Genomic DNA, 115,343 nt, shown 5'->3' with positions numbered 1-115,343 from the left:
TGCAGCCAGCTTTACAGCCCCTAAATCAAGGGATACCTCCACGTTCAACTCCCCTCCTTTCCGGACCACATGGTGTTGTCCGAAGCCGATATGACCTTCGTATGAATTTTGCGCCTGCGCAACCATGCCGCAGAGGACGATGCCCAATATCAGAAAATAAAACTTTTTCATATCTTTCATTTTTTATCAAATTCAACTTAGCGAATAAAGTAGACCAATGAAACAGCCGCTTTGGTAGGACCGACATAGTTTTTATGCCCACTCTTTATTTTAGGACTGCAATTCACACAACGATACTTATCGTATACCCAAAGAGCATATCCCACTCCGACCGAGGCCTCTAGGCTCCAATGTTTACTCAGTAGCCATTGATGTCCCACACTGACACCTCCTCCATAGAAGTATCCTTCATAGCGATGGTCTTTAAGAGAAGGGAATATTTTGAAAGGTAAACTGATACCGGCCACGCTAAACTCACCTCCATGCAGATGTACCCCCCAGAAGGTTCCATTGAAACGCTCACAGGTCCAGTAACGGAATTCCGGCTGTGCCAGCCAGTGCTTGAAACGCTTGTGATTTCCGAACGTAAACGGATTATAGCCGCCATACAGGTCAAGCGTGGTCTTCTTCCCCAACCCTACCTCTAATGCCAGATTGGGTGTGGTGGTAGCATCGTACAGGAGATTATTTTTCAGAGCGATGTGCTGTGCACTTACAGCTACTGAAATCGATATTGCGGCTCCAAACAGAATTAGCTTTTTCATACTCGTTTCTTCTATTATATATACTGACTAAAACTTGCTCAAAATGAATATGACAAATATCGCGGAATTGTATCATTCCGGAAATTGTATTCATTTCTCTTATAGAGGAAGAAAGAGTAATAAAACTTCTAATAATGGGGCTTTAATGAAGTGAAGTTGCTAAATATAAAAAAGGGAGGAGAAAGTTCTGTGCAGTTTCATTTTCCGCAAATAAGGTAACCGAACGTTGCGATTCGGACAAACAGAGAGGCAAAAAAACAGGCATAGATTCTATACGGCATATATCTGCTGACGACAGTATATGCATCTATAAAATCCACGCCTGCAAGGCAAACTTTAACGAGTAGGTTTCTTATCTACATTTCCCGGCTGGTCATCTTCGGGAACACTGAAGTCACGATTGGCAAACAGATCGGCCAAACCCGATATTTGCTTTAAGCGCAACAACTCGTCCCGATCCATACCGATATTCTTCATAATCCATTGATCGGACATGCCTGCCTTATCAAGTTCGGCAACAATATGGCACATCAGTTCTATATTGTGCGTACCCCGGGCACGATTATGGCGGATAGTGGAACTCATACGATTGGAAAGATCCTTTTCGATTACCACAATAGGCAACATCCCGTTTTCTCTCTGAAAGATACGTTTCGAAGTCTTCAGCACAGAATAACGGTGGAAACCGTCGACAAGGATATAAACATCCTTTTCCTTATCATAATAGCAGACGCAGGGCATAGTGAAGCCGTCTTCCCAGATAGAAAGTTCAAGAAGCCTCATCTCCGGAGGAGCCACCACATTCGGATTGTAATCGTTGGCCTGTACTTTTTCTACGGGAACTGCTATTACATTATATACCGGACTTTTCTTTATACTCATTGCAATATGTTTTTATATTGTTCGATTACTTGATTTCGTTTACTCATTTCCTCTTTTGTCGGAGAGAATCCCATATACTTGCAAGCATGATCATTTTTCAGAATACAGATGCACATGCGCTTGTAGGTGGGGATTTCCCTGAACTCCGGAATATCAATATCATCCTGATATTCCATGCGGACCGGCTTCTTGGTCGTTTTATAATTGGAGTTGTCCATTACAATAATAGGTACCTTGGCTTCATTCAGCCTACGAATAGTTTCGTCACTCAGACACCCTCCCTTATTACGCCAGAATTGTACACTGACCTGTAACTTCCGGAGATATCCGTTTCGGGCACGGTCGGGCAAAGTGGAAAGCAGAAAATACATGAATTCCCGCCAGGTATATCCTTCCGGAAGCTTAATGGACTGCCATCCCATCGCATGGGTTCCTCCATACATACTCGTGAAGTTCACTCCATTGACACGGCCTATCATTTTCCCCCACGTATTCGGATCGATGGCTCGGTAAAGTGCCAGACTCTCTTGTGCCTCACCTATGAACGGGCTGGCAACGCGCTGACGTTCCAGATTGACTCCCGCCCAATAGTAATAGTCGTATAGTTTATTGTAATCCCACTTAAACTTTCCGTTAGCAGTCCATACATCCGTAGTTTTCCAGTCGTATATAGGATATGCATTAAAGATATCGTTTCCTACCTTCGAAGTCCACCGATAACGATGATACATCTGGTACTTGCGATTGAGGTAAATACAGCGCCAACGATTGAAACTCTCCTGCGTACGAATACCGATCAGACAGCAGGTGCGCACGGCATCCTTTTTCTCATGAAGCCAACTGGCAAAACGCATTTGGAACTCATAATCCCACATTTGTGTATTATAAAAAGGAAAGTCTTCTTTAGTCATGGCGTTCTCAGGTAACGGACGCACCCAGAGGTCTTTTTTACTATCTTCCCACGGACGCCAGAAAGACTGGTACATGGAAGTACAGGTAGCTACCCTGAAAGGTACACAAACCCGGTATACTTCAAGAATATCCTTATTGTCTTCCAACATACGGGCTATATAGTCAATCGTCATCTTATATTGTATCTCATAATCCATATGGAAAACCCCGAGTTTTATCTTCAGGTTATTCCGGCGAATATAATCAATACATAAGCTCAACAGCACTCCGCTATCTTTTCCTCCCGAAAAGGAAAGATAGACATTATCGAACTCATTGAAGACGATACGCAAACGTTCTTGCGCCAGTTCATACACATTTTTAGGTACAGTTGTAGTTTTAGTCATCATTCATCTTTTTGCATTTTTACATAACGTTTCCATGCCTTCTCCATTATAAACCCGTGTTCCTCAAATACAGCCTGATGGTTGACCATAACAACGGCAAACAAACGTACTTCTTTTCCGATTGCTTCCAAAACACTGGAGATTAATAATGAGAGTGTTTCACGGTTATCACCGCTGACATAATAGTTGTTGATTACGCATCCGCTCCTTCTATGCTCCACCGGCATAAAACCAACAACCGATTTTTTATCGATAGCAATGAACCACACGTATTGTTCTGTCGTTTTAAAAGGATAATTATTATTTGCACTTAAAACATCCGGATTCATCACCAATGGAGCAATAAGTTGGTATAAGCGTTTTTCTGTTCCTTGTACTTGTATTGTCTGTATCATGATATTAATTCCCTTTGGGTATATAATCTATGAAAAAGACAAAAATAGATAAAAAAATGAAAGCGAAAGGCAGATATAACTATAAAAAAACAAAAAGGAAAAAGATGGCACGATTATAGAACATTGTGTCTTTTTAATATAAAACTTCCCGCTCTGTTTTTTTGTTTTCGTATAATTATTAAACAAGAAATAGTTTAACTATGAAATTATTACATATAGAACGACACACCACTTGCCTCAATTATGTATCAGATTACAATATATGCTTTATTCATCAAAGACTCTTCTCCGGGGGCGATTTTAAGATAGATAACCATCACCACTCGTGTATCTTATTTCTTTTAAAAGGGGAAATACTGACATCCTGCAGCGAGTTTCACGATCAGCACATCGTTGAAGGGCACATGGTTCTCTTTCCCCAAAACGATCCTAATCAAAGCAAAAGCATGACAGAAACAGAATTTATACTACTGTTCTTCGACAATCAAGTCAATCTTCACAATAAAATGTCGATTGAATTGTCTGCCATTCATCTTGAGTCTGAAAAGAGTTGTTTTTATTCCTTATCTATCTGTCCTCCGCTACGACATGTGTTGGACAGTATTTGCTTCTATCTCAAACAGAAAGTTCAGTGTAGTCATATGCATGAACTGAAACAGAAAGAGATATTCATGGTATTCGGTACATTCTACAATCGAACAGATATGGCCCACTTCCTGATGCCCATCACAGGGCGAGATCCGAATTTCAAAAGTTTCGTATTGGAAAACTACCTGCAGATACGAAACATCAAACAGTTTGCACAATTATATCATTGTTCCGAACGTTCTTTCAATCGTAAATTCAAAAGCTGCTTTCACGATACTCCCTACAATTGGATTCTTAATCAAAAAACACGCCATATTAAAGGGCAATTAGCCAATCGTAATATACCGATCAGTGAAATAGCCAGAACCTTTCATTTTGCTTCACCTTCACATTTCACTACTTACTGTAAAAAAAGACTTGGAATCACTCCGAGCGAATTCAGAGAAAAAATTGCAAAATAAGAAGTTCCGACCCTAAAACATGGAAAAAATAGAGATTGTATTACGCCGGGAACAAAATAACAGAAATGGCATTTATTTAAATTACATCAACGGATATTGGTATACTTACGAATGGTCAGCCTTTTTGCTATGTATGCTTCATCCGGAAGTCGAAGTCAGAAAATGTATTGGAGTGCAACCCGATGAAAACTATGCTATAGCCCGCGTCAATAAAAAAATTATAAAAAAATTAGAAAGGAAGTATCAGACATCCATGATGGATGACTCCATAAAAATACTACTTCCGCCGTTCAACGAAGATGAAAATATCTTCCTGAATTGGAAAGCGCTACTCCCTCCATAATTTCTTTATCGCAGCTATTCATCACCCATCTGCGCATAAGGTCATCGGTCTATATTCAAAACTGTCGTATGTTTAATCTCACTAAGAACAAACGAACTCTGCATCTTAACTATACCGTGAACTTTAGTCAGTTTCTCAAAAACGAATCGGTTATAGGCATCCAGATCTTTCAAGACCACCTTAATGAAAAAATCATAAATACCGCCGGTAGAATAGCACTCCATAATTTCATCGATCTCCTTGATCTCCTCTTGAAAGCGCTTTATATGTTCGTCGTCGTGAACTGCCAGAGAGACATTACAGAAAACAATCAAAGGCAATCCGACTTTTTTATTATCCACCAAAGCGACATATCCTTTTATATACCCATCATTTTCGAGTCGTTTGATGCGTTCATATATCGGCGTTTTTGATATATGGAGCTTCTCAGAAAGCTCTTTAGTGTTCACTTTCGCATCTTTCTGTAATACCTGAAGTATTTCAACATCCGTTTTGTCTAATTGCCCCATAGTCTTTTTTCCTATTTTTAATGTTTTCGATTCGCCTTTTCAGGAAAATCGGATAAAGATACGGGCAAATATAGGAATTATATCGTATTTTTAGTTGAGACATAGGAAAATAATCCATTATAGATACCTTTGCAGGTACAAAAGTATATAGAATATATGGAAACAAAGATTCTTTCAAATGCCACACACAAATGTGTTTTAGTGATCGATAACGCTCAACCTACGGGCATAGTAGCCAATATTGCCAGTGTCTTATCCATGACGCTAGGGTGCAGAGTCAGCAACATTGTGAGTCATGATGTATATGATAAACAAGGTGAAAGGCATTTGGGCATAACACAACTGCCGATTCCTATACTTGGAGCTTCACAGGAGAAGATAAAAGAGCTCCGGAACTATTTCCACTCTTTAGAAATTGAAGATCTGGTACTGGTTGACTTTTCCACTATTGCCCAACAATCCAGAACTTATGATGAATATGAACGTGAAATGTATAGTGCCAATGAAGATGATCTGCACTATGTAGGTATCGGTATTTGTGCAGAGAAGAAAGCTATAAATAAAGCAACCGGCAGCCTGAGTCTGATCAGATAAAACCCAAAGACCAATTAACAAAATTTCCCGAATCTGATTCAGATCAAAAATAAATATTTTTTCTGTATTGGGATGGCGTTACTCCGGTATAATGACGAAAATACCTACTCAATGTCGTTTGATCGGGAAAATTAACCCTGGCGGCAATCGACTTAATGTCCAGGGATGACTCCCGTAACAATGACTTGATCTCAAGAATGGTATAATAAACAATCCATTCACGCGCTGATTGACCACTGATACTCCGGATAAGATTTGTGAGCCTTTTGGGAGAAATACCCAGTTTCTGTGCAAAATAGGCCACATCTTTATCCGGAGAATGATCTTCTATAATCAGACGTACAAATTGATAGACATATTCGTCTTTACGTGTAAACTTCAGACTCTTCTCAGCCTGAGGATCATTGATATACACAGTATAGACATCCCAGAAGTAAACCCTTAACAGTTGCATGATTGATTCCTGACGACAATTTTGCGGTGTATGCTTCATCCTGTATACCAGAAGATTACAATACGCCAAAAAACGACCGATCAACTCCCCGTCCGGGATTGATACAATATGCTTGCGCATGTACAGCAAAAACCCGGAAGCGGGTCTCCATAATGTACTCAGAGTTTCTGAAAACATATCTTTGGAAATTTTGAAAAAAGTGATCCTGAAATCCTCACTAATCTCTTTGATAAAAACGAGTTGCCACGGCATCAAGGTAATGACCACATTCGGTACGATTTGGAATGGAACATCAAAAACTACGATAGTTGCCGTACCCGATTCGCATACACCGCCGATCCCCTCTTCAATATAAGACGGACAACCGGTCATAGGAAGATCTGCAATATCCGTATAGATCCCAAATCCAATGTCATCGTCGGCCTGAGAGTTCATTTTGTTTGCTTTTACATTATCTGCCATTTTGCGTTCATTCCAAAGTTTTATGTGACGGAGGTACTGCAAAGGACAGAAAAAGTTCCTTTTTATCAAACAACCACCATTCTATTTCATCTTTTTTAACCCGGTCAGTTCTCACACTTATCTAAACGGAAAACATAGCCAACTAAAGAAATGATGTGTTTTTCACTATTAATAGGCAATAATTGCCCAAATAACAATAGATACAGTTTTATAAATACCTTTGTCTATAAATGCATTGTTTGGAAAACATGTTTTTACTCTAATAAAAATATAAATGTCGAATTCTTCTATTAAATCAAAAACGGCGCTACTCCGAAACGGGGAAACTCAAAAAGGAAATGGCTATCCGGAAGCCAATGATTATTCCGCCAGGATTCTTGAAACCATGCAGACCGGTGTGGTCTTTTTCAATACCGAACAAATCATTTCCGGCATCAACAACTTGGCATGCGAGGATTTACAGATCCCCCGGGATCCTTCCGGACATAAAATAACAGACATCATTTCAATCATCCACCAAGAAAAAGATATCTTCCCGGAACTGATCGCCCGATTGAAGTCTTCGGAAACGGATATGGAGAAATTGCCAATAGACACTTTGATACGTTCTCTGGAAACGAAGGTGCAATTCTTTGCCAGTGGGTGTATCATGCAGTTGGAGACCGGACGTTATTTATTAGCATTCCGTAATACGATGGATGAAGTAACGCATGAACACCTTCTGAGCATGATTCTGGCAAGGACAAAGATCTTTCCATGGTTTTTCGACTTGAAACGTAATAAAATGTTAATCGATGCCCACTGGTTTTCTTATCTGGGTATCCCGGCAGGAGACTGTGAGATAACAATCGAGAAGTTCTTCTCCAGAGTACATCCCAACGAACGGGATATGCTTGCAGATGCTTTGCAAAAACAGTTATCAGAAAAAGAAATACCCGATTCATTCTCCTATCGGCTGCAACGGGGCGATGGAAGTTGGGAGTGGTTTTCTGAACAGTCGATGTATCTCAGCAAAACCAATGACGGTTCACCTTATCGTATTGTAGGCGTATGCCATAGCATTCAGGAGCATAAAAATACTGAAGATAAATTGCGCGCTGCACGCAATAAAGCCCAAGAAAGCGACAGACTCAAAAGTGCATTTCTGGCTAACATGAGTCATGAAATACGAACTCCCCTGAATGCTATTGTCGGTTTCTCCAATCTTATTGCAGGCGGGATTGTCGACTTGGATACAGAGGAAGCCAGAGATTACTCGGCATTAATCAGTAAAAACTGTAATTATCTGCTCACACTGGTCTCGGATGTCCTTGATCTTTCATGTATAGAGTCCGACACGATGACTTTTAAGTTTACAGTATATCCACTTACCCGACTTCTGACAGAAATCTATCAGAAATATGAAAACAGAATACCTCAGGAGGTACAGTTTAATTTGCTGCTACCCACAGATAATGTTGAAATAGAAACAGATGCTGTGCGCCTACGGCAAGTGATAGAGCACTTGTTGGATAATGCGGCAAAATTTACAGTAAAAGGGCATATAGATATCGGATATGCCCTGTCGGATCATGGTGAGAAAATATATGTATTCGTTGCCGATACCGGTTGCGGTATTCCAAGCGATCAATATAAAAAAGTATTCGAGCGCTTTTATAAAATCAATTCATTCGTACAGGGTGCCGGTTTAGGACTTTCAGTCTGCAAAACTATTGTAGAAGGTCTGGGAGGTACGATTAATGTATATTCGCAACTGAAAGAAGGTTCTCGTTTTTCCGTGATCCTACCGCTAAACAGACTCCATAAATAAAAGTTTTGCAACCATGCATAACCGATGGACCGAATGCATTTCAATCTTCCATCTCCCACCCAAAGTCTCTGCTACCCAGTCCCATCCCCCCCGCAGCCCGGGCTGAAGAACGCAGATATCCGGACTGATGGGCCCGGGTAGCAAGACTGACATAAAGCAACCCATAGCGGAACCTATAAAATGCAGCTTCTTTGAAGAAGTGCGTTGCTCCGGACAAAAGCACCTCTTTTCATCCATCCGGCACAGTCCGGATGTGAAGTTTGCATTTCACTTCATTCATATAAATTACAATAACCCACTATAATGTCCATCCCAATGTACTTTCTTGAATGTTCCAGAGCTTCCGATATAAACCATCCCGGCACATCAATTCCGAATGCGTACCTTGTTCTTCCACTTTTCCATCGGATAAGACAACGATGTGGTCGGCCCCCATTATTGTCTTGAGACGATGGGCGATAACGATAACCGTTCGTCCTTTAATCAACGTATCGATAGCCTTCTGTATCTCTACTTCGTTCTCGGGATCAAGCGAAGCAGTTGCCTCGTCCAGCAGAACGATCTGTGCGTCTTTCAGCATGGCACGCGCAATGGAAAGCCGTTGTTTTTCACCACCTGATAACGTACAGCCTCCCTCTCCCACCATTGTATCGTAACCATGTGGCAGATGCATGATAAAGTTGTGACAACAGGCCTTTTTGGCCGCTGCTACAATCTCTTCATCTGTGGCATCACTTTTACCAAACCGAATATTGTTGCGTATGCTATCCTGAAATAAATAAACATCCTGAAAAACCATCGAAATACGACTCATCAATTTTTCAGGTTCAATTTCCCGTACCGGGACTCCACCAAACAGTATACGCCCTTTTGTCGGATCATAAAAACGGGCACAGAGTTTCATTACCGTACTCTTTCCACTTCCTGACGGGCCAACAAGAGCTGTCAGTGAATTTCGCGATAAAATGACAGAAATGCCATGTAAGACTTCTTTCTCCTGATAGCCGAATGACACGTTTTCAAAGATGATATTACCGTCTTCGGGAGCTTCTTTTGTCCCTTTCATTTCGGGTTCGTTCATAAGAGAAAGAATACGTCCTCCCGAAATAGAAAAATGACGGAACTCTGTAAAATTGGTAAGAGCGGAAGTCAGCGGGTCGAATACACGGGAACCGACAACAAGGAACATGACAAACGTGAGAATCGACAACTGGCCACCTAAAAGCAGGTATGTTCCGCACAGTACCATCAATGTCAATCCTGCACGCACGAGTGTAATGGCCAATAGAACAAAAGGTCCCAATAGAGCCTCCAACCGAATGCAGGCACGACGTAATTCGGCAAAAGCATCACGCAACCGAACAAAACGATCACCCAGCAGATTGTAGGCTTTCATCACCCGGATGCCTTGCAGGTACTCTTCCAGGCGGTTTCCGGCATTGACTTTTGCTTTGATCTGCCTGCCACTCAGCCTCTCCTGTACGCTCGTGCTCAACCACAAAATGCCCATTGCAAACGGAAGAGCCACGAACATGGCGACCGCCATGCGCCAATCGATCCAAAGAAGCGAAACAAAAGCCAGTACAGGCATCACCAATGCTCCCATCAGTTGAGGCAAATAATGCGAGATACCTGTTTCCGCCATTGTAAAATCGGTAATAAGCATGGATGATAAATCACCCGGATCCCGTTTACCCAGAAAACCTAACGAAAGTTTGCGTAAATGTTCTGCCAAAGAGATGCGTCCCGATGCACTCATTTCGTAAGCACCACGGAAATTGGCACGATAAGCAGCCCTTTCCGCCAGTACCATAACAGCTATATAACCTGTCATACAGCCAAATATACACCACAACCGGGTGGTATCAAGCGATTGCCCGCCTCCGTTGAAAGCACGGAATATAATACGAATCGCCTCGATAGAAAGGCAAAAAGGAACAATGTTCACCAAATTGGCAAGCATAGTGTAGCCTACAGGTTTATAAAGCCTTTCCGTACGGCCTATTGTAATATTTCTTATTGCACTCATTCTCTATTCTTTTTCTTGTTTCACATTCAATTGCCAGCGGAACGCACTCGTATAAGCATTCCACATCTTTTTATATACCCCTTCTTGAGAGGAAAGTTCTTCATGCCGTCCGCATTGTACTGCCCTTCCATCTTTCAGTACGATGATCCGGTCGGACGATACAATGGAAGAAAGGCGGTGGGCTATGATGATGACCGTCTTATCCTTAATAAGTGATTTCAAAGCCTGCTGCATCTTGTACTCGTTCTCGGGATCGGCAAAAGCCGTTGCTTCATCCAGTACAAGTATAGGAGCATTCTTCAAAATAGCCCGTGCCACACAGACTCGTTGTGCTTCACCACCGGAAAGGAAAACACCTTTATCTCCGATACGTGTTTCGTATCCGTCCGGCAACTTCTCGATAAACTCATGGCATTGCGCAGCACGAGCGGCAGCAATGACCGTATCTCTCGTTGCCTTGGACGAACCTACGGCAATATTTTCATAGAGTGTATCGTAAAAAAGGAACGTATCCTGAAAGACGAACGAAACGAGATCCATTAACTGCTCCGTTGCAATATCCTTCACATTCACATTGCCGATAAGGATTTCTCCCTGCTCCACATCCCAAAACCGGGGAATCAGATTGGCGACGGTAGATTTACCACTTCCCGACGGACCGACAAAAGCGGTAATTTTACCTTGAGGGGCCGTGAAACAGAGATCGTGCAACGCTTCGGTACGAGTAGCCTGCTCCTTGTTTTCATAGGAAAACGAGACATGACGAAACTCTATATCATACGTCGCGGGAATTTTCGGACAAGCAGGTTCCGAGACCGGCTGATTTTCAAGAATACGATCAATACGCGATACACCTTCATTGATTTCCCGCGTACTGCTGCCCAGATACATCAACTTATAGACGGGTGAAGCCACGCCCGGACCGAGTATGATAAAGAAAAGCCATACAGCTGCCAGCGTAAGACTCCGGGAGTCATTTTGCATTAGTAAAATACCGACAGGGAGAATGAAGGTGACAATCGAATTGAGCAGTACGGTAAAATATGTCATACCCGATTCGTAAGTGTCGCAAACTTTCAATGCATAGGTCTTGTAAGCTTCGATTTCGGCATTGAACTGACGGAATGAGCGGACACTCTGTCCAAAGATTTTCACCACAGGCATTCCGCGCACATATTGCACGGCAGAAGCACTCATCTGCTCTTGCGCGTTGTAATAGATGCGTGTAAATTCCCGTGCCTTTTTTCCCATGAAATTGGAAAATTGCAAGAATATACTTAGTACGATCACTGCCAAACAGACACCTGCCAGCCATCCATCGAGCGAAAAGAAAATGAGGAACATCACCACTACTGTTGCCATAACGTTCACCAAATCGGGAATCGTGTGGGCTATGAAGTTCTCTATCTTTTCTACATTCTGCTCCATCGTCTTCTTGATGGCTCCCGTTGATGTCCCGTTCAGATAACCCAGCGGCAATCTCCCGATATGTTCCGTCAACCGGACACGCAGTCCGTAGAGAATACGGTATGCTGCCACATGAGATGACATCAGGGAAGCATACAGCAACAATAATCCGCCGATCAGCCCGCCAAAGGCTATCCAACCCCAACGAATCATATTGGTCTCATCGATGGACGACAGCTCCCGGCTATGGTTCAACAATTCATAGAGTATCCGGTAGATCGCCCAATAAGGTATGAGCATACACACCGCGCTCCCAGCCGATAACAAGCCTGCCAACAGAAGCAGACTTTTTTTCTGTCCTGCAATCTCAAACAGACGGGACAGCCCTTCTTTCTTCTTATTTACCATGATCAACCGATTTATTTATCCTATTTTATACCCGAGCATGGAACTGAACTTGTAGCACAACTTCGTCATCCTGCCCAATATCTGCCCGAAAAAAAATCCCCAACGGGAACGGAAAAATTTCATATAATTGGCCTGTTCCAACAAATGCAATCCGGGTTCCCACAACTCCACCATATGCCCGTCATCTATCCCCGAACGTATCTGCGCCTTATGTTCCCTCAAGGAGTCGGGCTTCACACCACGTCGGCTCATCATCGTTCCGCATACATCGAACCACAACTCGCCGCCTTCGAAGCGCATGGTTATGTTATGTAGAAATGTCCGTACCTGTTCCTCACGAAAATACATCAATACTCCTTCCACAACAAAGATGAAATCTCCATTGGGATGAAGGAGTCGGATCCTATCCATCCAATCGGTTTCCAACAACGATGCAGACAGGTAACAATCATTCTCCGGTTCGGGTATCAACCGACGACGTATAGCAATAACCTCCGGTAGATCCAACTCATAAAATACGGCCTTTCCATCATTTCCGACACGCTGATAACGGGTATCGAGTCCGCAACCCACATTTACCACTACCGGGCGGGTGTGAGTGTCAATGAACCGCCGGATAGCATGATCAAAATACCAACCGCGTATCACACAACCTACTTCACTCAACTTGGCCCCATCGAACCTGGAATAATCATATTCGATGTTCTCAACCAGTTGCTCAGCCAATTTGTCACATAGAATCGGATTTTTCCGACGGTTCTCCTTGGCTCTCATGTAAAGCGGAATCAATAATGTTTCCGCCACGATGTTTTCAAATTCATGTTTTTGTTTCATTCTATACTTTTATGATGTTAGTGTCAGAGTAGCGCTGAAAAATGAACGGTATTCAAAATCGTTCACAAAAAAAGAAGAGAACCTTCGTAAAGATTCTCTTCTCAATTTTAATCCGGTAAACGGCGATTTATATTTTTGTCTTCTATTGCTCATACTCTCAGCAAAGCCCTCCAACCTTGAATTTCAAACAATATATACTCATGCACGATATACTCCATTTCCTTGCTATCGATAGCATGCTTCAACATTTCTTCAAAAAGGGTGAACATCCAGACTGCTTGCAGATGGATCATAAAATCCGATACCACCACATTGATTTCCGGATGCTTCTCTTTCATTTCGGCAAACCATGTTTTAACAATCTCCGTCGAACGGTTTGTATAGTCTTCCCTGAATGTTTCCAATGAAGAGCCTTGTGAATGGAACAATAGAATCTTCATCAGCTCACCATGCTTGTTTATCAAGGATATATATTCATCGACAGCAGACTTGAGATACTCTTCGGAACATATAAGCATAATATCTGCTCCTTTGGCTCCATGATGTTCCTGCAGCATTCGCTCCAAAGCATCCGATACAGGACGAAGTATCACACAAAACAACTCATCTTTATTCTCAAAATAGTTATAGAGATTTCCTACGCCTACATCTACAGCATCGGCTATTTCGCGCATAGAGGTCTTCAAATATCCTCTCTGCATAAATTGCTCTTTTGCGGCCGACAGAATCCGGTTGCGTATATCCGATTTGAGTGTTTGCATATGACGAACAGCGTTTTATTTCCGGACGTAAAATTACGGCATTTCACTTTGACACACAATACCTATAAATAGTGGTTTTGGAATGACACCTTCAAACATTCGGACGACAGCAATACTCACCCTTTATATTATTTTCCCCAATACTGTGTTCCCCAATTCTACACTATTCCACATAATTTATTTCACACCACCATTATTCCAGACAACCAACACATTAATTTTCAATGATTTATATTTCAAGTGTTTTTTTGGCATCCCGTTTGCAATACTATTTGTACAAGAGATAACAGGTTAGAATTTTAATAATCATTTAAAAAATTACGATCATGAAAAAGGTATTAGTAGCAGTAGCATTGGTAATGGGATTAGGTAGTTCTGTAGCATTTGCACAGGAAGTTGAAAACTCTACGGCAGTAGAAACGCAGGCACAAGCTCCACAAGATGAGTTTACGAAAATTGATGCCAAAAAACTTCCGGATGCAGTTATGAATGCCTTGGCTAAATCTTATGAAGGTGCCTCAATCAAAGAAGTTTATTCGGCTGACAAAGAGACCGGTAAGATTTATAAGGTGATTCTTACAACCAAAGATTCTCAGGAAGTTACCGTACTTCTGGACGAAAAGGGCGAAGAGATAAAAGAGGCATAACGAAAACTTTGAATGCAAAGAATCAATGAAAAAATCCGGTTCATAACGAACCGGATTTTTTCATTGGTATATGAATATAAAAGCATAACCTTGAATATAAAAGGTTTCATTTATTCTTTAAAACGAATAGGTTATTATATACAAGACAACACCCTGTAAAAATGATAGAAGCCGCTATAAGAAACAATTCCTGCTTATATCCACCCGGATTTTCCCACAGACCGGGGAACAAATGAATACGATCAAACACCTCTACCGCTATCCAAAAAATAATGACGGTGGCAAAGCCGAACCGTAAACTCATATCCCACGAGGCATGACGCAGCAATTTGGCAAACATAAAAATCGAACCGATAAGTCCCAACATTCCCACCAATAGTGTCACCGGATGGTGATCGCCAAAGAACCGTTCATCATAACAAAACATCAGTACCAGGTAACACGTCCATAGCATAGTGATCACTTCCATAAAAGCTACAATACTTGTGTGGCGCGTCATGGCCCGGACAACAATCTCCTTTTTGTGCTTGCCGAAAAATAATTTCTGCCACCAGTTCAAGAAGTTGCATCCGTTCCGGGTACAGAACAGATAGAGTATCATCACCATAACCCAAAAACCGAAGGTAGCAGGCAGTAACAGATACTCCGGCCGGCTGACGACCTCTCCTGTCACCGGATCGAGTTGTGCCTGCGTACCGAAACGGTTGGCAAAATACATAAACAGAAAGTCGACAGCTCCCATCCAATAGAACATTCCTCCGAACAATCCCAATAAAGTCTGCCGAATATGCCCTTTCACAAACACTCCCGCAATCACCATGAATAATCCGAAAGCCCCCATTCCCATTCCGGCATAAAACTGCTCCACTCCTGTGGTTCCCTCTTTCAGGACACGTGCCAGGCTATGGGTCAACGGCATAGCAGCCAGTGTCACTACTATGGACACAACCGCTTTACCCCAGTGAAGTTTCCGCATACCTGCCGTTTTTAATTTACTATCTTTCATTTTACCGTTTTTTTTTCTTTGCACTCATGTACCAGAGATAAACAGCAAGGATAATGAACACAGCAAGAATAATACCCATCTCCATCACGTGGTTCATCGGATCAATCCATATCTCACTGAACAGATTCATGCGTCCCAGTATCTCCACCGGTGTCCAGAACACCACCACTGTAGCAATAGCCATACGTATATTCGCTCCCCACGAGGCAATGCGTAATTGCTTGACAAAGATAAAGAACGCTCCTACCAGACATCCTAATCCCACTAACAGTGTCACCGGATGATGCTCGCCGAGAAATACATCGTCATAACAAAACATCAGCACAAGATAAGAAGTCCACAGGATCATCATCAGTTCCATAAAGGTGATGATCGACACATGGCGTGTCATGGGACGTGCCGCTATATCGGCTTTTCGTCCGCGCAATAACAAACGCTGCCACCAGTTGATGAAATTGCAGCCATTCTTCGTACTGAACAAATACATTACCATCACCATCATCCAAAAGCCAAAAGAAGCGGGCAGTATCAGATATTCAGGACGGGTCACGATTTCTCCCGTCACCGGATCCAGTTCAGGTTGTGTACCGAAACGATTGGCAAAATACATAAATAAAAATTCCACCCAACCCGTCCAAAAAAGCAGTCCTCCAAAAAAGCCCCATAGCGTCTGGCGGGTATCTCCTTGGGCAAACACGCCTATAATTACCATGACCATCCCCACCGCTCCCATAGCAAAAGCAGAATAATGCAACACGGTCTCATTCATGACATGTTCCATGATAATCATCAGTGCATGCCCCAAAGGCATAGTAAACAGTACCATCAGGAAAGAAGCTATTGCTTTCCACCAATAGCGTTTAGAACCGGCAGATGGCATCAGGTTCATTTCTGTCGTCTTTACATCGGTTATTTGTTCCATATTTCATTAGTTTACTTTAATATACTTAATTATACAACATGGCGCCACTGACAGGACGGCATGCAACTATTTCTATCACATTACTTCTTCTCATGGTTGCAGTTCGTCACAGTAATAACTTAGACGTCCGCCTTCATCACCTATCTCCACATTCGCATCATACCAACTGATGATCTGAATCTTGAAGTAATGTTTGCCATCAGCAGTACGTACCACATAAGTATGATATGAGGGAGTATATACAGGAGGCGGGCCGGCAAAACTCATGGCTTGAGCCAGTACGGGATTAGCGTTGGTTGTAGTCTTCTGCGGTCCGTTATTCGGATCAAACCATGGATTACTGTTGAAGTCCAGACCATTTTCTATCAGATAGTGATTCCAGTCATTCTGAGACATAGTGACATACACCTCTTGATTGTCTTCCACCCATTTCAGATCGGAGGGTAATTGAGCCACACTTGTCCAATTTTCGTAGTTCCCATAGCCCAAATCGGCAGCTCCTCCCCGACCGATCCCACTCGTACCGGAATTGGTACGCATCACGTAACCGCAAAAAGCCAGATCCCAGTCTGTGCGATTCATCTGCCCACCTTCCTTGATATCCCGGTTTACCCCCAGTGCATTGAAAATCTCTCCCGTACGCAGGTTGAAGTAAATCCAGTCATTTGTCACTCCGGTGGTATAGCCCGACTTGCGGGGTAAAGTTTTCCCATCGAAGGGTTGTATATCACTGTAGTCCACGCAGGCAGACAGTAGAAGACAGCCTGCACAAAAGCAGAGGGTTTTGAATAATCCTGTATGTTTCATTTCTTTTTCTTTAAAGAGTTTATCACATCATCCAGCATGAACTCTACCTGTACCCATCCACGTGCTCCGGCTGTGGCAGGCACATTGAACATGGTGATCCCTGAGCCAAGTGTTTTAGGTACATAGTTGAAGAGATTGTCCATTCCCAACGTCAATTTCACCTTATTCCAAAAAGTCTGCGAAACGGATAAATTACAAAGTACATATTGTGGCAGGTCGCACCGAAAATAGGCATCATAGCTTTTATTCTCCTCCTTTACAAACACCCGGTCCTGTACATCAAACTTTTTCCCTCCCATATAAGAGGCACTGAACACAGCGTTCAATCGATAATTTTTCTTCATGTATTTGTAATCCATGCTTGCCGTAGCCGCATGGGGCGAGGTGGTATTCACCTGTATGCCTTTATTCTTACTTACATCTACAAAACTGTAAGTTCCATTCAGCGTCAGACAGTCCAGCACACTCCATCGTGCCAGCACTTCCAGTCCAAGCAGGCGTTGTTGGCTCAGGTTGGTATACTCAAAATTGTACTGCATATCGTAAATACGCCATACACCTTCAATCTTATCACGAAAATAGTTACCGTATGCTGTTCCGGAAACAAACAAACGGTCGTTACTGTACTCCGCTCCGAGCGAGAAATAATTGTTTTTCTCCGGTCGCATATTTTCATTACCGCGGATCATGAACATTCCCAGATGATCCCAGTTGAAGAACAACTCCTTGATACTCGGTGAGCGATAACCCATCGAATAGTTGGCACGAAGGCTCCAATGCTTATCAGGCGAATATTTGGCTGCCACTTTGGGCATTCCCATGAAACCAAATGCTTTCGAGAAGTTAGTACGGATACCAGCAGATATCATCCACCGAGGATTGATGGTCCATTCATCTTGCAGAAAGTATTCTGTTTCTTTCAATGCACGCGTTTTCAGGTCATGGTTAGCATTGCCGGAGAAACGATCGGAAGTCAATTCATCCGACGTATGCTCCATACCCAATATTAAGCTGTGTCCGTTGAAGTAATTGCTCGTAACGGTCAAACGTGGCTGATAAATGCTACTTTCATAATCCTTCTGCCGCTTGTCGATACGTTCATGGCGTTTGAAGCGATCGTAAAAATCAGCGTGCAGACTTCCTGTCACACTAAACCAGTCTTTCACATGATAAGTCACTTTAGTCCCGGCTGTCCAATCTCGTGCCTGGCTGAACGTCATATCCTGTATCAAGTCATACGTGTTCATGAAAAAAGAACTGCCATAAACCAGCACCGACAGATTCGGATTCGGATTATAGTACAGTTTCTGCGATACCGTAATGTGCTCTTTGCCTTCGATACCCATGGGTGGACGGACAGCATTGCTGACCACAATTATGTCATGTGGCAAGAAGGGATTCGCTTCCTTTGTGTAAACTTTCTTGTCATTTTCCGCCTGATACATATAAAAGGCATCACTCTCGCTATACCATACGTCGGTCTGCGACGTGAATTTTCCGGCCTTGAATCCGGCAGATACCCAGCTTTGTAAGTTAGGGCGATCTGCATTTTGCTCAAACATGTAAAGGAAGTCCTTCGGTTGCGGATGCTTGTAATTGCGTTCATTCATCTGCCCATAACGTATTCCGGCATCTATCGAGAGAGGTTTGTCTGTTTTCTTGGTAATCAAATTAATGACTGCACCGGCCGCACGTGATCCGTAGAGGGTACTGCTCGCACCTTTCACTATCTCGACGCGATCTATGGCATGCAGGTTAAAACGTTCGTAATCCAAATTACCCGCCATGTCGCCTGTCATGCGCTCTCCGTCCATCAAAAACAACACATGGCGTGCGTCCAACCCTTGCATGGAGATTTCATTACCGAACCCCACTTTCTGTATGTTAAGTCCAGGCGTTTCCTGCTGCAGTGCCTGTTGAAGATTACTATATCCGGCATCTACCAGTGCTTTGCCGCCAAGTACCTGTGTCGTAACCGGAGACATCTTGATGGGACGGGCTGTACGTGAACCTGTCACGACAACTTCATTTATTCCCAAGTTATCTTCTTTCATATAAATGACTTTTTCATCTTGTGTCCCTCCAATCTTCCCCGTCACAGGTACATAGCCGATATAAGTCACCTTATAATAGCAGATTCCCTTAGAAGGAAGCTTTAATTCAGCCTGTCCGGATGTATTCGTAATGGCATATTGGGGATTTCGCAAAGCTTCATTATCGGCATAGATCACATTGGCTGCGATAATGGGTTGTTCCGTGCCCTTCTCCAACACCTCTAACTTGACTTTTTGTTGTGCTGCCGTATGAACACATATCAGCAACATTAAGAATAGAATTGTAGTTACTCTTTTCATTCGTCGTTAAAAACATATTATGCAACGGAAGAAAGATTAGGCCTTTCCTTGGTCTTTCTTAGCCTCTTCCAAATCTTTCTCGTATTGTGCAAACTCTTCCTTAAAGCGATCGATACGGGTTTTATCGATTGTTTGCAAAAATGTTTCAGTGCGGACATTCATCATATTGTAATCTACAATAAACTCTATTTGGTTGGTATTCACGTTCAAATAACCATCTACTCTCGCTCCGCTCCCTTCTTGATTATCTTCGGCATCATCACCGGAAGTCGTAACATTACCATCTGTACCAACAAACTTAATCCATCCATCTCCGGGATATTCATCCTGTTCCCAACTGTTGAGCTGCATGATTTTCGTAGCACATTTGAAGCTAATGGCAAATGGCATAGCACCTACGCTGAAATCACTCAGGTTCAGTATCATCATACCGTCCTCACGCCAGGAAAAGTTAAATTTGGTTGGGCAACCACTCTTCAACAATGTCTTGTCCACACCATTCATTGTTGCTCTGGTAGAGAGTACAATATCTCCTGCAAGAATCTCTTTTGCCTTTTTAACATATGTCTGGGAAGGTGGCTCCTGTGTTATCTTTTCATCGCTATCACACGCACTTAATCCGAGAATTGTTATCATAAAGAAGCAAATCAACATAAAAGTATCAAATCTTATTTTATTATACATTTCAGTTTTCTTTTTATATAGTTTATAAATGATTTTCTTTTATTGATTTCTTCTACAGATACCTGTAGAAAGAAATAAAACATACTGTAAACCACTATCGAACTAAAGGAAGTTAGCAAAAGCAGGGCAGCAGGATTAAAGCAAGTCCCCCATACCTCTCCGATTGGATTACAATAAATAAATTATATAGGATAAGGAGTTAAGGGGTATTCACTAAAAACTCCTCCTTAACTCCTTTAGAACTTTAAATTAGTGTCAGGCAAAATATAATAATCTTACTATGATACACTTGCTGCTATTTTGTACCTACAAAATGCACAGATGCAGGGAAATTAGCTCCCAAGAATGTACCGGAAACGTCCAGTGTAAATTCTATTTGTTTAGAGCCACCATTATCCGTAATCTTTGCATCTCTCAAGTCGTCCAAATACAATTTGACCTTTATTCCCAACGGAAGCGACAAAGTGCCTGCTTCGTCCCCGTTGTAAGCTGTAATCTCGCCGGTTTCCTCATCTACTTCCACAGCCAAAGAAATAGTAATTGTACCCGGCATACTACCTATCTGCGGAAAATCACATTTCAAACGGCCACCCTCTATTTTATAAGTTGCAGCCCGTGATTCATAAGGCTTACCTTTCATTATGATATTATCCATCGTACCGCTATAAGTGCCTTCATAGTCACTTATAGCCAACACGTTGGTTATAGAGTTAGCACTCATCAACGGTGCAGCGAAAGAAGACTGCATAAATCCGAAACTTGCTGCAAAAAGAGCAATAAACAAAATACCTTTTTTCATAAAATTAAAGCATTAAATTAAACAAAAATTATAAACATCTCCTAAGACTTCTTCTTAAGAGCTTTTCTCCAATTGTACCCATCATTCTTATTACAACTCATAGAGATACTAAATCCTAACTTTTCAACTCCCGTACCTTTAGTATAATATCTATCAAGAAACGTCTTTGTCGATTCTCTATTGAATGTACTTTCTGAACAACAAAAAGAAGTTGCAGACCTCCCTTCCGGAGAATAAAAAACAGTCAGCTCTGGATAAACGAGATTGAAATTTTCCGGTAAATTTCCAAAAATAAGATTCTTTACCATCTTCAGATTAGATATATCAAATGTTTCCAATGCATCCAAACATTCAAGATCTAAGAAGCACGTTTTCAGCTCATCTTTCTTTGGCAGTTTAATTTCTTTCAGCGAAGGACAATCATAAACGATCAAATAACTGCCTTTGGATTCCTCTGCTTCTATCTCCTTTTCACGCTGTCCCCAAATAGTGTGGGTTAAATCTAATGTGCTCAAACCGGCAACAGTTCCGATATTAAGTACAAAAAGACTTCCGGCATTCGACAAGTCCAAGCTTCTCACATTCAGATTATTCAATACAAGATTGGTGACATATTTACCCAATTTGACAGAAGGCATGTTAGCACCACTTTGCGCAGCAGAATAAAGAGCGACTGCTGCACCTTCCCAATAAGGATTCTGTATAATGTATTGTATTCCCTCAAAGTTAGTCACTCCGGCATTAGCTTGAATAAGCAGAATCGTAGTCTTTTGAGCATATCCCAAATGCTTGCTAAGATCTATTTGGTCACCATTGAATAAATCAGAAAAATTGGCCTGTAAATAAGTACGCAAATTTTCATCTGGCACCTCCCTCAATGTGGTATACGTTTGTAAGGTTCCGCTCTCATCTTTTATCTTCATATCTATTTTCCCATTTGTTATAGCGTCCTTATTTTTAATATAGAAACGTACCAGATCCTTAATATTGTCTTTAGCTGTCCAGGGAAGGTAAAGTTTGGTAATATCATGCAAATCTGTTACTGTTTCATTACCATTTTCTTCTACTACAACGTTAACAAGATTATCATAATCATAAATATCATTACCAGTCAGATCAATTCCTGTAATCTGTTTGGGCAGTTTTGAAAAGTCGAATACAGGACCATAATCGTTATCTGACAATTTTACTTCTGTCAGATTGGGAAGAATATCAAGTTCCGACAAGTCAGAAAGTTTTGTTCCCGATAAATCTAAAGTAGTAGTATTATTAGCTAAATCATCCAACAGTAAGTTACCCTGTTCATTAAATTGGTATCCTTTCTGTTGCAAAATTGTCTTCAACTCACTATTCTTCATAGTCGTTTGGCTATATGACGGTGTATTGTCGTCATTGCACGACATTAAACACAGGCCCATTGTAAGAGCACTCAAACCGAGATAGTTTCTCAAATTGTTCATTTCATTACACTATTTATAATATATATTTTAATAGTTGCAAATTTACTGTAGGCAATTATACCTGACAATACCTATTAATCGGTAAATTAAATAGAAATGAAGAGGTGATTCCCCTATAACTGTCTATTAAAACGATACTTAAAAGATACAATGAAACAACTGCCGATCTGCTGAGTATATCGTTCGGACAATCCATGGGATGTAACGTTACGGCTATAGCTCTTTTTCTGACTGAGAATATCCGCCCAATACACAGAAAGTTCAGCTTTCTTATATTTAAGAAAACTCCATGACAAGTGGAGGTTCCAAACTACTTCGTTATCCTCACTTCTATTGATATTGGTACCGTTGCGAAACGTATGGGTTGTCTCACTTTTCAAACGTATATTACCCGGAAAAACGGCGTAAGCGGTCAATCCGAAAGAATAATCACGAATATAATTGTTTGTTTCCCTTAAAAGATTCGTAGAATGGCGGAATCGCCAGTCACCGCTCAAATCAAAACCTCCCCATTTAGGTTGGTAGCCTACACGTAGACCGGCATTATACAGTCGATTATGGGTAACGCTACGTTCGGGCTGTTCTCGTTGTCCATCGTTTACAAGACTCACGCTTTGGATAAATGAAGTACCGGTACGTGCAGACAAATTGAAGTAATGATTAATACGCTTTTGATAACGCATGGCAGCTTTTATATTCCAATTCCCGTTGACATTCACAGGACGGCTCTCAATACCTCCTGTCTGACTGTCATATATCACAGCCCTCGTCACATTGTTCAACATGCTCGTCCAATTCACGTCACCGCTTAGCCCGGTTTTCGTATCCCGAACTTCAAACCTTACCTTTTGGGTGTATGAAGATTTTAGATCGGGATTCCCACGAATGATATTCAAAGGGTCACTGTTGTCTGTTAGCGTAAGCAATTCTGCCAGTCCTGGTTGTTGAGTATTCCCTTCATAACTTAGTTGCACCCATGTCTTTCTTTTGCGCCATAAGATGGTAAGAGTGGGATGATAGTTTACAGAATATCTCAATGTATCAGCCTGTGTCCACCCTGTCTTTTGGTCAAGAGTTTGTCGTTTGGGTGTAACGGACAAACCGATAGTAATCTCCCACGTTTTATCAGTATAATTAAGATTAAGGGAAACTCCATGTGCCATCGTATGACTACGACTTTTGTTACTCAAACTATCGGTATATTCCACTTCGTAACCTTTCGGAAAATTACCGGTAGGTGTATGTTCTTCACCGTCTATCACAGGAGAAAGAACGTAAGTGTTACGGTCACGACTTTGGTTATCCAATTTAAATATGTATGACAACTGCGCCCTCAAGTTCTTGCGAAGTATTTGTGTCAGTATTAGTCCCAACTTAATAGTACGGTTTCTGTTCGGACTTTCTTGATATTGGTTACGGTAGAGTATAGAGTCATTGCCCTTTACATTCTGTAACTGATAATAGGTAGTGGATGATAAAGAGAAAGCTTTATTGTTGCCTCGTTCCTCCGAATATTGAACGGTCAGTCCCAAACTTGTACCTTTTGCATTCAGTCGTCGGGTAATGTCAGCACCGATAGAATATAGTCGGTTAATGCTTGATGACCTCGAAGTCATACAGATGTCATTCACCCGTATACTATCCTCAATTTGCTCACTCGCGTCTCTATTAAAGGGACTTGTTACATCTAACTTTGGATCTGCATTATAAGTAGCTTGCCTGTTACTATCATCATTAATACCTTTTAGAGCATTAAAACTTCCCGAAATATTAAGCAAGGTCTTTTTGTCAATGTTCCATCTCGCACTTAACATGGCACTTATCATACGATTCGTATGATAACCATTATCGGTCGCATACCGATAACGGTTTCCTGTCATCAGGTATTGCTCATAATAGGAAGTCCCGTTAATACCATTAATCGCATTGTTGTACATGATATTCCCATTGATATGTACTGTTTCTCCAAACTTCTTCAAGAAATTGACCGCTATGTTGTCTTGACGATTCTTTTTATTCTCAGTGGTTATATCACGATTACCACTCTTGGCAATAACGGACAGGTTTTCTCCATCAGCTTTGAAAAAGTTGCTTATTAACTCTGCCTCTTTCTTTTTCTTATTTCCCTTTCCCACAGCAACCGAAGTTATCAACGTACCATTAAGATCTTTTTTGGTTTGCAAATCGAGCACATAGTTTTCATCAACAGTCCTGACTCCGGTAAACTTTTCCATCTCACTACGCTTATCATAGACCTTTATCCTACTTATTAAATCGGCCGGCAAGTTTTCTAATGCCAATACATGATTCCCTGAAAAAAAAGCCTCACCATTCACATTGATTTCGCTAATGACAAGACCGTTGTATGATAAGGATTTACTTCGGTCGTCGTATTCCAGTCCCGGAATCTTTCTCACTAACTCCTCCAGATTTGAGCCTTCTGGAGTCCGGTAGGCATCAGCATTAATTACGGTCGTATCCCCTACCATATCTATCTCTTTGACGGGAGCAGTCACCAGCACTTCGGCCAGTTTGATACCACTTTTCATCAGAATATGTCCACAATCAGTATCCATCATATGCAGATCTAACTTCCGAAAGATAGTTGACATACCGATATAAGATATCCGCAACAAGTATTCCATTCGCTTTTGTGGTATAAACTCCAACTTGAAGCTCCCATTTGCATCACTCGCCATCCCCTTTACAAAAGCGGAATCCTTTCCTTCCAAAACGACCACGCTTGCATAAGGCAAACTTCTCTCTATCGAATCTTCGGAAAGAACGCAAACATGTCCTTTGACTATTTTCACCTGCTGAGCGGACAGGGTAGCTGAAAATAGCCATAAAAAGCATAAAAGTATGTTCATTCGTATATTCATTCCGAAGAAAACTAAACAGACGCAAAATTAGACAGTTTTCATTGGCTGCTCAATACCTTAAAATAGGTAATATGCCGATAATGCTTTACTATCCTTTTCAAAAAGGACTAATAATTCACGCTAGGAATGGAAATTCTTATCATGGCACTAAATCTGTAGCTTATTTCATTTAAAAAATTCAAATCAAAAAGAATCGGTCTGCATGCGGCACGTGATAAAGGAAAACAGAAACGATATCTGGGTATAAACATCATGGGTATAAATACACATTCTATCGAAATGAAGAATAGGAAATCCACTTAAAAGCATCAACATATGAGGCAATATTATCAATATCATCTAACATATTTATGGTATTTTTCATATAAATCCTAAAAAAAAGCAATGAAATGTGTTTGTTATGTGTCTTAGAATAATAGTTTTGCGAAATGTAGAAGTTCTTATTTTAATCAAAACCTATATTATTATGAAGAAATTTAAAATTTATAGAGATAATCAGCATATGGACGAATTCTTTCTAAAAAAGGGATTTGTCAAGTGATATTGCCAGCATAAGATATTTACTATTGCTGAGCATGCTATGGATATGAATAGCATACAACTCCATAGATGATTAAATTGTTGTGCATTTCTCGTGACAACCATTCATATACACTCAATACCTGTTCCTACTATACCTAATATTTTATCCATTATAAATTATTTATTCCGAACCATAACAAACAATTGGTTCTATGTTTAATTTAAACATTAATTTTATGAAAAAACAATTAGTAATTTTCATTCTGCTAGGAATTATTGCAATTCCTTCGTCAGTAAAAGCACAGAAACTAAAAGTTAGTTTAAGTGCCGGTCTATCCAAAAGCATTTTGAATAGCGATGTTTCTAATTTGGTCAATACACGTTATAATACCAAAACAGGTGTTGCAACAAGGGTAAATCTTGAATATAATTTTTTTAAAAATTTTATAGTAGGAACAGGACTGGGATTCATACAAAAGAATTATGAATACAAAAAGACGGATAATATTACAGGAACACATACACTGTATAAAAACAACTTTATGGATATACCGTTAAATGTAGGCTTGTATCTTTTTAATAACCCTCATAAAGAAAATGGTATATGGCTAAAAGTTCAAGGTGGCGTCTTCTATGAGTACTTCACAAAAATGCATCGGAAAGGCGAATATCCAATCTTTGCACAATTACAAGAAGATGGTTCCTACATCAAAGCTCAGGTAAATGAAACATACGATTTTAAGAGAAATGAAAACAACTTGAAAAGAAACCTATTCGGGATAGAGGGGACAGGAGAAGTTGGCTATTCTTTCAATAGGATCGACGTTTTTGCTTCATATACCTATCAGTATGGTCTTACCGATATATACAAAGCAAAAACTTCTTCTAATCGTAAATCAAAAAGAATCTCAAACATCATATCGTTAGGCGTTGCCTATAAATTTTAAAATTATAGATTATGAAAGCTAAAAAATATAATTGGACATTACGTCATTCCTTTCTTTTATTTCTTGTGATCTTTATCTCCAGCAGCTGCGTTGAAGATGTTACAGAATCAACCAAAGAACCAACACGGTATACAGCAAACGATATAAAATCATATTCTGACCTGTTTGATGTGTTTTGGAATACAATGAATCAAAGATATAATTATTTTTACGAGCAGAGCAGTTTTAATTGGGAAACGGTATATAATGAATATGCTCCGAAATTCAAAAAATTGAAAACGTTCAACAGAGATAAGCAGTATAGCAAAGCGGAAATCTCAGAAGATTGTAATAAAGCGATAGAATATTTTACAGAAATCATAGATCCCATCATAGACAGGCACTTCTATGTAAAGATTTCACTTCCTGTATCGCATAGTTTTATCAGAAATATCTACTTTCATGGTGGTATGAAGAGTAAAGAAAAGATATATACTTACCCTTTTGAACTCAAGTATGAATACATGAGATCTAAAATACAATCTGAAACAGGAGTATTCGGACAGGCCAACGATATGTTAGGTGGTTTCTTATCAGACAATCCTGACATATATTACTTCAGCTTTAAATCATTTACAATAAGTAATCATTATATATTGTCATTTGGCAGCGAATACTTGGATATAGACGATAAAAGTCCGTACTATTTAACAGAAAAAGAGATCAGAGATACTGTCGAAGCGAATAAAATTAAAGACCCCGCAGTAAAAAGTGCCCTAATTGAGAAATCGATAGAATACATGAATAAGTTTAACTCCTTCATGAGGTCTGAAATCGCACAAGATGCAATAAAAAAAATAGCGGATTTTAATCAATCAGAAAATCCAGACAATAGTTTTATTGAAGCATTATCCAAAGCAAAAGAAAATGCGCCTGATATAAATATTGAATTATCACAGTTAAGTGGTTTGAAAGAATTTAGATTAAATCCTAATTATACTACATGGTTTAAACAGCGCTCAACCGAACATTTACAATTAGCATGTGAATATACCGTCTTTCTATCAAACATAGATAATGTCATCAACAATCAATATAAAATAGATTTCTATAGAAACTTTTTGGTACCCCTCAAAGTTGGAAAAATAAAAAAGATAATACTGGATCTTAGAGGAAATGGTGGCGGTATGGTACTTGATGCAAGAACATTTACAGATCGTTTTATCACTAAAGATGCTATATTTGGTTACCAAAGATTTAAGGAAGATAATAATCCATTCAGTTATACCCCATGGATACCTTGCATGACAAAAACAACAGGCATTGGGATAAAAAAGGAAATACCGATAGTTATTCTTTTAGATAACAATAGTGCTAGTATGTCCGAAATCAGCACTTTAATGTTAAAAAGCCAAGGAAAACATGTCACAGTCGTAGGAGGCTATAGCGCTGGTGCAACTGCTGGATTGGGAGATTCGGATCAATTCAACGGAGGAATAAGAGGAAAGGTTAGTGACTATTTAGAGTTTTATATGCCTTTACTTGCAATGCAGGATGCAACCCATACTGTAATAGAAGGAATAGGTATCAAACCGGACCTACTAGTAGACCCACTAACAGAAGATGAAGTTCGTGAAATGGCTCTTTCACCTTTTACTCATATTGATCGTACATTAAAACAGGCAATAGAAGTCTTGAGCAATAATTAACACTTCTTTTTACAACTAAAACCGATGAGGTTCGAAAACCTACTAAATATTGGTTACCGCATTGATATTCCAATCACGATGTACTCTATTCAGTATACATCTATTGATAGAATATCAAGCGGTAATTTATTAAAAAGTGTGATTTTTTGTAGTCCTGCAGAAACTTATCGTTCATGCAGGACTTCCTAAACCATATCACATATCAGACGTCATACCCCATATGATAACATATAAAAACGCTCCTATTACGCCACCAATAAACATTTCCGGCAATGGATCATAATTTAAAAAACACTCCTCATTTCCACAGCGAGAAATAAAAATCCAAAAACAAGTCCCTGCTATAATCCCTAAAACAGTAGACAAAATAAACAGCCATTTGGCAGACAGACCTCTCCAATTTTGAGAATATGGCTTTTTTAGTTTTCTCATAGGTCGTTTTTTTAGAGTTCAACAGCAGACAAATCTGCCAAAGCCTTTTCAAAATCACGCTCGGCAGCCAACGTCTGATTAACTGTGTCATAATACAGGCCTATCTCAACGATATAGTTTAACAAGGATATCTCACCCACATCCAGTGCTTTCATCAGTAACGCGGTATTATTGAGTGCCTTGAGGGACTCACGATAGGCAATGGCTGTCTGCTGGAGACCACTGGCACGCATATATAAATTCCGGAGCCTGTCATAGAACTGCTGTTTGCTATCCTGCTCTCTGGCCTGTGCCGCCACAACACCGGCTTTAGCCTGCTTCACCCGATTCTTATTCTCCCATAAAGGGATGGAAATCCCCACACTTATTCCCTGATATTTTTGTCCAAGGGTCCTTTCCAGCGAATAACCGGCTGAAAATTTCGGAAGTATCATGGCCTTACCGAGCTTTACCTGCTCCTTACTGACCTCTATCTGTTGCTTTACATATTGCAGTAGCGGATTCTTTTGTTGAGCCGACAGATACCAGTCTTCAAAATTAGCAGGCAGCGAAGCCGGAGAATAGTTGCTCGCCTCAAAAATCACATCCATACCACCATTCAATCGTTTGAGTTCGGAAAGAAGAGCGTTCCTCTCCACTTCTATTCTTGACATCTCCCCTTGCACGGTGGAAAGATTCAACTGAACCTTATTGTACTCCAGAATACTGGCGTCTCCACGATCCAGTCGTTGTCGATAAGCATCGGCTATGGCTTGTGCATGTCGTAACCGGACTTTAAGTTCTTTTTTCAAACCGTTATAATAAACCAGATCAATGCAATATTGCTTCGCCTCCAAAAGCAGGTTAATTCTTTCAGAAGCATACTGAAGTTCTACCAGCTTATTCTGGTTGCCGGCCAAGCGACTTCGCATCCCGGTAAGGGTCGGAATGTCAAAAGTCTGTTTGATACTGAAATCCTGGCGATTACCGATCTTTCCGGGATTTCCCCAAAGATAACCAAACTCTACATCAGGGTCGGACAAGTATATACCTGTCTTATTCCCCAATTTCTGAGCGTTTGTTTCTTCTCTCAATGCTTTCAGGGTTGAATTATTCTCCTCAATGGAGAAAAGTATGCTGTCTATGTTTTCTTGGGCGACAAGTGACACACTTGCCAGCAACACCATTATTAATATAATTGTTCTCATTTTAGTCTTCAGTTAGTTCAATTGTTTCAATTTTCTTTTCTTGTTTACGACTGATATACAGGTATATAATAGGAATAATAAATCCATTGAGGATAGTTGAACTCAAAAGTCCTCCCAAGATAACTTTGGCCATAGGACTTTGAATTTCATTACCGGGCAGTTCACCTCCCAATGCCAGCGGTATCAATGCCAATCCGGAAGACAAAGCTGTCATCAGAATCGGATTCAGACGGTCCAGAGAACCGTGCAGGATACTGTCATTCACAGACATTCCGGAAGCTCTCAGGCTGTTATACCTGTCTATCAACAGCATACCGTTACGGGTTGCAATACCAAAAAGAGAAATAAACCCGATAATGGCCGGGATACTCAATATACCGGATGTGAAATAGATACTGAACACACCTCCAATCAGTGCAAGTGGCAGATTCAGCAGGATTACCAATGACTGAGTCGCACTCTTGAACTCTTTGAACAAGAGCAGGAAAATAACCAGGATAGAGAAAATGGAAGTGATAGTGATAATACGCGAAGCAGCCTGCTCACTTTCAAACTGTCCGCCATATTCAATATGATATCCTTCGGGTAATTGTATCTCACTGTCAACTTTCGACTGAATATCATTTACTACTCCCCGTAAATCACGACCGGCAACATTGGCTGAAATAACAATCTTACGAGCCACATTCTCACGGCTAATCGTATTAGGCCCCATCGATGATGTCACATTGGCAATATTTTCCAACGGCACTTTACGACCATTGGCGTCCACGATCAGCTTGCGTATTCTCTCGGCACTAGCACGACTGGCATCATTCACCTTCAGCGTCAAATCAAAAGACCTATTTTCCTCGTATACCTGAGACACTGCCTCACCTCCCAGCATGACATTTACAATATCACCAAACTGAGGAAGTGTAACGCCATATTTAGCCAACATCTCCCGTTTGGGCTCGATCTTTAACTGTGGACGTTCTACCTGCTGCTCCACATTCAGGTCGGCTACACCTTCAATATCCTGAATCGAATTTTTTATCTGGTTTCCGATTTCATACATCCTGTTCAAGTCCGTACCAAACAACTTTATGGCGATATTAGCTCTCGATCCGGATAACATAGCATTGATACGGTGTGTAATAGGTGCACCAATTTCAATATTCACACCCGGAATAACCTTTATTTTCTCCCGGATTTCTGTCAGAACTTCATCCTTTGAACGCTTGTCGAGTATAAACGGCGCCTCTATTTCGGAAGTGTTCACACCCAAGGCATGCTCATCCAGTTCAGCACGTCCGGTCTTTCGTCCTACAGTCTGTACCTCCGGTACCGAGAGAAGTATATCTTCGGCCATCCGGCCTATCTTATCAGACTCTTCCAGAGAAATACCGGGCAAAGTACTGATGCTCACGGTGAACGAGCCTTCATTGAAAGGTGGAAGAAAACTACGTCCAAAGGAAGCCATCATCACCAACGAAACAATCAAAATGGCTCCGATAGCTCCCAAAACCACTTTCTTATGGCATAACGTCCACCGCAAAGCCATCCCATAACCGGATTTCAACTTACGAACCAAATAAGGGTCATGTTCCTCACCATTGTTCTTTGGTTTATTCAGCAGGTAACTGCATAAAACCGGTGTAAGGGTCAGAGCAACCACAGTGGAAGCAAAAAGTGAAATAACGAAAGTAATGCCCAATGGTGCCAACATCCTGCCTTCCATTCCGGAAAGGAAGAAAAGAGGAACAAAACTGGCTACAATAATCAGAGTGGAGTTTAAGATAGGCATACGTACTTCCTTGGAGGCCTCAAAGACAACTGTCAGAACATTTTTTTGTTCCTCTTTAGGTTTTTGCCTGTTCTCCCGCAAGCGTTTGAATACATTCTCCACATCCACAATTGCATCATCCACTAAAGAACCGATAGCTATGGCAATACCTCCCAAACTCATCGTATTGATGGTAAGCCCCAAAGTCTTCAAAGTAAGAATAGCTACAATAACCGAAAGCGGTATGGTAATCAATGAAATAACGGTAGTACGTATATTCATCAGGAATAAGAGCAGTACAATAATTACAAAGATACCGCCTTCATATAAAGACTTCTGAACATTATCAATCGAATTATTAATAAAACGGGATTGACGGAAAATATCGGTAGTAACCTTCACATCTTTAGGTAATACCTTTTGCAAATCCTCCAAAGACTTATCCAACTTACCGGTCAGATCAAGGGTACTTGTGTTGGGTTGCTTGGTGACAGTCAACAATATACCGGCTTTACCGCGTTCGGAAGCCAGTCCCATCTTGGGAGCCTTAGCACCGATTTTAACCTCAGCAATATTCTCCAGTGTAATGGGTACTTCATCAACATTCTTAATTACAGCCTTACGAAGGGCCTCCACCTTATTAGTGGATAATACGCCACGAACAATAAATTCATTTCCAAATTCATACAAAACACCACCGGCGGCATTCTGATTCATATCTTTCACTACGTCTATGACCTCGTTCAAGCCGATTCCATAATATTTCATCTTACCCGGATCAAGTAATATCTGGTACTCTTTAATATCACCCCCTAAAACTGTTACCTGGGCTACACCGCCAGTAGACAACAAACGGGGACGGATAGTCCAGTCTGCCATCGTTCGCAAATCCTGTAGGGATACACTATCGGAGGTCAAACCGATAATAAGCAACTCTCCCAGAATGGAGGACTGTGGACCTAAGGTTGGCTTACCCACATTGGAAGGCAAGGCGTCACCCAACACAGCCAACTTCTCGGAGACTATCTGACGGGCACGATAAATATCCGTACCCCAATTAAATTCGACCCATACAATAGAAAAACCTGTAGTAGAAGAAGAACGCACACGACGTACGTCAGTGGCACCATTTACAGCGGTTTCTACCGGAAAAGTCACCAGACGCTCCACCTCTTCAGGAGCCATCCCTTTAGCCTCCGTCATCACAACAACAGTAGGGGCATTCAGATCCGGGAAAACATCCACTTCCATATTCACAGCAGTATAAGTTCCCGCAATAATCAACAATAGAGCCCCTATCAGAACAACAATACGGTTGTTCAGAGAGAATTTTATAATTTTATTCAACATGATTTCTTCCTTTTATAATTAATGACTATGCCCTTCGGGCAACACCGATGAACTAGAAGCCAGCTTTACCTGATAAGCACCTTTAACGACCACTCTCTCACCCTCTTTCAAGCCAGAAAGTATTCTCACGTTTTTACCGTCACTCTCTCCGATACCGACTTCACGCTTCACGAACTCCTCCTCTGCTATTTGCAGGTAGACAAAATAGATACCCTGTTCTTCCGTCAATGCAGTAACAGGAATAGAAAATACGTTATTTTGGGGAGTGGTGAGCAGGTATACCTCTACATAAGAACCGGGAATGAAATCACCGATATTATCGAACTCAAAAGTAATCGGGATATAGAAAGAAGATTCAGCAGCGGCTTTGCCAAAGGATAATAAACGCCCGTGAAGATCTTCCAACCTATAAACCTTGTTATTGTAGGATACCATGAAGTTGGCTCCCCTGATTTTCTTAAGTTCATTGAAATAGTTTTCTGAAACATCGGCTCGCAGTTGCAATCTCCGGTTCTTGGAAATTGTAGCAACAGGCTGTCCGACAGTCACGTATTCCCCCTGACTCACCAGCCTGTTTTTGACATATCCACTGATGGGAGAAGTAACTTTTACCCCGGAAACAGTTACATTGGCAGCTTGGGCTTCATAAGCAGTTCTGGCATTTTCATATTTCATACGAGTCTGTTCGAACTCTTTAGCGGAAATAATCTTATCCTTTACCAGACCTTCTGCACGCTGATACTCTTTCAAGGCAGTTTCATAGGCAATCTTGGCTTTTGCCACCGGATCTCCTTCATAAAGATTTTTAGCTGAAATGGTTACAATAGTACTTCCCACACCAACAGTTGCTCCTTCGATGATGTTTTGTCCGGGAAAAGATACGACACCATTGGTCGTGGCGACAATAGTTTCTTCATCTCCTTGGGCTGCCTGTATCTGTCCGCTGGTTCTGATTACCTGTGCAAAAGATCCGGGTACCACATTATATATCTCCAACCCGATAGCTTCCGCCTGTTGCCGAGTGAAAATGATTTCGTCCTCATGTCCCTTGCCGGAGTTCTCTATTTCACTATGGTTGTCTCCATCACTTTCCCGATGATCATGACCGTCGTCATTCCGGTGAACCTCTGAGGAAGAGGCCGAGCGGGTGTCACTCTGTTTCGAATCGCAAGATATCAGGGAGATTGAAGTGGCCGCAGCCAGTATAATAAATATATATATTTTCATTTTTGTTATATTTTAAAGTTGAATTGAAAAGGAAGGACAACCTTGCCAACCATTGTAAAACAACGCAAAGACAAGGCTACTCCCCCATTTTTTTTGTTTGAGAGTTTCCTCTGTAATACAGAATAGTGCCAATAAACAACACGAATACTGAGAATACCCATTCCGGCATCTGCAAGCATATCACCGAACTAATAATCGTTGCCCCCAAGAAGCCCTGTTCAGGCAGCAATGGTCTATCTGAAAGGGAAAATATCGTCTATCCAAAATTTCGATTTCACATTGATTGACAACCTCATATTTTGTTCCATAATTGATTAGCCAAGAAAGTTTTAACCGTGTCATAAACAGTCAGAGCACATATCCCTGTCATTACCGATTCTGGTTCGTTTGGGCTTTCTCCCAAAGTGGTGAAATCTAATTATCAAAAGATAAATATTGGAGGTAACTGATTACAGTTACCGGAAAGAATAGCAGATATTACAGTATTATAAACCCTGCAATAAATACTTAAGAGAAAAAATAGGGAGGAGCACGCAATCCGCTGCTCTCACCCAACACTACGGACGTATAAGAGACAACATACCTATCGTATGTGTTTTCAGAGATTGGTATATCGAAATGAATAGTCAGAATGTCAGCAAACAGATATAGAACCGGCAAGTGGATATTCATCAGGCTTCCATCATGCAGATTACTTTTATCAACGCTGGAAGGAAAAATATAACCAGCTTGTGATACACAGGTGTTTTCATTATGTGCATCTTGCCCCGCCTCATGATCCGTATGCCCATCATTGTAGATATCGTCTTGTTCACATAATTCCATCACCGTACACATCATCTCTTTATGATGGTGATGCGGAATAGCGGAAAGCACTATTAAGAATAGTGTCGCTATGGCAAGTGGATATACGAAAAAGATACGCTTCATCTGTTTGGTTTTTACTTTCGGGACAAAAATAGAGTATATTTCTTGCAACCAAGTTGCAAACATGTTACAATGTTATTTTTCTCAATTTTTTGTTCTAAACCCCATTTGTTATAGAACCTATTATTTTAACTTCACAAACAGATTCATATTAATATATCAAGTTACTCAAAGGCCATTTGGTGGTAAGTTTTCTTTTACTCATGGAATCTAATTCAGTTTTCAGAAGTGTAAACCCTCGTTTATAGTTGACAAAAAAGCAAGTATCCCAGCTTTCTCCTGAAGAATCCATCCGTGAAGTGAAGAAGCGTATTTTATACTAAACCAGCTGAAAATCAATATCTTTAAAAAGTAAGATTTCTGTCTTCAAAAGCTTTGTTTTAACACAGAGTTAAAGCTTGTTCTTTGGATGTGAATAAGAAGTTCTTTAAATGCAAAAGACTTGTTATTTGCGCACAAGAACCTGACAACTGTAAGTTCAAGATAGAAGTGCAAAAACGACAGTGTGTCGTAAGCCCTCAACCATGAAAAACACTGCATTGGTTTGCCTCAGCGGCAGGAGACGCAAAGTCTCCTGAGAGCGGAACCGTTAAAGAGAATACAACAAGCAATGTGAACAAACAGAAAGAGGAGACCGAAATCTCCTCATGATTAGTTAACTTTGCATTGCTTATGTACAAACAACTAACCTCAGAACAAAGATACACAATTTCCGTGTTACTTCAAAAGAAGTGTAGGAAAAGCGAGATAGCGAAAGCTATTGGAGTGAGTAATTCCACCATTACACGCGAACTGGAGCGCAATTCCAGTTCACGTGGAGTGTATAAGTGGGACAAGGCGCAGCGTCAGGCAGACAAACGCAGACATAAGGCTCCCGGCAACCGTTCTGTCAAGCCCTATGTCCGTACTATGGCTATAGACTTGCTGAAACATGAACAGTGGTCTCCGGAACAAATATCAGGCTATTTGGCAAGAAACGGTGTCAGAATTTCACATGAGACAATCTACGCCATCATCCGTAAAGACAAGTACATCGAAAGAGGTAGCTTGTATAAGTATTGCCGGCATCAACTGAAGCACCGTCGCAGACCTGTCGGAAAACATACCATGATACCGGACAGGGCAAGTATACACCAACGGCCTCCTGAGGCTGACGGCAAGCGATTCGGAGACTTTGAGATGGATACCATCGTTGGCGGCAATAATCAAGGAGCCATCCTTACGATAGTGGAACGTAGTACGAACATGCTGTTCATGAAGAAGCTCAAGTTTGGAAAGGATGCTGAAGAACTTGCGAAAGCAGCAATACAACTCTTGTCACCATACAAAGGAAACATCAAGACCGTTACCACGGATAACGGATGTGAGTTTTATGCCCACAAAGCTATTGCCAAAGGGCTTGATTCCACTGTGTATTTTGCTGATCCATACTCTTCATGGCAGAAGGGAGCCATAGAGAATGCCAATGGACTCATAAGACAATATATTCCAAAGTCTTCACCTATAAAAAAAATAAATGACACCGATATTGACGCTATTATGAATAAAATCAATAACAGACCAAGAAAAAAATTGGATTTCTCAACACCATTTGAGATGTTTTCCTCTTACTTGTTGTAAATTTGCACTTGCTTGTTGAATTCACGAACCTGCAAAAGGCGTTAACAATGTTAATTGAAAAAAGGTACAAGGATGAAGATACCGGTTCAGACGGCGTAAACTCACTTCCGAAACTTAAGTTATCTTATTCAGCCTGTGTCTATTTTTTCTTATAAAAGCAAACAAAAAGAACAATTATCAACTTGAAAATAAAGAAATAAAGAATTTACCACCAAATTTAAAGAAGAACCGAAAAATAGACAATCAACACTTTTTCATCCCCGAAAGGTTCGACAGGTTCTTCCGGTTTTTCAACCGGAGATGTACTTGGCAAATCCGTTTAGGGTTCACCTGCGGAACAACCCGTAACGGACAACACAAGCCATACAAAGAAAAATAAGAGTTTCGTTTTCATATCTGCTATTTTTAAGTTATTCCTTTGATACAAAGGTAAAGGCAAAGCCCCGCAACGTCTTTGCTGCGAGGCTCAATTTGTTTTGCCAGGAAGTTCACTACCTTTTTTCTTGATTATTCAGTACCGGACTGAATGTGACTTAATTCACTTATCTGTTTCTTCACTCCATTGTTTACCGAAACTCGTCTGTTCCGTTTCCACACACCCACGATGTCCGTGTACTTTACATTCATCCAACGCTGATTGTAGCTGCCGGAATTCATCATCGGAAAGCGTGACATTCCAAGCTCCCAGATTCTCCAGAATCCTTTCCTGATTCTTGGAACCGGGAATAGGTACGACATTGGGATATTTATGGAGCATCCACGCAAGCGATATCTGGGCGTTGGTAGCATGTTTCTCCACAGCGAACCGATGCAGCAAATCGAGTATGGGCTGGTTGGCCTCGATATTCTCTTTCGATAATTGGGGGACGAATTTCCGCACGTCATCGAAGCCGAACTGATCCTGTGGCGTTACCTTGCCCGAAAGGAATCCGCTTGCAATCGGCGAGAACGGTACGACTCCGATTCCTTTTTCAAGGCATACCGGAAAAATCTCCGTTTCGCAATCGCGTTCCACCATCGAATAGATGTTCTGGACGGCGGATAATGGAGTAATCTTATGTGCCGCCCGTATCTGGTCGGCCGATACTTGCGACAATCCCCAACCACGTATCAGTCCTTCCTGAATAAGCCGTCCCATGACGGTTGCCACATCCTCAAGCCGGACTGCCTCACTGATACGGTGCAGGTAATACAGGTCGATATAATCCGTACGAAGTCTGCTCATGGAATCTTCAAGATGCCGGCGTACCTCCCGGTAGAGATTCGTCTCGTCCGGTTTCGAGAGTTCACCAATATGAAATTTGGTGGCGAGCACCACCTTCTTACGGAACGGTTCAATCGCCTTACCCACCAATTCCTCGTTATGTCCGGCGTAGAATTGTTCTTTGCCATAGGCTTCCGCCGTATCGAAATGCGTGCAGCCGTAGTCGTATGCCCCGCGGATGGCTTCTATGGTATACGCTTCGGGTGGCACTTGCCCGTAACCGTGGCTGAATCCCATACATCCCATTCCTATCGGAGATACTTCCAGCTGTCCTAATTTCCTTTTATCCATACTATTATCTTTTTAGAGTGAGATTATTATTGAATTACTTTATTTCCTTATTTTTAACCACTTCCCATAAGTCAGCATCCGCCAGCCCCATTCCAGAGGCCCAAAGCGGAAATAGGAGAGCCATAGGACACTGAATGCCATCTGGACAAGAAAGACGTAGAAAGCTATGGATTCTGTTCCTGTCAATCCAATGCCGGCCCCCAGTCCGAAGCCGATACCGTAGAAGAGAACCATGCCCCATACCGACTGTCCCACGTAATTAGTCAGTGCCATTCTCCCCGGAGCGGCAAGACAGCGCCACAAGCACCACTCTCTACCATGCAGATACAGGAGACAGATAGCAGAAACGTATGCAAAACCTAAAGGATAGACACTTGCCGTATAGATGGCGGTGTGTGCAGTCGTTCCGAAAGGATGCCCGTTTACCGCACTCCAGGCATAGAGAACGGATAGGGGAAGTCCCAGCAGAAAACCGTATGTCACCGTTTTTTTCAGTAGTACCCGATTGGCCTCAAGATCGGCGTATATTTGCTTTCGTCCGATGTAGAAGCCCAATAAGAACAATCCCAATACCTTAAAATAGCGATTGCCGTCGATAAATTCCTGCAAGCGCACCCATGCACCTTGTACCAGGAATTGAAAGACCCCTCCGTAGTTTTCCGCGTCGCGTAGCCAGATTCCGAAGTTATATTCCGTTATACCATATAAATTGCAATAGTGCTGTTGCATTCGCACTGCGGGAGCCGACCGGGACACTCCGAATGTACCGGCCAACCAATCAATCAGAATAGGAAGTAGCAATAAGACAGCGGAAGTCCCCAGCAACACTCTGTCCGAAACATGCCGGAAAAGAGGGAGCAACATGCCCAATAAGGCATACAACAACAAGATGTCCCCACTCCAGATAAACATCAGATGCAGAAAACCAATGGCGGCCAGAACAATCATCCGCCGGTAAAAAATACGGAATCCGTCCGTTCCCTTTTTAACCGCGTTGCTGATTATGATTGAGAATCCGATACCGAACAGCAGCGAGAATATGGTGTAGAACTTACCGTCCACGAAAAGGTATTGAAGAAAGCGGACTATCTTGTCTATTTCCGCCGTAGGCATAGCCTCCGTAATTTCCGGTTTTTGAAAAGTGTAAAGCGAGAATTCCGGAAAGTTGGCAAAGCAGATTCCCAGCAATGCAAATCCTCTTAGAGCATCGAGGATGACATGGCGTTCCGAGGCCTTCACGGGTGCCATGTCTTTTATGTCTATTTCCTTATTCATTGATTCTTTCTTTTACCGGATTCTCACAAGCATGAGTGGAGAAAATTCCTACCAAATTTTACTAAAAATTTAAAGCCTATTTCTCCTTTAAGGCATTCTTAAAGAAAGCATCTATCTTGTCGAACGGAATCACGTTGAGATTATCGTATAAATCGACATGGTTGGCTCCGGGTATAATCAACAGTTCCTTGTTACTACCCGTCAGCCGTTTGTAGGCATCCTCGCTGAAATAGCGGGAATGAGCTTTTTCTCCATGAATCATCAACACGGCACTGCGGATTTCGCTGATATAGGTGAGCAGTGGCATATTGATGAATGACAATACGCTGGTTTTCGTGATTCCCTCGTTGGAGTTCGGTGAACGGCGATGGTAGCCTCGTTCCGTCTTGTAGTAGTCGTGATACTCCTTGACGAATTGCGGAGTATCGTCCGTTACGGGGTCAAGTACGCCACCATCGCGTACATAGCTGTCATCACGATAATCCTCAGTACGCTGTGCGTTGAGTTGTTCGCGCAATTTGTAACGGTCATCGGAGCTCATGGCGTCGAAATACCCGTTGGCATTTACCCGGCTCATATCATACATAGTGGATGTTACCGTCGCTTTGATACGAGGGTCATTGGCCGCAGCATTAAGTGCAAACCCGCCCCAACCGCAGATGCCTAAGATTCCGATACGTTCCGGATCGACATCCGCACGGGATGTCAGATAATCGACTGCCGCGCTGAAATCCTCCGTACTGATTTCGGGTGACGTAAGATAGCGAGGTGTACCACCACTTTCGCCGTAATAGGAGGGATCGAAAGCAATGGTCAGAAAGCCTCGTTCGGCAAGTGTCTGGGCATAACGGCCTGACACTTGTTCTTTCACCGCACCGTAAGGGCCACTGACGGCAATGGCTGCCAGACGTCCTTGCGTATTTTTCGGCTTGTAAAGGTCTGCGGCAAGCGTAATGCCGTAACGGTTGTGAAACGTGATTTTCGTATGTTCCACCTTATCACTCTGCGGAAAGGTCTTATCCCATTCCTGCGTCAATTTCAATGCTTCCATATCGGTTGAATTTATATATTTTGTTGTTGTCGTTTCTTGTGCCATGACATTCTCAAAGATCAGGAACGTCAATATGGCGATTGCTTGTAACTTCATAGCCGTATTATTTTATTTTATAGCGGAGCCAGACAATATCTGTTTCCCATTGTTCCACACTCTCTAATTTCAGCTTGTACGGGTTACATTCCATACGGGAAATTCCATCGAAAACCGCCGTCTGTCCCTTGCGACCATCAATACCCGGAGCTACCATAATACTTACTTCGTCAATCAGTCCGGCCTCCAGGAAACCGCCACAGATATGCCCTCCCCCGACAATCGCCAAGCGTTCGACGCCGAAATGTTCGTGAAGCAGCTCCATCGCTCCCGGCAAGTCAATGCGTTCCGCACCGGCGGCAATCCACGAAATACCCAATGTGCGCAGCGTTTCCAGATATTCCTCGGACACCCGTTCACTGACAATACAAAGTAGAGGATACCCGTCAGCTTCCCCCTCCTGCCAGCGCAGTTTCCCATAGGTATCGACAATGATCGTATATTCGTCCGATTTACTGGCGACATATACGGATTTATGACCTATTGAAGTTCCCTCCATGGGGGTACTTTCCCCTTTGACGGCGGAACATTCGAGTGCGGTAGTTATTCGTCCTGACAGTTTCGAGCAAGGCCCCAGTTTTTCCAAGGCTATGTAATATTCATCCGTACTCAGTTGCCCGACCATCGGGCAGTCGATGCGGCCATCGACCGAAGTCATCATGTGACTGATTATATATGGTCTCATATTCTTGGTTTTTATTTATAATGCAAAAGTAAGGCAGCTTCTCCGCTCTGCCGGTAGACAAATTACGGATTATACTACCTTATTTACTGATTCTTTATCGGCCTACCTGACGTTGCTGTTCCGCATTGTACCGGTCTCCCACAACGGGAATAGCAGCCACGGCATCCTCTAACTCTTTCCACTCCCCAGAGCTGATGTTGAAGTCGAGTGTGCGCAGGTTTTCCTCCAGATGAGACAGTTTTGTCGTTCCCGGAATCGGTACGATCCACGGTGCTTTCTGAAGCAACCAGCCAAGAGCCACCTGTGCCGAGGTCATGCTCCGTGTACGACCAAAAGCTTGCAGCGCATTTACGATGCGGGTATTCGCACGCATCGCTTCCGGCTGGAAACGCGGCAAGGTCTGACGGTTGTCGTTGTTTACATCGAAGACCGTATATTCGTTGATGCAACCTCCCAAAAAACCACGGTTAATCGGACTATACGGTACAAAGCCGATACCCAACTCCCGGCATACATTGAGAACGCCGTTTTCTTCCACCAGGCGGTGCATCAGATGGTACTCGCTTTGGATAGCTGTCAGCGGACAAATGGCGTGGGCCTTACGGATTGTTTCGGCACTGACCTCGCACATACCCCAGCGTTGCACTTTACCTTCCTTGATCAAGTCGGCAATGGTAGCCGCCACCTCCTCGGCCGGGGTGTTCGGGTCTGCACGATGCTGGTAGAACATCGGCAGTGATTCGAGTCTCAATCGGCGAAGCGACTCCTCGCAATAGCGGCGGATGGTTGCCGGACGGCTGTCCTGACGACCGGTTCCTTTGCCGTCGATGACTTCATGCCCGAATTTAGTCGTTACGTTAATCCGTCCCTTGAATTCGGACAGCGCTTCTCCTGCCAGGTTCTCATTGGTCAATGGTCCATAAATGATAGCCGTATCGAAGAGCGTTACACCGCGATCCACCGCTTCATGCAACAATCGGATACACTCTTTCTTATCCGGGTGTTGGCTGCGGTTGTAAGTCATGCCCATCACGCCGAAGCCGAGTGCTGACACCTCGAAGGCAGCCTTACCCGTACCCAATACACGATGTCCCTTGATATGGGCTGCATCGGTATCCACATCGGATGTTTCCGTTTGTTTCGCTTCTGAAGCGAATACTTTGCCCAATCCCGAAGGCATGGCCATTGCAGCTCCTGCCAATGCAGCCGTCTTGAGAAATCCACGACGGCTGATATCCATTTTATTGTTTTCTTCCATGATTTTATGTTTTATGCATTATAACTTAATGGATGGAAAATGCCCCGTCCACTAAAAGGGCGTACCCGTCTACGAAACTTGCCTGCGATGAGCAAAGCCACAATACGGCATTGGCTATCTCTTCCGGCTTACCGAGACGTCCGGCAGGAATATCACGAACCAGTTCCTTTTCCAGATCAGGGTTACGCCGTATCAGTTCTTCGGCCATAGGTGTTCGGATCACACCCGGACAGACGGCATTGATACGGATTCCTTTTGCCGAGTAGTCGATGGCAGCCGTACGGGTCAGACCGATTACCGCATGCTTGCAGGCGATATAGGCCGCTTGTCCGGGGAATCCCGTAACGCCGCCTTGCGATGAGGTATTGACAATAGCACCACCGCCTTGTTGCAGCATCTGGATAATCTCGTAACGCATGCAGTTCCAGACACCTTTCAGATCGACAGCTACCGTACGGTCGAACTCCTCGTCGGTAATCTCGGCCATCGGTCGTTGCGGGGTCTGTATCCCGGCATTGTTCAATGCAGCGTCCAGTCTGCCGTAAGTCGCAACGGTCCAGTCGATCATCTCCTTTACAGCCCGCGTGTCGGACACATCGCAGCGATATGCCACAGCTTTATACCCTTCTGAAACCAACTTCCCGGCTTGTTCTTTCGGTTCATTGATGTCCACCAATACTACGGTTGCACCCGCTTTTGCAAATGCTTCTGCCGAGGCCAGCCCGATACCTGCCGATGCACCCGTTACCATTGCTACCTTTTCATTCATTGTTTCCATGATTCTTTTGTTTTAATGTTCTGATGCAAAGTTACGAAGAGAGTCCCGCAACAATTTTGCTGCAAAGCTCATTCTGCTTTGTTATAAAGTTCAATTTGTTAAAATAATACCATTGGATATTTTACAATATAAATTTCCTTCCAGATCCATATATTATTCCCTCTGTTTGAATACGATTCTGTTTTTGCACCACAGTAGAAGTCTTTCATATTCCCACGCAAACAATATGTTTAGAAATGTATACCCCAAAATAGATAGACAAGGGAAGTCTTGGTTTATTCCGAGCATGCATGATCCGGTAACAGAAGCAGCCAAAGTTTGTCGGCATGCCTCTTCATAAACTTTCGAAATTTTAAGGAGACCTCTTTTTTCTCATATTTCATGACCAGACCATATCCACTTTGAAAAACGAATACCGGTACTCCATAATGCCCATAGTGGGAAATCAAATCCAGGAATAAACCGGAATCAAATTCAAGGAAACTATCTATAAGCTCCTTATTTCTTTCAGGATAATATACATGCTGATTTTCAAGTACGACATTTGAAAACCGGTGAATATAATTATGCAAAATAATAATCAATATGGATATACTTCTTAGCACGAGGGTATCATCCAAGGTCATTTGGTATTTCTCATTAATCATAAATTCCCTTTTTTCATGTTTGAGATATATAAGCATCACGCCACGTCAGGGCTGTAACATAATAATGGCAGTATTGTAACCAGGGATATACCGGATAGTAAAGAGTCGATGGCTGGTAAAAAGACCGCAATCGAAAATCTGACTTTCCGGTCATGACCGCACGCTACAATCAGTGTAAAGAGATGAAATGGCAGCCAGGTCTTCCGTTTTCAGGTGAGATGAAAACACTGGAGTAAAAGTAAATTGCCTGAAACGGATAACGAGACTGCCATATAAATTCGGTGGCTACTATGGCCATTTAAACCTGGGAACGATATAAATTCGTCCGGTATAATCTCATCGATACTGCCGATCAGAATAGCCCTCCTCACCGGAATTCTTGATACTCGCTATATGTCCAATTTAGACCTGCAAAATTGGAATATTCAAATGCAAGAACTGCATTTTCCAATTGGAGGTTGCGAAATCCGGACCAACGGCTATTCTCCTCCATAGTCCGTGTTGCTGATTGTTCCCATATTTTTTGAATCCATAACGATTTGCTTTAATGTTCTGGTGCAAAATTACGAATTGAGCCCCGCAACAACTTTGCTGCGAGGCTCAACGTTCTTTGTCAAGAAGTTCATTTTGTTAAAAAAGGAACAGGATGTATCTTATGGACTATTTCAATAGGTTATGGGACTACCGATGATACCATGTATTACATGCAGGCTGCTGTCCTTTGTTGCTGCTTGTTCGATGCGGTGGATCGGTTCGTCCCATGCGTGACGGGACAGTGAAAATTTGCTGTTGTGCACCGGAAGGACTTTAGCCGCATCCAGTTCGTGAACCTCTACCGGAAGCTGTTCGGGCATCGTATGTATATACCGCCAGTCTTCGTTGTATTGCCCGTTTTCGAGGATGGCAAGGTCGATATGCGGAAACCGTTTGCCGATTTCCGAGAAATGAGCGCCGTAGCCGCTATCACCGCCAATATAGACCGTAGAGTGCCCTTCGAGCATGAATGAAGCCCACAACGAGGGATTCTGCCGAAGGAACCGGCCTGAAAAATGGCGGGCAGGCAAACACGTAATCCGAAAGCCGGGTTCGGAGGTATATACTTCATTCCAGTCCATTTCGACAATCTTCTCTGCAGAATATCCCCAGTATTCAAGATGTTCCCCCACACCGAGCGGACAGATGACTTTGTCCACTTTGTCACGTATCGCTTTCACAGTCCCGTAATCGAGGTGGTCGTAATGGTCGTGCGTGATGATAAGGTAATCCACCTCCGGGATGTCTTCCGGCGAGTAAATGTCCGTCCCCTTGAAAGGCTTCATCATAAGAGAGGCCGGGAACCCCGTCGTCAGCACCGGATCGACCAATATTTTCTTACCGCCGTTAATCAGCAGGTAAGACGAGTGGCCGAACCATACGACGGCATCTTTCGACAGGTCCAATTGTTTCAGGTCGGTCTTGACCGCATGGATGCTTTCGGACGGAACAAGATTGTCCGGTTTCTTTTCCGTCAGGTTGTCCCACATGATCCGCCACCGGCTTTTATCGGTGGTCATAAACGGAGTCGGTTCCTGATTTACGAATTGCCCCTTTTTGTAGTTCGGAGAACGTTCGATCCGTACCAGTCGTTCTCCACGAGGAGTACGGCCGAAAGCCGGATGGTTCAAAACGATAATAACGGTAAGAACCAATACTATAAAAATGGATATACATATAATCATTTTCTGTTTCATCCAATCATGGTTTTATCTTACGAATAAATTTGGCGGGATTGCCCGCGACAAGGGTATTTGGCTCTACATCATGCATGACAACACTGCCGGCTCCGACCACAGCATTCTCACCGATGGTAATGCCTCCCGCCGATATCATCAGACAGCCCGGCATGACAATCACATTACGTCCGAACTTCACGTTAGCGGTACGGACACCCGAAAACGGTGTTTCGATACGGCAATTCTCTCCGAGATGCGGAAAAACCTTGTGCAATAATTCACGATATTCCTCCGTATCCGGCATCGTATGATTCAACCGGAAGATATTTTGCCGTAACTCTTTTGTTACTACCAGTTCTTCTTCCGTCTGGTACAGGCAGTCTATTCTGAATTCTTCCATATCATTTATAATAAATAATAAACAGACAGACTCCTTGTCCGAAAATCCGTCCGCGATTATATTCCTCGTATATTCTACAATGATGCTTCAAGTATTTCATAAATGTCCTTTTCCGTAAGCGGAGCAAACCGTAAATATCCACACTGAACTTCACAAAACGTTCCAGCGTGTGGTCGTTGAGGATATGTCGCATCCATCTCGGTGTGATGATGGCGAGCCCTTTCCCGAAAATCAAACGGGTCGGAGTATAATATGCGAAATTTTCCATATCTGTCGTTTTTAGAGTTTTTCAATAATCTGCTTCGACCATCCGGCGACGTTTGCCGTACCACCGTTGAACAGTCGGCCTTCTTCCCATTCGATTTTGGGATAGAGTTTCTTGAGTTGTTTCACGCTACCCGTGATTGAACTGCCACCCGAAGTGGCAAAAGGAATAACGGCTTTACCCGCGAAATCATATTTCTCAAGAAAGGTATTGACCGGACGCGGACACAAGTCCCACCATAGCGGATAACCGAGGAACACCACATCGTAATCTTTCAGATCAATCGTTTCTCCACCCAATGCAGGACGTGATTTTTCGTCTGTCATCTCCACCGAACTGCGGCTCGCTTTGTCGTTCCAGTCAAGATCCGACGAAGTGTAGGCCGTAGCCGGAGTAATCCGGTAAAGTTTACCGCCAGTCTCTTTTGCGATAGCGATTGCCACTTTCTCTGTCGTCCCCGTGCAGGAGAAATAGGCTACAAGGATTTTCTTGTCGGACGGCCTGTCGGTATCCGCTGTCTGTTTTTGTGCTTTCGACGGGCAACTGAAAGTAAGCAGGCTCATAAGTATCAATACTAACTGTTTCATGTCATTTTAATTTAGAATATTCTTCATCACCGACAGGTTCCAGCCATTCGGTACTGTTGTTCTCACCGGGCACTTCGATGGCTAAATGCGAAAACCAGCTGTCGGGAGCCGCCCCGTGCCAATGTTTCACGCCTGCCGGAATATTGATAGCATCCCCGGGACGCAGTTCCACCGGCTCTTTGCCCCATTCCTGATAGTAGCCGCGACCGCCCACGCATACGAGTGTCTGACCGCCGCCTTTTGTTGCCTTGTGCACATGCCAGTTGTTGCGGCAGCCCGGTTCGAAGGTCACATTTACCACGGGGACTCCGTCCGTTACTACGGGAGCCGTGTAACTTTGACCGATGAAATACTTGGCGTAGGCATCGTTGGGGTTCCCCACAGGGAAAATGATGGTTTGCGCATACGCTTCGAGCGAACTTGCCGCTACGCTGTCGGCATTACCGTCGGTCCAAACTTCTTTTGCCATACGGAAAGCCGCCCACGCTTTCGGCCAGCCCGCGTAGAATGCGGCATGGGTGAGTATTTCGGCTATCTCGGTTCGGGTCACTCCGTTCTTCTTCGCCGATTCGAGATGGTACTTGAACGAGGAATCGGTCAGTCCCTGCGACATCAGGGCCACTACGGTTACGATGGAACGATCGCGGAGCGAAAGCAGATCGTTCCGGCTCCACACTTCCCCGAAAAGAATATCATCGTTCAAACGTGCAAATTCGGGGGCAAATTCTCCGAGCGCATCGCGTCCGGCAGTCTGTTGAATTTTTACTTGTGATTTTGCCATGATCGGAAAAATTAAAGTCAATAATAAAGCTAATGATGCTACTTTTGTTTTCATACGATATGATTTTTAGTTCGACATTTCCAAGACAACCGACATGTCTTTCCTGTTTCCGATACAAAAGTACAGGTATTATTCCACAACAGCTTTGCTGTAAGGCTCAAACTGTTTTGTTCTGAAGTTCATCTTACCAGGAAGGAGCGACACCATAAGCCTCCTTGTATATCTTGGAGAAATGCGACAGGTTCTTGAAACCCACATCGAAGCAAGCTTCCGTCACTTTCTTTTTACCTGATTTTATCAGGCCGTGTGCGGCCTCCAAACGGCGTTTGACAATCCACTTTTGCGGTGTCAGATTACTGACTTTGGCAAAGTCCCGCTTGAAGGTAGCCAGGCTGCGTCCCGTGTAACTTGCGATTTCCTCCAAAGAGAGATCACACATATAGTTCTCGTTCAGATAGTCAAGAATGTCGATTTTCCACGGCTCCACGAAGTCGAACAGCGAAGCATAAAGATTCCGGTCAGTATTAAGCAGTACATATATCCCTTCTACCATTTTCAGCTTCAGTACGTCTTCGGACGGTTTTTCGCCTGCATCGAAATAAGGAATGACGGATTCGAACAGCGAACGGATATCAGGCCTGTTACTGGGCAACACACGCAGGCTTACCTTCTCACGTTCGGAATCGGTCGGAATCTGTTGCCGGTTAAGCGTCTGGTAAAATTCTCTTAGAAACGGTCTTGAGAACTTCAGTACGACAGAACGGTAAGGCTTTCCGTCCTCAACCTTTTTCTGTAACCACATCCGGTTATCGCGCCGCATGAAAGCGCAATCCCCCGGATGCAACACGGTTTTCTTGCCACGCTCTTCTATCTCCAATTCACCGGAGCACAGATAAATAAGCGTATGCTCCCTGTTTTCATGGGCGCATCCCCGGTCATCGGTGAAATAACTCGCTATAAGCACGTTCGAGCAATCGAATACATCTAATCGTTCCATATTGTCAGTTTTTAATTTTTACAAATACAACGTATTCCAACCATAAAGTCTTTGTTGTAAGGCTCAAATTTGCAAAATGGATAAAATATTTTTGTACGCTTGACATTGTATGACAGCGGTTACCTTACAGATTACAGTACAACACATTATGGTTTCAACGGGCCATAAAAATACGATGCCGTAGCACCACCATCGATCAGAAAGTCCGCTCCCGTGATAAATGCCCCTCTGTCGCTCATCAACAGTTCGGCAACATTGGCAACCTCGTCCGCGGTTCCGGGGCGTCCTGCCGGACATTTGGCGAACATGTTTTTGTAAAAATCACCTCGCGGCCCGTTGAACTCGTCGATAGCCAAGGGGGTTACGATGATACCCGGTGAAATGGAGTTGATTCTTGCCCCGCGCTCGCCCCATTTCACAGCTTCGGCCATTACACGTTTCACGTTACAACGCTTGGCCATCTGATAGGCATGTAACGTATCCTCGATACTATCCGGTTGCAGCATGTCGAGCGAGAGCAATTCTTCGGTAGGAGTCGTGGCCAGTAGCATATCCTCCTCGATGGTCAGCGCGGGCATCCGATGTCCCGACTGGCTGGAAATCGTCACCCCGACACCGTCCTCTTTAATAACCTTCCCCACTTCTTCGAGCAAGACAGCCGTTCCGTACAGATCGACTTTCAGAATCGTTTCGATGGAAGCCTGACTCGGTGATACGCCCGCCGCATTGACGAGCATTGAAATTTCACCATGTTCCCGTGCAACCGCAATCAAGTTCAAAATGGACTCCCTTGAAGAGAGATTCATTTCGACGGGTACTGCATCAAATCCCGCCTCATTCAATATACGGCAAACAGCCTCGGCACTCTCCGGGTTCAGGTCTCCGACAATGATCTTTTTCCCATATCCCATACGGCGGGCTATCGCCATTCCTATCTGACCGGCACCGGTCAATATCATTACCTCTTTCTTCATATTACTCATTTTTATCTGTTTACTCATTTTTATTTACCAAACAGTTTAAGGGCGTTGTCATGCAGGATTTTTTCCGCAAAAGGTGTGAGCTCGGCATCATCGGTTATCCACGTTCGCAATTGTTTCAAATTTCCTGTCAGAACTGTTGCCGGCTGGTATGGATAATCCGAGCCATAAAGCAACCGGTCGGGGGTGGTTATGGTCAGCAGAGCCTTAACAACTTCAGGTGTTGCACCTCCTGCAAGGTCATAATAGAACGCCTTCAGATTGGCATCCCAGTCAATCGGTTCCATAAGCCCTTTCGCCGCCATGACCGGATATACCGCCTTCATGCGCGGAAGGGCCAGCGGCAGAAATGAACCGCAATGCGGTACGACGAACTTCAGATTCGGATACCGGGCCGGAACATTCCGGGCAATCAGATTGACGACGGTACGGGTCGTCTCGGCCGGATATTCGTAAACGGCCAGCGGTGCCGTCGCGATGATTCCGTCGTTTACGGGCGAAGGTTTGTGCGGATGCAGCATCACGACGGCATGGCGCTCGTTCAGTACTTGCATCAACGTATCGAGTGCCGCATCGCCTACGTACTGTCCCCGGCTGTTGGTAGCCAGCTTGATGCCGTCCGCGCCGAGCGTGTCGAGTGCATAGACCGCTTCCTTGATAGCCGCGTCCACATCGGGCAGGGGCAATGAAGCACAGAAGAGGAATTTGCCGGGATAATCCGCTTTCAGCCGGGCGCACGCCTCGTTGTATTGCCTGACCGCACGGCGGCTCTCTTCCGCATCGCCGAACCACGGTTGGGGAGCAGGCATCGAAAGGACGGATGTTTCGATACTCGCCTCTTCCATGAATTTCAGATGAGAAGCCACATCCCAATCCGGAAGCGGGAAAGTTTCTTCCAAAGCTGCCCCGTGCCTGTCCAACAGTTCCTTGAACGCGGGAAGTATATTATAACAATGCACGTCTATCGCCTGTTGCCCCATAGCGGCATGTACGGACAGCATACTCAATAAACCGATCAAATAACACTTCATACCCATTCCTCCTTTCTTAAACCATCGGCATTTCCCACGAACCTCTCGTATCGACACCGGTACTTTCGGCAGCTTCTTCCAATGCCTTCATTTCGTCGGCAGTCAAGAAAACTTTTGTCGCTTGCAAGGCATCCTGCACTTGCGAGGGTTTCGTCACGCCGATAATCGGTGTCGTGCCTTTCGCTATCGCCCACGCCAGAGCGACTTGTGCCGGTGTGATACCATATTTATTGCCGACTGTGCGCATCACGGCAACAAGTTTCTCAATTTGCGGCAACAACGGATTGTAAGTTTCCCCACGCTGGCTACCGGCGGGTAACGGCTGCGCGGTATCGTATTTCCCGCTCAACGCTCCTTGCTCCAATACCATGTAAGCCCAGAAGTCGATACCGTTCTCCTTGCAATAGTCCAGAATACCGGCTTTCTCCGAAGAACGATACAGCAGGCTGTAATGGTTCTGTACAGCAAAGATATGTACCCCTTCTTTCGAGAGAATCTCCTCCGCACGCTTGATTTGCGCAAGGTTGTGATTAGATACACCAATCCGTTTTACCTTGCCGCTTTTTACCAACGGGATAAGATAAGGCGTCCATTTCTCCACGTCGGCCGGATTGTGTATCCAGTAAATGTCGATGTAATCGGTGGCGAAACGATCGAGGCTTCCTGCCAGCATATCCGCTACCGGGTTCTCCGAATCGCCAGCAATCTGCGGTGTGAACTTGGTCGAGATAAACACATCCTCCCGCTTGCAGTTCTTCGTAAATGTCGAAAGCACCGTTTCCGAAACTCTCATGCCATATACCACGGCGGAATCCCACAGGTTCAGCCCGTTGGCCATCGCCTCGTCGAATACGGGTTTCAGTTCTTCCACTCCGAGATTGTTCCCGAATACCCGGTCGCCTCCGGCGAATCCCGTACCCCACGACCATGTTCCTAATGCTATTGATGGTAATTTTTCCATATCCAATTTCTTTTTTCGTTATTCAATTTCTAATTCACATTGCAAAATTACACGGTTCAAAATGATCCGCTTGTAGACGATTTACGGATATTTATACCCAAATACTCGATTCCAATCTTTTAACTGTATTCCAATACACGCGCCATCCTTTCCAGTCCGTCGGCAAGCAACGCACGGGGGCAGGCGATATTCAGGCGGATGAACCCTTCGCCACCGGGGCCGTACATCGTGCCGGAATTGACCATCAGTTTCTGCTGCTCTTGCAGGCGCAGGGTCGTGGCGTCCGAACCGATACCGAGTGCCCGGCAGTCTATCCAGACCAAATAAGTTCCTTCGAGCGGCAATACGGGATATTGCAGCAGCCTTTCGGCGAAAAAATGGCATAGATATTCATAATTCCCTCGCAGGTATTTTCGCAAAGCATCGAGCCACTCGCCACCCTCGTTGTAAGCGGCTATCGTAGCGATCACGCCGAACGGGTTGACGTCGCACACCTCATTGATATTGATGGCACGGTCGATACGACGACGTACATCATCATCGGCCGCAATGATGTTGGCGATTTGCAGTCCGGCAAGGTTGAACGCCTTGCTCGGTGAAACGCAAGTGATGGAGTTTTGCTGGAAGCGTTCGGAGAGGGAGGCAAAAGGCGTATAGTCGTGTCCCTCGTAGGTCAGTTCGCAATGAATTTCATCTGCCACAACAAACACTCCGTTGCGCAAACAGATGTCACCGATATGCCGCAGTTCTTCCGGTGTCCAGACCCGCCCGACCGGATTGTGAGGATTACACAACAACAGCAGTTTCGCCTTCGGGTCGGCCGCTTTCGCTTCAAAGTCGTCGAAGTCGATTGAGTAGCGACCGTTCCGGTAAACGAGGTTATTGGCCGACAGTTCGCACCCGTCATTGCGAATTGACGAATAGAAACAGTTGTATGCCGGAGTCTGGACGATTACTTTGTCGCCCGGTACGGTCAGGGCTTTGATAATGGCCGACAGAGCCGGCACGACACCGCTTGTATAGATAATCCACCGGGGATCTATCCGCCAACGATGGCGGTCTTCAAACCACCAGACGACCGCATCGTAATAGGTTTCGGGCACTTTTGTATAGCCGAAAATGCCGTGCTCCACCCGCTTTTGCAGGGCATCGATAATGGCGGGTGCGGTACGGAAATCCATATCCGCCACCCACATGGGCAGTACATTTTCCTCTTCGGGAGTGTCCCATTTGTAGGAGTTCGTCCCGCGACGCGGGACAATCGTATCGAAATCGTATCTCATAACTTATCTATTTATTCGTAATTTATAAATCCAGTTACTGCCCCAAAGTCTCGCGAGGAAGATTACCCCCCGGAAACAAAGCTCAATGCACATGGCAAACCACACGCCGCGTAGTCCCATCGTGGGGGCGAGCCATGCCGCCAGTGTCAGTCGCACGCCCCAAATGCTGCCGAAGTTCATCAGACTGGGTACGAATGTATTACCCACACCCACGAATATACCGTAGGCTACGATAGACGCCGCGAACATCGGCTCCGCAAAGGCTTCTATCCGCAGAATCTCGATTCCCAACGTGCGAATTTCCTCTACCGGGGTCATCACTCCTATGATTTGCGGAGCCGCCATATACATCAGCGTTCCCATGACACCCATAATCAGCATTCCCGACCAGACGGTAATATTGGCAAAACGACGGAGCAACCGGATACGGTTTGCTCCGAGGCTCTGGCCGACCAACGTCGTGGCAGCCTCCGAGATACCGTAGCCGGGCATATAGCAGAGACTTTCGGCAGTGATGGCGAACGAGTTGGCGGCAATGGCAATGATACCAAGTGGTGCGACAATCACCGTCGTTGCGATCTGCGCTCCACAAATGGCCATGTGCTCGAATCCCATCGGCAGGGAGATGCGGAAAGCCTTACTCAGTGTCTCTTTCCGAGGCAGGAAACTTCCCCGTTCTCCGGACAGTCTCAGCATGGGCGAGCGACGGCAAAGATACCACATCATCCCGCCGGCAGTGATGAGTTCGGCCAGCACCGTTCCCAATATTGCGCCTTCCACGCCCAAGCCTGCGCCGGGAGTGGTAAATGTCACTCCGAACCATTCCACCTGCCTCGAAGGGAAAATCAGGAAGAAGTTGAACACGATATCCAGAAGACACATCAGCACGTTCAGCATACAGGGCACACGCATATTTCCACTGCATCGCAACATGCCACCCGCAAGGAAATTCAACTGCAAGGCAGGAAGGAAAAGTGCGAATATCCAAAAGTAGAGGGATGAATCGCTCCGTATTACTTCATCACCGCCCAACCAGCCGGGAAGCATACCACTGATGGAAATGCCGACAGCCACCAACAATGAGCTGAAAACCAATGTGGCAGCAATCGACTGGCGGAGTATCTTTCGGGCTCCCACAAAATCCCCGGCTCCGATCTTATGCGCTACTTGAACGGAGAAGCCCGTTGCAGCGGCTGCACACAGCTCCCAAAACAGCCATGTCGTGGTCGAGACCAGCCCGATAGAGGCAGCGACATTTGCGCCCAGGCTGCCCACCATCGAGGCATCGATATACTGCATGGCGATGGAAGATATCTGTGCCATAATGGCAGGGACACTGAGGTATGCAGTCAGGCGCAACTGTTGCCCCAGTGTCATCTGCTTCCCTTCGCGGATAAGCGATAGCAGGTAATCTGTCTTTCCCTTTCCTGTTCCCATCAGGTTATGTACAAGGGCATTAGTCTGTGAAACAAGTTTTCTCGTCCCAGAGTTTCAGCTTGCAATCGGCGGGAGCCTTGATATTCTCGTCGAGGATAATCTCCCCGTAGCTCTCGGCGGTGATACAGCCCGTTCGCGGATTCTTCACCCCACCTATTGCGCCTTTGATGGTCGCCTGCACCGAACTGTACTCGAAAGCCCGGTCGCAGTCGGGGCCGAACGTACAATTTTCCAATACGAGGTCGTGGGCGTAGCAGAGCGGCTGCTCGCCGGTAATGTGACAGTTTACCAACCGAAGGTTGTGCGAATGCCAGCCCAAGTATTCACCGTTGAGTTCTGAATCGTAGATTGTCACATTCTCCACTTCCCAAAAGGCATCTTTCGTGGTGATTTTGGCATTGCGCAGTTCCACATTCTTCACGTACTGGAATACGTACTTACTGTCACTCTCCAATCCGTCTATACGGATATTGCTGCTGAACATGAACGGATAAGTGCCGCCATGCAGTTTCAGATTTTTGATGTCCAAATTCTTGCAACGCCAGAACACTTCGTCGGCATCTTTTATCTCTACGTTCTCAATTTCGATGTCGTGCATCTCGCGGAACATCTTGGGGGCGTCGATGCGTGTGTTCGTCATTTTCAGATTATCGGAGTACCACAGAGCCGAACGCCCGCCGACATCGAAGAAACAACGGTCGATAACGAAACCGTGCACGTGCCAGAAGGGATAATTTCCCTCGAACCGGCAATCAACGGCTTCGATGTTGCTGCATTCCTTGATGGCTGATTCTCCGGCACGGATAATTACATTCTCCAAACGTAAGTCATGTGATTCGAACAAAGGTCTTTCACCTCCGAATTCTGCATTTGATATTACTTTCATACTTTCCTTATTTTTAATTATTATTCATATTCAACTTGTAACAACGCAAAAGTACGAAGCACCCTCCATAACAACTTTGCTTCAAGGCTCAAACTACTTTGTTCTGAAGTTCACCTTGTAATGGTGAGGTAATATTTTATCTCTCTGATGCAAAAATAGATGGTATCTGCCACATGCTTTGTAGACGAATTCCCGGTATTCATACCCAAATTACGGATTATGCTTGTTGCCTATTCCTTCACAAATTGCCTAAAGCCTAATATAACTTTGTTTTAACGTGTAGTAGTGGATTATATTATTCCGATACCGGCTCTTTGGTCCAAACGATTGAATGAAGTTACCAATTGACCGAAGAAGAAACAAAATCTGGATTTTGGGGATTCCCGATAAGGGGCTGTCCTTTGTCAAGGGCCCGCAGTATCTCCATTTCGTTATCGAACATTTCGAGATTTTCCTTCATACGTTCGATGTGTGTCGTTTTTGGGATAATAACCATACCCGACTGGATCTGAAAGCGCAATACCACTTGGCGTACCGTCTTGTGATAGCGGTCGATGATATACTGCAATACTTCGTCATCGTAGATTTCATTGATCTTACCCTGTCCCAACGGGGCCATCACTGAACTTGAATACCTTTGGCAAAAGTGTTGCCCACGACCTCCTGATGTTCCATGTAGGGATGAATCTTGATCTGGTTGACGACAGGCTTGATACGAGCGTATGCCAGCAATTCGTCCACGTGATGCGGATTGAAGTTGCTCACCCCGATGGCACGGATCTTCCCCATATCGACATACTTTTCCATGATTCTCCATCTCTCCTTGACCTTTCTGGCTACCGGCCAATGAATCAGCATCAGGTCAACATACGTTCCCCCGAATGCTTCAATAGTCCGGTCGAGCGACTCGCGTACCTTTCCGCTACGTACGGCATCGGGAGAGACTTTCGAAATAATGAACACTTCACTCCGGCCGATACCGCTTTCCTTGATTCCGTACCACACTTCGGCCTCGTTGTCGTAGCCTTGCGCCGCATCGACCAAACGGTATCCCAGTCCGATGGCGCGTTTCACACACTCTGCGGCAGTCTCCTTGAGAGTAGACGTGCCGACACCCAACTGCGGCATCTCTATCCCGTTGTTCAGCACGACACGGAGAATGGCAGGCAGTGTATCGGCCGTTTGAGCTGTTTGTCCGTTGTTGGAAGTTCTGCCCCACAACCTGTCAGTATGGTTCCTGTCAGGAAACACTTTTGTAGGACATGCCAACCAGTATCCTTTAGTCAGCGTGATAGATTACGATACCGTCACGCCCATCTTGCATACGCACAGCCAATTTTCAGTCTATGCACTTTATAAAGGGATGGGCGTTACTCTTCTCTCCGGACTTGTTGCATGGAACTCTGTTGGGTAATCACATCAAAGACTTCTCTTTCTTTTCTTATCAGTCCAATGAAGCCGGAGAGCACATCCGTTGTCATATCATCAATATGGCCAAAAGTAAACTTATCAACGGAGAACAAATCACGTAGACCGCTTATGACTTGGGGTTCGAATACCCGCAACATTTAAGTCGTATATTCAAAAAACAGACCGGACAGACTCTCTCGGAATACAGTAGAGATATAAGGGAACGAAAGTTCCGATAACCTTATCGATTACCGGAACTTCAGAAAAATCGAGAAAATGTCTGTCATGCAGGACACTCAATACCATAGAGTCGCTGTACTTCTTCCGGAGCGCGTAGGTCGAGAATCGTATTGTATCCCGTATTCATGGAAGCAATTGCGGCCATATCCTCCGGTGTCAGCATGAAATCCCCGATGTTGAAATTTTCTTGCATCCGCTGCCGATGTACCGATTTGGGAATGGCGACAACTCCGCGCTGTAAGTGCCAGCGCAGTACGACCTGTGCTGCCGATTTATCATATTTGCGAGCGATACCGGTCAGAATATCGTCCGTGAACAATCCGTTCCGTCCTTCGGCCAAAGGCCCCCATGCCTCTGCTTGTATGCCGAGTTCCTGCATGGTCCGTATCGCATCGGTTTGCGGAGTATAAGGATGCACCTCTATCTGATTGACCGCCGGAATAACATTAGCATTATGGCATAAATCCAGCAATCTGTCCGGCTCGAAATTGCATACCCCGATAGCCCGCACACGTCCTTTCGCATAAAGTTTTTCCATAGCCCGCCATGCTCCGTAATAGTCGCCGAAAGGCATGTGGATCAGATAGAGGTCGAGGTAATCCAATCCCAAACGGGCGAGCGAAGCGTCTAATGCCCGCAATGTCCGTTCATAACCCATTTCTGAAATCCATGCTTTGGTCGTGATGAACAGCTCCTCACGCGGAATACCACTTTTCCGAATAGCCGTACCGACCGCCCGTTCATTTCCATAGACCGAAGCGGTGTCGATGAGCCGATAGCCGACGGCAAGCGCATCGGTAACAACTCTTTCACACTCGGTGGCATCGGGTATCTGAAAGACACCAAAGCCTTGTATCGGCATCTTTACTCCGTTATTCAATTCTTTGAAATCCATACCATAATATCGTTATAATTAGTTTTTCAAGATATTCAATCATGATTGTAGATACACTCCGAATCCATTCCAATAACCTGAATAAAAAACATTATCTATTGCATGAAGTTATTGAGTTTGTTGGCCGGATTGAGCGGTGTCTGGTCGGACAATACCAACGATTTGACCATATGCAACGTTCCCTGCTTGTACTTCTGAAAGTGTTCCGAAGCGATATGCTGCTCGTATGCTTCACGGCTCGCATAGGTTTCGAGAATCGTTACTTTACAGGGATTCTCCTTTTCGCCGACAGCATACATCGTCAGTACGCCCGGTTCGGTACGCAGGGAGATTTCACCTACCTCGGTCGCATAGTTCATATACTCGTCAAGATACTGCGGATAAACCTCTATTTTCGACAGCCGTACGATACCATCGGTCGTCATCGGCTCTTTAACGCACATACCCGGCTTATCCGGATTCAGACATTTGCCGATGATCTCTCCTGTCGCAAGGTAGGAGTAGGTCGGAAACTCAAATAATACGGGTTTTAGTTTCGTATAGTCGAGTTTGCCATCGCTGTCAAGCACATCGGAAGCAGCGTATGTATTGACTATCGCGCAAATGAAATTGTCGAAACCGTCGGTTTCATAAATGTCCACCACTTCACACTCCATCGTAAGTGGTGATGCGTCTATAACGGGCGTATCGTTCTCTCCGATATGGTAAGCAAACACCTCCGACTTATCGACCGTCGCACCACTTACACTTCCTACATAGTCAGCTTTCGGTAACATCTCACGACTCACAAGATTGACGGAAAGTCGTTTTGATTTTTTAATACCTTGATTGGTATAATGACTTTTACTCATGCTGACCAGTATCCGGTCATGGCCGATGACTCCCGTGTGTCCTACCACGAGCCAGTTTACTTTCCCTTCGACCTCCGCCCCGACAACCGTCATTGGTTTGGGATAGAGTGCCAACAGATTTCCGAGATTTTTCTTGTTTGTCTCCATTATATCGGGTTGTGTAGTGTTCTCTTTCACGGCAGTGCTGCACGACAACATGACAAGCAGTGACAGAACACCTAAGATTATTTTTACCATGATTGATTTATTTATCTATTTGACTTTCGGTGAACGGATCGGCACGATGCCCCATCAAATCGATTTTGGCATACTCCTTATCAAACTCCTCCATCTCCCAAGCTGAGAGACGGACCGTTCCCGCACCGAGCAGGTCATCCAAATGTGCCGGATTGGTCGTTCCGGGTATCGGAGCAATCCACGATTTGCGAGATAACATCCATAGCAAAGCGAATTGTGCGAGTGTCACTCCCTTGCGCTCGGCCCATTTGCGAACCAAGGCGATAAGCGGCATATTGTGCTTCAAAGCTTCGGGCGTGAATTGCGGCAAGTTCCAACGCCGGTCTCCCTCGTAGAAACGGCTGTTTTCATTGATTATCCCGGTGAGAAACGCACGCCCCAGCGGACAATAAGGCACGAAGCCGATACCGAGTTTTTCCAATGTCGGGAAGATTTTGGTTTCAGGCTCCCGCCACCAAATGGCATACTCGCTCTGCACGGCGGAAAGCGGGCAGACGGCATGCGCCCGACGGATGGAACGGGCACTCGCTTCCGACAGCCCCCAATGCAGCACTTTGCCCTCCTGCATCAAATCCTTGACAGTTCCGGCCACCTCTTCCATCGGCACTTTCGGATCGACACGGTGTTGATACAAGAGGTCGATATGGTCAGTATGCAGGCGTTTCAAAGAGCCCTCCACCGCCCGACGAATATGATCGGGACGGCTATTGATAGCAGTCGGTTGTTTCTCCTCGACACCGAAGCCGAACTTCGTTCCGATTTTCACTTTGTCGCGAAACGGAGCGAGTGCTTCGCCGACCCACTCTTCGCTGGTGTAAGGGCCATAAACCTCCGCCGTATCGAAAAAAGTGACACCTTTGTCGTATGCCCGGCGAATCAGAGCGATCATATCCTTTTTGTCGTACTTCCCACCGTAATATCCCACCATTGGCAGACAACCCAGACCAATAGCTGATACGTCCAGCTCTCCGAGCTTGCGATACTCCATCGTATCGTCCGCATTTGGCGTATTTTTATCAGATAAATTTCCTGATAAAGAAGAGATAGGGGATTCGGTAAACACACGGGAAACACCCGTTGTAGCTCCGGCCGCGAGTAGTGCAAAACTTGATGCCGTCCTTAAGAAATTTCTGCGATCCATAATCTTCTATTTTTTCATTGTTCATTTTCTGATTGCAAATTTACCGCGATTGAATAAGTCGGCTTGTATACGATTTACGGATATTTATACCCGAATCCTCGAAATAGTGCATGAGCTCAGATTTCCTTCGATACAATATTTCAGTTTTCTTTTTAAGAAGATAATGGGGTTTGCTCCTAATGAATATCGGTTAATAAATTAACAAAAAGGGAGGGACAGTACATGATGACATATCCCCTAGGTATGGGTAGCAGTCCGGACGCTCTTTAGCAGGGATTCAAGAAAATACCGTTCTTTCCTTGTATCCTGTCATACAAAACAACAAACAACCGATATTCTTATTGTTAGGATACAGAATTTTCATCAGATGCTATCAGAAATACAGACTTTCCCAGCTACGCAATCTGAACACGATATTTATTACCATTTCAATGGAACGAGCAGCCTTACGGACAACTAATATATAACATTCATCAAATCAAATAGTTAGAATACATGAATGTTACGTATGGATTGGTCGCACGGGTTACTAATAGTTGGTCGCACATTATGCACACTATTTTTAAAAGTGTAGCAAAGGTAAGAACATAAAAAAAGCACTAATATATTGAATATCAGTGCTAAATATTTGTTCTTAATTTGCTTTCGCGGTGCGTACGGAAGATGAACCTTAGTTTTATTCTTCAAGTACTCAATATCTTAGCAAGCTCTTAATTCTTTCTCCCACTAATAACCCCACGTGTGCAATTCTTTAGATTGCTTGGTGTTGCGGTGGTTGTTTGAGTTAGGGCAAAGATACAACAAAAATGCAAAGACATCATTATTTTCAGAAAAATAGTTTTAGATGAATATTGTATGCCATTTCATTATTTGTATCTTTGTCTATAAACATCTATAGCCTATGAAACCAGAAAAAACAGCTCCAGTATTAGCAATTACTCCCAACGAGCAAATTTTCTTGCCTAAATGCTATCATAGAATTCAAGATATTTGTGCTGTAATATATGACCAATTAACGGAAATATATAAAGAAAAAAATTATCAGGACTTATATCATACAGAGTCAATTTTAGATGGAAGCGAGACTGGAATGGACGAACTGAATAAGAATAAAATTCATGCAATCGACTGGCTTACATGGAATAATAAAAACAAAGATTTAGAATTAATCTTGACTAAACATATAATACTTTCTATAACGTCGGATTTTATCAATTTTGTTTTTGAATCTTTATATTGTGCAAAAAGAGGAAAAATAACAGTTGCCTATGCATTAATTCGTAAACCCTTTACAGATGAATTACTAATATTAGAACAGTTACTATATAATCGTTCTGATTTTATATATAGATTTTTTCATTCAGATACTGTTGAAACGTATGACCCAAGTAGTAAAAATATAAACAAAGTGGATGTTATTAAGAATGCAGTAGATTGCCTAACAAATCCTTTATTTGACGCTGATTTTGTTCACGATTTACGTTATAACAAATTATGCGAATATGGGATTAATGGGATTTCTAATCATGCTTTACATATTGTTACTAAAAATAAGAATTATCGAACAGAACCACAAAATTTTAATTTTGTTTTTTCTCAAGAAGAAGATTTTGCTCTATATTACAAACAGTATTATTGGGTAGTCCCATATATACTTATATATGCAGTAGATATTATTGACAAGTTGATATTCTCAATATTAAAAGACACCGATAATCAAAACTTAAGCATTGTAAAAAGGCTAAGAAGAACAATAGGTTTTTCCTTATTTACAGAGAGTTATCTTCGCACAAAAAAAGATTCTATTTTCATATTATTCAATAAGAAAATACGATTTACCTGTCCTATCTGTAAAAATAAGTACTTTCTAAAACGGGATGATTATGAATTCTTTTTTGAAACAGAAGCAATATTATGTCCTAAATGTAATAATGATAATCTAACCATTGAGAATATACAAAAAATTAAAAATATTATAGGGCTCTAACGATACAATATTGAATATTATGTCCGAAAGTATTCCACAGTTCTATAAAAGAATCCAGCGTTGTGACCCTCAACTGGGTACAACCTACTCTAAGGAGAACCCATATTTCAATGTTCTTTCCCGCCAATGTAATTTTGGGACAGTACAATTCAGTTATAGAGATTTTTATAAAGTCACATTGATTATTGGTGTGGGAAAACTATATTATGCAGATAAATGGATTTTAGTAAATCGTCCTGCTATGTTATTTTCTAATCCTTTAGTCCCTTATGCTTGGGAATCAATTAGTGAAGAACAGAAAGGTATGTTCTGCATATTCAATGAGCAGTTTGTTCAGTCAGAAGAAAAGAATGGCTCTTTGGCTAATACACCATTATTCAAAGTTACTGGAGATAAGGTTTTCTTCTTGAATGACGCACAAGTTGCCAAAGTCATGGATATATACACACAAATGCAGGAAGAAAACCAGTCAGACTACGCAAACAAACATGATGTTTTACGTTGTTATCTTCATTTGTTGATACATACAGCTTTAAAAATGCAAGAGTCTAATAAATATGAATCACATCCGAATGCTTCGCAACGTATTACCGAATTATTTATAGAATTATTGGATAGACAATTTCCTGTTGATTATCCACATTCAGTATTAAGTTTGCGCACTCCTGCCGATTATGCAAACCGTTTGTCTATACACGTTAATCATTTAAATAAAGTGGTAAAAGATACTACTGGAAAAACTACCTCTACAATGATTGCGGAAAGAATAATCAAAGAATGTACCCAGTATTTATTACATAGTAATTTTTCTATTTCAGAAATTGCTTATAGCTTGGGATTTGAAAATATGGCCTATTTCAGTAAATTCTATCGTAAGCACACAGGAAAATCGCCAAGCGAAATTAGAGAACAACAATTATTTGATTTGTGCAAATGATGCTTTGAATAGTGTTAACCAGCCATATTTCCATTACCTAATTTTGTACCGACTAAAAAATATAAATAATGAAGTACAGAAAATTAGGCAAAACAGAAGTAAACCTATCCGCTATCGGATTGGGTTGTATGGGAATGAGTGCTGCGTATGGAGTAGCCGACGAAAAAGAAAGCATTAAGACATTGCATCGTGCTTTAGAACTTGGCATTAATTTTTGGGATACTGCGGATGTGTATGGAAATGGTGCTAATGAAGAATTGCTATCCAAAGTATTAGCAGAAAAAAGAAATCAGATTTTCATTGCAACAAAATTTGGTTTTCGCTTACGCAATAGTCAAGGTAGCGTGTTCGTTGGTGGTGATAGTTATGTGGATGCTTCTCCAAGATATGTAAAACAAGCTGTAGAGAACAGCCTGAAAAGATTAAATATCGAAACTATAGACTTGTATTATGCGCATCGGATTGACCCCACAATACCAATCGAAGAAACAGTTGAAGCTATGGCAGAGTTAGTAAAAGAGGGTAAAGTACGCTATTTGGGACTAAGCGAATGTTCTTTCGAATCACTGAAAAGAGCTTGTAATGTTCATCCTATATCTGCGGTTGAAAGTGAATATTCTTTATTAACACATGATGTCGAAAAAGAGATTCTGCCATTAACAAAAGAATTAGGTGTAACTTTAGTTCCATTTTCACCGTTAGGCAGAGGTTTAGTAACAAATACTATCAACGTAAATGCGTTGGAAGAACATGATTTCCGCAAGCATTTGCCACGTTATAACGGTAAATATTGGGAAAATAATCAAAAACTGGCTATTGAAATTGCAGAAATAGCAGAAAGCAAAGGAATAACCCCAGCCCAACTTGCCTTAGCTTGGATATTGGCACAAAGTGAAAATATAATTCCTATTCCGGGAACTAAACGGATTAAGTATTTAGAAGAAAATGCAAAAGCGGTAGATGTAAATCTATCAACGGAAGATGTTTCTAATATACAACTGCTTTTAAAAAAATATCCTAATATTGGTAACAGATATAATGAATATGATTTTCAGTTTGTAAATAAATAACTTATTAAAAAAGGAAGTTCTACCACGTTGGTAGGACTTCTTTCTATAATTCCCATAATGAATAATTTGTTGGAACAGAGATTCTTCCGATTATTATCGGAATACTCACAGCGTAAAGTTTCTGCATCCGAATTTACAGAAGCTATTGAAGAACTGGCTACCCATTTAGCCGATTTTAGTATCAACGAACAGGATTACAGCGTTTTATTACGTTATTTTTCTTTCGGCTTACATCGGCTTAAATCGTATCGTGTGCGGTTTGAGCAAGAAAAAAATACCCTATTTGCATTTGATTGATGAAGCAATAGAACTAATCAAAACAGAAGTACGCATAGTGAATTTGCATATCAAATACCCCGAACAATTCGAGCAACACGCAAATAAACTATCCCTTTCCCCTCTCCATTTAGCAGACAAAACAAGCCTTATCAACATCATGGAAATAGTCAGCGGCTTATTCCTGTCAAAACGTATAATATATCAAAATGAAAAACCTGTTCACCTGACGGACTTAGGAAAAGCCTTTGAATGGCTCTTTAACATTAAATTAGGTGATTATCATCAAAAGTACATGGATGTCATCAAGCGAAAGCCAGCCAAACTAACGGAGTTCCTTAATGAACTGGCAAACCTTATCCGCAAAGAACACGAAAATAAAGGGTATAGATAATCAGGCGTTTAGCGTCAATTTATACGAGGTAGCGTATGCTACCCTGTAATTTGTTTGCTTCCCTTTTCTGAACTTTGCTTCATCAATCGATTGGTAATCATTAGTGTATAATCAGAAAAATGAAGCAATATGTATGTAGATAATTACGAGTTTAAAGACTGGATGCAGAAACTTCTTGATAAATTGGAAGAAGTAGGCAAAGACGTAAAGAGTTTGCAAACCAATCCCGAAGTAATGCCGGGCGATAAACTTTTGGATAATCAGGACTTATGCCTGTTGTTCAAAGTAAGTACCCGAACGTTGCAGAGATTGAGAAGCAAGAAACTACTGCCCTTTATGATGATTAGCGGAAAAGCCTATTATCGGGCTTCCGATGTGCGTGAGTTCATAAAGAAAAGGTTTGATGTTGGTACGCTCCGAAAGTTTGAAAAAGAACACGGAACGGACAAATAAGAAAGAAACTATCCCGAAGTTGTACACGTGGTAACTTCGGGATTTTTCTTTTTTGGCAAGTTATTTCTATTCATCTGCCAATATTGTCCCCTCTCTTTGGTAGGACTGTTCAAACCGTCTGCTTAACATTACTATCATTTCATTGGTCTTTATCAGTTCCAAAGTGCATTGTTCCAGTTTGTAAAGCAAAGCAAGTGCTTTCTTTTCTGAAAAATTGGAATGAAGTTCTTTCACTACCTGATTATAATTCTGCCCTATGCTCCTGAATTGTGAGTAGAACTGTGTTAGCTGAATATAATAATCCACCTTACTTTTATCCCTGACTATTACCTTAAACGACTTACCGAAAATGCAATTTTTAATGAAATGCGCTTTAACCGTATAACCTGACCTGTCAAAGAATGACAGGAATTTGGCGTTTTCTACATCGTCCAGATTGAATGAATAACGGTGTATTCGTGGGTCAAGCTTCGGCTTGCGCCCTCCTTTGTTAAATGACTTCTTTTTCTGTTCCATAATTATAATTTTTACAAGGTTTACGACTTCGGAGTAAACCAAACCACCTTATCAGGTGGCAAGGTTTTGAGGTGCAAAAAGCGAATAGCGGACCTCAAAACACAACTTGCTATGTTCTAATGAACATAAAAATCCTCCCTACGGTCAGATTGTCAAAGCAAGCGTTTCGGCTTCTTCCTATGTCTGTTTATCGGTTGCAAAATTACAGACATCCTTTTATCCCTGAAATATAGCGTATAACGCCAAATTGCTACACAAACGGACAAAGCAGCCCCATTTTGAAAAGCGTCTGTTTTTACCCTTTTCTTTGCTGAAAATTGATTGAATGAAAGCAATGCATAAGACTGCCAAACAATATTTAGAAATGGCTTTAAATCGTATTTGAAAGCTATTTAAAGATAAAGCAATGCAGCTATAAGACTGGTTCACTTTCTTTCAATCAGTATCAGAAATCAATTAACTTATTTATAAACCATTAAAAAATGAAAGTATGAAAGAGGTAAATCAATCATTACAACAGGAAAAGGAAAATTACAAAGCAGTATTTTTCCAAAAGCGGACAGTCTGCAACCGTCAAAGCGTGTACATAAGTGGAGAGATACAGAAACGTATCATGCAAATTGTAGGCGTTATTACAGGCAAACAGGTAAGTATCGGAAATTTCATTGATAACGTACTGGAAGAACATTTGAATACACACAATGATGTTCTTTCGGCTCTCTACCGGGAAGAAATGCAAAAAGGAATATTCAACCAGCCAAAAGAGAAAAACCTATGAATATCATAACTATTGAGGAACAGACTTTTAAACAGGTGTGCGGTCGGTTTTCCGGCTTCGTCAGTCAGGTGGAACGGATTTGCAGAGAGAATAGCCACCAGCCGGAGAAATGGCTGTCAGGTCGTGAAGTGTGTGCTCTGCTCGGTATCAGCATCCGAAGTTTGCAGAACTACCGGGATAGCGGTAAACTGGGCTACTCCCAAATAGGTAACAAGCTGTACTATAAATCTGCCGATATTGAAAGACTGATTGCAGAATGTACGGAAAACAAGATAACGAATTATAAATCAAACAATAAATAAATATTGTCCTATGGAAAAGAAAGAAGAAAATAATACGGAAATAAACCAGTCATTCAAATTGTCTGCTATTGTCGGAATTTGGGAAAGTTTAAACCTTCATCCTGCGGTGATGATATACCAAAGCAAGAAAAAGTATTTCCTTTCGATGCTCCATGTATCTGATAACGGACAGGCGAAACCTGCCGTTTACGAGATACAGAAAGAAGATAACCGTTACTTCATCGTTTCAGCCTTTAAACGGCTTTATATCGGCTATGATGCGGTAAAAGATAGTATTTCCATATTTTACTATGGCGAGTATCTGCGTAACTGACACGTGTATGTATGTCAATCATTCAAACCAATTATAAATCAATAGAACGGTATAACAATATGGAACTTATAAACAGCAATAGTGAGATAATCAAGGACTTCTTTCAGTCTATGGATAGAATGTTAGATGGTATCAGCCGACTGGCAAAGGAAAACAGACCACATTTGAACGGTGAAAAGTTTCTAAGCAACAGAGATGCAGCCAAATGCCTGAAAGTAAGCATCCGCACACTGCAAGAATGGAGAGATACAGGCGTTATCCCATACATTCAGATAAAAGGAAAGATTATCTACCGTCAAAGCGATATAGAACGGCTTTTGCAAACCTATTACAACAAAGAACGGCAGGAATAGCCCACTTCTCAGAAACAACACATTTTTTTCCGAAACTGACTAAGAACATTAACTTTATTAGTGTAGTATTCCGTCTGTGCAAGTCTTTGGAAGAAAATACTACCCGAACATCGTGAGGTGTGGAGATTTTCTTTCAAACCCGTAGGGCTTGGACTTGAACGGACGGAATACGGAGCTTACCTTTGTTAATGTTTTATTCAGCTTGGGAAAATTACATAGCATTTTTCTTTGGTAATACTATTTTATTCTATACTTTTGCAAAGTATTCGTTCTTTGAAAGAATGTAGAAGAAGGTACAATTTAACCAATAGTACTACAAAATTAAAGTGATTTATCACACCAATATGGTTTTATGGGACGAGCATCTGTGTTCATCTATATTAATGATAAACATCAGAGATAGCGGTTTATCCATTTATAGTTTGTTGGCATTCTATATAGGGATTCCCCACTTGTAAATCGTCTCTACGTCTGTTAGGACATGAAAATAGAGAGCAAAAGAAGGTAATGTATATAGTATTATTGGTTATTAGTAATATTGATTGAGGACATGGCGATATTGCCATATAATCATTTAATATTATATATCATGAAAAAGGTTATACCTTCAAAAGGAGGAAAAATAAAAACCTCCCATTGCTCTTCGAAGATAGGAAGAATGACAAAAAAAATAGATGAGTTTTCTCAACTATTAAAGTCTATTCAAAAATGTGGAAACACCTTATATCTACTTTTTAAAAGTTTGTTTAAGGTAATTCCAGTTATTTCAAAAATATACAGTTTTTTGAAAACCGTTTTTGATATTCTATCGGCTCTCTAATTTCTTTTATACATTTTAGTAGGATGATTACAACCGAAAAGCATTTGCTATATATACTAAAAGTTTCTCGTCAACAATTGGATTCCATTATAGAGAATATAGATAAATATTACTCTACATGGGAAAAGCCTAAATTAAATAAAGACACCAATGAACCTTTATATAATTCTGATGGAACAATAAAAAAACGCACAATTAACTCCACTAATAAAGATTTGAAAGTTATACAAAAAAGATTGTATAACTATTTACTTTCAAAAACAACTCTTCCTAATTATTTTTTTGGAGGTATTCCTAAGAAGGATAATATTCTTAACGCTAAATATCATCAAGGTAATAAATATGTATTTACTACAGACTTGAAATCCTTTTTTCCTTCCATTAATCATAAAATGGTGTTTTATATGTTTTTAAAATTAGGATGCACCCCTGAAATTGCAAGAACTTTAACCAAACTTACTACACATAATTATCAAGTTCCACAAGGTGTTCCAACATCAACATTAATAGCTAATTTGGTATTCAAGCCTGTTGGCGATAGAATACAGGCATTAGCAAAAGAGAATAATATTAAATTTTCAATATTTGTTGATGATATAACAATGTCTTCTTCTATAGATTTCCATAAAAAAATCCCTGAAATATTATCTATTATAACTACTTCAGGATATAAAATTAGTCATTCTAAAACTTTTTATAAAACAAAAAATCCAATAGTTACTGGTGTAATATGTCAAAACAATAAACTTAAAATACCACAATCATATAATAAAAGAATAAAGCGAATCAAGGCGGACGTTCAAAACAATGAACAAGCATTCTTAAAGATAAAAGGACTAACTATGTATCGTCAAAGAATAAAGCAAGCATAATTCTTTTTCTATTTAAAATTCTTCTCCACATTCACCATATCACGCATAATGGAGCTATCTAAAACCTTTGCATAATGCTGTGTCATTCTTATATTGGAATGTCCCAAAATCTTAGATACATTTTCCATTGATACATCATTGGCAAGGAAAACGATGGTAGCCGCAGTATGGCGTGCCACATGTGTAGTTAAGCGTTTGGTAATGCCGCATAAATCAGCGATTTCCTTTAGATAGGCATTCATGCGCTGATTACTGATTACAGGCAAAAGTACACCTTTCTTTATACACTCTGCATTATCTTCATATTTTCTCAATATCCTTTGAGGAATAGATAAAACAGGAATATTGCACATTTGATTAGTTTTCTGTCGTGCCTTGCGTATCCATAAAGCACCACTATTGTCTTTTATCAGATGTTCACGGCTTAACTGCTGCACATCGACAAAAGCAAGTGCAGTGAAACAGCAAAAGACAAAAATATCCCTTACCTGCTCCAACCGTTTGATAGCAAATTCCTTGTTCATCAGAATATCCAGTTCTTCACGTGAGAGAAACTCTACATTTACTTCCTCCTGCTTGAAGTGAATGCCGTAAAACGGGTCTTTCTTTATCCAGTCGTTAGCCAAAGCAATACGAACAACCTTTTTCAAGTTCTTCAAATGTTTCAATGCGGAATTGTTTTGGCAATGCTTCTCTGTTTTCAGCCAAAAATCAAAGTCACGGATAAACTGCCCGTCCAGTTCTGCTAACATTATATCGTCACGGTGGTAACAACTGCGGATATATTCTTTTAGGCGATTTATGGAAGTATCGAACTTGATAACGGTGCTTTCCGTATATTCTTTGCCAATTAGGGCACGGCATTTTTCGTTATGCTCCTTATACACTTCCTGCAAGCTGCGCTGTACTTTGTCCCGTCCGTAGAAACAATCCTTTATAATATCGGCTGTTATCGGTTTGTTGTCTATCTCCAATTCACGGTGTATCTGCAATACTTTGGCACGAACCGTATTGATATAGTGGTTCAGTTCGATGGCTACCCGGTCTTTTCCTTTGGAACATTCCTTTTTCTGATTCCATAAATCTACGGGAATACTCCGTTTAATCATAACTTCGGCTACTCGCTTGTTTACGGTGATGCGCATACAAACAGGAGCTTCACCGTTTTTCAGAAGTTTCGCTTTCTTAATGATGAACAATACGCTTAGTGTGTTTCTTTTCACTGCTCCCATAATTCTTTGTTTTTTTAAGTGGTACAAAATTAGTTTGCTACACTCAAAAACCAGCTACGCAAAAAGCTGACAATCAAAGACAAATGCGTCAATTCGTGGGAGCAAAAACAGCTTTCAAAAAGTCCCACGAATAAGCCACGTGAGAACTGCCTAAAACCACTATTTTTTGCCGAAGCGGAGAAAAATAAAAAGTTCTGAAATCCTTGAATTTCAGAACTTTGCTTTAATTTGCTATTTGCTTTCGCGGTGCGTACGGGACTCGAACCCGTGACCCCATGCGTGACAGGCATGTATTCTAACCAACTGAACTAACGCACCAGAATTTCATTTCTTAATTGCTGTCTCTCTCGATTGCGGTTGCAAAGGTAGCTGTTTTTTTTATATCTGCAATAGCTGAGAAAGATTTTTTTCATCTTTCTCATTCATTTGTTGATTATAAGTAGATTATATCTATCTTTGTGACACAATTTATAAAGCAACAAAAAGAAACATGAAAGATACACCTATCAAACGGCATCTTATTGATGAAACTATCGAAGAATTTCAAATTACAGATTTCTCAAAAGCAACCATTCGTGAAGTAAAAGCCATAGCAGCTAAAGCAGAAAGAGCATCCGGAGTCGAATTTATAAAAATGGAAATGGGCGTACCGGGTCTCCCCCCTTCTACTGTAGGAGTAAAAGCCGAGATAGAAGCATTGCAAAATGGAATAGCCAGTTTGTATCCCGATATTAATGGACTACCGGAACTAAAATCGGAAGCCTCCAAATTTATAAAAGCATTTATCGATATAGATCTCAAACCGGAAGGTTGCGTACCTGTCACGGGATCCATGCAAGGTACTTTCGCATCTTTCCTTACTTGCAGTCAATGCGATGAAAAAAAAGATACTATTCTGTTCATAGATCCTGGCTTTCCGGTCCAAAAGCAGCAATTGGTGGTCATGGGACAGAAGTACGAGACATTTGATGTATACGATTATCGGGGAGACAAATTAAAAGAAAAACTCGAGAGCTACCTGAAAAAAGGAAATATTTCAGCTGTTATATACTCAAATCCGAATAACCCCAGCTGGATCTGTTTAAAAGATGAAGAACTGAAGATCATCGGTGAACTAGCCACCCAATATGATGTAATCGTCCTTGAAGATTTAGCTTATTTTGCCATGGACTTCCGCCAAGATCTGAGTACTCCGTATCATGCACCTTATCAGCCTTCGGTGGCACACTATACAGATAATTATATTTTGCTTATATCCGGTTCCAAAGCCTTCAGTTATGCAGGCCAACGTATTGGTGTCAGCTGTATTTCTGATAAATTATACCATCGCCATTATCCCGGATTCGATAAACGCTACGGAGGCGGTACTTTTGGCACTGTATTTATCCATCGTGTGCTTTATGCCCTCTCTTCAGGGACGAGCCATTCGGCACAATTCGCCATGGCAGCTATGCTGAAAGCAGCGAACGAAGGTAAATACAATTTCCTGAACGAAGTGAGGATATATGGTGAACGCGCCCGTAAATTGAAAGAAATATTCTTGCGTTACGGATTCCATCTGGTATACGACAAAGATCTTGAAGATCCTGTTGCCGACGGTTTCTATTTCACCATAGGCTATCCGGGAATGACAAGTGGAGAGCTGGCAAAAGAGTTGATGTATTATGGGGTCAGTGCAATTTCCTTGGTTACTACAGGTAGCCAACAACAGGGACTACGTGCATGCACTTCCTTTATCAAAGAGCACCAATATGCTCAACTGGATGAAAGAATGAAGTTATTTGCCGAAAATCATCCTATATCTTAAAAAGAGCACACTAAATCGAAAAAAAGAGGAATATTGTTTGTTCGTGTAAAATAAATCTTTAAATTAGGGGCATGAACATCAATACTGACATATTTAAGATACAATCGAATAATGTAATGCCGTCGAGAGGAAAGATTCTGATATCAGAGCCTTTCCTCCACGATGTAACTTTCGGAAGGTCAGTAGTATTGCTTGTTGATCATACTGAAGAAGGAAGTATGGGATTGATTATAAATAAACCACTCCCATTGATGCTTAATGATATCATTAAAGAATTTAAATATATAGAAGATATTCCGTTACACAAAGGAGGTCCTATCGGAACTGACACTTTGTTTTATCTGCATACTTTACACGAAATACCCGGAACCCTTCCGATCAACAATGGATTATATCTCAACGGAGATTTCGATGCTATCAAAAAATACATTTTACAAGGAAACCCTATAAAAGGAAAGATACGCTTTTTCCTCGGATATTCCGGCTGGGAATGCGAACAACTGATTCAGGAAATAAAGGAGAATACCTGGATTATTTCAAAAGAAGAAAATACCTACTTAATGAATGAAGATATAAAAGGTATGTGGAAGGAAGCCTTAGGGAAATTGGGCAGCAAGTATGAAACCTGGTCCCGCTTCCCGCAAGTTCCTTCTTTAAACTAAAATTATCGTTTGGGATTCATACATTGCACAAGCACGGCATCTTTATAACCTTCGTGTGTTAACAGCCATTCTTTCAATACTCCACATTGGGTAAATCCACAAGAATTGAACAATCGCAAACTGGGTTCGTTATCCACAGCTATATGGGCATACAATTGTTTTATAAATAAAAAGTTGAAAGCATATTCACAAAGCAGTTTCAATGCATCGGAAGCATACCCCTCCTGTCTATAATTGCTGTGAACGGCAATTCCGACTGCCCCTCTTGAATGTAAAGGTACAAAATCAGTTATATCGACCGTACCCAAAGTACAATTATCTTTCCGACGCATAATCATCAGCCGCAACTGTTTATCGGCAAACATGTCACTTTGCGATCCTTCAATATACTGTTTGAGTACAAAACGCGAATAGGGAACTGTAAAACTACTGATATCCCACATAGAAGGATCATTTTCCATTTCGTACATAAGATCCAAATCCTCCGGTTCCACTGCACGGAGATATATTCGCTCGTTGGCTAAGAAAGATTGCTTCATCATTTATTCTTTATCGATATGCAGTTCGGCACGCAATCTTTTTTCTCCAGGAAGACAGAAAAAAGAGGCTGTCAGTCCTATAAGTGCACATAACGCACCTGTACTACTAAGTGTAAAGTAGTAACCGGCCAGATTAAACACCACTACAAATTCCAGTAAAGCCAGCCGAACAGCCCCCCAAAGCATATAACGGCTCAGGGCCACCGGAAACGTCAGCTGATCTATTTTCTTTGTCAGAACAAAACTAAATAGTTTAAGAGAAAGAGGTATACAGACGGCAGTCATCAAAATACCTACTGTTTCGAAAACATAAACAGCCCGTACATTGTCTGCTTTTATTCCTACAGGCAACACGCCGGCTTCTCCCAATAGCACCAACAATAACGGAATAATCCAAAAAGAAATATACTGTACCTTCTGGCTTTTCACAATGCGTTTTATTTGCTCTTCCATTTATATATAATGATTATCAGTTAATGGTAAGTTTCCTTTTAAACGGTTCCGGTAAAAGTCGTACGGTTCACAATACTTCTACCCAACGTTATCTCGTCTGTGTATTCCAGCTCGTCACCAATGGATACCCCACGGGCAAGTACGCTCAATTTGACACCCATTTTCTCAAGTTTGCGGTAAATATAAAAATTCGTGGTATCCCCTTCCATGGTTGTGCTTAGAGCAAGAATCACTTCATTTATTCCCCCTTCGGCTACCCGGCGCACCAGACTTTCTATCTGCAGATCGCCCGGTCCTACCCCATCCATCGGTGAAATCACCCCCCCCAAAACATGGTACAACCCACGATATTGTTGAGTGGCCTCTACGGCCATCACATCCCGTATATTCTCCACTACGCAGACCATAGACGCGTCCCGCTGCGGATTTGCACAAATCTGACAAGTTTCCGTATCAGATATATTATGACACACCTTGCAATATTTCACCTCATGCTTTAAAGTTATAATAGAACTTCCGAAAGCTTCCACCACAGAGGTATCCTGACGCAACAGGTGAAGCACCAGTCTCATAGCTGTTTTCCGTCCGATACCCGGCAATTTAGAAAACTCTCCGACGGCCTTTTCAAGTAACGTCGATGGATATTGTTGATTCATGTACAAACAAGTATATCTATTTAATTATCAATAAAGTATATACCAGTATAAAAAGTTGTAAACCTATTATAGAAAGGACTCCAACCCCATAAAGCCACTGTATACTTTATGGAGTACAAAGATACGCATATTTTATAAATGGCAAATCAGCTGTTAATAAAATAGGCTATTTATCGGTCATCTTGTTCATTGCTCCTGCTACAACAATACAGTCGTCTCCTGATTGTTGAACAATCAAGTCTACATTTTTGTTATTATAGCTAAAAAACTAAATTTATGGACTTAAAAAAGACAACTTTCTACTTATTTACGCTCTTTAGTTTGATGTTAATTTCCTGTAGCAACGATGATGAAAACAAAAATGATGCGCAGGTAACAGTTACTGTAGTCAGTGCTGATGGCAAACCTCTGCCCAACGAAATTGTGCAAATGTTCGATGAAAAGACTTATGAAGAGTTCAAAAAAGACAATCGAACAACTCCTACGGCATATGCATTAACTAACTCCACCGGAGTTGCCACTTTCATTTTTACTTATGATAAGTGGTTCGAATCAAACAAAGACCGATTTTTCACTTTCGCTGTCCAATATGGCAGTGGTACAGAAAATTATGAAATATGGTCTGCAGGACGTACCGTACGCCCGGGTTCAGTTACACAAATCGAGTTGAAACTTAAGCCTTTATAAACGAAAAACGGTTTTATAAGCAAATCGCGGGTCATGCCCCCACAGAGTGACTTATAAAACCGCCTTTTTGATTTTATCTTCAGTAGATTCCCTTTTCTACAGGTATCGCACAACTCAGGATAGAAACCATATTTCTTAACCAGTTCTTGAAACTTATTATGCTCCTCCGATTTATAACTATTCCGAAATGAACTGAATTCCAGTTCAATCGCCCTCTTGGGTATTCCTTCATAAGTTCTAAGAAAGAAAATAAAATATATCTTATCCCTAAAAAATAAAACGATGCAAAATATCATTATTACATTTATTGCCTTTTTTGTACTCAGATTACTTTCCTTATCCTACTCCATTCGTAACGAGAAACGTCTTCTGAAAAGTGGAGCGGTACAATATGGTAAAGTTAATTCGCTATTACTGACATTAGCACATATCGTCTACTATTTTTCGGCCCTCTATGAAGCATACACTTCGGGAACTACCTTCAACTACTTCTCTGTTTGTGGTGTTTTTATAATGGGCTTTGCTTATGCTATGCTATTCTATGTGATCTATAAACTCCATGATGTATGGACAGTAAAACTTTATATCATTCCCGATCATCGCATTGAAAAAAGCTTCCTTTTCAGAACAGTAAGACACCCCAATTACTATCTGAATATCATACCTGAACTAATTGGAGTTGCTTTACTCTGCAATGCCTGGTATACATTACTCATTGGACTCCCTATCTACGCTTGTTTGCTCGCTATACGTATCCGACAAGAGGAAAGGGCCATGAAAGAACTATTGGAGAATTAAGTTTCTACATTTGTATTTGGAGGAAACATTTTCATCATATAATAGAACTGGATAGGTCTCACCACAGATTACACGTAACACAGACAAATAATTTATTTCATTGAGAATTAGATTAAAGAATCCGTGTCAATCCATGTAATCCGTGGTGAATTCAAAACCACTCCGGAAAAAACATTCTGTCCCAAGCCGGTATTTGAGCTATCCTTTATCCACTATTATTGTTTAATTTTGCCGTACTAATTATCAAGCGCTTAACTATCATGAAAACAATATCAAAAATTTGTCACAATTCTTGTACTATTAGCCGGCATTGTCCCTGTCTATGCCATCATGAACATCGTATTCGATCCTAATGACGATGGAAATCTGTTAATAACACTCGGCACTCTGACACCTATACTGGGTGGTCTTTTGATGGGATATGCTTTCAAAGACAAATATCAAATTTTAATTAGCAATCATCGTTTGCAAAATAAGTGTTACCTTTGCGCTCGTTATGATTATGATGATACTTGCCACTATTGTATGCTACTTTGCCATTCTCTTGCTGATAGCCCGTATCACCGGACGGAAAGGAGGTTCGAATGCAGCGTTTTTTAAAGGAGAAAACCAGTCTCCATGGTACGTCGTTGCTTTCGGAATGATTGGCGCATCTATTTCGGGAGTAACCTTTGTATCCGTACCGGGCATGGTAAAGGCGATGGATATGACGTATATGCAAACCGTATTCGGCTTTTTCTTCGGTTATCTGGCTGTCGCCCATATACTCCTCCCACTCTACTATAAACTCAACCTGACCAGTATATACACTTATCTCGATACCCGTATCGGAAAGCGTGCCTACCGTACAGGAGCCTCTTTTTTCCTTCTTTCGCGTATGCTGGGCACAGCTGCAAAACTATACCTTGTCTGTCTGATTCTATATACCTACGTATTTCGTGATATGGGTATCCCATTCTGGAGTATTGCTGCCGGATCGGTAGCTTTAGTATGGATATACACTCACAAAAGTGGCATTAAAACAATTGTCTGGACGGATACTTTACAGACTTTCTGCCTGATCGCCGCACTGATCAGCATCCTTGTTTTTGTCACTGCAAAGTTAAATCTTGACTTCAGCGGAGTTATACAAACAATCAGCAGCAATGAACACAGTCGCATCTTTGTATTTGATGACTGGATGTCGCGCCAGAATTTCTTCAAACAGTTTCTAAGTGGGATTTTTATTGTTATTGTCATGACCGGACTCGATCAGGATATGATGCAGAAAAACCTTTCCTGCCGTAGTCTGCGTGACGCGCAGAAGAACATGTATTGTTATGGCTTTGCATTCGCTCCGCTCAACCTGCTGTTTCTGGGGCTTGGCATTTTATTACTGGTCCTTGCTCAAGAGATGCAGTTGGAACTTCCGGCTGCCGGTGACGACATCCTGCCGCTGTTTGCTACCCAGGGTTATCTGGGCGAAGGAGTACTTATCCTATTTACAATCGGTATCATTGCCGCCGCTTTCAGCAATTCGGATTCAGCCTTAACCGCCATGACAACGAGCTTTTGCATCGACTTGCTCGACACAGGCAAAGACACAGAGGAAGAAGCCCGTAGAAAACGAAACCGGGTACATATAGGACTATCCGTCCTACTTATTTTCTTTATCTGCCTTGTCGATGCATTGAATAACCAAAGCGTCATCGATGCTATTTACATCATAGCCTCCTATACATACGGACCTCTTCTGGGAATGTTTGCTTTCGGATTATTCACCCAACGAAAAACAAACGACCGATGGGTACCGTTTATTGCGATAGCTTCACCACTGATTTGTTACGCAGCCGATAGATTTGCCCGGCAGGAAACCGGCTATCAGTTCGGATACGAATTATTGATGTTGAACGGCATCCTTACTTTTGCAGGAATATGGATCGTATCAAAGAAACAACTAAAAAATGAATTTTAAAACCAACAAGAAATATGGAAATAACCAATGCTGAATTTGTAATTAGTAATACGGACGTGAAGAAATGTCCGGCAGGCACTTTCCCCGAATATGCCTTTATCGGCCGATCCAATGTAGGAAAATCCAGCCTCATCAATATGCTGACCGGACGAAAGGGGCTGGCCATGACTTCCGCTACTCCCGGTAAGACCATGCTTATCAATCATTTTCTGATCAACAACAGCTGGTACCTGGTTGACTTACCCGGATACGGATATGCCAGACGAGGTCAGAAAGGCCAGAAACAGATACGCACCATCATCGAAGATTACATCCTCGAACGCGAACAGATGACCAATCTATTCGTATTGATAGACAGCCGTCTGGAACCCCAGAAAATAGATCTTGAATTCATGGAATGGCTGGGTGAGAACGGCATTCCTTTTGCCATTATCTTCACCAAAGCAGACAAACTGAAAGGGGGACGACTCAAAATAAATATCAGCGCTTACTTGAGAGAATTACGGAAACAATGGGAAGAACTCCCTCCCTATTTCATCACTTCATCAGAAGAGCGCCTTGGCAGGACAGAGGTATTAAACTACATCGAGTCAATCAATAAAGAACTTAATTCAAAATAAAAACAAGGATATCAAATGAAAAGAAAACTATTATCATTCGCAGTTCTTATCACACTACTGCTTGTACCGACCGTAAACCGTGCACAATCTATCAAGGACTTATTCAATAAAGACAATATCTCCAAAGTTGTCAACGCTGTCACAGGACATACCGAAACAGTGGATATGACCGGGACCTGGCGTTATACCGGCTCGGCCATTGAGTTCGAGTCTGAAAACCTGCTGAAGAAAGCCGGAGGAACAGTCGCTGCTTCCGCTGCCGAACAAAAGCTGGACGAACAGCTGGCCAAAGTCGGTATTAAAGAAGGGCAACTGAGTTTTACATTCAATGCGGACAGTACTTTCGTAAGCACTTTAGGCAAACGCAAGCTGAACGGAACCTACTCTTACGATGCCGGCACCCAGATGCTCCACCTGAGGTATATGAAATTAATCCCCATGAATGCAAAAGTCAATTATACCACTCAGCAGATGGATCTTCTGTTCGAAGCAGACAAATTGCTGAAGCTAATCACTTTCTTATCCAGTAAGAGCAGCAGTGCCACCCTCAAAGCCATCAGTTCATTGGCAGATAGCTATGACGGCATGATGCTGGGATATGAATTGAAACGATGAAAGGTTCTGAACGATGAATGATCGGCGGTGATCATTCATCGTTCAAAACTTTTCATCGTCTGTTCTCCGTCAGGATACAACCATCCATCATCCGCACAATACGGCCTGCCTCCCGGGCATTTTCTTCAGAGTGAGTTACCATCACGACTGTAGCTCCATCTTTATTTAACTCCTTCAATAAAAGCATCACCTCGTTGCCATTGGTAGAATCGAGGTTACCCGTCGGTTCGTCAGCCAATATAATTTTCGGGTTCGTCACAATAGCCCGGGCAATAGCCACACGCTGTTGTTGACCTCCGGAAAGTTGTTGAGGATAATGTTCCGTACGATGGCCTATCTGCATCCTTTCCAACGCTTTATTCACTCGATCTACACGCTCACGAACCGGCACACCGGCATATAGCAACGGTAATTCTACATTCTCAAATACAGTCAGTTCATCTATCAGGTTAAAGCTCTGAAATACAAAGCCGATATTGCCGTTCCGCATGTCTGTACGATCATTTTCCGAGTAGCGGGAAACTTCTTTACCGATGAACCACAACTCACCGGAAGTCGGATTGTCCAATAGTCCCAGTATATTCAGCAAGGTCGATTTGCCACATCCTGAGGGTCCCATTATAGCTACAAATTCGCCTTCCGATATATCGATACTGATTTCATTCAATGCAATAGTCTGTACACTCTCTGTACGGAATATCTTAGTCAATCCAATTGCTTTTATCATAATCTCCAACTATTTATTATTCATATCTCAATGATCTCACCGGATTCTGTGAAGCCGTCCGCCAGGTTTGTCCGATAACAGTTAATAACGTAATCCCCGCAATAATCAGTCCGCCCCCCAAAAACAGCCACCAGCTCATAGTAGTCCGGTAAGCAAACTCATCCAGCCAGTGATACATAAAAAGATAACCCAACGGACAAGCCGGCACGAAAGCAATGCCCACCCATTTCAGATATTCCAGACAGAACATTTTTACGATCCCACCGGAATGTGCCCCATTCACTTTTCGAATCCCTATTTCCTTCGTTCGCTGCCGGGTAGACAGCGTTACCAATCCGAAGACTCCCATCATGGCAATCACAACAGCAAGGATCGTAAACGCAAGTAACATCCGGCTCTGTTGTCTCTCTTGTTCATAGTTCCGGTTTAAAGCATCTGAGAAAAACTTATATTTAAACTCCTTTATGAAAAAGGGGGCCATCTCCTCAAACTTCTTTTGTATGAAGTTCAAGGTTTCCTGTTTATGTTCCGGAGCTATTTTGATATGTATATTCCCCAAACATTCGGGACTATACATCAAATATGCCGGCTTTATCTTCTGTCGTAACGACTGGAAATTGAAATCCTGTACCACTCCTACAATCCGTTTCTTATTTGTGCCCACTCCAAACCCTCCGCTTATCTCCATACCTATCGGATCTGCTACCTTCATAGCCTTCCGGGCCGCTTCATTAATAATCACCGGAAAATCGTACGTGCCACTGAAGTAGGCTCCTCCATCCGCCTTCAAACCCTCTCCTTTCAGAAGTTTTAATCCGAATGTATTCACAAAATCACCATCCGCCCAAATACACATCATTCGTAAAGAGTCAGTCTCTCCTCTTTCGTCAGTCCACCTCAATACATCCCCCTGACTTTTGTCCCCTTCCAGATAATCAGTAATTTCAGCTCCCATCGAGACACTGCGTACATTCGGATTCTTTAATATTTCCTGCTTGAACCCGTCCACATTATACCACAGACCTGTATAAATGGAAACAACATTTTCTTTTTCCAATCCCAAGTCCTTGTTTTGCAAATAGTTCAGTTGTTTAAACACAATACCGGTACACAGCAACAACGTGATTGCTATGACAAACTGCACACAGAGCAACCCCCGTATCAAGCCCCCCTTTTTGCCGTTCTTCTGTCCTCCTTTAAAAGCAATCAAAGGGTTAACCGCCGAAAGATAGAATGCCGGATAGCTGCCCGAAAGGCATCCCACACCGATAATGCCCAAAACAACGTAGACTAACACACTCCAACTTGCCTGCAACGTGATGTCCTTATCCATTATCCGATTAAAGACCGGCAACAGCAGTTCGGTCAAGGCCAGCGCCAATATCAACGAAATGAATGCTTGCACCAAACTTTCAGAAAGAAACTGAACGATCAGCGTTTTCCGCTTGGCCCCCGTCACCTTACGCACTCCGATCTCTTTATATCGTAATGCGGCACGTGCAGTCGACAAAGTGGTGAAATTGAACGCTCCCATAAATATAATCAATACGGCCAAGATTATAAACAGATAGATGGAGGCCATACTACCATGATTCTTAACGGAAATATCAGCAAAATCGGTCTTTAAATGAATGTCCCTGAGCGGTTGGAAACGGAGCAGACGTTCCGTAAGTGTGTGTTTACTCAGTATACGACTCATCCGCACCCGGTCGGAGTCGGACACAGATGTCCCGGGACGCATTTTCACATACACCATCGCATCCCGAACATCCCAAGGAGAAGACATCCGCACGATGTTGACATCTATCTTATCAAAAAAAGACTGCCCTACAATCGCATCAAACTGAATATGGCTTTTACGGGGTACTTTCACCACCCCTACGATCCTCAATACCGACTCGCCATCCATTCCTCTGTTATACATTACTTCTTTCCCCACCGCCGGTTCATTCCCAAAAAACTTTTTAGCCAGCGTCTCAGACAAAACGATGTGATTGAATCCCGATTTCAGCCTGCCGGGATCTCCCTCTACCACAGGAAAATGGAAAACATCAAAAAAGGCCGTATCCACACGCATCCAATTGAGTGACAAAAATTTATCACCCGACCTCAAAGAAGTCATATCGACATTCCCAAGATAAGTGGCTTCTTCCACCTGCGGAAACTCTTTACGGAAAGCATCTGCCAGAAGTTTCGAAGTATAAGGATTTTCAGTCACCTCTCCGCTTTCGGAGCAATTCGCTTCAATCACCCTGAAAATTCTACCTGCATCCGGATTGTGATCTTCAAAAGTAAATTCATCTATCACCCACAAGTAGATAAGGAAAGCCGCTGCCATCCCCCATACAAATCCAAGTATATGAATGCTTGAAAACAGAAAGCTCCGTTTGATCAGACGAAGAGCAACTTTAAAATAATGGTTTATCATCATAGCGGTCAACTTATTTAACGGTCATCAAAATCAGATCGGTTTCATTAAACTCTCCAAGCTTGTCATTTCCCCGCAGCTGTATCGGATAGTATTTTTCCAAAACAGCTTTTCCGACAACAAAAGCAGGATCCCCATTCAGATTCAAGTTGGGCCAGAAGGGTAAATCTTCTTGTAGACCGGCAGCTATCAGCGGTGATTCCGGATGTCCCCCACCGGTAACTTCCGGCAAAGAAAAAAACTCTCCGTTCCGCTTGTCATAGACCAAAGAATAAAGTTGCACTTCCCCCTTCCTACGGGCATTTTCACTATCGTACCCTTTATCGACATTCAAAAAGAGGAAATGATCCGTCTCCATACACGAAGTTACAAAATATGAACTCCGCACATTGCCCCCTCTAGCCACGTCGGCCCCTGTAATGCGGGATAATGAACCGAAATCAAGTTTATAAACGACCTCCAGTGTCGAGGCATCCTTCACCCTGTAGATCTTATTGCCGTATGCATGATAAAACAGTGTTCTTCCTCCCACATGATACACAATGTCCCGTTCAGCCTCAAAAAGACGAGGTTTATAACGTTCGGAATTTCCCAAAACAAAGTGACAGAGAGTATCCCCCTTCATCCCGAATGTATAGAGTTCATCCGAATGTCTTACCGCCATTCCGTATCCTCCGGGCATTGAAAACAGATAGCTGTTTCCTATAGGCAGTCTGTTTCGGAATGTCTTAAGCTCCGCCGGCTGAGAAGAAGCCATCAGTCCGGTCAAAGAGGCGACTACCAGATAAGACCTCCGTTTATCTGTATTATAGCACGTAAAGCGTAATTGTTTCCTTTCAGAATCATAATAAAAGTTCTGCATCAAGTGTCCCCCTCCTATTCCGACGCCACCGCCCGGCGTGTGTATCACCTGTAAATCCGATCGAATAAGCAGTCGTTTCTTCCTCAGGTCCTTATCCAACAGCCACACACCCTCTTCATCAGGTATCAGAAAATCATCACCGGCAGCAATCAGGGATGTCCAATCATCATTGGCTTCCATGATCCTGTATTGCACCTGCTGCCCGAGATCAGTCAGTTTCATCGGGCGAACGTTTCGCAATGCAGACTCCACGTTCAAAACAATCATTCCATGATCTGTGATGTGAGAATCATATTTAATTCCGGAAGGGGCCTGATAGTCTTCCGGAAATACCTGTAGAGAATCGTTATCTCCCCATCCGGCAAGCGAGTCTTCCACGCCGGCCGCCGGAGTTGCACTTTTAGCAAACTCCCTCCGCAGCTCCTCCTTACTCACCCCCGGATTTTTATTACCACAAGCCGACAGGCACAATCCTCCCATCAAAAGTAAACTCCCCCAATAATAATATCTTTTAATCATTACCTTTCACTCCCCTTTTTAAAAAGCCTGTTTAAATTTTCCTTGAATAAATTTTATACGAGTTTTATCGAGAACAGATCTCAAAACAATCCCGGGCCGGATTTAACCGGGCTCTGAGACTATCCATATTCCGTTTTATAAGCCGAGTTGGCGGAAGTAGTGTTTCAGCATCGTGTATCGTTCATTTTAGAGTGATTATAAGTGACGTAGTCTCTTTCTCGGTACCCTGTAAAGCAGGTATCCGCTTGAATACTTCAGGAGAAGATTTACTTAATTTCCACCCGGTTGTAAATGTAGCAAGCTGCTCCTCAGAAAAACCTTTCCGGGGCCAAAACGGAATGCCGTCAGGAAGATCAGGCTCCGGACAGGGATGAACCGTTTTTTCAGCCTGCGGTAAGGAGAAAAACGCTTTAGACCGTTTGTCATATATCAGCGAGTAAAGCGTTACTTGCTTCTTGTCGCGTGCATAGGGACAGTCATATCCTTTTTCTACATGCATGAATACGTAGCTGTCGGTCTCCACCCAATCCGACAGGAAATAGGCATTGTCCACATCGGCACCGCCAACCACCTCTTCTCCCGTAGCCCGATGCAACGTGCCGAAATCGAGTTCATAAACCGGTTCCAGGGTAGAGGCGTCTTTCATACGATAAACCGTATTCCCATAAGGCATAATGATCATGGGACAGCCTTTATAATGATAAACAGTCGCTTGTTCTCCCGAACGATATGAACCGTTACCGCGGGGAGGATAGTTTACTTTCTCTCCGATAGTAAAATGACAAAGTGTATCACCCCGCAAATTGAAGGTATAAACGTCGTTCGTAAATCGGGTCCAGGTAGCATACCCGTCTGCCATTCCTAACAGATAATTTCCGGAAATGCCTGCACGTTTATGGATATCGTCCGGTGTCAGAGGCCGGGATGCGCTTAACAAATCTTTCAGAGAAAGCCTGACAAAGGATTTGGGATTCTTTTTATCCCTCTGATCATACAGCACGCCGATCAACGTCCGGGAAGACTTTTCATAATAATCCGGATTGATGTAACGCTTCGTCTGAAAGTTGGTAAATCCATTTTCTTCTGTAATATCCACATCATTGCGAAACAACATCCGAATCATTTTCAGGTTCCCATCCAGCAGCCAGATGCCACCAATCCCCACTCCCAAACAGCCCTCTTCAATCGGTATCAGGCGGAAGATGCCTCCTTTCACATCTTTAAATACCATGAAATCAAGCTGACTGCCCAATTGACTCAACTTCAGAGGACGGACATTCCGCAATGCGGCCTTCACGTCAAGACGCTCCGGATTTCCGGTAAGATAGTTCGCCTGATACCGAATGCCCGGAACAGGAACATACCCTTCCGGATATTCATCCGAAACCGACAATGCATTCTCTTGCCCATGCCGGACACTCAAACTATCCGACTCTCCTTTCATCTCCACCCGGCCACTTGCCGGCCCTTTCTGCTGACAGCTTCCCAGGAGGAGCAGCAGTCCCAACATCCAAGTGCTTTTCATTTTACTTCTGATCATCTTTGCAAATTCTATTTATTAAATAAAAGCAAGAAGTATACCAAACAGACATCCTATTATTTATCAACCTGTTACCGAAAACGGACGATCTGTAATTCGTACGAAAGCGTGCAGTTTTTGTACGATATCGTACACAGATTACCCAAACTTTTTCTCTATCTTTGTCCTGCCAATCAACATACTATACTATGACACTGAAACGAGGCAAAATACTGATAGCCGATGATAATGAAGACATCCTTTTCACACTGAAAATGCTGTTACGCCCCATTGCAGAATCAATCAGCATCACGACCGATCCGAGAGAACTGCTCCCCATCCTGTCACGCACACACTATGATGTCATCTTGCTGGACATGAATTTCAGGAACGATGCTGTCAGCGGACGGGAAGGATTCCACTGGTTGGAAGAGATCCTGAAACTGGATTCGGGAGCAGTGGTAATCTTCATCACGGCTTATGCCGATACCGAAAAGGCTGTACGGGCCATCAAGCTCGGCGCTACCGACTTCATCGCCAAGCCCTGGCAAAACGATAAGATGATTGCAACCGTATCTGCGGCATTGCAACTCAGCTTCAGCCGTACGGAAGTAGAATCACTGAAGGAGCAGAAAGAAGCTCTGACCGCCCCCTCGCCGGAACCGGCCCGAATCATCGGCGAATCGGCCGCCATGCAGGCTATTTTCCAGACCATCCGGAAACTTGCCGATACGGACGCCAACCTGTTACTTTTAGGTGAAAACGGTACAGGAAAAGATCTGATAGCACGCTATGTATACGAACAGTCGCCCCGGAAAGGCGAAATATACGTCCCGATCGATTTGGGAAGCATCCCCGAAACACTGTTTGAGAGCGAACTCTTCGGATTCGAAAAAGGTGCTTTTACAGATGCGCGGAAAAAGAAACCCGGAAGGCTGGAGGTAGCCTCGGGAGGTACTCTGTTCCTAAATGAAATTGGCAACCTGAGCCTGCCTTTACAGGCCAAGCTGCTTTCGGTCATCGAACAACGCAAAAGTTCGCGACTGGGTTCCACCACTTCTTATCCGGTAGACGTGAGACTGATATGCGCAACGAATACCGACCTGTATACAGCCATCGATAACGGGCTGTTCCGGCAAGATCTTCTCTACCGCATCAATACGATCGAAATACGTATCCCTCCCTTACACGAACGGGGCAACGACCTTTTCCTGCTTGCCGATCACTTTTTACAACGCTATCGGAAAAAATATAAAAAAGAAGTCCGGGGCATTTCGAAAGAAGCGCGCAGATTGATGCAACTCTATCGTTGGCCGGGGAATGTACGCGAGCTGGAACATGCCATCGAACGGGCGGTCATCCTCTCAGGCAATCCAATGTTGATGCCGGACGACTTCATGCTTCGCACATCGCCTCAGGGACAGGTTTCGGAGAAAGAGAAATACAACCTTGAACGCCAGGAGCGCGAAACCATCAGCGAAGTACTCCGGCTTTGTGCCGGCAACATTACGTTAGCCTCAGAAATGCTGGGAATCACCCGGACATCGCTATACAGGCGGATCGAGAAACACGGATTATAACCTCAAACAGTTACACGACATGAAACAAAAATGGGCGAGGAAACCCCTTATATTGACAGCAGCCCTTTTGATCTGCTGTTACACCACCGTGTGGTTAGGCATGCACGGTTTCTATATCAGCCTGCCGGTATCCGTATGCCTCTTGCTATACACAGCCTACAGAATCTATCGCTACATCCTCCGCTCCACACGTGCCATGGCACAGTTCATCTGGTCTGTCCGCTATTCCGAGTTCCTCTCCTCCCCCGTGCAAAGCGAAGAAAGCCTCCGTTCACTGCCGGCAGAGCTTCTGAACGAAATGAACCAAGCCTTGGATTTCTACAAACAGAACCTTCAGAAGAAAGAAAGCAAACTACAATATTTTCAGGCTCTGGCCAACCACATCGATATGTCCGTATTGGTATATACCCCTTCCGGACGGATCGAGTGGATGAATGAAGCCGCCAAAAGACTGCTCGACAACCACAATCTGAAAAGTATCGATGAACTGAAATACTTTCACAGCGAGCTGCCTGCCCGCCTTTACTCCTTAAAAGCGGGTGACATCTCCGTTCTGCAGGCGAAAAAAGAGGAAGAGACCATCCAACTGGCACTTTCCGGAATGGAGTTTGTGATACAGGGACGACCGCTCACAGTGGCCAGCATGAAAAACATCCATTCGGTATTAGACAGCCAGGAAACCGAAGCCTGGCAGAAACTGATCCGTGTACTGACACACGAAATCATGAATTCCATCACTCCGGTCACGTCTTTGTCCGAATTGCTGGAACATCAGATCGAAGACTTTGACGGCAATGAAGAAGAGCGGGCCGAAATACGCCGGATGTTACAAACCATCCGCCGGCGGGGCGACGGGTTAATTCGGTTTGTCAACAGTTACCGGGAAGTGTCTCACCTGCCACAACCCCTGCTGAAGATATATACATCACAAGAATTACTGACAGGTGTGGTACGGTTGATGTACAGAGAACCGAATGACCTGCACCTGATACTTCCGCCCAAGGGCCAACGCCTGATGGCGGACAAAGATCTGATTGAACAAGTGCTGATCAACCTGATTAAAAACGCCCGCGAGAACGATGCGACCGACATCCGGATCTCAGCCGGATTAAGTTCCGGAGAACGCCCCTATATAAGGATAGAAGACAACGGGACAGGAATCGAGCATGAGGTGCTCGACCGCATCTTTATCCCGTTCTTCACGACTAAACCCACCGGATCGGGCATCGGCCTGACCATCTCACGACAGATCATGCATCTGCACCGCGGCACCATCACCGTTTCATCCGAACCGGGGAAAGGCAGTATCTTCACCCTCTTGTTTCCGGGCGTATTCTAAAGAGGTGTAGCCATACGGTGCACAGGGTGTAGCCCTAAGCCTCGCATGGCTACACCCTATATACCGGACAGCTACACCCTCTCTGTCAGATGCCTTTTTAATACAATTTCACCGTCATACGACATCATTTATCAAAAAAAACCTTACCTTTGCCACTCACAAAACCATAAAAAGAAATAGAAAATGAAGAAAATACTATTTTTTATCACTATGATGGTGCTGAGCATCGGACTTGCCCAAGCTCAAGGAAAAGCAGAAATAAAGTTTGATAAGACAACCCACGACTTCGGAACGTTCTCGGAAAACAATCCTGTTGTGAGTTGCACTTTCAAGTTCACAAATATCGGCGATGCCCCGTTAGTCATTCATCAGGCTGTAGCATCCTGCGGATGTACCGTACCCGAATATACCCAGGAACCTATCATGCCGGGAAAAACAGGTACAATCAAGGTGACTTACAACGGAACGGATAAATATCCGGGACACTTCAAAAAGTCCATAACCCTGCGTACAAACGCCAAGACGGAGATGATACGTCTTTTCGTGGAAGGCGACATGACAGCCAAAGACGCGAAATAAGCAAAAATTAATAACAACAATGAGGAGAATCTTTCGGGATTCTCCTTTTTTTTTGCTTACTTTGAAGCTGTTTTGAGAAACCGACCGTTTGGAAATCTGATAAACTATACATAAACTACAAAAAACAATTATGAAACAAGAAGAAGACAAGTTTACGGGCTTACCCGAGAACGCATTCCGGGAACTGAAACCGGGAGAAGTGTACAACCCGCTGATGAGTCCAAAGAAAACGTATCCGGAGGTAAACCTCTGGTCTGTAGCATGGGGTATCGCCATGGCCATCCTTTTCTCGGCTGCCGCAGCCTATCTGGGACTAAAAGTAGGACAAGTATTCGAAGCTGCCATCCCCATCGCCATCATAGCAGTCGGAGTATCCGGCGCAGCCAAACGCAAAAACGCACTCGGCGAAAACGTCATTATCCAATCCATCGGCGCCTGCTCAGGCGTCATCGTGGCAGGAGCCATCTTCACACTGCCTGCCCTCTATATCCTGCAAGCCAAATATCCGGATATGTCGGTCACCTTTATGCAAGTGTTCATCAGTTCACTGCTGGGCGGTGTACTGGGCATCTTGTTCCTGATTCCTTTCCGCAAATACTTTGTAAGCGACATGCATGGCAAGTATCCTTTTCCCGAAGCGACAGCCACCACACAGGTGCTGGTGTCGGGTGAAAAAGGAGGCAGCCAAGCCAAGCCATTGCTGATGGCAGGATTGATCGGCGGTCTGTACGATTTCATCGTGGCTACCTTCGGCTGGTGGAACGAAAACTTCACCACCCGCGTATGCGGAGTAGGCGAAATGCTGGCCGACAAAGCCAAACTGGTTTTCAAGGTAAACACCGGCGCAGCCGTACTCGGCCTGGGATATATCGTCGGACTGAAATATGCTTCCATTATCTGCTTCGGCTCCCTGGCCGTATGGTGGATCATCGTACCGGGCATGTCACTCTTCTTCGGTGATTCGGTACTGAATCAGTGGAATCCGGACATAACCGCCACGGTAGGCTCTATGAGTCCCGAACAGATATTCAGCCACTATGCCAAAAGCATCGGTATCGGCGGCATTGCCATGGCAGGTGTCATCGGCATCATCAAATCATGGAGCATCATCCGCAGTGCGGTGGGACTGGCGGCTAAGGAAATGGGCGGAAAGAGTGATGCCGAAAAGAACATTATCCGCACCCAACGCGACCTCTCAATGAAAATCATTGCCATCGGTTCCATTATCACGCTGATTCTGGTAGTGCTTTTCTTCTATTTCGATGTGATGCAAGGCAACCTGGTGCATACACTGGTAGCCATCCTGCTAGTGGCCGGAATTTCATTCCTGTTCACAACGGTAGCCGCCAATGCAATCGCTATCGTGGGCACTAATCCCGTATCGGGCATGACTCTGATGACATTGATTCTGGCATCGGTCGTTATGGTGGCTGTCGGGTTGAAAGGCCCTTCAGGCATGGTGGCTTCATTGGTAATGGGTGGTGTGGTCTGTACCGCACTTTCCATGGCAGGAGGTTTTATCACAGACTTGAAAATCGGATACTGGCTTGGCAGCACACCGGCCAAGCAGGAAGCATGGAAGTTCCTCGGAACCATCGTTTCGGCTGCTACCGTAGGCGGTGTAATGATTATCCTGAACAAAACTTACGGATTCACAAGCGGTCAGCTGGCTGCCCCGCAGGCTAACGCAATGGCTGCCGTCATCGAGCCGTTAATGAGTGGTGTGGGCGCTCCGTGGATGCTCTATGGCATCGGTGCCGTACTGGCCATCGTATTGACGCTCCTGAAAGTTCCCGCATTGGCATTTGCACTCGGTATGTTTATTCCTCTCGAACTGAATATACCGCTGGTGGTGGGCGGTGCGATCAACTGGTATGTGACTACCCGCAGTAAAGACGCTTCACTCAACACGGAACGGGGAGAGAAAGGTACATTATTGGCATCCGGATTCATCGCGGGAGGTGCCCTGATGGGTGTAGTCAGTGCGGCAATGCGCTTCGGAGGCATCAATCTGGTAAATGACGCGTGGCTGAACAACACTCTGTCTCAACTTGCGGCCCTGATAGCTTATGCCCTGTTGATTCTCTATTTCATCAAAGCATCCATGAAAGTAAAATGAAAACATTAATCACATCCATTCTTCTGTTCATGGCTACCGGCTTGTCAGCACAAAAGCCCGTTGAGCTGCCTTTATGGCCCAACGGCGCTCCCAATGATAACGGGCTGAAAGGCGAAGAAGTGATGTCGGCTCCATACCGGCTCACTAACGTCACACAGCCCACCATCACCGTCTATCGTCCGGCGACACCTAACGGCATGACCATCATCATGTGTCCCGGCGGTGCTTACGCTCTCTTGGCCATGGATCATGAAGGACACGACATGGCACCATGGTTCAATTCATTGGGCATCACCTATGTGGTACTAAAATACCGGATGCCTAACGGACACTGCGAGGTGCCTTTGTCGGATGCTGAACAAGCGATACGAATAGTGCGGAAACATGCCAAAGACTGGAATATTCGTACAGACCGGGTGGGCATTATGGGAGCTTCGGCCGGCGGTCATCTCGCCTCTACCCTTGCTACGCATTACAGCAGTGAGGACACACGACCCGACTTTCAGATATTACTCTATCCGGTAATCACGATGGAATCCGGCGACACCCACGGAGGATCACGCCACAATCTGCTCGGGCCGGACGCAACGCCGGAATTAACCAGAAAGTTCTCCAACGAACAGCAAGTGACGGATCACACTCCGCAGGCTTTCATCACCCTCTCTTCGGACGACGAAGGAGTGCCTCCCGCCAATGGCGTGAATTACTATCTGGCGTTGCAAAAGCATAAGGTGCCTGCCACCCTCCACATTTATCCCACGGGCGGACACGGATGGGGGTTCTATGACAGTTTTACCTATAAACGCCAATGGACGGAAGAATTAGAGAAATGGTTGCGGGACGGAGTCAGGTTCCAATAGATACAACGAAGGTATTACAAAAACAATCTTTATAAAAATGAAAACAATTCGCACACTTTTATTATGTACCAGCCTATTGGCCGGAACAGTTGCAGCACAGGAGAGCAGCCTGGTGCTGAGTAACGGACTCGGGTTTGTCGACACCCCCTATAAGGCAGGCACCCTGGAAGTAGATGACACAGAAGACCTTATTATCAATTGTGACGAAGTGGATTGTACCACTTTCGTTGAATATGCACTGGCAATGGCCCTCTGCCCGCAGCAAGGAGACGAAATGCAGGAAGGCGATTTCGCCCGCAATTTGCAACGCATCCGCTATCGTGACGGAAAAATAGACGGATACACCTCCCGCCTGCACTATATATCCGACTGGATCAACAATGCGGTCCGCCAAGGCCTGCTCGAAGATGTAACGGCTGCCTACAGCCCCTTCAAACAAAAACTGTCGCTCTCGTACATGAGTACGCATCCGGAACTCTACAAATCGTTGAAAAATTCTCCGGAGAACGTAGCCCAAATGGCAAAGTATGAAAAAGCCTTGAGCGGCAAAGAGGTACACTATCTGCCCAAAGACAAACTGGAACCGGACGGACTGCCTTGGATCAAGAACGGAGACATCATCGCCCTGACCACCAATACTCCGGGGCTGGACGTAAGCCACATGGGCATTGCCATTTACATCAAGGGGCAGTTGCACCTGCTGCATGCTTCATCCAAAGAGGGTAAAGTAGTAGTGGGCAAAACCGCACTGAGCCAAATGTTGAAAGACAGAAAATCACTGACCGGCATCAGAGTGCTGAGAATGAAAAAATAATCTGCATAACCTACCTGTGGTGAACACGAGTTTTGATATATTCTCTTTTTCTTGTCAATATGAAAGGAAATTAGCGGATTTCATGACAGCACCTTCTGCTTTTAGACAGCAACCGGAAGTGCGGAAGGCGGAAAGCGGGACTTTTCTTCCCGGAAAACCGGACTTTTGTAGCCGGAGAGCCGGGGTCTGACCCGAAAAGTAACCGGATTTCAGCAAAAAGAAGTAAGCATTCGGTCCGAAAGACGTAAGCATTTACAGAATATGCTTACGTCTTTTCAAATTATCTCTATATGTTTTCCTACTTTACATCTATTGTTAGGGTTTCGGAGGTTAAAAGAGAAAGATTATTCTCTGGTTGTACTCCCGAAGCAGACAAGGCCGAACTAACAGAAAGAGAGCCACATGCTCTTATTACGCACCTTTTCATTCCGATAGCTTCACGACATCGCCATTATGACAGCCTGCAAAGACATCTGATATCAAAAACAAAATCGCCAACCCGCAAGGAAGGCGATTTTATCCGTTCAGTGCATCATTGGGCGGAAATAGAGCAATCCAGAGAGGTTTGATTATCATTTTGACAAAAGGGCAGCAAGCAACTCCCGGCCCAACCGTTCTTTCACCTCCGCCATATCGATGCTATGGCCAAGTTCTTGCTGAAGCGAGGTCACACCCTTATCAATGAAACCACAAGGATGGATGTAGCTGAAATAACGTAAATCGGTATTGACATTCAATGCCAATCCGTGCATTGTCACATAATGGCTGCTCCTGACCCCTATCGCACATATCTTGCGGGCACGGGACGTATCTCCCTCCAGCCAGACACCGGTCGCCTTCTCCAACCGCCCCGCCACAACACCGTAAGACGCACAGACACGGATGACGGCTTCTTCCAATAAATGCACATACTCCTTCAATCCCAATCCGAACTCTTCAAGATTGAGAATCGGATAGCACACCAACTGCCCGGGACCGTGATAAGTGATGTCTCCCCCACGATCGATATGATAGAGAGTGGCACCGATAGTCTTCAGTTGCTCCTCTCCCAGCAACATATTATTTTCTTTCCCGCTACGCCCCAGCGTGTAAACGTGCGGATGTTCACAAAAAATTATACGGTTCTCGTAACTCTCCCCGTTCTGCTTCGCATGGACAAGGGCATCGAACCATTCCGTCTGGCGGCTCCATGCCTCAGAATATGGAATAAGTTCCCAATCGGTTGTAATTGTTTTCATAAGGACAAAGATAAAAAAATAAAAGAAAATGTGTATATTTGCGTGATTCAAAAAAAGAAAGTAATATGAAGTTTGACTTTCCACAAGTAGATCTTCCGTGCGAGATTTTGGCATGGAATGATGTAACCGAAGATATATTAAATATCTACAAACAATCATGCAGGCTGAAAGCCGGCATCTTTGCTATTTGTACGGAAGGCAAGATGACCGCAACCATTAATCTGATTGACTACGAGATAAAACCGAACGACTTGATCACACTGTTACCGGGTACCATTATCCAGTTCCGCGAACGCACGGAAAAAGTACGTTTATGCTTTGCGGGATTCTCATCGGAATGCGTAGAACGCATCAATCTGATAAAATCAATGGTCAGTTCCTTCTCCAAAATAACCGAATGTCCGATTGTAGAGTTGCAGGAGGATATAGCCAGCTATCTGATAGATTATTTTTCTTTGCTGGCACGCGTGACGTGTGACGAAAAATTATCTCTCCCCTCCGAAATGACAGAGGTGTCTTTAAGATCGATCCTGACTGCCGTCGGACTAATCTATCAGAGATACTCCTCGAAAAACCACAATACGAACCGTAAGGAAGAAATCTGCCGTGAACTGGTAGGACTGGTCACGGAACATTACACCGAGGAGCGTCGTGCCCAGTTCTATGCGGACAAGTTGGGAATATCGCTGCAACACCTCAGTACTACGGTCAAGCAGGTGACCGGACGTAACGTACTGGACGTCATAGCCTACGTGGTTATCATCGACGCGAAAGCCAAACTCAAATCGAGCAACATGACTATCCAGGAAATCGCTTATTCACTGAACTTCCCCAGTGCTTCGTTCTTTGGAAAATATTTCAGGAGATATGTAGGCATGAGTCCGCTGGAATTCAGAAACAGCTGACGACTTTCTCCGGGAAAGACATTCAAAACCCTTTTTTACCACAGAGGGCACAGAGTAACACAGAGCAAACTTCAAATTATGGATGACCAATATGAACGCTCTGTGTGTACTCTCTGCCCTCTGTATCCTCTGTGTTACTCTGTGCCCTCTGTGGTGAGTTCGTTTTGAAAGGAATTGTTATTTTCTGGCCAGACTCAGTGAATTCAGCACGACACTTACACTTGAAAATGCCATCGCTGCACTGGCAAGCATCGGATTGAGCAGCAACCCGTTGACAGGGAACAAGATTCCGGCTGCAATGGGAATGCCTATCAGATTATAGATAAACGCCCAAAACAGATTCTGGTGAATCAGTTTTACTGTTTGCTTGGAGAGTTCGAATGCACGGGGCAGCAACAGCAGATCCGATGTCATCAACGTAACCATCGCCACATCCATGGCTATATCGGTGCCTTTCCCCATCGCTATGCTGACATCAGCCAAAGCCAACGCCTGTGAGTCATTGATTCCGTCACCCACCATAGCAACCGTTTTGCCCTGCATCTGGAGCTCACGCACAAACTCTTCTTTATCATCCGGCAAGGCATCTGCCACAAAGCGGTCGATGCCCAATTTGCCCGATACGGCAAGTGCCGTCCGTTGTCCGTCACCGGTCAGCATGCAAATGTCGATGCCCTGACGTTTCAGTTCCTTCACCGCCTCGGCAGAAGTCGGCTTTATCTGGTCGGCAATGGCGACAACGGCAAGTACCTCTGTTCCACGGCCAAAGTAAACGATACTGTTCCCGTCCGATTCGTATTGCACCATCATCTCGGCAAGTACGTCAGAAAGAGAAGCACTGAAATCTTTCAGCAATTTGTGGCTGCCCACCCAATAAGTGTCACCCTGATATACCACCTTGATACCTTTTCCGGTGATACTCTCAAAACTCTCCAACTGGGCAGGAACTATCTTCTCCACCTCTTGCAGAGAAGAGACAATGGCTCCGGCAAGCGGATGTTCGGATTTAAGCTCGGCTGCCAGCAGAACATTCTTGAAATGCTCTTCCTGTACTTGGGCCCAAAGCCATCCGGAGACAGTGGGATGTCCCTCGGTCAATGTCCCGGTTTTGTCGAGCACCACTACATTGACTTTACGCATCTGCTCGAGGGCAACAGCATCCTTTATCAGAATATGGTTGCTGGCTGCTTTGCCGATGCCCACCATCAGAGCGGTAGGAGTAGCAAGTCCCAAAGCACACGGACAGGCAATAACCAGTACGGATACAGCCGAAAGCAAGGCATGTGAGAAATAATCGGTTCCTCCCACCAACAGCCAGATGACAAATGTCAGCACGGCAATGCACAGCACCACCGGAACGAAGATACCCGTCACCCGGTCTACGATACGCTGTACGGGAGCTTTACTTCCCTGCGCTTCCTGAACCATGCGGATGATGCGCGCCAGCACCGTCTCACTTCCCACACCGGACGCCTTGATTACAAAAGCTCCCTTCTGGTTGATGGTTCCCGCCAGTACCCGGTCACCGACCTTCTTCTCTACAGGAATAGGCTCTCCGCTAATCATGCTTTCGTCTACATAAGACTCTCCTTCAGACAGACGTCCGTCCACGGGAATCTGTTCGCCCGGACGTACGACCACCAGATCGCCGGTTTGCAACTGGTCTATCAGGATGTCTTCTTCGATCCCTTCGCGAAGCACCCGGGCCACACGGGGCTGAAGTCCCATCAATTTACGAATGGCGGTAGAGGTGTTTCCCTTAGCACGCTCTTCCATTAACTTTCCGGTCAGTACAAAGGCAATGATGACTACTGCGGCTTCGTAATAGACGTGCGGCTCAAGTCCGCGGCTATACCAGAACTCAGGGAAAAATGTATTGAAGACACTGAACAGGAATGCGATGGAGGTACTCAGTGCCACCAGCGTATCCATGTTACTCCTCCCCAGACGTGCCTGCCGCCAGGCGTTGACGTAGAAAGATCCACCAAAAAAGATCATTACAGGGAGGGCCAGTATCAACTGGATCTCGTTAGAGAAAGGTACATGCATCAGAACCATAGAAAACAGCAACATGGGAACAACGAAGATCCATGCACCGATAACCTGCCGTTTCAGCAGCCGGTAGTGTTTCTCCTGTGCCTCCTCCTGACGTTCCTCTTTCAGGGCCTCTTCCACTATCAGGTCATAACCTGCGGCAAGTACAGCCGCACGGATCTCTCCGGGGGTCAGCTTGTCGGCCTCGTACGAAACGGACAGTGTGTTTGTGGCGAAGTTGACCGATGCGTCTACCACACCGGCCAGTTTCTTCACTGTTTTTTCCACATTATTAGCGCACCCTGCACAGTGCATGTTCAGTACAGGAAACGCTTTCTTTGTTATATTACTCATAATCTATTATTATATATACTATCTAATAAACAATGAGGTAAAGAACAATGTTCACTTCTTGTCCGTTTCCTTTGCCTCCTTTATGACTACAGCTTCGTATTTAAATTTCCGAAAGCCTTCTTTCAGCTTTTCAACATTTGTCTTCTCGGCATCATAGGTAATGGTAACAGTTCGTTCCTTAAGATCGGTTGTAAAGTTTTTAAGCCCTTTCTCGAACTTGATATTGTTCTTCACCTTTCGTTCGCAGTTGGCACATTCCATCTGTGCCACTTTGAAAACGACAGTACGGAAGTCTTTTGCCATAACGGCCGTCACCGAGAGCAAAGCCACCACCAGGGTAGCAATCATTTTTTTAGTCTTCATAAATGTAAGTATTAGTATTGATAAATTCTGTGATCTGTCACTTTTTATTCTTAATCTCTCGCCAGATTGAACCTGACTCCGATATATCCTTTCGCTCCATGAACCGGCCCCCATATCATGGTCGAGTCAAAACGGTCGCCCCAAGGATCGGCAGCGTCGATAATCGGATTCTTCTGTTTAAAATTAGTCAGGTTTTCGCCCCCGATGTATATCGACCAGCGGCGGAAGTAGCGTGTCACTTGGGCGCTGAGTTGGCTGAAGCCTTTGTAGCGTGCATCCCACGAAGAGGTTCCGTCGGCAAGTGTGTACGGATTGGGCATACGTCCTCCCCCGTTCATCTGCCATGTGGCATCAAACTGCCACAAACCCAGCGGAGTCTGATAAGAGGCAGTGACGAGGCCTTTATATTTTCCCGTCAGGGGCTTCTCCATCAATTGATGATTATAGGTAGTCTTGGCGTCTGTCCAGCGATATGCGGCAGTCAGCGAGAATCCCTGAAAGAAGGGATAAGTGGCCTCCACCTGAAATACCTGTGAGTACGAGCGTCCGTCGAGATTGTAAAAGGCCACCTCGTGCGGATTCGTATCCATATCGACAACGACCTGTTTCAGGAAGTCAGTGTAATAGTATTCCAGGTTCAGGTTCAGCGTCTTCCCGAAAAGCGGGATATATCCCGATATGCTTGCTCCATAATTCCAAGCCTCTTCCTGATCGAGATGATCGGCGATGCTCACCTTGCGGCTGCTTGCCATCAGATAATTATTCTCGGCAAGCACATGGTTGGTGCGATATCCCTTTCCGGCGGAAAGACGGAAATGAACAAAGTCATTGGGGTTGTACTTAATGTGCGCACGCGGAGTCACAAAGAATCCGTACTCACTGCTATGGTCGCCACGAAGTCCGGCCATCAACACGAACTTATTATCCAGGTTGAAGGTATACTGTGCGTAGGCCCCGCCCACCGATTCACGTGCAAAAACTTTCGTCAACGGTGTTTCAGCGTTATTGGTCAGTCGGTAATGCTGGTCGTATCCGTCATAATTATAGCTGAAGCCTGCAGATAGATTGTGCTCTTTCGTAAATTCGGTTTCGAACATAAGTGAAGCATAGGCGTTGGATTGGTCGACGTTATAGATCTTCCGTCCATAAAGTGCATCTTGATTGTGCAACGTACCGGACAGAATCAGTGCAAGATTGGTATTCTTCTCCTTATTAAATATATAGGCATTCTTGGTAAAGGCCTCGTAGCGCCGGGTGTCGATGTCTATTTCATACCGATCGGCTGCCGGCACGCCGCTATGACTCACCTGACCGCCTTTTCTGCTTTCGTCCAATGCCTTGATGCCTGCCTGAAACACATAATGATCCCCCATATATGCCCAGCGATTCCAGAAGTTATACTGCTCTATCCGGGGAATATCGGCAAAGCCGTCATCATTGCCGTCGTGTGCCTTTGTTTCATTCTCGTAATGCGCCAGCAATGAAGTACTCCACCGCTTGGACAGTTTCACGGTGGCGTCTGCATTCGCTTCATAACGATTGGTAGTACTGGCAAAAAGGTTGGCCGAAACCCAATCGGCCTCAGGCAACTGTGGCTTCTTAAACTCAACATTGATCTGCCCCGTAAGGGCCTCGTAACCGTTTTTTACTGACGAGATTCCCTTTGAAACCTGTATGCTATGCATCCAGGGACCGGGCACATAACCCAACCCATAAGGAGAAGCAGCACCACGATAGTTCGGGATATTCTCGGTCAGCATCTGCACATAGGTTCCGGAAAGCCCGAGCAACTTGATCTGTTTCGCTCCCGTTGCAGCATCCGAATAGCTGACGTCTACCGACGGATTGGTAACAAAACTTTCACCGAGATTGCAACATGCCGCACGGCAGAGCTCGTCGCTGGTAATGATCTCTTCGTTCATCACACTGCTGCGCAACTTCAGCGTACTCAACTTACGGCTGACAATCTGCACTTCACTCAGTTCCATTCCTTCGCGCAGCACCACGTCCAGAATGGCTTTCTTATCGTTCACTTGTATGGTGTCGTTTTCGTAACCTATAAAACTTACAATCAGATGATTGGACTTGTCGGGTTTAGATATGGAAAAAGTACCGTCCTCACGAGTGGCTACCCCACCGGGAATGTTTTTCCAGAAAACGTTGGCACCTATAATCGGTTCGCCTGTCTGATCTTTCACCGTACCGCTCACTTGCGCCTGTACGGTCAGACTGCCGAGAAGCAGTCCGGTCAATAACATGTATTTCATTAAATTTCTTCGTTTGTCTTTTTTATTCGGTTTATATTCAATAAGAAACAGATAGGATTCACCGCAGACTGCACAGGGTGACACAAATTACCCGGCTCCAACAATCTACGGAATCAATCCTTAAACGGTGAAAGCCAGTGCAATCTGCGATGCAATCCAAACAATAAAAATCGAAGAAACTAAATAAGCAAAGTAGAATAAAGAGCCAGATAATGCCGGGAACTTGTCTTGGGTGGCGGTATCACATAAGGAGGATCCGACACCTCATCGCGGAAAAGAGCGCATAGCAAGTCCGATACCTGGTCACAAAGCAACAAGCTGACAGGAGCAGGAACAGAGGATTCGAATGCCTGCTTTACCAGATCAAGCTTATAGATGGTCGCCGTACATCCCTCGCCCCGGCATGATTTATGGAACTCAAAGTCAAACTTACCACAGAAGCCGCATTTGTCGGCACAGCAACAATTGGCCGTTTCACAACCACTGCAACAATATTGGGCAACAGAGACTCCCGCTCCTACATATACTATAAGGAGAGAAAGAATAACGGCAAGTATATAGCGGAATCTCTTCATAACGGTTGCAAAGATAAGCAGATTTAACCAGCCTGCCACATTCTTTTTTCTTTTTTTATGCTGTCGATTCACTAATATGAACTATATTTGTCGATAGTGAACGATTATATAAATGTTGAATTTAAAGAAGAACCCCTTATGAAAAAACAATATGTCAGCCTGCTTGCGATAATACTTGCTACAAGTGGCTTTTTATTTTCTTGCGGTGACAAGATGAACAAGAATACCGGTGCACTGGAATTCGACAGTATACAGGTAAACGAAACAGCACATCTCTTCGGAGATACCGCAAAACCGGCATGTAATCTGACCATCAATTTCGCCTATCCGGTGAAGTCGACGGACAATAAACTGAAAGACAGCCTGAACAGCTACTTTATAGCCGCCTGCTTCGGTGAAGGATATATCGGAGAGAAACCGGCGCAGGTGGTCAAGGAGTACACCGAACATTACGTAAAAGAATATCGCACAGACCTCGAACCGATGTATGCCGAAGACGAAAAGAACAAAGAGAGTGAAGGCTCCATCGGTGCATGGTACTCATACTATAAAGGGATAGAAAGCCACGTGCAACTTTATTATAAGAATCTGTTGGTCTATCGCATTAACTACAATGAATATACCGGAGGCGCACACGGCATTTACATGACAACTTTCCTGAATATGGACCTGATAAACCTGCGTCCGCTGAAGCTGGATGATATTTTCACTGGTGATTATAAGGAAGCACTGACCGACTTGCTGTGGAATCAGTTGATGGCGGACAAGAAAGTGACAACGCACGAAGCACTCGAGGATATGGGTTACGGCTCTACCGGAGATATTGCCCCGACGGAAAACTTCTATCTGGACAAAGACGGCATCACCTTTTATTATAATGTATATGATATCACCCCGTATGCCATGGGACCGGTAGAAATTAAGATTCCATACGAAATGATGGAACACATGCTGGGCAGCAACCCGATCATCGGAGAGATGAAATCAAAATAATCTAACTTTATTATTAAAATACAGATATATTACAACCTTATGAATACAACAGAACAAACTTCCTCCCTCCCCTCTGCCGGAGGGGAAAACGGAGTGAAGCTTCTTCTTAAATACTTTCCCGACTTGACGGAAGAGCAACGCAAACAATTCGCTGCGCTTTACGAACTTTACATTGACTGGAATTCTAAAATCAACGTAATCTCACGCAAGGATATCGAGAATCTGTACGAACACCATGTGCTTCATTCGCTGGGTATCGCCCGCATCATCCGTTTCCGGGCCGGCAGCAGTGTCATGGACCTCGGCACCGGAGGGGGATTCCCCGGAATACCGTTGGCCATTCTTTTTCCGGACACGAAATTCCATCTGGTGGACAGCATCGGCAAGAAAGTACGTGTGGCAACCGAGGTAGCCAATGCCATCGGACTTAAAAATGTCACTTTCCGCCATGCACGGGCCGAAGAAGAGAAACAAACATTCGACTTCGTTGTCAGCCGTGCCGTGATGCCCCTGGCCGACCTGATAAAGATTATCCGGAAAAACATCTCGCCCAAACAGCAAAATGCTCTCCCCAACGGACTTATCTGCCTGAAAGGAGGCGAACTGGAACACGAGGCGATGCCGTTTAAGCATAAGACAAGTATGCATAACCTGAATGAAGATTTCGATGAGGAGTTCTTTCAAACCAAGAAAGTGGTATATGTAACGATTTAAACGATCAAACAACATAGTCATGAAAATTAAGAGATTTGAGTTCAATATGTTTCCCGTAAACTGCTACGTTTTATGGGACGAAACGAACGAGGCAGTCGTGATAGATCCGGGCTGCTTTTATGACGAAGAGAAACAAGCTTTAAAGAACTTCATCGTCACCAACAATCTGAACATAAAACATCTGCTGAACACTCACCTGCATCTGGATCACATTTTCGGAAATCCATTCATGCTTCGCGAGTTCGGGCTGTCTGCCGAAGCCAATCAGGCCGACGAGTACTGGATAGACGAAGCCCCCAAACAGAGTCGCATGTTCGGTTTCCAACTGAATGAAGCACCCGTCCCACTGGGAAAATATCTCCATGACGGAGACATCATCACCTTCGGAAACACAACACTGGAAGCAATCCATGTACCGGGACACTCTCCCGGAAGCCTTGTCTATTACTGCCGGGCTGACAACTGTATGTTTTCGGGCGATGTGCTGTTTCAGGGAAGCATCGGACGGGCCGACCTGGCCGGAGGCAACTTTGATGAACTGAAAGAGCATATCTGCAGCCGCCTGTTCGTCCTCCCCAACGAAACAATCGTATATCCGGGGCACGGAGCACCGACTACCATCGGAATAGAGAAGGCGGAAAATCCGTTCTTCAGGTAAGAGATTATCAACAAACCTTATTATAAATAAATCATTAATAACATGAAAACCGATTTATTAGCCTGCCGCCACATCGGCGTCAACAAAGCGGATGCCGAAGTAATGCTCCGGAAAATTGGAGTTGCTTCGCTCGACGAACTGATCGATAAAACCATTCCGGCCAACATCCGGCTCAAAGCACCTCTGGCACTACCCGCACCGATGACCGAATACGAGTTTGCCCGCCACATCGCTGAACTGGCAGGCAAAAACAAACTGTTCACCACTTATATCGGTATGGGATGGTACAACACGATCACCCCTGCAGTCATCCAGCGAAATGTATTCGAGAATCCGGTCTGGTATACTTCTTATACTCCTTACCAGACAGAAGTTTCGCAAGGAAGACTGGAAGCCCTGATGAACTTCCAAACTGCCGTATGTGACCTGACCGCCATGCCCTTGGCCAACTGTTCACTGCTGGACGAAGCCACCGCTGCCGCCGAAGCTGTGACGATGATGTATGGCTTGCGTTCACGCAACCAGCAGAAGGCGGGAGCCAACGTGGTGTTTATCGACGAAAATATCTTCCCGCAGACCTTGGCGGTCATCACCACTCGCGCCATCCCGCAAGGCATTGAAATCCGTACCGGAAAGTTCCGGGATCTTGAATTTACAGATGACCTCTTTGCCTGCGTCCTGCAATATCCTAATGCAAACGGTAATGCGGAAGACTACCGAGAATTTACCGAAAAAGCACATACAGCCAACTGCAAGGTAGCTGTGGCTGCCGATATCCTGAGTCTTGCACTACTTACCCCTCCGGGCGAATGGGGAGCGGACATTGTATTCGGTACCACACAACGTTTGGGTACTCCCATGTTCTACGGTGGTCCTTCGGCCGGTTATTTCGCTACCCGCGACGAATACAAACGCAACATGCCGGGACGTATCATCGGATGGTCGAAAGATAAATATGGCAAACTCTGTTACCGCATGGCACTCCAGACACGCGAACAGCATATCAAACGGGAAAAAGCGACTTCCAATATCTGTACCGCTCAGGCACTGCTCGCTACCATGGCAGGATTCTATACCGTCTATCACGGACAGGAAGGTATCCGTAACATCGCTTCACGCATCCATAGCATTACCGTTTTCCTGGAAAAGAGTATCGGTAAACTGGGATTCAAGCAAGTGAACAAACAGTATTTCGATACCCTCCGGTTCATTTTGCCCGACAGCGTATCGGCACAGCAGATTCGCACCATCGCTCTGAGCAAAGAGGTGAACCTGCGCTATTTTGATAATGGAGACGTGGGACTGAGTATTGACGAAACAACCGACGTAGCAGCTGCCAACATTCTACTGTCTATCTTTGCCATCGCTGCCGGAAAAGACTTCCAGAAAGTGGATGACATCCCCGAAGCAACTATCATCAGCGAGGAATTGAAACGCCAGACCCCTTACCTCACACACGAAGTATTCTCTAAATATCATACCGAAACGGAAATGATGCGCTACATCAAGCGTCTCGACCGGAAGGATATTTCATTGGCACAATCGATGATTTCACTCGGTTCCTGCACCATGAAACTGAATGCGGCAGCCGAAATGTTACCTCTGAGCTGTGCTGAGTTTATGTGCATGCACCCGCTTGTTCCGGAGGATCAGGCGGCCGGATACCGCGAACTGATTCACAACCTGAGTGAAGAGCTGAAAGTCATCACCGGATTTGCCGGAGTAAGCCTGCAACCCAATTCCGGTGCTGCCGGTGAGTATGCCGGTCTGCGCACCATCCGTGCCTATCTTGAAAGCATCGGACAAGGACACCGCAACAAAGTATTGATCCCCGCATCTGCACACGGCACCAATCCCGCATCAGCCATCCAGGCCGGATTCACCACTGTAACTTGTGCATGTGACGAACATGGAAACGTAGATATGGATGACCTCCGTGCCAAAGCTGAAGAAAATAAGGATGACCTGGCCGCACTGATGATCACCTATCCCTCGACACACGGTATCTTTGAAACGGAAATCGTAGAGATCTGCCAAATCATTCACGCCTGTGGAGCTCAGGTATATATGGATGGAGCCAACATGAATGCACAGGTAGGACTGACGAATCCGGGATTTATCGGAGCGGACGTCTGTCACCTGAATCTGCATAAAACCTTTGCATCTCCCCACGGAGGAGGCGGCCCCGGCGTAGGCCCGATCTGTGTAGCGGAACATCTGGTACCGTTCCTTCCGGGACACGGACTGTTTGGCAACTCACAGAACGAAGTATCCGCCGCACCGTTTGGCAGTGCCGGTATTCTGCCTATCACCTACGGCTATATCCGTATGATGGGTGCCGAAGGACTGACAATGGCAACCAAGACAGCCATTCTCAATGCAAACTATCTGGCTGCTTGCCTGAAAGATACGTATGGCATTGTATACCGGGGAGCCAACGGCTTTGTGGGACACGAGATGATTCTGGAATGTCGCAAGGTATACGAAGAAACCGGTATCAGCGAAAATGATATTGCCAAACGCCTGATGGACTACGGCTATCATGCTCCTACCCTCTCCTTCCCCGTGCACGGCACACTGATGATCGAGCCCACTGAAAGCGAAAGCCTCTCCGAACTGGATAACTTCGTCCTTACGATGTTGACCATCTGGAATGAAATTCAGGAAGTGAAAAACGGTGAAGCCGATAAGGAAGACAATGTACTGATAAATGCTCCGCACCCTGAATATGAAGTAGTAAGCGATCAGTGGGAACACTGCTATACGCGTGAAAAAGCCGCATATCCGATAGAGAGTGTGCGTGAGAATAAGTTCTGGGTAAATGTAGCCCGTGTAGATAATACGCTGGGCGATCGCAAACTGCTGCCCACATGCTACGGCTGCTTCGACTGAAGTAAGCTAAGCAACAACTGATTCACGATTCACCACAGAGTAGCACGGAGTATCACAGAGTAGAAATCATAAAAGATAAACTCTGTGAGACTCTGTGGTCAATTTAAACTCTGTGAAACTCTGTGGTGAATCTTAATATCCTATTCCACGATGGTTATCGTACCGGCTTTAACTGTCTTTTCTTTCAACAATGCGCCTTCCGCTTTATATCCCAAAGCTACGCAACCATAAACTTTATGATTTTCGGGCACTCCGAGAGAAGTCAGATAGGCCCGTACCTCCGGATCATCACAGGTCGTACCGAGCTGATTGATCCAACAGGAAGCGATGCCCAGTGAAGTGGCTGCCAGAAACATATTCTCGATAGCACAGGCACAATCCATCCCGGCCCACCATTGCTTGGGTTCATTGGACACGATGACCAAGGTTGGGGCATGATAGTAACAGCAATACGTCTCACTGTGCCCCCGTTCCCGAAGATGCTTGTCATCACTTTTGGCAAATGCCCCTTTGATCCGTTCATTCAGTTCTTCCAGTTTCACTGTATTACAGACGGCAGTAAAATGCCACGTTTCATAATGCATGCCGCTCGGCGCGTAAGCACCCGCTTCCAGGATGGCGTTCAAGTCATCCGCCGGAATCTGCTTTCGATCATACGCACGTACACTACGCCGTGCCTTAATGGTCTCTAAAACTTCATTTGTCTTCATTATCTATTCTCCTGCCAATCGGATTTATCTTTTAATCAACCCAATCTTTACATTCAGTTTGAAATAATACACTCCGTTCTCTCTCTCGAGGAAGCCATACTTGTCTTTATCAACCGCTCCCTTTTCGAGACGCGAATTCAGATAAAGAAAGTCCTCAAATGTTTTCTTTTCCGATTTATGATAGCACAGTACCTCACCTTTACCATCGACCAGCAATATACCTTCAACTGCCGAATCGGTCCCATTGTATATTTTGGCCGGACGCATACCCAAGGCAAGTGCCAGCAGAAACTGCTTCATTTTAAACTCGTAAAAGCCATGCTTGCTGATCAGCTCCTCTTTTATCTTGAGAGGATTTATGATCTTCATCTGTTCGGTCAGTTCACTGACGCGTGTGATGCCGTCCAGGTGCATCATACGCACCATCTCTGCCAGCACACGAGGGAAGTGCAGATCGATCATCAGCAGATTGCAACGGAACACACGGTCCGCTACGTCCGAATACTTCAGCACACCTCCCAGACGCTCGATCATCATCATACGCTCGGCCACCTCCGTGGGTGATTCAGGGAGGGCATTAATCTTATTGACGGTCGGAGTGGCAAACTTGATACCGGACTGCTCCAACTTCAGGTTCGCCGCACGTCCACCATCCAGTAGCGGATTCATCGCACTGAGACGCGAACGGACATTGAAACCCGCCAACGGAGCCTCAGGATGCCAGAAAGCAATCGAGAAGTCGGTACGGTCCTCCGTCCGGGCTTCCAGATCAAAGATACCTGCCTCGTCCAGGAACTCCTCCACCCCGTCGGGTGACGTAACTTCATCCGCCGAAGAATTTTTAATCGCGTCCAGAATCAGGTCCGCCACTGTTGTAAAGTCCTCACGGGGAATACTTTTCTCCACCTTCTCACCTTCCATCCGGATGACCTCTTCTTCAATATAGTAACGCCGGGTGCCATCATGCTCTTCACGCTGGATCATTGCAATGGGCCGGTACTTTTCATCTTCTTTCTTTGCCTGCGGAGTTCCAAGCGATACTTTTCCATCCGCCAGCAGACGGAAAAAGACGTACAACTCGCTCCACTCTCTTTTTGTTGCTTCAAATGCCATTCTATCTATCTTTTTTTTATTATTTCGGAGAGGTGTGTCATCATTCATCACAGAGTTCCGACGCCCCCCTATCTCTACTATCCATTTCCTTCCTGTTCATCTGTAATGCGGGCAGTCTCCACTTTCTCCAGCCGGGACCTTAAACGGGGCATTGCCGACTGCCGGATACGAAGCGTCATGCTGCAATCCATATCATACGACTGAGACAGAATCTCCGGTTCCTCCTCCTTTACAATCCGCATGACATCGTTCATAAAAGGATACTCGAAAAGTACGGTTACTTCCTCGTCCACAGTTTTCTCTACAATGGTGCAGGCAGCGATGGCCTCGGCGGCGGCGGCCTTATAGGCCACAATCAGTCCACTAGTGCCCAACTTGATCCCTCCGAAATAACGGACCACAATAATCAGTATATCCGTCAGTTCGTTCGAGTTGATCTGTCCCAGAATCGGTTTACCGGCAGTACCCGACGGCTCTCCGTTATCGTTGGCACGAAAATTCTTCCGCTCGTGTCCCAGCATATAGGCATAGCAGACGTGGCGGGCATCATAGTATTTCTTCTGGTACGCCTCCAGATGCACTTTAATCTCTTCCAAGGTACGAACCGGGAGAGCGATGGCAATAAATTTGCTTCGTTTCTCGGTATATGTTCCCTCCGAGACTTCAGTGATGGTCTTATAGGTATCTTCTGTCATGATATCCGGAATCTTTTTTTGATGGTTCAAGCTATACCCAGTAATTGTACCTCGAAAATCAAAGTTGAAAAAGCCGGAATCGGGCCACTGGTACGTGTGCCATAGCCCATATTATAAGGGATGTAGACGATCCAGTGATCTCCCACCCGCATCTTTTGCAGAGCAATCTGCCATCCTTCGATAACCTCGTTCAGACGAAAAGCTTCGGGACAGTTCCGCTTCCAGGAATTATCAAATTCACGTCCATTGATAAGAGTGCCCTTGTAATGAACCGACACCACACTGTTGGAACGGGGCGTGGCTGCGCCGATACCTTCCTCCAAAACCTTATATAATATGCCGCATGGCAATTCGTGTACATCCGCTTCGGTGCGTAATGTCTGCATGAATTGTTCGTTCTGCAATTTGTATTCTTCTTTTCGTCCCATATCTGTTTCCTGATAATAATTACTTCGGCGGCAAAGATACGGAAAAACGTACATATTTGAATAGTCCGAAACACAAAACGAATTCACCACAAATTACACGGATTAACACAGAACGGCATCAATTTACTGACGACCAACAATTTATCTGTATAATTCCATGCAATTTGTGGTGAATAACGAGTTTGGGTACATCCCCTCCTCTGTTTTCCATACCCAAACACTCCTCAATCCGATATCGGATCTCTTTTTATTCGAGCTCGTGTATCACCAGCCCGGAACGCAGTTTCGGTTCGAACCAGGTAGTCTTCGGAGGCATAATGTTTCCTGTATCGGCAATATCCATCAATTGCTTCATCGAAACAGGATAAAGTGCCAAAGCCACTTTCATTTCGCCGCTGTCAACCCGTCTGCTCAATTCGCCCAAGCCGCGGATTCCCCCTACAAAGTCAATCCGGCGATCCGAACGCAGATCCTTGATTCCCAAAATTTCGTCCAGAATCAGGTTGGAAGAGATGGTCACATCCAATACACCTATAGGATCATTGTCGTCATAAGTACCCGGTTTGGCTGTCAGGCTATACCATTTGCCATCCAGATAGAGCGCAAAGTTATGCAACGCATTGGGTTTATAAATCTCTTTACCTTTCTCTTCGATCTCAAAATTCTTTCCAAGGGCGGTCAGAAATTCGGCAGGCGTCAAGCCATTGAGATCTTTCACCACCCGGTTGTAGTCGATAATAGTCAACTGGTTGGCGGGGAAACATACGGCCATGAAATAGTTGTATTCTTCGTCTCCGCGATGATCAGGATTCTGCTTTGCCTTTTCGGCCCCTACCAGGGCAGCGGCAGCCGAACGATGATGCCCGTCGGCGATATAAAGCGCCGGCATGGCAGCAAACTCCTTGGTGATGACAGCAATGTCTTCGCTGTTGTCGATCACCCAGAAAGTGTGTCCGAATCCGTCACCGGGAGCAATAAAATCGTATACCGGCTTTTGAGCCGTATACTTGCGGATAATGGCATCGAGCACCGCATTGTCGGGATAAGCAAAGAACACCGGTTCGATGTTGGCATTGTTCACACGGACATGCTTCATGCGGTCTTCTTCCTTGTCACGCCGGGTGAGTTCGTGCTTTTTGATGACACCGTTCATATAATCGGGCACGTAAGCACCCACCACCAGCCCATACTGTGTCTTGTCATTCATGGTCTGGGCATAGATATAATAATTCTCTTTGTCATCCTGCACCAGCCATCCTTTATCACGGAATAGACGGAAATTCTCTGCCGCTTTCGCATACACCTTCTCATCATGTTCGTCTGTCCCGACGGGAAAGTCTATTTCCGGTTTAATGATGTGGTACAATGATTTATCGTTCCCGGCAGCTTCTGCACGAGCCTCTTCTGAATTCAGCACGTCATACGGACGTGAAGCGACCTGTTCTACCAAATCTTGCGGAGGACGGATGCCTTTAAATGGTTTTATTGTTGCCATAAGAACTGCAGATTACTTATTCACTCTAAACTTTTCACAACCCTCTTTCAGGAAACCCACAATCTGCCGTGCAGCTGCAATACCGGCATTGATATTCGCCTCGGCCGTCTGTGCTCCCATCTTCTTCGGAGTCGAGAAATAACGTCCGGCAAAGAGTTCGGCGAACTTTGTATTGGCCGCAGGCATGATGTCTGTGATGTATTTAAAGTCCGGCCGTTCCTCCATCAACTGGATCAATTCGTCTTCATTGATCACTTCTTTGCGGGCCGTATTAACCAGGATAGCCCCTTTCGGCATATTGGCCAACAGATTATGATTGATGGAATTTTTCGTTTCGGCTGTAGCGGGAATGTGCAGTGAGACGATGTTACAGGTCTTATAAAGCTCTTCGGCAGAGTCAACGGCTTTCACCCCATCTTTCTCTATCACATCTTTCGGGCAGAAAGCGTCATAAGCATAGAGTTCCATACCGAACCCCTTGGCAATACGCGCCACATTGCGTCCTACATTACCGTATGCGTGGATACCCAGTTTCTTTCCCATCAACTCCGTACCCGATGTTCCGTTATAGAAGTTACGGACAGCATAAACAAGCAGGCCAAACACCAACTCGGCTACAGCATTCGAGTTCTGTCCCGGAGTATTCATCACACATACACCGTGTGCAGTGGCTGCATTCAGGTCTACATTATCGTATCCGGCACCGGCACGAACTACTATTTTCAACTCTTTCGCTGCATCGAGCACCTCGGCGTCGATGATGTCACTACGGATAATAATGGCATTCGCATCTTTCACTGCGTCAAGCAGTTGGGCTTTATCTGTATATTTCTCAAGCAGAACCAATTCAAATCCGGCTCCTTCTATTTCTTTCTTGATGCCATCCACCGCAATCTTGGCAAATGGCTTTTCGGTTGCAACAAGTACTTTCATTTCTCTTATTCTATTTTGGGAGAATTCACCACAGAGGATACCGCAGACACCAAATGCCGTCATTCAAGAGAGCCCTGTATCCTTTCCGTATGCTCTGTGGTGAAATCACATTATTAATGAAGTTTTTCAAATTCCTGCATGCAGTCAATCAATGCCTGTACGCTCTCTTTCGGCATTGCATTGTAGCAAGATGCACGGAAGCCACCCACCGAGCGGTGCCCTTTGATGCCGGACATTCCTTTATCCGTAGCGAACTTCAGGAAATCGGCTTCCAGATCCTTATATTCCGGTGCCATCACAAAGCAGATATTCATGCGCGAACGGTCCTCCTTAGCAGCTGTCCCTACAAACATCTTGTTGCGGTCTATCTCGGCATACAGCATGTCTGCCTTCTCGGTAGCCCGGCGATCCATCTCTTTGACGCCACCCTGAGCCTTGATCCAGCGCAAAGTCTGCATGGCGGAATAGATAGGCAATACGGGAGGTGTGTTGAACATGGAACCGCCGTCGATATGGGTCTTATAATTCAGCATGCTCGGGATGTAACGTGACACCTTGCCTACCGCATCGTCTTTTACTATGACGAATGTAACGCCGGAGGGAGCCAGATTCTTCTGAGCACCGCCGTAGATACAAATATACTTCGAAACGTCCACCGGACGGGAGAAGATATCAGAAGACATGTCGGCTACCATCGGAACCGGTGAATCAAGATCTCCCTTCAATTCCGTACCATAAATCGTATTGTTGGTGGTCACATGGAAATAATCAGCATCAGCAGGTATGGTAAAGTCTTTAGGGATAAACGTATAGTTCGCATCAGCCGAAGAAGCTACCTCAACCACTTCGCCAAAGCCTTTCGCCTCTTTCATCGCTTTTTTAGCCCAAACACCGGTGTTCAGGTAAGCTGCCTTCTTCTCAAGGAAGTTGTAAGGCACCATGCAGAACTGCATACTGGCACCACCGCCCAGGAAAAGTACCGAATACCCTTCGGGGATGTTAAGTATTTCCTTAAACAAAGCAACGGCTTCATCCATAACTGCCTGAAAATCCTTGCCACGATGGCTGACTTCCAACACAGAAAGACCTGAACCGTTGAAATCGAGAATGGCTTTCGCTGTTTCTTCTATTACTTCGCGAGGGAGAATGGAAGGGCCTGCACTGAAATTATGCTTTTTCATTTGATGAGTGTTTTTGGTTATACAATTTCGTTATTTTATGTCTACTGACATGGCGAATTTACGAATTTATTTCCTCTCAACAAACGTTTCCCTGTAAAATTACAATCTTAGAGGGCATTTATCTTACTTTTTAATGGTTTATGCAGGATTTATACACCATTTTGTTATCTATACATGCCAAGATGGTAGAAAAAGTTCAAACTGATATTATTACACGATGCTCTATTCTGAAATGAAAGAGAAAATGACTAAAAAGTGAATATTTATAAGAAAGAAGAACAAAAGCCGGGAAGAGCCGGAAACCGGAAAGCTGTTTCACCACAGATTTCACAGATTAACACAGATTGATGATTGATCTTATCAGCAATAAAGTTGAAAGTGCCGTGCCAATCGGTGTAATCTGTGGTGAATCTGTTCCGTGTCAATCTGTGCAACCCATGGTGAACTCGTCATGTGTCAATCGGTATAATCTGTGGTGTCAGTGCCCTGCCTCCTCTATCCGATAAATCCGGTTTAATCCGCCTCCTCGATCACCGTTTTCATCCCTTTGATCTTCTCGCCACGGATCAGAGTCAGCAATTGCTTCATTTTGGGGCGCCGCACGGCAACAAAGGCATAATGATCTTTCACGTCGATTGCTCCGACGTCCTCACGTGCCAGATTTCCTTTTTTATAAAGGAAACCGGCTATGTCGATCTTGCTCAATTTGTCCTTCTTCCCTTTACCTATATAAATAGTCACCCACTGAGGTTTAGCCGGACGGTGTGCATTCTCCGGCAAGTCGAAGATCTCAAGCTCCGAAGGTATATAATCCGGCACATGTTCCTCCGGATTCAGTATCAGATAAGAAGTACCCGTCGCATCCCAACGGGCAGTACGGCCATTGCGGTGGGTAAAGGCTTCTTCGTTCACCGGCAAATGATAATGGATGATATGTTCCACCTCCGGGATATCAAGTCCGCGGGCAGCCAGGTCCGTAGACACCAGCACCGGACAGCTGCCATTACGGAACTTATACAGTGCCCGTTCCCGATCCGGTTGCTCCATACCTCCATGAAAGCGTTCATTGGAAACTCCTTTTTCCGTTAGTAAGGCACTCACACGGTCCACCGCATCCCTGTGGTTACAGAAAACAATGCTCGAACTGCTTCCCAGTGTGCAAAGCAGCTTATAGAGGGTTTCTATCTTATCTTTAGCAGGCGAAACCACCTTCATCAACCGCAAACGTGATTCCTCCACATCGTTTGTCAGGAAATCAAGCTTTATCGTACGGTTCAGTCCTGTAAATTGCGGAATCTCTTCCGCATCTGTTGCCGAAGTCAGAAAACGCCGTTTCAAGTCGGGCAACTGTCCGATAACCGTTGCCATCTCTTCCTGAAAACCAAACTCCAGGCATTTATCAAATTCATCGATCACCAACAGACTCACTGTGCTTGCATCGAAGTTCTGCTTGGAGAGATGGTCATTCATACGGCCGGGCGTACCGATGATAACCGCCGGCTGCATTCCTTTCATCGTACGGTGCTCTTCCATCGCCGGACGTCCGCCATAGCAACTCATCGCCTTGAATTCCGTCCCCATCGCCTTGAACACTTGCTCTATCTGCAATGCCAACTCACGTGATGGCACCAGCACCACGGCCTGCACTCCTTTCACGTCGGCCTTCAGACTGCCGACCAGCGGCAACAGAAAGGCCAGGGTCTTGCCCGAACCTGTGGGCGAAAGTAATATCAAATCTTCGCCACCTTTATCAAATGCCTCAACAGACGCTTCCTGCATCGGATTGAGTTGTTCTATTTTCAACCTTTCGAGTATATCCTTCAAACCATTCATTGTTTTTTCCACATTTTTGAATAATGACACAAAGATAAAAAAAAACTGCTTCCGGACAACCCGAAAGCAGTTTCTTTTATGATGATCTCCGAAGGATTATCCACCGAAGTTATCGAACATCAAGTTCTTAGACGGAACACCGAGATCGTCGAGCATCTTCTCGACAGCTTTACTCATCGGGCCGGGACCACACATGTAGTATTCGATGTCTTCCGGAGCTTCATGGTTCTTCAGATAAGTTTCGTAAATCACGTTGTGTACGAAACCTGCCGTATACTTCACACCGGCTGCGTCTGCAGCAGGGTCCGGACGGTCGAGTGCCAGGTGGAACTTGAAGTTCGGGAAGTCTTTCTCAATCTGCAGGAAGTCTTCCAGATAGAACACCTCGTTCAGTGCACGGGCACCGTAGAAGTAGTTCATCGTACGGTCAGTGATATGCAGCGTCTTGGTCAAGTGCATAATCTGGGCACGCAACGGAGCCATACCTGCACCACCACCGATCCACATCATTTCGTTCTTCGAATCCAGAATCGGGTGGAAGTCACCGTAAGGTCCACTCATGGTCACCTTGTCACCCGGCTTCAGCGTAAAGATGTAAGAAGAAGCGATACCCGGCATCACATCCACAAAGCCCGGTCCCTGATCTTTCGGTTTGAAAGGAGGAGTAGCGATACGTACAGTCAGCATGATGCGGTCACCCTCAGCCGGATAGTTGGCCATAGAATAAGCACGGATGGTCGGTTCGTCGTTGCGGCACTTCAGGCCGAGCAGACCGAATTTCTCCCATGCCGGAAGATATTCGTCACCGATCAGGCTCTTGTCGATGTCCTTATCATAATCCATCGAGAAGGTAGGAAT

General features: G+C 44.0%; 112 protein-coding genes and 1 tRNA gene (2 of these 113 only partly in view). 40 read left to right on the top strand and 73 right to left on the bottom strand.

Translation table 11 applies throughout. The annotated features are described in order from the left end of the window. The 5 genes from BF9343_RS10250 to BF9343_RS10230 form a co-directional block, all read right to left on the bottom strand. Positions 1-171, bottom strand: the 5' portion of a protein-coding gene (locus tag BF9343_RS10250) for a DUF3868 domain-containing protein (RefSeq protein WP_005787396.1). It extends 1,281 nt beyond the left edge of the window; the window shows 171 of its 1,452 coding nt (coding positions 1-171); the start codon lies at positions 169-171; its stop codon lies off the left edge, out of view. A gap of 26 nt (positions 172-197) precedes the next feature. After that, positions 198-764, bottom strand: coding sequence for a DUF3575 domain-containing protein (locus tag BF9343_RS10245; protein WP_010992890.1), 567 nt, complete (start codon positions 762-764; stop codon positions 198-200). Between the two features lie 336 nt (positions 765-1,100). Further along, on the bottom strand, positions 1,101-1,646 hold the full coding sequence (locus BF9343_RS10240) for an IbrB-like domain-containing protein (RefSeq protein ID WP_005787394.1): 546 nt from the start codon (positions 1,644-1,646) through the stop codon (positions 1,101-1,103). Then, a complete protein-coding gene (locus tag BF9343_RS10235; protein WP_005787392.1) occupies positions 1,643-2,947 on the bottom strand; it encodes a DUF3440 domain-containing protein in 1,305 nt (434 codons plus the stop codon). Before BF9343_RS10235 ends, BF9343_RS10240 begins: the two co-directional genes overlap by 4 nt. Continuing rightward, entirely contained in the window at positions 2,944-3,339 is a 396-nt protein-coding gene (locus BF9343_RS10230) for a hypothetical protein (protein ID WP_005787390.1), read from the bottom strand. Before BF9343_RS10230 ends, BF9343_RS10235 begins: the two co-directional genes overlap by 4 nt. A gap of 200 nt (positions 3,340-3,539) precedes the next feature. Between BF9343_RS10230 and BF9343_RS10225 the strand changes: the two genes are divergently transcribed. Together BF9343_RS10225 and BF9343_RS10220 are read left to right on the top strand one after the other, a co-directional pair. After that, positions 3,540-4,388, top strand: a complete 849-nt coding sequence (locus BF9343_RS10225) for a helix-turn-helix transcriptional regulator (RefSeq protein ID WP_005787388.1) — start codon at positions 3,540-3,542, stop codon at positions 4,386-4,388. Positions 4,389-4,407: 19 nt separating this feature from the next. Beyond that, on the top strand, positions 4,408-4,731 hold the full coding sequence (locus BF9343_RS10220) for a hypothetical protein (protein WP_005787386.1): 324 nt from the start codon (positions 4,408-4,410) through the stop codon (positions 4,729-4,731). A 41-nt stretch (positions 4,732-4,772) separates the two neighbouring features. Here the strand turns inward: BF9343_RS10220 and BF9343_RS10215 are convergent, their stop codons facing one another. Continuing rightward, on the bottom strand, positions 4,773-5,240 hold the full coding sequence (locus tag BF9343_RS10215; protein ID WP_005794261.1) for an Lrp/AsnC family transcriptional regulator: 468 nt from the start codon (positions 5,238-5,240) through the stop codon (positions 4,773-4,775). Between the two features lie 156 nt (positions 5,241-5,396). Between BF9343_RS10215 and BF9343_RS10210 the strand changes: the two genes are divergently transcribed. Continuing rightward, positions 5,397-5,834 (top strand): DUF2000 domain-containing protein, encoded by a 438-nt coding sequence (locus BF9343_RS10210; protein ID WP_005787381.1) that lies wholly within the window; start codon positions 5,397-5,399, stop codon positions 5,832-5,834. A gap of 43 nt (positions 5,835-5,877) precedes the next feature. Here BF9343_RS10210 and BF9343_RS10205 read toward each other — a convergent pair whose 3' ends face one another. Then, positions 5,878-6,723, bottom strand: coding sequence for a helix-turn-helix domain-containing protein (locus BF9343_RS10205; protein WP_005794262.1), 846 nt, complete (start codon positions 6,721-6,723; stop codon positions 5,878-5,880). 301 nt (positions 6,724-7,024) lie between these two features. Between BF9343_RS10205 and BF9343_RS10200 the strand changes: the two genes are divergently transcribed. After that, the gene (locus BF9343_RS10200; protein ID WP_010992889.1) at positions 7,025-8,560 is read left to right on the top strand and encodes a sensor histidine kinase; all 1,536 of its coding nucleotides are present in this window, start codon (positions 7,025-7,027) and stop codon (positions 8,558-8,560) included. 40 nt (positions 8,561-8,600) lie between these two features. Here the strand turns inward: BF9343_RS10200 and BF9343_RS22560 are convergent, their stop codons facing one another. The 5 genes from BF9343_RS22560 to BF9343_RS10180 form a co-directional block, all read right to left on the bottom strand. Then, entirely contained in the window at positions 8,601-8,777 is a 177-nt protein-coding gene (locus BF9343_RS22560) for a hypothetical protein (protein WP_164088327.1), read from the bottom strand. Between the two features lie 81 nt (positions 8,778-8,858). Beyond that, positions 8,859-10,589, bottom strand: coding sequence for an ABC transporter ATP-binding protein (locus tag BF9343_RS10195; protein WP_005794264.1), 1,731 nt, complete (start codon positions 10,587-10,589; stop codon positions 8,859-8,861). 3 nt (positions 10,590-10,592) lie between these two features. Beyond that, entirely contained in the window at positions 10,593-12,404 is a 1,812-nt protein-coding gene (locus BF9343_RS10190; protein ID WP_005794265.1) for an ABC transporter ATP-binding protein, read from the bottom strand. A gap of 15 nt (positions 12,405-12,419) precedes the next feature. After that, on the bottom strand, positions 12,420-13,238 hold the full coding sequence (locus tag BF9343_RS10185) for a class I SAM-dependent methyltransferase (protein WP_005787374.1): 819 nt from the start codon (positions 13,236-13,238) through the stop codon (positions 12,420-12,422). 149 nt (positions 13,239-13,387) lie between these two features. Further along, entirely contained in the window at positions 13,388-13,999 is a 612-nt protein-coding gene (locus BF9343_RS10180; RefSeq protein WP_005794267.1) for a TetR/AcrR family transcriptional regulator, read from the bottom strand. A 326-nt stretch (positions 14,000-14,325) separates the two neighbouring features. Here BF9343_RS10180 and BF9343_RS10175 point away from each other — a divergent pair, with 326 nt between their 5' ends. Continuing rightward, entirely contained in the window at positions 14,326-14,646 is a 321-nt protein-coding gene (locus BF9343_RS10175; RefSeq protein ID WP_005787369.1) for a hypothetical protein, read from the top strand. A gap of 106 nt (positions 14,647-14,752) precedes the next feature. On the opposite strand, the gene BF9343_RS10170 is transcribed toward BF9343_RS10175, so the two are convergent. From BF9343_RS10170 to BF9343_RS10135, 8 genes are all read right to left on the bottom strand, one after another. Next, on the bottom strand, positions 14,753-15,652 hold the full coding sequence (locus BF9343_RS10170) for a hypothetical protein (RefSeq protein WP_005794270.1): 900 nt from the start codon (positions 15,650-15,652) through the stop codon (positions 14,753-14,755). 1 nt (position 15,653) lies between these two features. Continuing rightward, the gene (locus BF9343_RS10165) at positions 15,654-16,574 is read right to left on the bottom strand and encodes a hypothetical protein (protein WP_005787364.1); all 921 of its coding nucleotides are present in this window, start codon (positions 16,572-16,574) and stop codon (positions 15,654-15,656) included. A 90-nt stretch (positions 16,575-16,664) separates the two neighbouring features. Continuing rightward, positions 16,665-17,381, bottom strand: coding sequence for an HmuY family protein (locus BF9343_RS10160; protein WP_005787358.1), 717 nt, complete (start codon positions 17,379-17,381; stop codon positions 16,665-16,667). Beyond that, positions 17,378-19,735 carry a TonB-dependent receptor gene (locus BF9343_RS10155; RefSeq protein WP_010992887.1) on the bottom strand — a complete coding sequence of 786 codons (2,358 nt, stop codon included), beginning with the start codon at positions 19,733-19,735 and terminating at the stop codon, positions 17,378-17,380. Before BF9343_RS10155 ends, BF9343_RS10160 begins: the two co-directional genes overlap by 4 nt. Before the next feature lie 36 nt (positions 19,736-19,771). Further along, positions 19,772-20,419, bottom strand: a complete 648-nt coding sequence (locus tag BF9343_RS10150; protein WP_005803364.1) for a DUF4903 family protein — start codon at positions 20,417-20,419, stop codon at positions 19,772-19,774. 295 nt (positions 20,420-20,714) lie between these two features. Then, entirely contained in the window at positions 20,715-21,218 is a 504-nt protein-coding gene (locus BF9343_RS10145) for a hypothetical protein (RefSeq protein WP_005803361.1), read from the bottom strand. A 41-nt stretch (positions 21,219-21,259) separates the two neighbouring features. Further along, the gene (locus tag BF9343_RS10140) at positions 21,260-22,678 is read right to left on the bottom strand and encodes a leucine-rich repeat domain-containing protein (protein ID WP_010992886.1); all 1,419 of its coding nucleotides are present in this window, start codon (positions 22,676-22,678) and stop codon (positions 21,260-21,262) included. Between the two features lie 113 nt (positions 22,679-22,791). Beyond that, positions 22,792-25,560, bottom strand: a complete 2,769-nt coding sequence (locus tag BF9343_RS10135) for an outer membrane beta-barrel protein (RefSeq protein ID WP_010992885.1) — start codon at positions 25,558-25,560, stop codon at positions 22,792-22,794. A gap of 734 nt (positions 25,561-26,294) precedes the next feature. On the opposite strand from BF9343_RS10135, the gene BF9343_RS10130 reads away from it, so the two are divergent. Together BF9343_RS10130 and BF9343_RS10125 are read left to right on the top strand one after the other, a co-directional pair. Continuing rightward, positions 26,295-27,029 (top strand): outer membrane beta-barrel protein, encoded by a 735-nt coding sequence (locus BF9343_RS10130; protein ID WP_008768673.1) that lies wholly within the window; start codon positions 26,295-26,297, stop codon positions 27,027-27,029. A gap of 11 nt (positions 27,030-27,040) precedes the next feature. Beyond that, a complete protein-coding gene (locus BF9343_RS10125) occupies positions 27,041-28,717 on the top strand; it encodes a S41 family peptidase (protein ID WP_010992884.1) in 1,677 nt (558 codons plus the stop codon). Positions 28,718-28,912: 195 nt separating this feature from the next. On the opposite strand, the gene BF9343_RS10120 is transcribed toward BF9343_RS10125, so the two are convergent. The 5 genes from BF9343_RS10120 to BF9343_RS10100 all read right to left on the bottom strand — a co-directional run bounded on the left by BF9343_RS10120 (position 28,913) and on the right by BF9343_RS10100 (position 35,671). Beyond that, on the bottom strand, positions 28,913-29,149 hold the full coding sequence (locus tag BF9343_RS10120; protein ID WP_005787343.1) for a hypothetical protein: 237 nt from the start codon (positions 29,147-29,149) through the stop codon (positions 28,913-28,915). Between the two features lie 11 nt (positions 29,150-29,160). Then, entirely contained in the window at positions 29,161-30,336 is a 1,176-nt protein-coding gene (locus BF9343_RS10115) for a TolC family protein (RefSeq protein WP_005787341.1), read from the bottom strand. 1 nt (position 30,337) lies between these two features. Continuing rightward, positions 30,338-33,451, bottom strand: coding sequence for an efflux RND transporter permease subunit (locus tag BF9343_RS10110; protein ID WP_010992883.1), 3,114 nt, complete (start codon positions 33,449-33,451; stop codon positions 30,338-30,340). Positions 33,452-33,469: 18 nt separating this feature from the next. Beyond that, positions 33,470-34,678: an efflux RND transporter periplasmic adaptor subunit gene (locus tag BF9343_RS10105; protein ID WP_005803349.1), complete on the bottom strand. Its 1,209-nt coding sequence runs from the start codon at positions 34,676-34,678 to the stop codon at positions 33,470-33,472. Positions 34,679-35,185: 507 nt separating this feature from the next. Continuing rightward, entirely contained in the window at positions 35,186-35,671 is a 486-nt protein-coding gene (locus BF9343_RS10100) for a DUF6769 family protein (protein ID WP_010992882.1), read from the bottom strand. A gap of 606 nt (positions 35,672-36,277) precedes the next feature. Between BF9343_RS10100 and BF9343_RS10095 the strand changes: the two genes are divergently transcribed. Beyond that, entirely contained in the window at positions 36,278-37,225 is a 948-nt protein-coding gene (locus BF9343_RS10095) for an IS30 family transposase (protein ID WP_010992881.1), read from the top strand. Between the two features lie 538 nt (positions 37,226-37,763). On the opposite strand, the gene BF9343_RS10090 is transcribed toward BF9343_RS10095, so the two are convergent. The 20 genes from BF9343_RS10090 to BF9343_RS09990 all read right to left on the bottom strand — a co-directional run bounded on the left by BF9343_RS10090 (position 37,764) and on the right by BF9343_RS09990 (position 57,159). Beyond that, on the bottom strand, positions 37,764-38,780 hold the full coding sequence (locus BF9343_RS10090; protein WP_005817807.1) for an aldo/keto reductase: 1,017 nt from the start codon (positions 38,778-38,780) through the stop codon (positions 37,764-37,766). Between the two features lie 39 nt (positions 38,781-38,819). Beyond that, positions 38,820-40,055, bottom strand: a complete 1,236-nt coding sequence (locus tag BF9343_RS10085; RefSeq protein ID WP_010992880.1) for a DUF418 domain-containing protein — start codon at positions 40,053-40,055, stop codon at positions 38,820-38,822. A gap of 76 nt (positions 40,056-40,131) precedes the next feature. Then, positions 40,132-41,202, bottom strand: coding sequence for an alpha/beta hydrolase (locus BF9343_RS10080; protein WP_010992879.1), 1,071 nt, complete (start codon positions 41,200-41,202; stop codon positions 40,132-40,134). Between the two features lie 7 nt (positions 41,203-41,209). Continuing rightward, complete coding sequence (locus BF9343_RS10075; RefSeq protein WP_005794283.1) at positions 41,210-41,887, bottom strand: dihydrofolate reductase family protein; 678 nt, start codon at positions 41,885-41,887, stop codon at positions 41,210-41,212. Positions 41,888-41,981: 94 nt separating this feature from the next. Then, on the bottom strand, positions 41,982-43,145 hold the full coding sequence (locus BF9343_RS10070; RefSeq protein WP_032575440.1) for an aldo/keto reductase: 1,164 nt from the start codon (positions 43,143-43,145) through the stop codon (positions 41,982-41,984). A gap of 25 nt (positions 43,146-43,170) precedes the next feature. Next, positions 43,171-43,923, bottom strand: coding sequence for an SDR family NAD(P)-dependent oxidoreductase (locus BF9343_RS10065; RefSeq protein WP_010992877.1), 753 nt, complete (start codon positions 43,921-43,923; stop codon positions 43,171-43,173). A 1,312-nt stretch (positions 43,924-45,235) separates the two neighbouring features. Beyond that, positions 45,236-46,300 (bottom strand): MBL fold metallo-hydrolase, encoded by a 1,065-nt coding sequence (locus BF9343_RS10055; protein WP_005787318.1) that lies wholly within the window; start codon positions 46,298-46,300, stop codon positions 45,236-45,238. 4 nt (positions 46,301-46,304) lie between these two features. Beyond that, positions 46,305-46,682, bottom strand: coding sequence for an LbetaH domain-containing protein (locus BF9343_RS10050; protein ID WP_010992875.1), 378 nt, complete (start codon positions 46,680-46,682; stop codon positions 46,305-46,307). Between the two features lies 1 nt (position 46,683). Further along, on the bottom strand, positions 46,684-46,950 hold the full coding sequence (locus BF9343_RS23670) for a hypothetical protein (protein WP_005787312.1): 267 nt from the start codon (positions 46,948-46,950) through the stop codon (positions 46,684-46,686). Positions 46,951-46,961: 11 nt separating this feature from the next. Continuing rightward, positions 46,962-47,534 carry a flavodoxin gene (locus BF9343_RS10040; protein WP_010992874.1) on the bottom strand — a complete coding sequence of 191 codons (573 nt, stop codon included), beginning with the start codon at positions 47,532-47,534 and terminating at the stop codon, positions 46,962-46,964. A gap of 1 nt (position 47,535) precedes the next feature. Continuing rightward, a complete protein-coding gene (locus BF9343_RS10035; protein WP_005787306.1) occupies positions 47,536-48,369 on the bottom strand; it encodes a carboxymuconolactone decarboxylase family protein in 834 nt (277 codons plus the stop codon). Between the two features lie 130 nt (positions 48,370-48,499). After that, entirely contained in the window at positions 48,500-49,312 is an 813-nt protein-coding gene (locus tag BF9343_RS10030; protein ID WP_010992873.1) for an AraC family transcriptional regulator, read from the bottom strand. A 146-nt stretch (positions 49,313-49,458) separates the two neighbouring features. Beyond that, entirely contained in the window at positions 49,459-50,286 is an 828-nt protein-coding gene (locus BF9343_RS10025) for an SDR family oxidoreductase (protein ID WP_005787301.1), read from the bottom strand. A gap of 29 nt (positions 50,287-50,315) precedes the next feature. Continuing rightward, entirely contained in the window at positions 50,316-51,323 is a 1,008-nt protein-coding gene (locus tag BF9343_RS10020; protein ID WP_032574396.1) for an amidohydrolase family protein, read from the bottom strand. Between the two features lie 16 nt (positions 51,324-51,339). Beyond that, positions 51,340-52,284 (bottom strand): aldo/keto reductase, encoded by a 945-nt coding sequence (locus BF9343_RS10015; protein WP_010992870.1) that lies wholly within the window; start codon positions 52,282-52,284, stop codon positions 51,340-51,342. 119 nt (positions 52,285-52,403) lie between these two features. Further along, positions 52,404-53,567, bottom strand: a complete 1,164-nt coding sequence (locus tag BF9343_RS10010) for a MalY/PatB family protein (RefSeq protein WP_008659993.1) — start codon at positions 53,565-53,567, stop codon at positions 52,404-52,406. Between the two features lie 3 nt (positions 53,568-53,570). After that, positions 53,571-55,004, bottom strand: coding sequence for an MATE family efflux transporter (locus tag BF9343_RS10005; protein WP_010992869.1), 1,434 nt, complete (start codon positions 55,002-55,004; stop codon positions 53,571-53,573). 19 nt (positions 55,005-55,023) lie between these two features. Next, entirely contained in the window at positions 55,024-55,890 is an 867-nt protein-coding gene (locus tag BF9343_RS10000; protein WP_005787290.1) for a DUF3737 family protein, read from the bottom strand. Between the two features lie 337 nt (positions 55,891-56,227). Beyond that, complete coding sequence (locus BF9343_RS09995; protein ID WP_005817818.1) at positions 56,228-56,509, bottom strand: hypothetical protein; 282 nt, start codon at positions 56,507-56,509, stop codon at positions 56,228-56,230. Continuing rightward, positions 56,509-57,159 (bottom strand): aldo/keto reductase, encoded by a 651-nt coding sequence (locus BF9343_RS09990; protein ID WP_224223162.1) that lies wholly within the window; start codon positions 57,157-57,159, stop codon positions 56,509-56,511. The genes BF9343_RS09995 and BF9343_RS09990 overlap by 1 nt, the downstream gene beginning before the upstream one ends. 77 nt (positions 57,160-57,236) lie before the next feature. On the opposite strand from BF9343_RS09990, the gene BF9343_RS09985 reads away from it, so the two are divergent. Next, the gene (locus tag BF9343_RS09985) at positions 57,237-57,422 is read left to right on the top strand and encodes a hypothetical protein (protein WP_010992868.1); all 186 of its coding nucleotides are present in this window, start codon (positions 57,237-57,239) and stop codon (positions 57,420-57,422) included. Between the two features lie 161 nt (positions 57,423-57,583). On the opposite strand, the gene BF9343_RS09980 is transcribed toward BF9343_RS09985, so the two are convergent. From BF9343_RS09980 to BF9343_RS09970, 3 genes are all read right to left on the bottom strand, one after another. Next, positions 57,584-58,435 (bottom strand): aldo/keto reductase, encoded by an 852-nt coding sequence (locus tag BF9343_RS09980; protein WP_005803327.1) that lies wholly within the window; start codon positions 58,433-58,435, stop codon positions 57,584-57,586. Between the two features lie 95 nt (positions 58,436-58,530). After that, positions 58,531-59,523: a flavin reductase gene (locus BF9343_RS09975; protein ID WP_005787282.1), complete on the bottom strand. Its 993-nt coding sequence runs from the start codon at positions 59,521-59,523 to the stop codon at positions 58,531-58,533. Between the two features lie 7 nt (positions 59,524-59,530). Further along, on the bottom strand, positions 59,531-60,664 hold the full coding sequence (locus BF9343_RS09970; protein ID WP_005787280.1) for an aldo/keto reductase: 1,134 nt from the start codon (positions 60,662-60,664) through the stop codon (positions 59,531-59,533). Positions 60,665-60,770: 106 nt separating this feature from the next. On the opposite strand from BF9343_RS09970, the gene BF9343_RS23945 reads away from it, so the two are divergent. From BF9343_RS23945 to BF9343_RS09940, 7 genes are all read left to right on the top strand, one after another. Next, a complete protein-coding gene (locus BF9343_RS23945; protein ID WP_224223220.1) occupies positions 60,771-60,866 on the top strand; it encodes an AraC family transcriptional regulator in 96 nt (31 codons plus the stop codon). 699 nt (positions 60,867-61,565) lie between these two features. Next, positions 61,566-62,651 carry a hypothetical protein gene (locus BF9343_RS09965; protein WP_010992865.1) on the top strand — a complete coding sequence of 362 codons (1,086 nt, stop codon included), beginning with the start codon at positions 61,566-61,568 and terminating at the stop codon, positions 62,649-62,651. A 19-nt stretch (positions 62,652-62,670) separates the two neighbouring features. Then, positions 62,671-63,588, top strand: coding sequence for a helix-turn-helix domain-containing protein (locus BF9343_RS09960; RefSeq protein ID WP_041926219.1), 918 nt, complete (start codon positions 62,671-62,673; stop codon positions 63,586-63,588). Positions 63,589-63,656: 68 nt separating this feature from the next. Beyond that, positions 63,657-64,658, top strand: coding sequence for an aldo/keto reductase (locus tag BF9343_RS09955; RefSeq protein WP_010992863.1), 1,002 nt, complete (start codon positions 63,657-63,659; stop codon positions 64,656-64,658). A 57-nt stretch (positions 64,659-64,715) separates the two neighbouring features. Further along, positions 64,716-64,955: a hypothetical protein gene (locus BF9343_RS23940; RefSeq protein ID WP_010992862.1), complete on the top strand. Its 240-nt coding sequence runs from the start codon at positions 64,716-64,718 to the stop codon at positions 64,953-64,955. Continuing rightward, positions 64,909-65,328, top strand: coding sequence for an RteC domain-containing protein (locus BF9343_RS09945; RefSeq protein ID WP_164088330.1), 420 nt, complete (start codon positions 64,909-64,911; stop codon positions 65,326-65,328). The genes BF9343_RS23940 and BF9343_RS09945 overlap by 47 nt, the downstream gene beginning before the upstream one ends. Before the next feature lie 129 nt (positions 65,329-65,457). Beyond that, positions 65,458-65,781, top strand: coding sequence for a helix-turn-helix domain-containing protein (locus tag BF9343_RS09940; RefSeq protein ID WP_010992860.1), 324 nt, complete (start codon positions 65,458-65,460; stop codon positions 65,779-65,781). A gap of 66 nt (positions 65,782-65,847) precedes the next feature. Here the strand turns inward: BF9343_RS09940 and mobA are convergent, their stop codons facing one another. Next, a complete protein-coding gene (gene mobA, locus BF9343_RS09935; RefSeq protein ID WP_010992859.1) occupies positions 65,848-66,297 on the bottom strand; it encodes a conjugal transfer protein MobA in 450 nt (149 codons plus the stop codon). Positions 66,298-66,787: 490 nt separating this feature from the next. On the opposite strand from mobA, the gene BF9343_RS09930 reads away from it, so the two are divergent. The 6 genes from BF9343_RS09930 (at position 66,788) to BF9343_RS09910 (ending at position 69,735) form a co-directional block, all read left to right on the top strand. Then, a complete protein-coding gene (locus tag BF9343_RS09930; RefSeq protein WP_010992858.1) occupies positions 66,788-67,075 on the top strand; it encodes a DUF3408 domain-containing protein in 288 nt (95 codons plus the stop codon). Beyond that, the gene (locus tag BF9343_RS09925) at positions 67,072-67,377 is read left to right on the top strand and encodes a helix-turn-helix domain-containing protein (protein ID WP_010992857.1); all 306 of its coding nucleotides are present in this window, start codon (positions 67,072-67,074) and stop codon (positions 67,375-67,377) included. The genes BF9343_RS09930 and BF9343_RS09925 overlap by 4 nt, the downstream gene beginning before the upstream one ends. 10 nt (positions 67,378-67,387) lie before the next feature. Beyond that, positions 67,388-67,690 (top strand): DUF3876 domain-containing protein, encoded by a 303-nt coding sequence (locus tag BF9343_RS09920; protein WP_010992856.1) that lies wholly within the window; start codon positions 67,388-67,390, stop codon positions 67,688-67,690. Positions 67,691-67,749: 59 nt separating this feature from the next. Then, on the top strand, positions 67,750-68,043 hold the full coding sequence (locus BF9343_RS09915; RefSeq protein ID WP_010992855.1) for a helix-turn-helix domain-containing protein: 294 nt from the start codon (positions 67,750-67,752) through the stop codon (positions 68,041-68,043). A gap of 589 nt (positions 68,044-68,632) precedes the next feature. After that, a complete protein-coding gene (locus BF9343_RS23660) occupies positions 68,633-68,863 on the top strand; it encodes a hypothetical protein (protein WP_061430047.1) in 231 nt (76 codons plus the stop codon). 23 nt (positions 68,864-68,886) lie between these two features. Continuing rightward, a complete protein-coding gene (locus tag BF9343_RS09910; protein ID WP_010992853.1) occupies positions 68,887-69,735 on the top strand; it encodes a reverse transcriptase family protein in 849 nt (282 codons plus the stop codon). Between the two features lie 8 nt (positions 69,736-69,743). On the opposite strand, the gene BF9343_RS09905 is transcribed toward BF9343_RS09910, so the two are convergent. Continuing rightward, complete coding sequence (locus tag BF9343_RS09905) at positions 69,744-70,967, bottom strand: site-specific integrase (protein ID WP_041926217.1); 1,224 nt, start codon at positions 70,965-70,967, stop codon at positions 69,744-69,746. A gap of 244 nt (positions 70,968-71,211) precedes the next feature. Further along, a tRNA-Asp gene (locus BF9343_RS09900) sits at positions 71,212-71,285 on the bottom strand. Between the two features lie 172 nt (positions 71,286-71,457). On the opposite strand from BF9343_RS09900, the gene BF9343_RS09895 reads away from it, so the two are divergent. Further along, complete coding sequence (locus BF9343_RS09895; RefSeq protein ID WP_010992851.1) at positions 71,458-72,774, top strand: aminotransferase class I/II-fold pyridoxal phosphate-dependent enzyme; 1,317 nt, start codon at positions 71,458-71,460, stop codon at positions 72,772-72,774. A gap of 71 nt (positions 72,775-72,845) precedes the next feature. Further along, positions 72,846-73,436: a YqgE/AlgH family protein gene (locus BF9343_RS09890; protein ID WP_005787276.1), complete on the top strand. Its 591-nt coding sequence runs from the start codon at positions 72,846-72,848 to the stop codon at positions 73,434-73,436. Positions 73,437-73,438: 2 nt separating this feature from the next. Here BF9343_RS09890 and BF9343_RS09885 read toward each other — a convergent pair whose 3' ends face one another. From BF9343_RS09885 to recR, 3 genes are read right to left on the bottom strand one after another with little or no spacing between them, the layout of a single operon-like run. Next, the gene (locus tag BF9343_RS09885) at positions 73,439-73,975 is read right to left on the bottom strand and encodes a GNAT family N-acetyltransferase (protein ID WP_005787274.1); all 537 of its coding nucleotides are present in this window, start codon (positions 73,973-73,975) and stop codon (positions 73,439-73,441) included. 3 nt (positions 73,976-73,978) lie between these two features. Next, positions 73,979-74,428 (bottom strand): hypothetical protein, encoded by a 450-nt coding sequence (locus BF9343_RS09880; protein WP_005787272.1) that lies wholly within the window; start codon positions 74,426-74,428, stop codon positions 73,979-73,981. A gap of 38 nt (positions 74,429-74,466) precedes the next feature. After that, a complete protein-coding gene (gene recR, locus BF9343_RS09875) occupies positions 74,467-75,084 on the bottom strand; it encodes a recombination mediator RecR (RefSeq protein ID WP_005787270.1) in 618 nt (205 codons plus the stop codon). A gap of 276 nt (positions 75,085-75,360) precedes the next feature. Between recR and BF9343_RS09870 the strand changes: the two genes are divergently transcribed. From BF9343_RS09870 to BF9343_RS09850, 5 genes are all read left to right on the top strand, one after another. Further along, positions 75,361-75,771: an Ig-like domain-containing protein gene (locus BF9343_RS09870; RefSeq protein WP_005787268.1), complete on the top strand. Its 411-nt coding sequence runs from the start codon at positions 75,361-75,363 to the stop codon at positions 75,769-75,771. Positions 75,772-76,053: 282 nt separating this feature from the next. Continuing rightward, positions 76,054-76,569: an isoprenylcysteine carboxyl methyltransferase family protein gene (locus BF9343_RS09865; protein ID WP_005787267.1), complete on the top strand. Its 516-nt coding sequence runs from the start codon at positions 76,054-76,056 to the stop codon at positions 76,567-76,569. Between the two features lie 502 nt (positions 76,570-77,071). Beyond that, the gene (locus tag BF9343_RS09860) at positions 77,072-78,523 is read left to right on the top strand and encodes a sodium:solute symporter (RefSeq protein ID WP_005787265.1); all 1,452 of its coding nucleotides are present in this window, start codon (positions 77,072-77,074) and stop codon (positions 78,521-78,523) included. 14 nt (positions 78,524-78,537) lie between these two features. Next, entirely contained in the window at positions 78,538-79,143 is a 606-nt protein-coding gene (gene yihA, locus BF9343_RS09855) for a ribosome biogenesis GTP-binding protein YihA/YsxC (protein ID WP_010992848.1), read from the top strand. Positions 79,144-79,158: 15 nt separating this feature from the next. Continuing rightward, positions 79,159-79,758 (top strand): DUF4923 family protein, encoded by a 600-nt coding sequence (locus BF9343_RS09850; RefSeq protein ID WP_005787260.1) that lies wholly within the window; start codon positions 79,159-79,161, stop codon positions 79,756-79,758. A gap of 52 nt (positions 79,759-79,810) precedes the next feature. Here BF9343_RS09850 and BF9343_RS09845 read toward each other — a convergent pair whose 3' ends face one another. The 4 genes from BF9343_RS09845 to BF9343_RS09830 form a co-directional block, all read right to left on the bottom strand. After that, positions 79,811-80,485: an ABC transporter ATP-binding protein gene (locus BF9343_RS09845; RefSeq protein ID WP_010992847.1), complete on the bottom strand. Its 675-nt coding sequence runs from the start codon at positions 80,483-80,485 to the stop codon at positions 79,811-79,813. Between the two features lie 16 nt (positions 80,486-80,501). Continuing rightward, positions 80,502-82,913, bottom strand: a complete 2,412-nt coding sequence (locus BF9343_RS09840; protein ID WP_010992846.1) for an ABC transporter permease — start codon at positions 82,911-82,913, stop codon at positions 80,502-80,504. Positions 82,914-82,926: 13 nt separating this feature from the next. Next, positions 82,927-84,294, bottom strand: coding sequence for a DUF4933 domain-containing protein (locus BF9343_RS09835; RefSeq protein WP_010992845.1), 1,368 nt, complete (start codon positions 84,292-84,294; stop codon positions 82,927-82,929). A gap of 181 nt (positions 84,295-84,475) precedes the next feature. Further along, positions 84,476-85,834 carry a DUF4933 domain-containing protein gene (locus tag BF9343_RS09830; protein ID WP_010992844.1) on the bottom strand — a complete coding sequence of 453 codons (1,359 nt, stop codon included), beginning with the start codon at positions 85,832-85,834 and terminating at the stop codon, positions 84,476-84,478. Between the two features lie 188 nt (positions 85,835-86,022). On the opposite strand from BF9343_RS09830, the gene BF9343_RS09825 reads away from it, so the two are divergent. The 6 genes from BF9343_RS09825 (at position 86,023) to BF9343_RS09800 (ending at position 93,104) form a co-directional block, all read left to right on the top strand. Continuing rightward, positions 86,023-87,393, top strand: a complete 1,371-nt coding sequence (locus BF9343_RS09825) for a sigma-54-dependent transcriptional regulator (protein ID WP_041926216.1) — start codon at positions 86,023-86,025, stop codon at positions 87,391-87,393. Positions 87,394-87,412: 19 nt separating this feature from the next. Continuing rightward, the gene (locus BF9343_RS09820) at positions 87,413-88,732 is read left to right on the top strand and encodes a sensor histidine kinase (protein WP_010992842.1); all 1,320 of its coding nucleotides are present in this window, start codon (positions 87,413-87,415) and stop codon (positions 88,730-88,732) included. 183 nt (positions 88,733-88,915) lie between these two features. Then, a complete protein-coding gene (locus tag BF9343_RS09815; protein ID WP_005787254.1) occupies positions 88,916-89,311 on the top strand; it encodes a DUF1573 domain-containing protein in 396 nt (131 codons plus the stop codon). 130 nt (positions 89,312-89,441) lie between these two features. Continuing rightward, the gene (locus tag BF9343_RS09810) at positions 89,442-91,430 is read left to right on the top strand and encodes an OPT family oligopeptide transporter (RefSeq protein ID WP_005787253.1); all 1,989 of its coding nucleotides are present in this window, start codon (positions 89,442-89,444) and stop codon (positions 91,428-91,430) included. Then, positions 91,427-92,290: an alpha/beta hydrolase gene (locus BF9343_RS09805; RefSeq protein WP_011202700.1), complete on the top strand. Its 864-nt coding sequence runs from the start codon at positions 91,427-91,429 to the stop codon at positions 92,288-92,290. Before BF9343_RS09810 ends, BF9343_RS09805 begins: the two co-directional genes overlap by 4 nt. Before the next feature lie 37 nt (positions 92,291-92,327). Beyond that, entirely contained in the window at positions 92,328-93,104 is a 777-nt protein-coding gene (locus BF9343_RS09800; RefSeq protein ID WP_005794479.1) for an N-acetylmuramoyl-L-alanine amidase-like domain-containing protein, read from the top strand. A 54-nt stretch (positions 93,105-93,158) separates the two neighbouring features. On the opposite strand, the gene BF9343_RS24185 is transcribed toward BF9343_RS09800, so the two are convergent. Continuing rightward, on the bottom strand, positions 93,159-93,356 hold the full coding sequence (locus BF9343_RS24185; RefSeq protein ID WP_025814658.1) for a hypothetical protein: 198 nt from the start codon (positions 93,354-93,356) through the stop codon (positions 93,159-93,161). Positions 93,357-93,676: 320 nt separating this feature from the next. Continuing rightward, complete coding sequence (gene lipB, locus BF9343_RS09790) at positions 93,677-94,342, bottom strand: lipoyl(octanoyl) transferase LipB (RefSeq protein WP_010992840.1); 666 nt, start codon at positions 94,340-94,342, stop codon at positions 93,677-93,679. A gap of 65 nt (positions 94,343-94,407) precedes the next feature. Between lipB and BF9343_RS09785 the strand changes: the two genes are divergently transcribed. Next, positions 94,408-95,247 carry a helix-turn-helix domain-containing protein gene (locus tag BF9343_RS09785; RefSeq protein ID WP_005787242.1) on the top strand — a complete coding sequence of 280 codons (840 nt, stop codon included), beginning with the start codon at positions 94,408-94,410 and terminating at the stop codon, positions 95,245-95,247. Positions 95,248-95,424: 177 nt separating this feature from the next. Here the strand turns inward: BF9343_RS09785 and BF9343_RS09780 are convergent, their stop codons facing one another. The 4 genes from BF9343_RS09780 to BF9343_RS09765 form a co-directional block, all read right to left on the bottom strand. Next, complete coding sequence (locus BF9343_RS09780; protein WP_010992839.1) at positions 95,425-97,635, bottom strand: heavy metal translocating P-type ATPase; 2,211 nt, start codon at positions 97,633-97,635, stop codon at positions 95,425-95,427. 51 nt (positions 97,636-97,686) lie between these two features. Next, positions 97,687-97,998, bottom strand: coding sequence for a heavy-metal-associated domain-containing protein (locus BF9343_RS09775; protein WP_005787238.1), 312 nt, complete (start codon positions 97,996-97,998; stop codon positions 97,687-97,689). A 50-nt stretch (positions 97,999-98,048) separates the two neighbouring features. After that, complete coding sequence (locus BF9343_RS09770) at positions 98,049-100,265, bottom strand: TonB-dependent receptor (protein WP_041926215.1); 2,217 nt, start codon at positions 100,263-100,265, stop codon at positions 98,049-98,051. A gap of 179 nt (positions 100,266-100,444) precedes the next feature. Further along, the gene (locus BF9343_RS09765) at positions 100,445-100,840 is read right to left on the bottom strand and encodes a hypothetical protein (RefSeq protein WP_010992837.1); all 396 of its coding nucleotides are present in this window, start codon (positions 100,838-100,840) and stop codon (positions 100,445-100,447) included. A gap of 138 nt (positions 100,841-100,978) precedes the next feature. Between BF9343_RS09765 and BF9343_RS09760 the strand changes: the two genes are divergently transcribed. From BF9343_RS09760 to gcvP, 4 genes are all read left to right on the top strand, one after another. Next, complete coding sequence (locus tag BF9343_RS09760; protein ID WP_005787233.1) at positions 100,979-101,833, top strand: RsiV family protein; 855 nt, start codon at positions 100,979-100,981, stop codon at positions 101,831-101,833. Positions 101,834-101,926: 93 nt separating this feature from the next. Continuing rightward, positions 101,927-102,547, top strand: a complete 621-nt coding sequence (gene rsmG, locus BF9343_RS09755; protein ID WP_010992836.1) for a 16S rRNA (guanine(527)-N(7))-methyltransferase RsmG — start codon at positions 101,927-101,929, stop codon at positions 102,545-102,547. 19 nt (positions 102,548-102,566) lie between these two features. After that, positions 102,567-103,205, top strand: coding sequence for an MBL fold metallo-hydrolase (locus tag BF9343_RS09750; protein WP_005787229.1), 639 nt, complete (start codon positions 102,567-102,569; stop codon positions 103,203-103,205). A 42-nt stretch (positions 103,206-103,247) separates the two neighbouring features. Continuing rightward, positions 103,248-106,097, top strand: coding sequence for an aminomethyl-transferring glycine dehydrogenase (gcvP, locus tag BF9343_RS09745; protein WP_005800134.1), 2,850 nt, complete (start codon positions 103,248-103,250; stop codon positions 106,095-106,097). Between the two features lie 140 nt (positions 106,098-106,237). On the opposite strand, the gene BF9343_RS09740 is transcribed toward gcvP, so the two are convergent. The 9 genes from BF9343_RS09740 to nqrF form a co-directional block, all read right to left on the bottom strand. After that, positions 106,238-106,807, bottom strand: a complete 570-nt coding sequence (locus BF9343_RS09740) for a nitroreductase family protein (protein WP_005787224.1) — start codon at positions 106,805-106,807, stop codon at positions 106,238-106,240. A 24-nt stretch (positions 106,808-106,831) separates the two neighbouring features. Beyond that, positions 106,832-107,920 carry an HpaII family restriction endonuclease gene (locus tag BF9343_RS09735; protein ID WP_010992834.1) on the bottom strand — a complete coding sequence of 363 codons (1,089 nt, stop codon included), beginning with the start codon at positions 107,918-107,920 and terminating at the stop codon, positions 106,832-106,834. 77 nt (positions 107,921-107,997) lie between these two features. Next, complete coding sequence (locus BF9343_RS09730; protein ID WP_005794496.1) at positions 107,998-108,615, bottom strand: IMPACT family protein; 618 nt, start codon at positions 108,613-108,615, stop codon at positions 107,998-108,000. 26 nt (positions 108,616-108,641) lie between these two features. Continuing rightward, positions 108,642-109,043 carry an FKBP-type peptidyl-prolyl cis-trans isomerase gene (locus BF9343_RS09725; protein WP_025814655.1) on the bottom strand — a complete coding sequence of 134 codons (402 nt, stop codon included), beginning with the start codon at positions 109,041-109,043 and terminating at the stop codon, positions 108,642-108,644. A gap of 247 nt (positions 109,044-109,290) precedes the next feature. Further along, complete coding sequence (locus tag BF9343_RS09720; protein WP_010992832.1) at positions 109,291-110,538, bottom strand: DUF1015 domain-containing protein; 1,248 nt, start codon at positions 110,536-110,538, stop codon at positions 109,291-109,293. Between the two features lie 12 nt (positions 110,539-110,550). After that, on the bottom strand, positions 110,551-111,471 hold the full coding sequence (locus BF9343_RS09715) for an NAD(P)-dependent oxidoreductase (RefSeq protein WP_010992831.1): 921 nt from the start codon (positions 111,469-111,471) through the stop codon (positions 110,551-110,553). A gap of 113 nt (positions 111,472-111,584) precedes the next feature. Further along, the gene (gene serC / locus BF9343_RS09710; RefSeq protein WP_005794503.1) at positions 111,585-112,652 is read right to left on the bottom strand and encodes a 3-phosphoserine/phosphohydroxythreonine transaminase; all 1,068 of its coding nucleotides are present in this window, start codon (positions 112,650-112,652) and stop codon (positions 111,585-111,587) included. A 513-nt stretch (positions 112,653-113,165) separates the two neighbouring features. Further along, positions 113,166-114,485, bottom strand: a complete 1,320-nt coding sequence (locus BF9343_RS09705) for a DEAD/DEAH box helicase (protein WP_041926214.1) — start codon at positions 114,483-114,485, stop codon at positions 113,166-113,168. A gap of 96 nt (positions 114,486-114,581) precedes the next feature. Next, positions 114,582-115,343, bottom strand: the 3' portion of a protein-coding gene (gene nqrF / locus BF9343_RS09700; RefSeq protein ID WP_010992829.1) for an NADH:ubiquinone reductase (Na(+)-transporting) subunit F. It continues 510 nt past the right edge of the window; only the last 762 of its 1,272 coding nucleotides appear in the window; the start codon falls outside the window, past its right edge — the gene reads right to left on this strand; its stop codon occupies positions 114,582-114,584.

This window comes from Bacteroides fragilis NCTC 9343, assembly GCF_000025985.1.
In the GTDB taxonomy this organism is placed as follows: domain Bacteria; phylum Bacteroidota; class Bacteroidia; order Bacteroidales; family Bacteroidaceae; genus Bacteroides; species Bacteroides fragilis.
Note: the sequence above shows the minus strand (reverse complement) of the source record. Positions and strands in the feature narration are given on the sequence as shown.

Coding starts and splice junctions, on each gene's coding strand:
- BF9343_RS10245 (WP_010992890.1), bottom strand. CDS start 764: ATGAAAAAGCTAATTCTGTTTGGAGCCGCAATATCGATTTCAGTAGCT.
- BF9343_RS10240 (WP_005787394.1), bottom strand. CDS start 1,646: ATGAGTATAAAGAAAAGTCCGGTATATAATGTAATAGCAGTTCCCGTA.
- BF9343_RS10235 (WP_005787392.1), bottom strand. CDS start 2,947: ATGATGACTAAAACTACAACTGTACCTAAAAATGTGTATGAACTGGCG.
- BF9343_RS10230 (WP_005787390.1), bottom strand. CDS start 3,339: ATGATACAGACAATACAAGTACAAGGAACAGAAAAACGCTTATACCAA.
- BF9343_RS10225 (WP_005787388.1), top strand. CDS start 3,540: ATGAAATTATTACATATAGAACGACACACCACTTGCCTCAATTATGTA.
- BF9343_RS10220 (WP_005787386.1), top strand. CDS start 4,408: ATGGAAAAAATAGAGATTGTATTACGCCGGGAACAAAATAACAGAAAT.
- BF9343_RS10215 (WP_005794261.1), bottom strand. CDS start 5,240: ATGGGGCAATTAGACAAAACGGATGTTGAAATACTTCAGGTATTACAG.
- BF9343_RS10210 (WP_005787381.1), top strand. CDS start 5,397: ATGGAAACAAAGATTCTTTCAAATGCCACACACAAATGTGTTTTAGTG.
- BF9343_RS10205 (WP_005794262.1), bottom strand. CDS start 6,723: ATGAACTCTCAGGCCGACGATGACATTGGATTTGGGATCTATACGGAT.
- BF9343_RS10200 (WP_010992889.1), top strand. CDS start 7,025: ATGTCGAATTCTTCTATTAAATCAAAAACGGCGCTACTCCGAAACGGG.
- BF9343_RS10195 (WP_005794264.1), bottom strand. CDS start 10,589: ATGAGTGCAATAAGAAATATTACAATAGGCCGTACGGAAAGGCTTTAT.
- BF9343_RS10190 (WP_005794265.1), bottom strand. CDS start 12,404: ATGGTAAATAAGAAGAAAGAAGGGCTGTCCCGTCTGTTTGAGATTGCA.
- BF9343_RS10185 (WP_005787374.1), bottom strand. CDS start 13,238: ATGAAACAAAAACATGAATTTGAAAACATCGTGGCGGAAACATTATTG.
- BF9343_RS10180 (WP_005794267.1), bottom strand. CDS start 13,999: ATGCAAACACTCAAATCGGATATACGCAACCGGATTCTGTCGGCCGCA.
- BF9343_RS10175 (WP_005787369.1), top strand. CDS start 14,326: ATGAAAAAGGTATTAGTAGCAGTAGCATTGGTAATGGGATTAGGTAGT.
- BF9343_RS10170 (WP_005794270.1), bottom strand. CDS start 15,652: ATGAAAGATAGTAAATTAAAAACGGCAGGTATGCGGAAACTTCACTGG.
- BF9343_RS10165 (WP_005787364.1), bottom strand. CDS start 16,574: ATGGAACAAATAACCGATGTAAAGACGACAGAAATGAACCTGATGCCA.
- BF9343_RS10160 (WP_005787358.1), bottom strand. CDS start 17,381: ATGAAACATACAGGATTATTCAAAACCCTCTGCTTTTGTGCAGGCTGT.
- BF9343_RS10155 (WP_010992887.1), bottom strand. CDS start 19,735: ATGAAAAGAGTAACTACAATTCTATTCTTAATGTTGCTGATATGTGTT.
- BF9343_RS10150 (WP_005803364.1), bottom strand. CDS start 20,419: ATGTATAATAAAATAAGATTTGATACTTTTATGTTGATTTGCTTCTTT.
- BF9343_RS10145 (WP_005803361.1), bottom strand. CDS start 21,218: ATGAAAAAAGGTATTTTGTTTATTGCTCTTTTTGCAGCAAGTTTCGGA.
- BF9343_RS10140 (WP_010992886.1), bottom strand. CDS start 22,678: ATGAACAATTTGAGAAACTATCTCGGTTTGAGTGCTCTTACAATGGGC.
- BF9343_RS10135 (WP_010992885.1), bottom strand. CDS start 25,560: ATGAATATACGAATGAACATACTTTTATGCTTTTTATGGCTATTTTCA.
- BF9343_RS10130 (WP_008768673.1), top strand. CDS start 26,295: ATGTTTAATTTAAACATTAATTTTATGAAAAAACAATTAGTAATTTTC.
- BF9343_RS10125 (WP_010992884.1), top strand. CDS start 27,041: ATGAAAGCTAAAAAATATAATTGGACATTACGTCATTCCTTTCTTTTA.
- BF9343_RS10120 (WP_005787343.1), bottom strand. CDS start 29,149: ATGAGAAAACTAAAAAAGCCATATTCTCAAAATTGGAGAGGTCTGTCT.
- BF9343_RS10115 (WP_005787341.1), bottom strand. CDS start 30,336: ATGAGAACAATTATATTAATAATGGTGTTGCTGGCAAGTGTGTCACTT.
- BF9343_RS10110 (WP_010992883.1), bottom strand. CDS start 33,451: ATGTTGAATAAAATTATAAAATTCTCTCTGAACAACCGTATTGTTGTT.
- BF9343_RS10105 (WP_005803349.1), bottom strand. CDS start 34,678: ATGAAAATATATATATTTATTATACTGGCTGCGGCCACTTCAATCTCC.
- BF9343_RS10100 (WP_010992882.1), bottom strand. CDS start 35,671: ATGTTTGCAACTTGGTTGCAAGAAATATACTCTATTTTTGTCCCGAAA.
- BF9343_RS10095 (WP_010992881.1), top strand. CDS start 36,278: ATGTACAAACAACTAACCTCAGAACAAAGATACACAATTTCCGTGTTA.
- BF9343_RS10090 (WP_005817807.1), bottom strand. CDS start 38,780: ATGGATAAAAGGAAATTAGGACAGCTGGAAGTATCTCCGATAGGAATG.
- BF9343_RS10085 (WP_010992880.1), bottom strand. CDS start 40,055: ATGAATAAGGAAATAGACATAAAAGACATGGCACCCGTGAAGGCCTCG.
- BF9343_RS10080 (WP_010992879.1), bottom strand. CDS start 41,202: ATGAAGTTACAAGCAATCGCCATATTGACGTTCCTGATCTTTGAGAAT.
- BF9343_RS10075 (WP_005794283.1), bottom strand. CDS start 41,887: ATGAGACCATATATAATCAGTCACATGATGACTTCGGTCGATGGCCGC.
- BF9343_RS10070 (WP_032575440.1), bottom strand. CDS start 43,145: ATGGAAGAAAACAATAAAATGGATATCAGCCGTCGTGGATTTCTCAAG.
- BF9343_RS10065 (WP_010992877.1), bottom strand. CDS start 43,923: ATGGAAACAATGAATGAAAAGGTAGCAATGGTAACGGGTGCATCGGCA.
- BF9343_RS10055 (WP_005787318.1), bottom strand. CDS start 46,300: ATGAAACAGAAAATGATTATATGTATATCCATTTTTATAGTATTGGTT.
- BF9343_RS10050 (WP_010992875.1), bottom strand. CDS start 46,682: ATGGAAGAATTCAGAATAGACTGCCTGTACCAGACGGAAGAAGAACTG.
- BF9343_RS23670 (WP_005787312.1), bottom strand. CDS start 46,950: ATGGAAAATTTCGCATATTATACTCCGACCCGTTTGATTTTCGGGAAA.
- BF9343_RS10040 (WP_010992874.1), bottom strand. CDS start 47,534: ATGAAACAGTTAGTATTGATACTTATGAGCCTGCTTACTTTCAGTTGC.
- BF9343_RS10035 (WP_005787306.1), bottom strand. CDS start 48,369: ATGAAAACAAAAGTAGCATCATTAGCTTTATTATTGACTTTAATTTTT.
- BF9343_RS10030 (WP_010992873.1), bottom strand. CDS start 49,312: ATGGAACGATTAGATGTATTCGATTGCTCGAACGTGCTTATAGCGAGT.
- BF9343_RS10025 (WP_005787301.1), bottom strand. CDS start 50,286: ATGAAGAAAGAGGTAATGATATTGACCGGTGCCGGTCAGATAGGAATG.
- BF9343_RS10020 (WP_032574396.1), bottom strand. CDS start 51,323: ATGAAGTGTTATTTGATCGGTTTATTGAGTATGCTGTCCGTACATGCC.
- BF9343_RS10015 (WP_010992870.1), bottom strand. CDS start 52,284: ATGGAAAAATTACCATCAATAGCATTAGGAACATGGTCGTGGGGTACG.
- BF9343_RS10010 (WP_008659993.1), bottom strand. CDS start 53,567: ATGAGATACGATTTCGATACGATTGTCCCGCGTCGCGGGACGAACTCC.
- BF9343_RS10005 (WP_010992869.1), bottom strand. CDS start 55,004: ATGGGAACAGGAAAGGGAAAGACAGATTACCTGCTATCGCTTATCCGC.
- BF9343_RS10000 (WP_005787290.1), bottom strand. CDS start 55,890: ATGAAAGTAATATCAAATGCAGAATTCGGAGGTGAAAGACCTTTGTTC.
- BF9343_RS09995 (WP_005817818.1), bottom strand. CDS start 56,509: ATGGCCCCGTTGGGACAGGGTAAGATCAATGAAATCTACGATGACGAA.
- BF9343_RS09985 (WP_010992868.1), top strand. CDS start 57,237: ATGCACTTTATAAAGGGATGGGCGTTACTCTTCTCTCCGGACTTGTTG.
- BF9343_RS09980 (WP_005803327.1), bottom strand. CDS start 58,435: ATGGATTTCAAAGAATTGAATAACGGAGTAAAGATGCCGATACAAGGC.
- BF9343_RS09975 (WP_005787282.1), bottom strand. CDS start 59,523: ATGGTAAAAATAATCTTAGGTGTTCTGTCACTGCTTGTCATGTTGTCG.
- BF9343_RS09970 (WP_005787280.1), bottom strand. CDS start 60,664: ATGGATCGCAGAAATTTCTTAAGGACGGCATCAAGTTTTGCACTACTC.
- BF9343_RS09965 (WP_010992865.1), top strand. CDS start 61,566: ATGAAACCAGAAAAAACAGCTCCAGTATTAGCAATTACTCCCAACGAG.
- BF9343_RS09960 (WP_041926219.1), top strand. CDS start 62,671: ATGTCCGAAAGTATTCCACAGTTCTATAAAAGAATCCAGCGTTGTGAC.
- BF9343_RS09955 (WP_010992863.1), top strand. CDS start 63,657: ATGAAGTACAGAAAATTAGGCAAAACAGAAGTAAACCTATCCGCTATC.
- BF9343_RS23940 (WP_010992862.1), top strand. CDS start 64,716: ATGAATAATTTGTTGGAACAGAGATTCTTCCGATTATTATCGGAATAC.
- BF9343_RS09940 (WP_010992860.1), top strand. CDS start 65,458: ATGTATGTAGATAATTACGAGTTTAAAGACTGGATGCAGAAACTTCTT.
- mobA (WP_010992859.1), bottom strand. CDS start 66,297: ATGGAACAGAAAAAGAAGTCATTTAACAAAGGAGGGCGCAAGCCGAAG.
- BF9343_RS09930 (WP_010992858.1), top strand. CDS start 66,788: ATGAAAGAGGTAAATCAATCATTACAACAGGAAAAGGAAAATTACAAA.
- BF9343_RS09925 (WP_010992857.1), top strand. CDS start 67,072: ATGAATATCATAACTATTGAGGAACAGACTTTTAAACAGGTGTGCGGT.
- BF9343_RS09920 (WP_010992856.1), top strand. CDS start 67,388: ATGGAAAAGAAAGAAGAAAATAATACGGAAATAAACCAGTCATTCAAA.
- BF9343_RS09915 (WP_010992855.1), top strand. CDS start 67,750: ATGGAACTTATAAACAGCAATAGTGAGATAATCAAGGACTTCTTTCAG.
- BF9343_RS23660 (WP_061430047.1), top strand. CDS start 68,633: ATGAAAAAGGTTATACCTTCAAAAGGAGGAAAAATAAAAACCTCCCAT.
- BF9343_RS09910 (WP_010992853.1), top strand. CDS start 68,887: ATGATTACAACCGAAAAGCATTTGCTATATATACTAAAAGTTTCTCGT.
- BF9343_RS09905 (WP_041926217.1), bottom strand. CDS start 70,967: ATGGGAGCAGTGAAAAGAAACACACTAAGCGTATTGTTCATCATTAAG.
- BF9343_RS09895 (WP_010992851.1), top strand. CDS start 71,458: ATGAAAGATACACCTATCAAACGGCATCTTATTGATGAAACTATCGAA.
- BF9343_RS09890 (WP_005787276.1), top strand. CDS start 72,846: ATGAACATCAATACTGACATATTTAAGATACAATCGAATAATGTAATG.
- BF9343_RS09885 (WP_005787274.1), bottom strand. CDS start 73,975: ATGAAGCAATCTTTCTTAGCCAACGAGCGAATATATCTCCGTGCAGTG.
- BF9343_RS09880 (WP_005787272.1), bottom strand. CDS start 74,428: ATGGAAGAGCAAATAAAACGCATTGTGAAAAGCCAGAAGGTACAGTAT.
- recR (WP_005787270.1), bottom strand. CDS start 75,084: ATGAATCAACAATATCCATCGACGTTACTTGAAAAGGCCGTCGGAGAG.
- BF9343_RS09870 (WP_005787268.1), top strand. CDS start 75,361: ATGGACTTAAAAAAGACAACTTTCTACTTATTTACGCTCTTTAGTTTG.
- BF9343_RS09865 (WP_005787267.1), top strand. CDS start 76,054: ATGCAAAATATCATTATTACATTTATTGCCTTTTTTGTACTCAGATTA.
- BF9343_RS09860 (WP_005787265.1), top strand. CDS start 77,072: ATGATGATACTTGCCACTATTGTATGCTACTTTGCCATTCTCTTGCTG.
- yihA (WP_010992848.1), top strand. CDS start 78,538: ATGGAAATAACCAATGCTGAATTTGTAATTAGTAATACGGACGTGAAG.
- BF9343_RS09850 (WP_005787260.1), top strand. CDS start 79,159: ATGAAAAGAAAACTATTATCATTCGCAGTTCTTATCACACTACTGCTT.
- BF9343_RS09845 (WP_010992847.1), bottom strand. CDS start 80,485: ATGATAAAAGCAATTGGATTGACTAAGATATTCCGTACAGAGAGTGTA.
- BF9343_RS09840 (WP_010992846.1), bottom strand. CDS start 82,913: ATGATAAACCATTATTTTAAAGTTGCTCTTCGTCTGATCAAACGGAGC.
- BF9343_RS09835 (WP_010992845.1), bottom strand. CDS start 84,294: ATGATTAAAAGATATTATTATTGGGGGAGTTTACTTTTGATGGGAGGA.
- BF9343_RS09830 (WP_010992844.1), bottom strand. CDS start 85,834: ATGATCAGAAGTAAAATGAAAAGCACTTGGATGTTGGGACTGCTGCTC.
- BF9343_RS09825 (WP_041926216.1), top strand. CDS start 86,023: ATGACACTGAAACGAGGCAAAATACTGATAGCCGATGATAATGAAGAC.
- BF9343_RS09820 (WP_010992842.1), top strand. CDS start 87,413: ATGAAACAAAAATGGGCGAGGAAACCCCTTATATTGACAGCAGCCCTT.
- BF9343_RS09815 (WP_005787254.1), top strand. CDS start 88,916: ATGAAGAAAATACTATTTTTTATCACTATGATGGTGCTGAGCATCGGA.
- BF9343_RS09810 (WP_005787253.1), top strand. CDS start 89,442: ATGAAACAAGAAGAAGACAAGTTTACGGGCTTACCCGAGAACGCATTC.
- BF9343_RS09805 (WP_011202700.1), top strand. CDS start 91,427: ATGAAAACATTAATCACATCCATTCTTCTGTTCATGGCTACCGGCTTG.
- BF9343_RS09800 (WP_005794479.1), top strand. CDS start 92,328: ATGAAAACAATTCGCACACTTTTATTATGTACCAGCCTATTGGCCGGA.
- BF9343_RS24185 (WP_025814658.1), bottom strand. CDS start 93,356: ATGCTTACGTCTTTCGGACCGAATGCTTACTTCTTTTTGCTGAAATCC.
- lipB (WP_010992840.1), bottom strand. CDS start 94,342: ATGAAAACAATTACAACCGATTGGGAACTTATTCCATATTCTGAGGCA.
- BF9343_RS09785 (WP_005787242.1), top strand. CDS start 94,408: ATGAAGTTTGACTTTCCACAAGTAGATCTTCCGTGCGAGATTTTGGCA.
- BF9343_RS09780 (WP_010992839.1), bottom strand. CDS start 97,635: ATGAGTAATATAACAAAGAAAGCGTTTCCTGTACTGAACATGCACTGT.
- BF9343_RS09775 (WP_005787238.1), bottom strand. CDS start 97,998: ATGAAGACTAAAAAAATGATTGCTACCCTGGTGGTGGCTTTGCTCTCG.
- BF9343_RS09770 (WP_041926215.1), bottom strand. CDS start 100,265: ATGAAATACATGTTATTGACCGGACTGCTTCTCGGCAGTCTGACCGTA.
- BF9343_RS09765 (WP_010992837.1), bottom strand. CDS start 100,840: ATGAAGAGATTCCGCTATATACTTGCCGTTATTCTTTCTCTCCTTATA.
- BF9343_RS09760 (WP_005787233.1), top strand. CDS start 100,979: ATGAAAAAACAATATGTCAGCCTGCTTGCGATAATACTTGCTACAAGT.
- BF9343_RS09750 (WP_005787229.1), top strand. CDS start 102,567: ATGAAAATTAAGAGATTTGAGTTCAATATGTTTCCCGTAAACTGCTAC.
- gcvP (WP_005800134.1), top strand. CDS start 103,248: ATGAAAACCGATTTATTAGCCTGCCGCCACATCGGCGTCAACAAAGCG.
- BF9343_RS09740 (WP_005787224.1), bottom strand. CDS start 106,807: ATGAAGACAAATGAAGTTTTAGAGACCATTAAGGCACGGCGTAGTGTA.
- BF9343_RS09735 (WP_010992834.1), bottom strand. CDS start 107,920: ATGGCATTTGAAGCAACAAAAAGAGAGTGGAGCGAGTTGTACGTCTTT.
- BF9343_RS09730 (WP_005794496.1), bottom strand. CDS start 108,615: ATGACAGAAGATACCTATAAGACCATCACTGAAGTCTCGGAGGGAACA.
- BF9343_RS09725 (WP_025814655.1), bottom strand. CDS start 109,043: ATGGGACGAAAAGAAGAATACAAATTGCAGAACGAACAATTCATGCAG.
- BF9343_RS09720 (WP_010992832.1), bottom strand. CDS start 110,538: ATGGCAACAATAAAACCATTTAAAGGCATCCGTCCTCCGCAAGATTTG.
- BF9343_RS09715 (WP_010992831.1), bottom strand. CDS start 111,471: ATGAAAGTACTTGTTGCAACCGAAAAGCCATTTGCCAAGATTGCGGTG.
- serC (WP_005794503.1), bottom strand. CDS start 112,652: ATGAAAAAGCATAATTTCAGTGCAGGCCCTTCCATTCTCCCTCGCGAA.
- BF9343_RS09705 (WP_041926214.1), bottom strand. CDS start 114,485: ATGAATGGTTTGAAGGATATACTCGAAAGGTTGAAAATAGAACAACTC.